The organism is Absicoccus porci, from assembly GCF_003725415.1.
Taxonomy (GTDB): domain Bacteria; phylum Bacillota_I; class Bacilli_A; order Erysipelotrichales; family Erysipelotrichaceae; genus Absicoccus; species Absicoccus porci.
Genome location: NZ_RJQC01000002.1, coordinates 1 through 115,343, shown reverse-complemented (window position 1 = coordinate 115,343; position 115,343 = coordinate 1). Strand labels below are relative to the sequence as shown.

Sequence of the window (115,343 nt, the reverse complement as noted above, 5' to 3'; positions counted from 1 at the left end):
GAAGCCTACTCCAAGATGAGATCTCCCAAGAAGTAAGACCCCTTAAAGACGATAAGGTAGATAGGCCAGGGATGGAAGTACAGCGATGTACGGAGTTGACTGGTACTAATCGGTCGAGGACTTGATCTGAGAAGAGTCGGAAGCGTTGTTCGATTTTGAGAGAGCATCTCTCAAAGGATCCGGTAGCGATAGCGGAGTGGATACACCTGTTGACATCCCGAACACAGAAGTTAAGCACTCCCGCGGCGAAGATAGTTGGGCCTGCCCCTGCGAACATAGCACGCTGCCGGGTCCTTTTTTTTATGTTGATAAATATTTCTTTCATCGGTATCATATTCTTAGCTATTTTTACGAAAGGATATCTATGAAACAAGGATTTAATAATAAGAAGTATTTAAAGATGCAGTCAAAGCATATCCAAGAGCGCATTGCGCAATTTGACGATAAGTTGTATCTAGAATTTGGTGGAAAATTATTTGATGATTATCATGCTAGTCGTGTATTACCCGGTTTTGAACCAGATAGTAAACTACAAATGCTGATGACCATGAAAGATCAAGCAGAAATAGTCATCGCTATTTGTGCCAAAGACATAGAAAACAATAAGATTCGTGGTGATTTAGGCATTACCTACGATGAAGACGTACTACGTTTGATCAAAGAATTTCAATCACGAGGATTGTATGTAAGCAGTGTCGTTATTACTCAGTATCATCATTCTAAGATGATCGATCGATTTAAAACAAAATTAAAAAGAAGACAGATTCATGTTTATCAACATTATTATATTGAAGGCTATCCAACCAATGTGAAAGCCATTATTTCTGATCAAGGATTTGGCAAAAATGACTTCATTGAAACCACTAAACCATTGGTTGTTGTAACTGCACCAGGACCTGGAAGCGGTAAAATGGCAACATGTTTATCCCAACTCTATCATGAATATAAACATGGCATCAAAGCTGGTTATGCCAAATATGAAACTTTTCCAATTTGGAATTTAGATGTCAATCATCCTGTGAACTTAGCTTATGAAGCAGCCACGGCCGATTTAGCTGATGTGAATATGATTGATCCTTTTCATCTCCAAGCCTATGAAAAAATCACCGTTAACTACAATCGAGATGTCGAGATCTTTCCAGTGCTAAAGAATATTTTTGAAGAAATTTATGGAACTTGTCCATATAAGAGTCCAACCGATATGGGCGTGAATATGGCTGGCTTTGCGATTGAAGATGATCAAGCCTGTTGTGAAGCAAGTCAACAAGAAATCATTCGTCGTTATTTTGAAAGTTATACACGCTATGTGAAAGAACAATGTTCGATAGATGAAGTCAATAAGCAGACCATCATCATGGAGAAAGCAGGTATTTCAATCGAAGATCGAAAATGTGTTGTAGCAGCTCGTGAAAAGGCTAAGATAACCCATAGTTTTTCCGGTGCTGTCGAATTAGCCGATGGAACCATGATTACTGGAAAAACAACCAACTTTATGGGTACCGTATCCAATACTGTAATCAATGCCTTAAAACATTTGGCTCAATTGCCAGATCATGAAGATGTGATTTCACCACAAGCTTTTGGTCCCATTCAAGATTTAAAGACAAAATACTTAGGCAGTGTAAATCCACGTCTTCATATTCAAGAAGTTTTGATTGCGTTATCGTTAAGTGCGGTTCATAACGAAGAGGCTCAAAAAGCACTAGATGTGATTCCGCAATTACGAGGATGTCAAGCTCATTTTACATGTCAATTAAAAGTTGAAGATTTATCAATCTTAACCCAACTTGGTTTAGAAGTGACCTATGAGGCAGATAAACGATAGGAGGAACAATATGGCAAAAGCGTTACCCAGCTCAGGAGCAGGAGCTGTACGAATTATCTTAAAAAATAAGGATGCGTTTGAATTTACGTTGCGAGAAAAAAATGAAGTGGGAAATCGCACGGGCTATTTATATGATGTATTCTATGTGAATGCAACGGGTACATTAAATATGCAAGTAGAAGATGGAAATCCAGTGATTGCTTCTTTAAATTTAGGATTAGGAAAAGTGATTACTTTGTCAAATGACACCAATTTAAAAAAATTGTGTCGATATGTCTTAGAAAATACTAAATAAGATGCGTACATATACGTTATATGTCGTGGTTGATACGTTGGAAGAAAAACAAGTAAATGAGGTTCAATCGGCTTTATCCCAATTGGGAAATTTTCATTTCTCACCCATTCGAGAACAAGCTTCATTGATTTCTTGTTCTGAATTTTATGCCACGATGCAATGTGAAAAAAGGACATGGGAAGCATTGATTCCCCAACTCAATGCCTATTGGACAAAGGATGATGAAACTTGGTTGGATTATGGATATAATACACGAATGTTTCATCCCCATGTTTATTATTTAGAAATCAAATAAAAAAGGGCCATTTGATAAAATCCCCTAAAGTAAGGCAGTACATTTTGTATATTTGTACTGTCTACTTTTAGGGAATCATATCAATTAGCCCTTTTTTCGTAGTTGTCGAAAGACAGTAGGTAATTGATCAATGATATCATCGGGTTGTACACAAGCCGAATCCATATCCACTTTTGCACATTGACTATGGATATATACACCTGTTATAGCTGCTTGTAAGACATTTTTACATTGGCCGTATAAACCTGTTATGATGCCACATAAAATATCGCCACTACCACCTTTGGATAAAGCACTATTTGGTGCATATAAAACATATTGCGATGTTCCTTGAGCCACTACGGTTACATTGGATTTTAATACCAAAGTCACTTCCGGATATGCTTCCACAAAGGGTTGAATACTTGCCAATGGATGTTTCGCAATGGTAGAAACATCTTGATGGGTTAGGTAACTGAATTCTTTGACATGTGGAGTAATGATCGTTGGTGCCTGGCGATGCAACCATTCGGGATGCTCTTGTAAAGCCCATAAGCCATCTGCATCCACAAGAACTGGTTTTGTGCTTGCCAAAGCGGTATGTACCATTTCAATTGTTGATGGAACTTGTCCCATACCATTGCCAAGGGATAGTAAATCAAATTTTTCCATGTTCGTTTGTAGAAAGAGTGGACTCCTACTATCAAAGTTTTCTTGTGGATAGATCAGGCGCATAGCACTATCCATCTTATACGCTAAGATATCTGCAATACTGTTTGGAAGCATCAATGTAAGGGTGCCAATACCACTTTTGTAGCAGGCTTTAGCCGCCATCGTGATGGCTCCATGCATGGCATGTGATCCCCCAATCATCAAAGCTTTTCCAAACGTGCCTTTATGGGCAAGATTGGATCGCTCCGGTAAATGAATGGTCGTCTTGTCGATTAATTGCATGGTGGGTGCATCGTGAATGATACCAATTTCAAAACAATGCAGTTGACCACAAATAGAAGGACCTTGATTGGTAATTTGACCCCATTTGATACAGTCCAGAGACAAAGTGATATCGGCATGGATGGCAATCCCGAGAATTTCACCGGATGTCGCATCCAGACCGCTTGGTACATCGATTGAAATCGTAGGTGAATCATTTTTATTAATATCATCAATCAAAGAATAATACGGTTCTTTGATTTCTCGGCTTAATCCATTGCCAAAGATACAATCTATAATATAGGTATAGATATTGTCTTTCATCATTGTCCAATCGGTTTGGATTGAGACACCCATCTTCTTTAGAATATTTTGTTGGTGAAGATTGGCATCCGAGAAATGTGTGCCTACCAAATAAATATCTACAGGAATATGGGCTTGTATCAATAATCGAGCAATGGCTAAACCATCTCCACCATTATTTCCCGAGCCACATACGACTAATATTTGTTTTGGGTGTTTTGCTTCAATGAAACGAGCACATTCAATAGCTGCATGTTCCATTAATACCAAAGAAGGAATTTGGTAGTGTTCAATTGTTCGTTGATCAAAATCACGTGCTTGCTTAGCTGAACAAATGGTCGTCATTATTCAAAATCGACGGTTTTGGAGTAATCAACCAAAGGAGCGAATTCTTTTTTACAAGCACAGTGTAAGGCATTATTTTGATAGGCATCTAAATTTTCTTTGTCTAAACGAACAATCAAAGCGACATCAAAACTACGATCGGAATGAAGAAAATCTTTACCGACTTCCATTTCATGTACTAAATCAATTTTTCCTTGCATTTTATTTAAAATGGCAGCTAATTGATCCTGATTTTCGGGTGTGGATTCTTTTAATTTAAAAAATACGATATGTGTCATAGTAACCTCACTTTCAATTTTCATGATACACTAGTCAATAAAAAATTGCTTGTATTTTCATCACATGTGTTATAATCATAACTCAAAGGGGACAAGCACTATGGAAAATCAATCCAAAGTAAAAAAGTCGATCATCCTGTCGGGACTTGTTGGAACTGGCGGGCTTTTTGTCGCAAAATTAATCGGAATTATTTATGCGATTCCATTTTCTAGTATCTTAGGAAATGTCAAATATATGGGATATTATGGACAAGCATATAATATATATTCGTATGTATTGAATGTATTTACAGCTGGATTCCCATTTGCGATTGCGACAATGGTTTCTAAATATACTGTATTGGATGATCCAAAAACGGTTTTATTGGTCAAGAAAGTCTCTATTGCGATGTTATCGTTATTGGGCTTTGTTGGCATGTTGTTGTTGATGGCCTTTTCTGGGGTCTTGGCACCATTGATGATTGCTGGTGATCCAACGATCATGGCCAATGTCTTGCGAATCTTAGCCATTGCTTTATTTTTTGTACCGGTATTATCGGCTTTTCGTGGCTATTACCAAGGTTTAAAAGAAATGGGCGAATACGCGTTTTCACAAGCTTTTGAACAAATTTTCCGTGTCGGCTTCTTATTGTCGGCAGCTTGTTTAATGGTTTATGTTCTGCATTGGGAAAGAAAATGGGCCTTATATGCATCGGTCTTATCGACAACGGTAGCAGCCATTGCGGGAATTGTTCAAATTCGTCATTTTGATAAAACACGATCACAAGAAATTATTGATCAAGCACGAGCACAGACGACACCTTCGTTAAAGCGCAATGAGATCATTAAAGAATTGGTTCTTTTAGCAATTCCTTATTTGATTTCTTCTTTATTGGGCTATAGCCAACAAATTTATAATGCGGTTTTATTACCAGCTGGATTAAAAGCATATTATCCAAGTGAAGCCAAAGTTTCTTCGATTATTTCGGCTACAACGTATGTGGGTGTTAAAATGACGGCGATTCCGATGGTTTTGGCACCTGGTTTTACAGCTGCCATCATACCGCATATCACCTCAGCTTTGACTAAACATAATAAACGGTTGATCCAGAAAAATGTAGTGGATTGCTTAGGCGTTGTATTATATATAGGTTTACCAGTATCGTTCTGTTTATTTGCCTATTCCGCACCATTAAACTATACCTTGTTTTATACCGATGATTTGAATACGAGTACCATGGTCTTACAATGGCTAACGTTAGAATCAATCACAGGTACTTTATTGCCAGTAGTAACGAATTTGATGATGGCATTAAAACTACAACCATTGGTTTTAAAAAGAATGATCATCAATGCAATCATAAAAGGTGTATTAATGGTTCCCATGACAATGATGATGGGATTTGGAGGCGCTGTTTTGGCTTCTTTAATTGCGGATGGCTATTTGTTCTTTTCGAATCTTCATCAAATTAAGATACATTATCATATTTCTTATAAACGAGTATGGCAAATTGTTTTCCGTGTATGTATTGGTTTACTGGCTTTATGGATTACTTCGATGCTTTTGACCCATCTTGGTTTAGGTAGTGTTTCATCTCGAAAGATCGTATGTTTCATTACGATGTGTATCAATGGATTGATCAGTCTCATTGTATTCATGATCGTGACAATTGCTTTGAAAGTTCCAGAATTGGCTTTTCATGTACATATTGGACGTCCCAAAAAGGAGGCACAATAAATGTATGATGTAATCGTAATTGGTGCTGGGCATGCTGGTATTGAAGCAGCCATGGCAGCGAGTCGTATGCAGAAACAAACCGCATTATTAACACTGTCTTTGGATATGGCAGGTTCGATGCCTTGTAATCCAAGCGTGGGTGGTCCGGCCAAAGGAATCGTTGTTCGTGAAATTGATGCTTTGGGTGGCTTAATGCCTATCGCAGCGGATCGAACGGCTTTACAGTTTAAAATGTTGAATACGACCAAAGGACCGGGTGTTTGGTCTTTGCGAGTTCAAAGTGATAAAGTTGCTTATAAGAAATTCATGAAAAAAACGTTATCGAATACACCGAATTTGACGGTTGTTGAAAAGATGGCGCATTCTTTGATGATCAAAAATCATCGGATCGAAGGTGTGCGGTGTACCGATGGAACGGAATTATTAGGAAAGACTGTTGTTTTAACAACAGGAACGTATATGTCTTCTTCCGTATTGCGGGGACACACGGCGACAGAATCGGGACCGGAAGAACAACCAACGATACAATCCCTATCGGAAAGTTTACGTAAAGCTGGTATTCGGACATTTCGTTTAAAAACGGGAACGCCACCGCGGGTTTTAACGAGAACGATTGATTTTTCAAAAACGTCTGTACAACCGGGAACAAATGCTTTTTTGCGTTTTAGTGAAACCACGCAACCAGAAGATGTTTTGCCATTTGATCAACAAGAAGTATGTCATTTGATTTATACAACACCGAAAACACATGAAATCATTCGTTCGCATTTGCATGATTCTGCCATGTATTCAGGTTTAGTCAAAGGAGTAGGACCTCGTTATTGTCCAAGTATTGAAGATAAATTGGTGCGATTTGCGGATAAACCACGCCATCAATTGTTCTTAGAACCAGAGTCTTTATCGATGGATACAACCTATGTACAAGGTTTTTCTACGTCTATGCCAATCGACGTACAAGAAGAAATGGTACATTCTTTACCTGGTTTGGAACATTGCACCATAAAAAAATATGCGTATGCGATTGAATATGATGCCATTGATCCTTTGCAGATGAAACCAAATATGGAAAATAAAATTGTTGAAAATTTATTTACGGCAGGACAAGTCAATGGTACAAGTGGATATGAAGAAGCAGCTGGTCAGGGTTTGATGGCTGGTATCAATGCGGCTTTAAAAGTGGATGGAAAACCACCATTCGTGCTACGTCGAGATCAAGCGTATATTGGCGTTATGATTGATGATTTATGCACCAAGGGAACGAAAGAACCCTATCGTTTATTGACGAGTCGTGCGGAATATCGCTTGTTGTTGCGTCATGATAATGCGGAAGAACGCTTGTTGGAGATGGGCTATCAAATCGGTTGTGTATCGAAGGATCGATACGATCAATATTGTCAGAAGCGACAGGCTATTGAACAAGCTAAAGATGTGTTATCACAAACGCATGTGAAAGCGGATCCGGCATTGAATGCGTATTTGACTTCGTTGGGATTTACACCAACGGATCGGGGAATGAAGGAAATCGATTTATTAAAACGACCAAAAGTGACAATTGATGGTCTTTCATCGATTACGGGTGTCAATTTTGGACATTTTATTAATCAGCATATTGAAATCGATGTAAAATATAAGGGGTATATCGAAAAAGCGAAACGTGATGCACGGCATCTACAAGAAATGGAATCCGTTGCTTTACCAGATGATCTGGATTATGCGCATATGGAAAATATTTCTTTAGAAGCACGGCAAAAATTGGATGCTGTTCGTCCCCAAACTTTAGGGCAAGCCAGTCGTATTTCAGGAATCAATCCGAGTGATATTGCGGTATTGGCAATGAAAGTTAGATAGGAGGAGCATATGGCCAAATCTCGTAAGAAGAAAAAAAGATTATCACCTGCAGCTAAGTTGATTATGGTCGTATGTGCCGCTTTAATGATTTTATCTGGTCTTTCAGAGCTAAAGACGATGTATGATCTGCATCGCAGTATTTCAGATACGCAACAGAAACAAAGTGCTTTAAATGCGGAAAAGAAAGAATTAACGAAAAAGAAAAAAAACTTATCGGATCCTGACTATATTGAATATATTGCCCGGGGTAAATATCTTGTGACAAAAGAAGGAGAACAAGTTTTTAAATTTTCTAATAATGATACGAATAACTAAGGAAGTGGCGTTACAGCCACTTTTTCTATGAAAGGAAAAAGTATGACAAAATCAATAAAGATCAATAGTCGTGTTTTGGTGGATTATCTAGATCATAATCATTTATCCATGCCAAAAGATGGTGAATATATCATCAATGAAGATGATTTTGCGAATCTGCTTCGTCATTATAATGAAGATGTATTGCGTGCCTATTTTGCCAATGGAGCCCCTTTAGAATATCGTTATTTTGAATCCAATGGATTGATTTATGATCGTTTAAATAAAGTGGTTACGATTGATCATAAAGAAATTGTTTGTACACCAAGTGAATTGCTCTTGTTGGAGGCATTTCTGCAAAATGCCAATATTGTATTGACACGTGATGTTTTGATTGATTTATTAAGTCATTCAAAAACAGCGATTCAAGATAATACTTTGAGTGTATTTATTATGGGACTTCGTAAAAAAGTAGGAAAGACACGTATTGGGGTTCGCAAAGGGATTGGATATTATTGGATTGGAACCGTGAATAAGCGTAAGTAAGTCATCTGTAAAAAACTTGATTTTTCCTTCGAATCGTTATATCTTAAAACCAATTGAAAGTTTGGGGAGGACAAAGATGAACAGTTTCAATTCTGAAGCATTATTTGTTGAGCGCTTTAAAGAAACAACATCAGACATGTATGGCCGAGATTTCGAAGATACATCAAATGTAGAACGGTATTTGGCTTTGGGTAACATGATTCGTGAATATGCGAATAGTAACTGGAAAGCTACGAAAAACGCTGTCAAGAAGCATCAAACAAAGCAGTTATATTACTTTTCTATGGAATTTTTAATGGGTCGTTTGTTGACAAACAACTTGATGAACTTAGGTATCTACGATACGGTTTGTGAAGGATTAAAAGAATTAGGCATGGATATCAACGATTTAGAAGAAATCGAAAGTGATGCTGGATTAGGAAATGGTGGATTGGGTCGTTTAGCCGCTTGTTTCATGGATTCACTTGCATCATTGAACTATGCTGGAAATGGTAACTGCATTCGTTATCATTATGGATTGTTTAAACAAAAGATTGAAAATGATGAACAAGTAGAAATGCCAGACTGCTGGTTAAAATATGGTAATGTTTGGGAAGTATGGAAACCATATCATGGTGTTCGTGTAAAATTTGGTGGATATGTAGATGGATATATCAATGAACAAGGGAAGTTTGTGACATTTCATCATCCAGATTTTGTGGTACGTGCTGTACCTTATGATGAACCAATTATTGGTTACCATACAAAAACAACAAATACTTTGCGTTTGTGGGACGCAGAAGTTGATGAAGATACGGCTCCTACAGGAAACTTAAATAAATATTTAGATGATGTTACGGCTTTAACGGCAAATGTATATCCAGATGATTCAACACCTGAAGGAAAAGAACTTCGTTTGAAACAAGAATATTTCTTTGTTTGTGCAGGACTTTCGCAAATTATTGAAAGTCATTTACGTGTGTATCCATCTCTAGATAACTTACCAGAAAAAGTAGCGATTCAGTTGAATGATACCCATCCTGTATTGGTTATTCCTGAATTAATGCGTATTTTATGTGATGAATACGATTATGAATGGGATGATGCATGGAAAATCGTCAAGGGAACTGTTGCTTATACAAACCATACGGTCATGGCGGAAGCTTTGGAAAAATGGTCACAAGAAACGGTACAAAAATTGTTACCACGTATTTATATGATCATTGAAGAGATTGATCGTCGTTGGAAGTTTGAAGTCGATCATCTTGGTTTATGTGCGATTTATCCAAATGTTGCAGTATTGCGTGAAGGACAAGTCCATATGGCTAACTTAGCTATTGTTGGTAGTCATAGTGTCAATGGTGTTGCCAAGTTGCATTCAAAAATCTTAGTGGATGATGTATTTAAAGATTTTGTGACAATTGAACCAAGTCTTTTCAATAATAAAACAAATGGTATTACGCATCGTCGTTGGTTGATGTATTGTAATCCACAATTGACAAGTTTATTGGAAGATACAATTGGTGATGAATTTAAAACAGATCCAGAAAAGTTACAAGATTTGATGGCTTATGTCGAAGATCCGGTTCTTCAACAAAAATTCATGGATGTGAAGAAACAACGTAAACAAATTTTGGCCGATTATATCAAGAAGACAATGAATATCGATGTTAATGTGAATTCCATTTTTGATTGTCAGTCAAAACGTTTGCATGCGTATAAACGTCAGTTATTGAATATCTTTAATGTCATGAATATCTATATGCATATGAAAGAGGATCCAAATTATCGTATTTATCCACGAACATTCTTCTTCTCTGCAAAAGCGGCACCAAGCTATTATTTGGCAAAAGAAATCATTAAATTGATCAATATTGTAGCGGATCGTGTAAATAATGATCCAGAAACGAATGAATTCTTAAAAGTTGTCTTCATTCCTAACTACTCTGTTTCTGTTGCTGAAATCTTGATTCCAGCTGCTGATGTATCGGAACAAATTTCTACGGCTGGTAAAGAAGCGAGTGGTACTGGAAATATGAAATATATGATGAATGGTGCTTTAACATTGGGTACTTTAGATGGTGCCAATGTGGAAATCGTGGATCAAGTAGGCGAAGAAAATGCGGAAATCTTTGGTTTGCATGTCGAAGATATCAACCACTTGAAACATGAACAAGCTTATCATTCTTGGGATTATTATCGTAGCCATGATGAGATTCGTCGTGTTATTGATTCGTTACGTAATGGCTATTGGACAAAAGATCCAGATGCATTCCGTTTGATTTATAATGATGTCTTGACACAAGGTGATGAATTCTTTGTATTGGCTGATTTTGGTGGATATTCAAGAGCACAAACACATGTAGAAGCACGTTATCGTGATACGAATAACTGGGCTCGTACGATGTTGATCAACATTGCGAAATCGGGTTACTTCTCAAGTGATCGTACAATTGAAGAATATGCTAGCCAAATTTGGAATTTGGATAAAATTGTATTCTAATCACAAAAGGAGCTTCGGCTCCTTTTTTTAATTACTAGACGTCTATTGATTTTTAGGGTAAAATATGGAAATGAGTGATAGGAGGGTGATCATGAAGTTTTCATTCAAACATGCGATGGCTTCCGTATTGATTTCATCTTCAATGATAATTCCAATGGCAACGCCCATTCTTGCGGAAAGTACAAGCACAACACCAATCACAGAAGTAAAAATCGAAACACCAGAAGATTTTGTGAACTATTGTTTAAGCTTTAAAAAAACAGTCGACAATAAAACCGTTTATGAAGCATTTAAGGTTGTTGATGACACTAACTATCAGACGATCCTAAATAGTGAAACAACATATCAGGAATTGGCCAAAGATGAAACCAAAAAGGATGCCATCGATGAATTGGTCAAAAAGAATACAGAAAATGTATATCCAACCTATGATTCTTTGTTGAAAGCAGCAAAAGATAAGGATGCTTCCATCAAAGCACAACAGGAAGCGGAAAAGAAACAACAGGAAGAACAAGCTGCGCAAGAAAAGGCGGCACAGGAACAAGCTGCGAAAGAAGCAGCTCAGAAAGAAGCCGCTCAAAAAGCGGAACAACAAGCAACCCAAAAAACGACACAAACAACAAGTAGTAGTTCAACAGCTACTAGTTCAACAACGAAAGAAATTACTTCACAACCAACGACGAATACAACGTCCAATACGACTTCTACTACAACAACGAATCCATCATCTTCAACAAATACACAATCAAATACCAATGCGTCTGCAAATACAACAACAGAACAGAAAACACAGACAACAACAGGGCAAGATGATAAGACACAGTCCACAACGACACAAGATGAACATGCAACCGTTGTTGCGAATACACAACCTATTTTAAATACACAAACACTTGTATTTACTGGTTATGCGAATAATGTCAAAGTGACTGTATATGCCCAAGCGGGTGCTTTTGAACAAGGTACACAAATGGTTGTTGTACCATTGGATAGTCAATCGGCATTGGAAGATGCGAAAGCCGTTCTAGGAGATAATGTCGATCAAGCGGTGAGTGTGGATATTTCTTTCTGGAAAGATGGAAAAGAAGTTGAACCAAAGAAAAACGTAGATGTCAAATTATCAACCAATCAATTTGAGTCTGGTACCAATGTATCCGTTATTCATGATTCCGGAGATGGAGAAGTGAAAAGTGTAGGTACGAGTGATGATGCATCCGAAGTGACCATTTCCACAAGTGCCTTTTCACCATATACGATTGCATCCAAAAAAGTGATTGAACCAGCTACGGTACAAGCACAAACAACAATATTGAACCAGTCAACAAGTCAAAAACTTACAACAACAAAGACAACATCGGCAACACCGACTACGCTTTCTGAACAAGCTTTGAACGTTGTGATCAAAGAGAAGACAAGTGCTTCCACAACAGCACAAGCTTTTGTGAATACCTATTTAACAAGTTCAACCGGTGTGGTTTATGAACGTGCTAATTATACCAATTATCAACGCATCTTAAGTTCCAAATCCGCATGGGATCAATTAAGTGCTTCGGAAAAAATTCAAGTCAATTCGATTTTGACTAAACGCATTAGCAAGACCTATACCAAGCTTTATAATGAAGCGAAAGCCATGGATGTGCCAACAACCAATGTCAATACAGCAGTAGCGGACCAATATGTATCCTATACTGTATTATGTGGTATAGCTGTGATTGGTATGATTTCTGTTCGTAAGAAAACAAAAAGTGAATAGCTTTTGGCCCACATGATTGAATGTGGGTTTTTCTTTTTGTATAATAGGACAAGAAAGGTTTTTTGACGGATGAGCGATAGAAATAACGATAAGATCGATTTGTCTCGTGCATATTTTTTAGCCAAATCGAAAGCATATAAACATGGTGGATACAAACAAGCTGAATTTTTGACGCGCAAACATTCTGATTTTGTATCCCATCTTTTTGCGTTCTTAATAGATCTAAATATATGTTTACTCCCTGTTTATATTTGGGTCATTGAATTTTTGTTGATTTTATGTGGTTTGATTCCACCTAACTTTTTTGATTTACTCTTTTATATCATGTATGCGTTGTTGTTTGTGACCAGCATTTTAGGATTAGGTATTTTTACAGCCTATACCCATGGCCAATCTTTTGGTTATGTGTATACCAACTTGAAATTGGTCGATAAAAACAAACGTGAAGTTTCGGGTTTATTCTTGATTTTACGACAAGCCATTGGCTTTGGTATTCCTTTGATGGTCATCGGTTATTTTTTCCAAGTCATCGGGATGATCGTATGGTGGGCCATCAATGCGGTTTGCGTTTGCGCTACCCCTCGCCAACAAACCATCGCGGATTTATTGTTTAAGACCATGCCCGTTCATGAACCACCAATGTCCGAAAAATTAGAAGAAGAAACCGAAGAGTTTATCGATGAACCAATTAAAGTTGTGAAACAACAACCAGAACCATCTCCTGCCATTTCATCGGATTTGGTTTCACCAATTGATTTACATTTACGCTCTAACTATAGTGATGATGGCTATTATGATGTAGAAGATTTATTTAAACAAGCCTTTCAATTGCATATGGAAGTGATTTCCATCACTGATCATAACTGTGCACGTGCCAATGCAGCCGCTGTCCGCTTTGCCCCTATGTATAATATTCAATATATTCCTGGGGTTGAAATTGATACACAGTGGAAAGGCCATCGTGTTCGTATTTTAGGTTACTACATTGATTGGACAAAAGATATTTTTGATGAAATCGAACGAGAATCGTTAATGAGGGAAAAACAAGTATCGATTGAACGTACCCAAAAATTTGAAGATTTCTGTGGTATCCATATTGATGTGGAATCCTTGATGCAGACGTCTCGTTTCCAAACGATTACGGCCCAAGATATCACGAAGATGGTCTTCCATAATAAACGTGTACGTGAATTATCTTTTGTGAAAAAATATTTAGAGTCATCGAAAAATGAAACGCAAGCGCGTCGTCGTTTTGCCCGTGATGTATTTGGCAAAGGCGGTCCATGTTACGTTACAGCTAGTTATCCAGCATTAGGTGATATGGTCAAGGCCATTCACGATGCCGGTGGTATTGCGATTTTATCCAGTTGGAATATGGATCATATTCATGATGAAGAAATTGAAACCATGATGGAACTAGGCATCGACGGTATTGAATGTTTCTCACCACGTATTCATGAAGCAACGATGACTTCCTTGTTGCGCATCGTGAAAAAACATAGTGCCTTTGTGACATGTGGATCGGATTTCCACGGTCCAAATCGTCCAAAATTTAAAATGGGACATTGTTGCTGCCCAGAAAAAGCTTGGCCACTGGTACGAATCTTATCGGAGGCACTCAAGTAAAAGAGTTGAGAGTTTGTATGAGTTGCCGTATAATGAAACAAAAGCAATGAAAAGTAGAGTACATATGGAAATTTGGTAGAGAGTTCTTGGTTGGTGAAAAAGAATAAATGGAAATATGGAAAATGGACTTGGAGCTTTCCTTATGAATCATGAGTAAGGAACGTTTCCCTCGTTACGGGTTTGAGGTGTATCTTTGATACATGAACTAAGGTGGTACCACGAGCTTTCGTCCTTGGATGAAAGCTCTTTTTTTTAAGGAGGAATGAGATATGGAAAAGAAAGGACCTTATTATCTAACAACGGCGATTGCCTATACATCGGGTCGTCCACATATTGGAAATACCTATGAAATCATCTTATCCGATGCGATTGCACGATATAAACGTGCCGAAGGATATGATGTATATTTTCAAACAGGTACTGATGAACATGGTATTAAAATTGAACAAAAAGCCAAAGAAGCCGGCATCAGCCCACAAGAATTTGTGGATCAAGTAGCGGGTCAAATCAAATCCAATTGGGATTTAATGAATGTAAGCTATGACTATTTTGTTCGTACAACCAATAAAGATCATGAAAAAATTGTTCAGAAAGTATTTAAGAAACTCTACGAACAAGGTGATATCTACAAAGGTGAATACGAAGGTTGGTATTGTACACCTTGTGAATCTTTCTGGACAGAATCACAACTAGTGGATGGTTGTTGTCCCGATTGTGGTCGTAAAGTCGAAAAAGCGAAAGAAGAAGCCTATTTTTTTAATATGCAGAAATATGCACCTCGCTTGATCAAATACATTGAAGAACATCCAGACTTTATTCAACCAGAATCTCGTCGTAATGAAATGTTGAATAACTTCTTACGACCTGGCTTGCAAGATCTATGTGTATCTCGTACCTCTTTTACTTGGGGTATTCCCGTAGATTTTGATCCAAAACACGTTATTTATGTATGGATTGATGCTTTGTTTAACTATATTACAACATTAGGCTATGATCCATATTTAAAAGAACAACCAGAGAAATTTAAGAAATTCTGGCCAGGCACACATATCATTGGTAAAGATATCTTGCGTTTTCATACCATTTATTGGCCTATCTTCTTGATGGCTTTGGATTTGCCTTTGCCAAAGAAAGTCTTCGGTCATCCTTGGCTATTGATTGGTGATGACAAGATGTCCAAATCCAAAGGCAATGTAATTTATGCGGAAGATCTAGTGGATGCCTTTGGTGTGGATGCTGTACGTTACTATTGTCTACATGAAATGCCATTTGCCCAAGATGGAACCATTACTTGGCCTTTGATCATTGAACGAATCAACAGTGATTTAGCCAATATCTTAGGTAACTTGGTATCTCGCTCGATTGCGATGTCCAATAAATATTTCGATGGACAAATTACCAATCCAGGTGTATCCGAACCAGTTGATCAAGAATTGATTGATTTGGCGGAAAGCACTTTAGCGAAGGTCACGGAAAAAATGGATGATTTCCATGTAGGTGATGCACTAGATGAAATCTTCACTTTATTGCGTCGTACCAATAAATATATCGATCAAACTGAACCTTGGGTCTTAGCGAAAGATCCAGAGAAAAAAGATCGTTTGGCAACGGTTTTATATAACTTGTTAGAAAGTATTCGTTTCAGTGGTGTATTGTTGTCAAGTTTCTTACCAGAAACCAGTGAAAAGATCTTAGATGCATTACAGACGCAACAACGCGATTTTGATTCCCTTGCCAAATTTGGTCAATTAGAAACCAATCATGCAGTCATCAAAAAGATGCAACCATTATTTGCACGTATTGATGAAAAGAAGTTCTTTGCACAAAAAGCCAAACCAAAAAAGGCAGAAGAACCAAAAATTGACGTGGATGATTTTGCGAAAGTGGAATTAAAAGTAGGAACCATTGTTTCTTGTGAAAAACATCCAAAAGCCGATCGTTTATTGGTGGAACAAATTGATCTGGGTGATGAAACACGTCAAATTGTTAGTGGTATCGCGAAATATTATCAACCAGAAGATCTAGTTGGTAAGCAAGTGGTCGTTGTGACAAACTTAAAACCAGTGAAATTACGTGGTGTTGAATCCAATGGTATGATCTTATGTGCAGCTGATAAGAAGCACTTATCCATTGTCAGTGTGGATCAACCAATGCCTAATGGCACAAAGATTTCATGACACGTGAACAAAAAGCTCTTTTTCAACAACTACAACTAACCGGTCTTGGTCTTGTCATCGGATTGGCGGGATTCTTTCTAAATCACGATGAAATGGTGTGGATTGGCTTGGCTGTACTTGCCTATGGTTTAGTTCGAACTTGGTTCATTGCGAAAATCATACAGAAAGCGAAAGACGAATGATCTTTCGCTTTTTTAGTTAAATATATCAAACTGTCTAGTTGCCAAAAGAAATGAATCATGTTTAAATAGGATGTGCATTATCAAGAGTCGGAGTAGAGGCCTAGCTCTGTGATTCCGCACCAACCTGTTTGAGAGAGGCAAATAAGGTGGTCCAACTAGAACCGATAAGAAGTATATGCGAAAACCATACTTCTTATGAGTATGTTTTTTTATATAAGGAGGAAAAATGAAAAACTACATCTTTACTAGTGAAAGTGTGACCGAAGGTCATCCTGATAAAATTTGTGATTTAGTGGCTGATTCCATCGTCGATGCGGCTCTTGCACAAGATCCATATTCGAATATGGCCGTTGAGTGTACGATCAAAGACGATTTTGTCTTAATTTATGGAGAAGCCAATACCAAAGCCAAATTGGATTATGCCAAGATTGCCTTGGATACCATCCGCGAAATTGGATATACCGAAGACTATCATGTGCATGTCGTCGTAAACCAACAATCACCAGAAATTCATAATGCGGTCAATGGTGATGAAATTGGTGCTGGCGATCAAGGCATCATGTTTGGATATGCTTGTGATGAAAGTGATGAATACATGCCTTTACCAATCTATTTAGCCCATAAATTAGCTCGTCAATTGACCAAAGTACGTCGTCAACATCCAGATGTTTTAGGTCCAGATGGAAAGACACAAGTATCCGTTCAATATGAAAACGATGTTCCAAAACGTATTGATACAATCGTTGTTTCTACACAACACAGTGCCAATGTAACCCAGGATCAAATCAAAGATTTAGTTATGAAAGAAGTCATTGCGCCTTCCATTGATCCAGAAATGTTAGATGAAAATACAAAGTATTTGATCAATCCATCCGGAAGCTTCGTCGTTGGTGGTTCATTTGGTGATAGTGGAACAACTGGACGTAAGATCGTTTGTGATACCTATGGTGGAAAAGGACACATTGGTGGTGGATGTTTCTCCAGTAAAGATCCAACCAAAGTCGATCGTAGTGCGGCATATTATTCTCGTTATGTTGCGAAATCCGTTGTTGCGAGTGGCTTAGCACATAAAGCAGAAGTGGAAGTGGCTTATGCCATTGGTAAAGCCGAACCTGTATCATTAAATATTGATACATTTGGAACAGGTAAATATTCCGATGAAGAAATCTTAGACATCATCGAAAAGAATTTTGACTTCCGTGTAGGTCATATTATCGATGAATTGGATCTTCGTCGCCCAATCTATAAGAAAACAGCTTGTTACGGACACTTTGGTGATCCAACCTTCCCTTGGGAACAAGTAAAAGAATTAAAGTAAAAGACATCCCATGATGTCTTTTTTTCCACTTTGAGTATTTTAATGTTAAAAAGTGAAAAAAGCGAGTATAATCAAAAAATACGTGGAGGTGCAACGATGTATCGAATTGGATTTGACATTGGCAGTACAACGATCAAAGCCGTTGTTTTAAATGAAGACAATGAAATCATGTATCGCAGTTACGAACGACATAAAGCGCAAGTACGTCAGAAAGCATTAGATAAATTAATTGAATTACGAAAATATACCCAAGAACCATTCACATTTGCGATTAGTGGATCCGGTGCGATTGGTTTGAGTGAAATGGCCGGTTTACCTTTTGTCCAAGAAGTATTTGCCTCGGCCATGGCTACAAAAAAATTATATCCCGAAACGGATTGTGCCATTGAATTAGGCGGCGAAGATGCTAAAATCTTGTTCTTTAAAGGCAGTATCGAACAACGAATGAATTCCCAATGTGCTGGTGGTACCGGTGCGTTTATTGATCAGATGGCACAATTGTTGAATATGAGTTTGGAAGAGATGAATGAGGCTAGTCTTCATTATCATCGTATTTATCCAATCGCATCGCGTTGTGGTGTGTTTGCGAAAAGTGATATTCAACCATTGATCAATCAAGGGGTTGCCAAAAGCGATTTATGTGCCAGTATCTTTCAAGCCGTTGTCGGCCAAACGGTAACGTCATTGGCACAAGGACATAAAATTGAAGGAAACATCTTATTTTTAGGCGGTCCATTATACTTCTTATCTGGATTGCGTGATCGTTTCCAAGAAACATTACATTTAAGTGATGATCAAATCAACTGTCCGGATACCGCGATTCACTATGTGGCATTAGGAACGGCTCTTTGTGCCGATAAAACATATACACGTGACGAATTAGAGAAAATTCTATCTGATGCGGTTCATGCACCAATGGAAATGTCCGAATCCGAACCATTGTTTGAATCCGAAGCCGATTATGAAGCCTTCAAAAAACGGCATCAAAGTCATGATGCCAAATATGGAGATTTGGCCACATATACAGGTAAAGCCTATTTAGGTATCGATAGTGGTTCCACTACCACAAAATTGGCATTGATCGGTGAATCCGGAGAAATCCTCTATGATTCCTATTCCTCCAATAAAGGAAATCCATTGGATGTGGTATTAGCGGATTTGAAACAAATATATAAGACCAATCCGGATATTCGTATCTATGGTGCATATGCGACTGGATATGGTGAAGAATTAATGCGACATGCTTTCCATTTGGATGGTGGTGTCGTTGAAACATTGGCTCACTATACCGCGGCCAAAACATTTAATCCCGATGTAGATTATATTCTGGATATTGGTGGCCAAGATATCAAGTGCTTTAAAATTCGTGATGGCCACATTGATGACATTGTCTTAAATGAAGCTTGTTCTTCAGGATGTGGTTCTTTTATTGAAACCTTTGCGAATTCGTTAGGCTATGATTCCAAGACCTTTGCGAAATTGGGATTAAAAGCCAAACATCCTGTAGATCTAGGTACACGTTGTACGGTATTTATGAATAGTGGAGTCAAACAAGCCCAAAAGAATGGCGCTACAGTGGAAGATATTTCGGCTGGCTTATGTCGTTCCGTCGTTCGAAATGCCTTATATAAAGTCATTCGTACACGTAATAAAAATGAGATTGGAAAACATATCGTTGTTCAAGGAGGAACCTTCCAAAACGATGCCGTTTTGCGTTCGTTTGAACAAGAATTGGGCTACAATGTTATTCGTCCAAGTATTGCTCATTTGATGGGTGCGTATGGAGCGGCTTTATATGCACAAAAATTACATCGTACCCCAAGTGCTATTTTAAATGCAGAAGAATTGGATCATTTCAGTCATACATCGGAAAGTCGGGCTTGTGATCTTTGTACTAACCATTGTGCTTTGACGATCAATACCTTCTCGGATGGTTCTCGTTTGATTGCCGGAAATAAATGCGAACGTCCATTGAAATTAAATAAAGCCGAAGTAGAGTTGCCAGATATGTATAAGATCAAGATGGCCATGCTCCAAAAGGTAAGAACCAAATATAAACATAAGAATAAGATTGGAATGCCTTTGGTTTTGAATAATTATGATTTAATGCCATTCTGGGGCCAGTTCTTTGATTCCTTGGGCTATCAGGTGATCTGGTCGTTGCCTAGTACTTTAAAAACCTATCAGTTAGGCCAACAAACCATTCCATCGGATACGGCTTGTTTCCCAGCGAAAGTAACGCATGGCCATATCCAACAATTATTGAATTATCATTTGGATACCATTTTCTATCCTTGTATGACATACAATGTGGATGAAAATTTGGGTGATAATCACTATAACTGTCCAATTGTGGCGTATTATCCACAAGTGATCCAAAATAATATGGATCTAGGCGATACGAAATTTGTTTCGCCATTCTTGTCGTTTGATGATGAAAAGAAATTCATTCAAGCGATTCAAATTCATTTTGAAAAAGCGGGCATTTCTTTTAAGAAAAAAGATATCAAGATTGCGTTGCATGCAGGTATCAATGCCTACAATGAATTTATGTATGAACTCCATATCAAGCACAATGAATTGGTAGAGTTTGCCCGTAAGAATCATTATCCAATTGTCGTTTTGTGTGGTCGTCCATATCATTTGGATCCATTGATCAACCATCAAATCAATCAATTATTGACGCAATTGGGTTTTGTGGTTGTTTCGGAAGAATCCGTGCCAGAACAAGAACCACATCCAACCAATGTATTGAACCAATGGACCTACCATGCACGTTTGTATCAAGCTGCTCACTATGTCTGTGAGAATCCAGATATGCACTTAGTCCAATTGGTAAGTTTTGGGTGTGGTCTAGATGCTGTAACGACCGATGAGGTCAAATCTATTTTAAAATCAGCGGATAAATTCTATACCCAAATCAAGATTGATGAGGTGGATAACTTAGGTGCTGTACGAATTCGGTTACGTTCGTTAAAAGGTGCCATTGAAGAAAAAGCAGAGAAAGGAGCTTAATATGCATACGAATTATACCTCGGATATGAAAAAAGACCATTTGGTCCTTGTTCCCAGTATGTTGCCGATCCATTTTAAGTTTCTAAAACCTGTTTTTGAGATGAATGGCTATCATTTGGAAGTATTGGAAACCGATAATGACAATATTCGCCAAGAAGGTTTAGCCCATGTACATAATGATATGTGCTATCCTGCTTTATTGGTTATTGGTCAAATGATCGATGCTCTAAAAAGTGGTAAATATGATTTAAATCATGTGGCCTTGGCCATTACCCAAACGGGTGGTGGTTGTCGTGCCAGCAACTATTTATCGTTGCTTCGAAAAGCCTTGGAACAAGAAGGTTGGGATTATATTCCCGTTATTTCGGCCAATATGTCGGGTTTGGAAAAAGATAGTGGCATTGATTTTACCTTGCCGTTGATCTTGCGTGTTGTATATGGTGCTTTGTATGGTGATGCATTGATGTGGTTAAAAAATCAGGTACAACCTTATGAAGTACATCCTGGGGATACAGAACGTGTCATTGATGAAATTGTTGATGAATTGATTGGTACCTTTGAAACAGGGGAATATCGTAAATCCAAACGAATCTATAACATCATGATTGATCGTATCAAAAAGGTAGAACGTACCCAAGAGAAGAAGATTCGTGTGGGAATCGTTGGTGAGATTTATATGAAATATTCACCATTAGGTAACCAACATTTGGAAGATTATTTGATGCAAGAAGGTTTTGAACCGGTTTTATCCGGTGTTATGGATTTTGCGTTGTATTCCATTGAAAATGGCATCATCGACTACAACTATTATCATATGCATGCCAAGACGCATTATCTCTATCAGTTGGCAAAGGATATCATCATGCGTATGCAAAAAACGTTCCGTGATGCGGTGAAAGCAGATGGTACCTTTACACCACCGGATGATTTTAGTGAAGTCATTGCCAATGGAAAATCGGTAATCGATCCCGGGGTAAAGATGGGTGAAGGTTGGTTATTGACTAGTGAAGTTGTTTCTTTGGTGAAATCTGGTGTTGATAATGTCATCATGTGCCAGCCATTTGGATGTTTACCAAATCATATCGTCGCCAAGGGAATGACCAAGAAAATCAAGGAAGAATATCCACAAGTCAATATTGCACCGATTGATTATGATCCATCGGCATCGAAGGTCAATCAAGAAAATCGAATTCGTTTGATGATGGCCAATGCCCGTTTGAATGAACAAGCAAAACAGGAGAAGAACCAATGAGTGGTGCAGATCTCATCTATGCCTATTTTTATTTCATTATTTATTCGATGATTGGTTGGGTATGTGAAACGACTTATGTGAGCATTGGTAAAAGGCATTTTGTGAATCGAGGCTTCTTTTATGGTCCGTATATTCCCATTTATGGATTGGGTTCTTTGATTGCTTTATATCCTTTGGGTGGAAATATGCCTAGTGTTACGCCAAATCCGTTTGTGATTTTCTTTGTGGGTGGCTTACTATGTACGATCTTGGAGTATTTTACTTCGTGGTTGATGGAAAAGTTATTCCATATGCGTTGGTGGGATTATTCCCATAAGAAGTTCAATATTCATGGGCGTGTTTGTTTATTGAATAGCACCTTATTTGGAATCATGTTGTTGGTGTTGGTGTATATTGTACATCCGATGTTTGCGAATACATCTGGACAAAAAGTGCCTTGGTCCTTTGTGGAACCGTTTGTACAAATATTTACTGTGATCTTTGTGATCGATGGTATCTTCACTTTGATTAGTTTGATCAAGCGGAAACATGTCATTGAAAAAATGCAAAAAGATATGGAAGCGTTCCAAGCCCAATTTGAACAAGACAAAGCGGTTCGTTTGGCAAAGTGGGATGATATGCGTGCGAAACAAAAAGAAAAACGATTGGCGTATGTGGCTGATTGGGATGAACATAAGGATGAATTTGTCGAGTGGTTAAATCAAAAGGCGGATCTATCCGATCGTGTGCATGCCTTCCATGACAACATGGAAAAACTTCGGAATTTACAACATACGCATGCAGCCAATGCCTTCCCTGAACGTCAAGTGGAAGAAGATTTTGTGGAATTGAAGAAAGTAGCGGATGAATTGCACAAGAAATTGAAATAATCCTTTACAACAAAACAAAATAAGTGCTACTATTACAGAGCAAGTTTGCGCTTGCTCTCTGTTTCGCATAGAAACCAAAAGACCAAAGGGAGGTGTACACATGAAAAAATACGAAATCATGTACATTGTCAACGCATCTTTAGATGACGATCAATTCCAAAAGGTAACGGATCGTTTGAACAACACAATCACCGAAAATGGTGGAACCATTGATTCATTCGATGATTGGGGAATCAAAGAATTTGCGTATGAAATCGATCACATGAAAAAAGGACATTATGCCGTTGTTAATGTAACAACAAACAATGCAGGTATTGCTGAATATCAACGTTTAGCTCGTATCAGCAACAGTGTTGTCCGTATTATGGTTTTAAAAACTGAAGACGAAAAGAAGTAAGAGGTAGATTATGATCAATCGTGTCGTTTTAACAGGTCGTTTGACAAGAGATCTGGAATTGCGTAGAACCCAAAGTGGAACGTCGGTGGTATCGTTTACTTTGGCTGTTGATCGTAATTTTCGTCGAGAAGGTCAGCCCGAAGCTGATTTTATCAACTGTGTTGCATGGAACCGTCAAGCGGAAACCATGGCACAATATTTACATCGTGGATCATTGATTGGTGTGGATGGTCGTCTGCAAACACGTAATTATGAGAATCAACAAGGACAACGTGTCTATGTGACCGAAGTTGTTGTTGATAATTTCACATTCTTGGAATCGCGTGCACAATCGCAACAGGCAGCGGCAACGTATAATCCAAATCCAATGCCTAGTCAGCCACAACAACCAGTCGATTCTTCTTTCGATACTTCATTTGATGAAAATGATACACTCGATATTGCGAGTGATGACTTACCATTCTAGAAAGGAAATGAACATGGCATTTAGAAAACAACGTATGGGCCGTAAAAAGGTTTGTTACTTCACAAAAAATAAAATTACATACATTGACTACAAAGATGTTGAATTGTTAAAACGTTTTATCAATGCAAATGGAAAAATTATTCCTAGACGTGTAACAGGAACACGTGCAAAATATCAAAGAATGCTTGCAAAAGCAATCAAGCGTGCTCGTCAAATGGCTTTATTGCCTTATGTAGTTGATTAATGAGATGCTCTATGAGCATCTTTTTTTATGTTATGGTAAAATAAGAGCATGAACACAAAACAAATAACGCGTGGCGCCATGATGTGTGCCATCTATGGTTTATTATTATTCTTGAATCAACAAACAGCATTAACGATTGAAACGTCTGCCAATTGGCTTTTTGCGTTTCCCGTTCTCATTTATACGTCGATGTATGGTAACTATGGAGGTGGTATTGTATCCATCGCGATGATATTGATGACTTTTTTATTTGGTGGCTTTACCACTTGGTTTTATAGTTGGACGGCTATCTTGATTGGTTACTTATATGGATCGGGCGTTTATCATAAACGAAGTCATATGAGTAATTTTTTATTGACGGCGATTTTATCGATTTTTGCGAGTGCGTTGATCATTTATTTGTGGGCAGGTATTTTTGGCTATAATGTGCATACAGATTTTCAAGAAATCGTAGCTTTATTTCCACAAGTACATTTGCGTGTGATCGTTTTCTTATTTGTGATCGTATTGGGTACCATGCAAGCTTTGGCCATCCATATGGTTGGATTGATGATCTGTCTTCGTTTAAAGATCAATATGGTACCCATCAAACCCATCACCAAGATGTTACCACCACGTTGGTTTGGTTATCTTTCCATCGTGATGTGTGCTCTGTTTCTTTTTAGTCAGAATGTGTTACACTTAAGCGTAGATATAACCGATTTACTCCAAGTAATCGTTATTTTAGACCTCATGGTCTTGGATTATTTCGGTGTTTTATACTTTATGAATAAAGTAATTCAAAAATCGCATCGAAATTGGGCTTTTTTTGCCATTATCGGTGCATTCATTCCATTTGTGAATGTTGTCTGGGTAGCAGCCGGTCTTTTGGATTGTTTATTCGGCTTGCGTGCTCGACATCAATTAGACTCGAGGGAGTAGTATGAAAGATTTTAGAAAATGGACTTCATTGATCATTTTAGCTAGTATTGCTTCTGTCATTTTTATTGTTTATGAGATCAATGGAGGCAATCTATGGGAAATTGTCATGTTGCTGGCCATTATTGCTCTTTTCCTCATTGCTTTTTATGGCTTTTGGTCGACGGTTCGTAAACAAGGCGTCAAGACAGAAGTGGATATTTCGCGGTTTTTAGGAAAAGATGCCAAAGATGCGTTGGATTTCGGTAATATTGGTTTATTGACCTATGATGATGAGTATGTTGTTACATGGGCATCGGATTTCTTTAAAAAACGTAACATTGATATTATCAATAAAAAAGCAACCGCTTGGATTCGTGATATTCGTCATTTGTTTGAAGATAAGGTCGATTCCATTATTGGTCGATACCAAGATTCGTATTATGAAATCATTCGTGCCGATGAGTCCAATGTCCTGTTTGTGCGAGATGTCACGAAATATAAGAAGTTATCAAAAATCTATGAACAAAATAGTATTGTGGTTGGTTTGATCCAATTGGATAATTATATGGAGTATCAAAGCTATGAAAGTGAAGATATGATGGCTTTGATCAATACGCATTTGCGTGTTCCCGTGGTGCAATGGGCACATGATCATGGTATCTTGATTCGCCGATTGCGTTCGGATCGTTTCTTCTTGGTTTTAAATCGTGAAATCTTTAAGGCGTTACAAGCCGAAAATTTCTCTATCTTGCAACTAATCAAGGATGAAGCCAATAAATTGGATGTTTCCATGTCATTAAGTATGGCTTTTGCGTATGGAACAACGGATTTCACAAAATTAGATCGCATGGTCAATGAATTGATTGAATTAGCGCAATCCCGTGGTGGCGATCAAGTGGCTTTCCGAAATGCGAAGGGTTCGGTTCGCTATATTGGTGGCAATAGTGAGAGTGCTTCTAGTCGTTCGAAGGTGCGTGTCCATACGATGGCCCAAACCATTCAAAGTTCGATCAAAGATGCACCAAAAGTCTTCATTGCGGGTCATGTGGATTCGGATTTTGACTGTATGGGAGCTGCGTTAGGTGTTTCGGCATGGGTGAAATCATTAGGTAAACCTGCGTATATCACATTAAAGAATGTGCCTCGGGATACCCAGCTACAAGAAACGATGGATCATTATCATCAAACCATCTTAGATCGTCATACGTTTGTTACGCCAGATGAAGCGTATGAGATGATGGATTTTGATAATGATTTATTGATCATGGTCGATCATGGGGTAGGAGCGATTTCCAGTGCGCAGAAATTTGAAGAACTTTGTAAGAATGTGATCGTCATCGATCATCATCGTCGTGGAGATCATTTTGTTTCGAATGCGAAACTGGCCTATGTAGAAAGTGGTGCTAGCTCGGCTTGTGAATTGATCGTGGAATTGATGCAAAATACGCCTAATCATATTCCTATCTATGAAACTGAAGCAACTATTATGTATTTAGGTATTTTGGTTGATACCAATCGCTTTAAGATCCATACGGATTCACGGACTTTTGAAGCAGCAGCTGCTTTGCGTTCGTGGGGTGCCAATAGTTCGATGGCAGAACAAGCCCTTTGTGTCAATTTTGATGAATTTAGAACGAAAAATCATTTGATTAGTAAAGCGAAACAATATGGCCGATTTATGGTCGTAAGTGTCGATGAGCCACAAGATAAGACGATGTTAGCGAAAGTGGCCCAATCGTTGACTTTGGTCAAAGGTTGTCAGGCATCGTTTGTGATTGCACCATTAAAAGGTAAAGAAAAAGTTACAGCCGTATCGGCTCGAAGTCTGGGTCGTTTCAATGTACAAAAAGTCATGGAAAAACTACAAGGTGGTGGACATTTTTCAGCCGCTGCTGTTGAACGAAATGATTTAACGCCGAGCGAATGTAAAACGATATTATTGGAAGTATTACAGAAGGAGGATGAACAAGATGAAGGTAATCTTGCTTAAAGATATTCGTAAATTAGGTAAAAAAGATGAGATCAAAGAAGTAAGCGATGGGTATGCTCGTAATTATTTGATAAAGAATGGGTATGCGGTTGCTTATACAAAGGGGTCTAAAAAAGTATTAGACAAACAAATGGAAGTGCGCAAAGAAGAAGAAGCAGAATTGAAAAAACAAGCAGAGGCCATCAAAGAACAATTAGAAAATACACCGATTGAATTTTTGTTGAATGCCGGTGCCAATGGCCAAGTGTTTGGTTCGGTTTCGACCAAGAATATTGTGGCTGCTCTACAAAAAAAGGGCATTCAAATTGATAAACATAAAATTTTATTGGATGCACCAATTTCAAGTTTAGGAACAACGCGTGTCAAAGTTGATCTGTATCGCAATCAGGTCATTGGCGAAATCGTCGTAAAAGTTCGCCAAAAGGGGTAAGCCATGGCGCGCGAGTTACCCAATAGTCAACCTTTAGAGTGTGCACTGTTGGGCGCTATGATGATGTGGCCTGAAGTCATCACGATGTGTTTGGATGCGGATCTAGAAGCCGAAGAATTCTATTTGCCAGCGCATCAGCGTTTGTATCAAACCATAATGGATCTGCAAGAAGAAGGTAAACCAGTGGACCAGATCACGGTAATGACTCGTCTTCAAGATCAAGATAAATTGGCAAGTGCCGGGGGAGCGGACTACATTGTTTCTTTAGTGGATACAGCGATTGGTCCTTCTATCGTTCCTTCTTATGTAGAAGAAATTAAGAATAAAGCACAATTGCGGCGTTTGATTCAGACCAGTGATGAAATCACCAATTTAGCTTATACCGATAGTAGTGATATCGATGCGGTCTTAGATCAAGCGGAGCGTTCTATCATGGATGTGACGCGGGTTCGGCGAGGTGCTGAATTTGAATCGAGTCGAGAAATCAGTAATCGAGTCATTGCGGAATTGAATGAATTACGCAATCATCAAGGTGTGACTGGAATTAAAACGGGATTTACCGATTTGGATGCGATCACCAATGGCTTTCAACGGGGGGATCTCATTATTTTAGCGGCTCGTCCTGCCATGGGAAAGTCGGCGTTGGCTTTGAATTTTTTAAATCAAGTGGCAAAACGCAATCCGGGTTGTGTAGCAATGTTTTCCTTGGAAATGCCTAGTGATAGTTTGATGAAGCGTTTATTGAGTTGTGAGAGCCGAGTTTTTGCGGATAAGTTGCGTAGTGGACATTTGAGTGAATCGGATATGTCAAAGTTAAATGCGGCGGCCTCGCATTTGAGTGAGCGTGAAATTTATATTGATGATACATCCAGTATCCGGGTATCTCAAATCTTCTCAAAGTGTCGAAAATTAAAGAGTGAACATGGTCAGCTTTCATTGATTGTCATCGATTATTTACAGTTGATCACGGGTGGTCGGCAAGAATCACGTCAACAAGAGGTATCGGATATTTCACGTAATTTGAAGATTTTAGCGAAAGAAATGGAATGTCCGGTCATTGCGTTATCGCAGTTATCTCGTAAAGTCGAAGAACGAACGGATCATGAACCGCAATTATCCGATTTACGTGAATCGGGTTCCATTGAACAAGATGCGGATATTGTTATGTTCTTATATCGCGAAAACTATTATGAAAAGGATAAGGAAGAAGAGAGTGATACGGAAGTGGTTGATCTTTCATTGGCTAAACATCGGAATGGTGCGATTGGCAAGATTCATCTAGCATTTGAAAAGAGTTTGTCACGATTCACAAACTATGCCAATCAAGGAGACGATATTTATGCGCATTGATTTATTGTGTTCGGGATCCAAGGGAAATAGTTGTTTGATTCGGAGTGATCATGCGCAGATCTTAATTGATTGTGGATCGACCAAAAAATATCTAACGAAAGCGTTTGACCAAGTGGATGCGGATGTCAATGTGTGTGATGGTGTTTTGATTACACATACACATAAGGATCATGTATCTCGTATCAAAGATGTGGCCCATTTGCCAGTGTATTCGTATTGTGATATAGATGATCTTTCCAATCATCATATCGTGTGTCCGAATGAAACATTTGATGTGGGTGATTTTCATATTCGGGTCATTCGTCTATCGCATGATGCACCGAAAACGGTTGGTTACGTGATTGAAACGCAAACGCAAAAGTTAGTATATATTACAGATACGGGTTTTGTTCCCAATGAAGCAAAAGAATATCTGCAAGATGCGGATTATTATATTTTTGAAAGCAATCATGATGTGGCTAAATTGATGCAGACCAGTCGGCCCATGTTTATCAAACAGCGCATATTAGGGGACGATGGACATTTGAATAATGAAGATTCGTCTCATAATTTGATGCAGTTGATCAATTCGCGGACCAAAGAAATTATTTTAGCACATATTTCGCAAGAAGCGAATCATCCGCAATTGGCATTGGATGTATTGGAAGATGCGTTTCGAAAGCAGGGATTTACCCATGCGGGCATGCGTTTGCGGGCTGCTCATCAGTTTGATGTGTGCACAATTCAAGAAGTGTTGTATTGAAAACGCTTTTTTATTTGTTTAAAATATAGAATTGTAAGGAGAAAAAGAACATATGTTAACAGTTATTGATCATCCATTGATTCGTCATAAATTGACGATCATGCGTAATAAAGATACAGGAACAAAAGATTTTCGTCAGAATTTGGACGAAATTGGTGGCTTGATGGTTTATGAAGTTACTCGTGATCTGCCAACGCGTGATATTCAGATTGAAACGCCAATGGCACCATATGTAGGACAGGAATTGGCAAAGAAAGTTGTGATTATGCCTATTTTGCGTGCTGGTTTGGGTATGGTTTCCGGTATCATGGATTTGATTCCAACGGCACAAGTTGCTCATATCGGTATGTTCCGTAATGAAGAAACATTAAAACCACAGGTGTATTTTGAAAAGTATCCAAAGGATTTTCCGGAAGCGGAAGTCATCATTGTGGATCCTATGTTGGCAACGGGTGGTTCCAGTATTGCGGCTATTGATATGGCCAAAGCCCATGGAGCACAATCGATTCGTTTGGTTTGTTTGGTTGGTGCACCAGAAGGTGTCAATGCGGTGGAAAAAGCGCATCCAGATGTACATTTATATTTAGCGGCTTTGGATGAGCGTTTGAATGAACATGGATATATTATTCCTGGTTTAGGAGATGCAGGAGATCGAATTTTCGGTACTAAGTAATGGATGCGATGCATAAAATGACCCATTTCGTGGTGCGCACATCGATTCTATTTGGAAGCATAGCGGCTTTCATTGGTTGGCTTTGTTTTGGTGGAATGGTGGCTATCAGCATTGGAATTGGTCTTGGTATGGGATTGCTTGGATATCGTTCGATTGTCAATTTGACGCAGTCTTTATCCATTGAGGATGGAAAGGCACAAGGACAAAGGGGATATGTGGCTCGTTATGCCATGTATGGTTTGATTTTAGGCATTTGTGCTTGGATGCATCTTTCTATTCTTGGTGTATTAATCGGGTTTTTAATGCATAAGGCCAGTCTTTTGGCTTATGCACAAATAGAAAAGGAGGATCATCATGGGAGAGCAGATTAGTGCGTTAGAGATCCAAATCGGTGGTTTTCATTTGGAAATTCCACAGTCCATCTTGGTGTGGTTTTGCTTATGCATTTTATTTGCGATTTTCTTCTATGTGGCCGGTAAAAAAATAGATCAAGCGGATCCTTCAAAGAAACCAACAGGTGTTGTGTATGTAGCAGAAGAGATGTTAAATGCGATCATGTATGTCATCAAACCAAACTTACGGGAAAAAACATTGGAGTATTTGCCGATTTTTGGAACGTTGTTTTTTATGATGATCGTCAGTAATTTAATGGGTCTTTTGGGTCTACAAAATCCAACATCCAATGTAAGTTTCAATGGAACGTTGGCTTTGTCTTTATTCGTGATGGTACAGTTTTATGGTATTAAAAAAGCGGGTTTGGTATCGCGTTTAAAGGAATGGGCACAGCCATTTTGGTTCTTGTATCCATTGAACTTGATTGGTGAGGTAGCACCGGTTATTTCTTTGACGATGCGTTTGTTTGGAAACATGCTGGCAGGATACATCATCATGATGTTGGTCTATACATTGATGAAGATCACGATGCCGTGGGGTGTGCTTGGTTATATCGCAACGCCATTTTTGCACATGTATTTTGATTGTTTCTCGGCATTCATTCAATCATTTATTTTCTTTACGTTGGGTTCCTATTTTTTAGGAGAGCAAGTAGCGCCAACGGACTAAATAAACAAAAGGAGGACAATAATTTATGTTTAACGAAGAATTTGTGAAAGGTATGGCTTGTTTAGGTGCAGGAATTGCGATGATCGCTGGTTTAGGGCCTGGTATTGGTCAAGGTATTGCGGCGAGTCGTGGTGCCGAAGCAGTTGGTCGTAATCCCGATGCGCAATCGAAGATCAACTCGACCATGGTATTAGGTATTGCCTTAGCCGAAACAACTGGTATCTATTCCTTGGTCATTGCGATTCTATTGATCTTTGTTAAGGCGGCATAGGTCTTATGGTTGATTTTAACGTAGCGAACTACCTGCGTATCAATCTGCAAGATATGATCATGACGTTGATTTCAACGATTTTGATCGTATTATTTGCGAAACATTTTTTTTGGGATAAGATCTTAGCTTTTGTGAAGAAGCGTCAAGATTTGATTCAAGATAATATTGATTCGAGTGAGAATCTAAAAAAAGCAGCACTGGCACAGAAAGAAAAGTACGATGTACAGATGCAACATGCCGGGCAAGATGCGCATGTGATCATTGAAACGGCGCGTGTCAATGCGACACAACAGAAAAAGGAAATCTTGGATCAGGCCAATTCGGAAGCTGCGCGTATAAAAGCCAAAGCGCAGGAAGATATTGATCGGGATCGATTAAAGGCGCAGGATGAAATGAAAGAAGCTATCAGTGATGTTGCCATTGAAGCAGCGAAAAAGCTGGTAGATAAGGAAATGGATGAGTCAACACAGCGTAAGTTCGTTGATGATTTCCTGGCTAAGGCAGGAGATCAACAATGATGGATATGATGCCTTATGCACAGGCTTTATTTGAGCTTGGTACCGAATCACAAAAAGATGATGTGTATTTGGAACAACTCAAAGCGTGTTCCAATGTATGGGTATCGAATCAAAAGCTGGTTGCAGTTTTAAAACATCCGAAGATCAAACGAGAACAAAAGGAACAAATTTTATCAACTTGTTTTGAAAAAGATGTAGATCCTATTGTTTTTCGGTTTCTTCGTGTGTTGAATCAACATGACTTGTGTGCATATATTCCAGAAATATATGAAGCATATAAAAAATGTTATGACAAGTATCATCATATTGAGATGGTCGAAGTCTATTCGGCCGCTGCTTTGGATCCAAAACAAGTCGAAGATCTAAAGAAGGTCTTGTCAGAACGTTTACATAAAACGGTTGAACTGGATGTGAAAGTAGATCCGAAGTTGATTGCTGGATTGAAAGTTCAAACGGCAGATTTTGTGTTAGACAATACGGTATTGGCTAGGGCAAATGAAATGAAAGAACAAATTAAGAAGAGCTAGAGGTGGTACTATGAGTTTAAATCCCGCAGAGATCAGTAAATTGATCAAAGCCCAAATTCAAAATATCGACCAGGATCTAGAAATGACAGAAAGTGGCACGGTCATCAGTATTGGTGATGGAATTGCGACAGTTTATGGTCTTCGTAATGCGATGATGAGTGAATTGTTGTTGTTTCCTCACGATGTGTATGGCATGGTCATGAACTTGGAACAAGAAAATGTTGGTGTCGTTTTATTGGGAGAAAATCCAGATATCAAAGAGGGCGATGCCGTAAAGCGAACCGGTCATATTGTGGAAGTGCCTGTTGGTGATGGTTTATTGGGTCGTGTTGTCAATGCGTTGGGACAAGCCATTGATGGACAAGAACCAATTGCGTATACAAAGACACGTCCTGTAGAGCGAGTGGCACCGGGTGTTATTACGCGTAAAAGTGTTTCGGTTCCTCTGCAAACAGGTTTAAAAGTCATTGATTCCATGATTCCTATTGGTCGTGGTCAGCGAGAGTTGATCATTGGTGATCGTCAAACAGGTAAAACAGCCATTGCGATTGATACCATTTTGAATCAAATGGATACCGATGTGAAATGTATTTATGTTGCGATTGGTCAAAAAGCAAGTACGGTTGCACAAATTGTCGAAAAATTGAAACAAACAGGTGCGATGGCCTATACAACAGTTGTCGTTGCGACGGCTTCGGATTCAGCACCGTTACAATATATTGCACCTTATGCAGGATGTGCTATGGGAGAAGAATGGATGGAAAATGGCGAAGATGTTTTGATCATCTATGATGATTTATCAAAACATGCCGTTGCCTATCGTACACTGTCATTACTTCTTCGTCGTCCACCTGGACGAGAAGCGTATCCGGGTGATGTTTTCTATCTGCATTCTCGTTTATTAGAGCGAGCTGCTCGTTTAAATGAAGACTATGGCAATGGATCTTTAACGGCTTTGCCAATCATTGAAACGCAGGCTGGTGATATTTCCGCCTATATTCCAACCAATGTAATTTCGATTACCGATGGTCAAATTTTCTTAAAGACGGATATGTTTAATGAAGGTATTCGTCCGGCCGTAGATAGTGGTTTGTCGGTTTCTCGGGTTGGATCAGCTGCGCAAATCAAGGCTATGAAGCAGGTGTCTAGTTCCTTGAAATTGGATTTGGCACAATATCATGAAATGGAAGCTTTTGCACGTTTTGGTTCGGAGCTAGATCCAACCACAAAGAAAATCTTGGATCATGGTGCGCGTTTGGAACATTTGTTGGTGCAGAAACAATATCAACCGATGCCTGTGAGTGAACAGGTCATGGTGTTGTATGCAGCGCAACATGGTTATGTAGATAGTATTGATATGGATGCTTTGAGTCAATATGAAACGGATATGCTTTCTTATATCAAGGCAGAATATCCAAATATCTTGGATCAAATTAATCAAAAGGGTCAACTGGATGATGAATTGGAAAAAACGATCAATACAGCGTTAACCGCGTTTGGTCAGGTTTTTTCCGTAGCTGAGGGTCATTCGTATGGCGCAGAGTAGGCAAGCTATACAGTCGCGAATTCGATCGGTAGAGTCTACCCGTAAGATCACGCGTGTTATGCAGTTGATTGCGAGTACGGAATTGACTAAACAACGTCGTCGGATGGAAGAAAATCGAGAGTATGCGAATGGTTTGGAAGATTTATTGGCTTTTGCGGTTCGTTCGAGTGCGGATGATTCCATCTATTTAAGAGAAAATAAAGAGAAACCAAATTTCGTTATTGTCTTTACGTCGGATATGGGTTTATGTGGTGCATACAATGCGAATATCTTCCGTATGTTAGATACACACTCGAAAGATGATATCGTAATGATTGGTACCAATGGTTGTACCTGGGCAAAAGCCAATCATAAAGTTTTGCATAAGGGCATTGAAAATATGAATTTGGATAATGCGTATGAAATTATTTCCAAATTATTGAATGATGCTTTGAAGCGTTTTGAAAATGGCGAAATTGGTAAAATTCAAGTTTTGTATACGCATTTTAAGAATGTGTTAACGTATATTCCAACGTTGGAAACGGTATTACCGGTTCAAAAACAGGAAATAAAGGAAGAAGTACAAGAAGGTGCCAAACAGTTGACGGATTATGAACCGGATCAAGATGAAATGTTGGCACAAATTATTCCGATGGCTGTTAAATCAGCTGTCTATGCGCGTTTTCTAGAATCGAAAACGAGTGAACAAGCGTCTCGTCGTATGGCGATGGAAGCAGCAACGGATAATGCAGATGAGTTGCATGATGAATTGATGTTGGCATATAACCAGGCGCGTCAGGCGGCAATCACCAATGAGATCATTGATATTGTTGGTGGCGCCAATGCCTTATCATAGGGAGGTAATGGATGAATCAGAATATAGGAAAAATTGTACAGATCATTGGCCCAGTTGTCGATGTCGCATTTTCTGAAGATCATTTACCTGATTTATTAACCGCTATTGAAGTACCAAGAAAAGATGCCGATACTTTGGTTTTAGAAGTAGCACAAGGCATTGGTGCCGATCAGGTGCGTTGTATTTCCATGGGATCGACAGATGGTCTAGTTCGAGGAATGGATGCGATCGATACAGGACATCCAATTATGGCTCCTGTTGGTGAACAAGTTCTAGGTCGCATGTTTAATGTCTTAGGACGTCCTATTGATGGATTGGGCGATGTTCCAGATGGTGTTGAATACAAGCCTATTCATCGGGAGGCTCCAGCTTTTGATGAACAATCCACAAAGAGTGAACCATTGGAAACAGGAATCAAAGTCATTGATTTATTAACGCCATATATGCGTGGTGGTAAGATTGGTCTATTTGGTGGTGCCGGTGTTGGTAAAACGGTATTGATCCAGGAATTGATCAACAATATTGCGATGGAACATGGTGGCAAATCAGTCGTTGTTGGTGTTGGTGAACGGACACGTGAAGGAAACGACATGTACAACGAGATGAAAGATAGTGGTGTCTTGGATAAGACCGTCCTTGTTTATGGACAGATGAATGAATCACCAGGCGCCAGAATGCGAGTTGGTTTAACGGGATTGACTATGGCTGAATATTTCCGTGATGAAGAACATCAAGATGTGTTGTTGTTTATTGATAATATTTTCCGTTTTACGCAAGCTGGTTCTGAAGTCAGTGCCCTTTTGGGTCGTATTCCAAGTGCAGCTGGTTATCAGCCAACCTTGGCTACTGAAATGGGACAGCTGCAAGAACGAATTACATCAACGAATGAAGGTTCGATCACCTCGGTACAAGCCGTTTATGTGCCTGCCGATGACTTGACTGACCCAGCTCCAGCGACTGCATTTACCCATTTGGATGCACGTGTTGTCTTGGATCGTAGTATTGCGGCATTGGGAATTTATCCAGCCGTTGATCCATTGGAATCCAGTTCACGAATTTTGGATCCATTGATTGTTGGTGAAAAACATTATCGTGTGGCTCGTGGTGTGCAAAACATCTTACAACGTTACAAAGAGTTACAAGATATCATTGCTATCTTAGGTATGGATGAATTGAGCGAGGAAGATAAGAAAATCGTCAATCGAGCTCGTCGTGTGCGTAATTTCTTATCCCAACCTTTCCATGTAGCGGAAGTATTCTCGGGTATTCCTGGTAAATATGTATCTCTAGAAGATACGGTGGATAGTTTTGATCGGATCTTAAAGGGTGAATTTGATGATTTGCCTGAACAAGCATTCATGATGGTCGGTACGGTTGAAGAGGCCGTAGAAAAAGCCAAAAAGTTAGCTGGTGAGTAATATGATCCATATCAAGGTCGTAACTCCCAGAGGTACCTATCTCGAAAGTGATGTGGATAGTGTGCATATGAAAACGGTAGTTGGGGAAATTACTTTATTACCGAATCATACGCCTTTATTTGCGGCGTTGGTTCCTTGTCGACTGGATCTAAAACAAGAAGCCCCCTATGCATTGGCTGGTGGTTTTACTAAATTTGAAAAAGATCGTTGTTTGATTTTGACCGATGCGATCGAAGGACGAAAAGATATTGATATTGAAAGAGCCAGACAAGCAGCTAAACGAGCACAAGATCGATTGGATAAGAAAGATCCGAAGACCAATATGCAACGGGCACAGTTAGCTTTAGCTCGAGCAATCAATCGAATTAGTGTATATGGAGGATAGAAATATCCTCCTTTTTGGAGGAAAGCATGAATCGTTGTTTTTGGTGTAATGAAAAAAATCCAATTTATGTAGACTATCATGATCACGAATGGGGAAAGCCCCATCATGATGATCAGGATTTATTTGAATTATTGATTTTAGAAACCTTTCAAGCGGGCTTATCTTGGGAAATTATTTTGAATAAACGTGAGAATTTTCGTAAAGCGTTTGATCAGTTTGATATCAATACGATTATGAACTATGATCAAGCAGATATCGAACGATTACGACTGGATCCAGACATCATTCGCAATCGTTTGAAGATCCAAGCTACTATCACAAATGCGAAAGTCTATCGATCCATTCAACAAGAATGGCATTCGTTCGATGCCTATCTTTGGCATTGGACCAATGGAAAAACCATCTATGAAACGGGAAAGACAAGTTCAGATCTATCGGATCAGATTTCCAAAGATCTCAAAAAACGAGGGATGAAGTTTGTGGGAACGACAATCATCTATTCGTATTTGCAGGCTTGTGGCATCATCAATTCGCATGAAGAAACTTGTTTCTTGTATCATAAATAACGTTGCAATTTTGTGTGTCTATGATAAAATAAATGGGCACATGGCATGTTCGGCAAGCGGTTAAGCCACAGCCCTCTCAAGGCTGTATCACGGGTTCGAGTCCCGTACATGCTACCATTGTTACTAACAGGATGATCTCATCCTGTTTTTTTTATGCATTTCGATAGCCCTTTGGAGTTATACCATATTCTCTTAGAAAGAGACGATTGAAATAACTTTGTTGGTTAAATCCACATGAAAAAGCAATATCGGCAATGGAAGCATGCGTGTTTTTTAATAGGGCAGCCGCCTTTTCTAAACGATAGGCATTTAAAAAGTCTATGGGTGAAGTTTCCGTATATTTTTTAAATACAGTCGAACATTTGGAACGGCTGATACCACCAGCTTGAGCAATTTCACTCAGACCGATAGCTTCGCCATAATGTTCATAAATAAAGGTAGCCATTTTCTTTTGGATTCGAAGATCTTCATCATGATCAGCTTCAAGCGGTTCATCATTATGTACGATATAGACCTGACGCAAGATCATCGATACATAGGCTAAGGCCTGGAGAGCATATCCAGAAGGTTTTTCTTGTGCCAAGATTTGTAAATCATCCATTAAATTCGAAATGAGGTGGGCATGACTATTGCGACCATGCATACGAATATGGGTGAAATCTTGATCGGAAATAATAGGTAAGATCAATTGGTGATACAACTCATGAATGGATGACAACATCATTGGGTCAACGGAAAGAGTATGGACAAGACAAGAGGTATCGTCGCTATAAATGCGATGTACTTGATCCTGATTGATGATGCAGATATCTCCCTTTTTTAATAAGAAATCGGATTCGTTGACATGACAATGCATTTGTCCCTGTTTGACTTGGATGAGTTCAAGAGTATCGTGCCAATGCGCTAATTCTTGATGAGGGATCGTAGTGTTAATTTCTCTTTCTGCCAGAGTGACAGGAAGAGTTTCAAAAGTAAATGTTTTCATGTATATATATTGCCATAAAATGTAAAATAATGCAAAAAATAAAGATAATATTACTATAAAATATGGAATTTAAAGAATATTATATAAATACAAAGAAGGTGAGAAACCTGAAAGGAGATAAATATGAATCAATTATTAAGTAGTTTAGAAGTTTTTTATCATAAGTTGCAAGCCTATCACTGGTATGTGAAAGGATTGAATTTCTTCACTTTACATACACAGTTGGAATCGTATTATGACCAGATTGCCCAACAGATCGATACTGTTGCTGAAACGATGTTGATGGTTGGACAAGAACCGATTTCCACACTTTCGGAATTCCTGGAATTATCAACGATCAAAGAAGCAGAACATGGCTATGTTTCTGGTAAAGATGTACTGGTTGCTCTTAAGGCTGACTTTACAGAATTGTACAACCAGGCCAAAGCCATTCAAGCCGAAGGAAATGTGGCGGTATCACCAGTCATGGATGAATTGATTGCATCCTATAGCAAAGCAGTCTGGATGATCTCACAAGCATTGATAGAAGAATAGAAGAGGCAAGAAGCCAGAAAGGAGATAAATATGAATCAATTATTAAGTAGTTTAGAAGTTTTTTATCATAAGTTGCAAGCCTATCACTGGTATGTGAAAGGATTGAATTTCTTCACTTTACATACACAGTTGGAATCGTATTATGACCAGATCGCCCAACAGATCGATACTGTTGCTGAAACGATGTTGATGGTTGGACAAGAACCGGCTTCCACACTTTCGGAATTCCTGGAATTGTCAACGATCCAGGAAGCAGAACATGGCTATGTTTCTGGTAAAGATGTACTGGTTGCTCTTAAGGCTGACTTTACAGAATTGTACAACCAGGCCAAAGCCATTCAAGCCGAAGGAAATGTGGCGGTATCACCAGTCATGGATGAATTGATTGCATCCTATAGCAAAGCAGTCTGGATGATCTCACAAGCATTGATAGAAGAATAGAAGAGGCAAGAAGCCAGAAAGGAGATAAATATGAATCAATTATTAAGTAGTTTAGAAGTTTTTTATCATAAGTTGCAAGCCTATCACTGGTATGTGAAAGGATTGAATTTCTTCACTTTACATACACAGTTGGAATCGTATTATGACCAGATCGCCCAACAGATCGATACTGTTGCTGAAACGATGTTGATGGTTGGACAAGAACCGGCTTCCACACTTTCGGAATTCCTGGAATTGTCAACGATCCAGGAAGCAGAACATGGCTATGTTTCTGGTAAAGATGTACTGGTTGCTCTTAAGGCTGACTTTACAGAATTGTACAACCAGGCCAAAGCCATTCAAGCCGAAGGAGATGTTTTGGTATCGCCAACCATGGATGAATTGATTACTTCGTATAGTAAATCAATCTGGATGATCTCCCAATCACTAATGGAGGAATGATATGTCAATGATCAATACTGAAGTTTCCGATTTTTCGGTCCAAGCATATGTAGATGATACATTTAAAGAAATCACGAAAGCACAGCTTCTAGGAAAATGGAATGTATTCTTCTTTTATCCAGCAGATTTCACATTCGTATGCCCGACCGAACTAGAAGATCTACAAGATCATTATGAACAATTGAAAGAAATTGGCTGTGAGATCTATGCCATATCTTGTGATACCGAGTATGTACACAAAGCATGGCATGATCATTCAGAAGCTATCGCCAAAGTAACCTATCCAATGATCGGGGATCCGACCCATCAGCTTGCTAGAGCATTCCAGGTTCTGATCGAAGCAGATGGTGTCGCTGAACGAGGCACATTTATTATTGATCCCGATGGAAAAATTGTATCTTATGAAGTGAGTTCTGGAAGTGTTGGACGTAATGCAGAAGAACTTTTGAGAAAAGTAGAAGCTTGTCAGTTTGTTCGAAAACATGGCAGTGAAGTTTGTCCAGCGAATTGGAAACCAGGATCAAAAACATTGCGACCAGGCATTGATCTTGTAGGAAAACTATGAGCATTTGAATAGAGCCATGTTTGGATATTTGGTATAGTGAAATCAGGAGGTATCCTATGAAAATCATTGGTTCAAATCTTTGTCCACATTGCATCGAAGCAAAGAATTTCTGTGATAAACACGGAATCGATTATGAATTTATTGATATCAATGCTTCACTGGCAAATTTAAAAATGTTTCTAAAACATCGAGATCAAGATCCACAATATGAAGAGGTCAAGAAAAAAGGACAGATTGGTATTCCTACATTGATCTTAGATGATGGAACTTGGTTACAAGATTGGCGAAGCTATTTAAAAGCAGAACCAGTTGCAGAAGGGCAAGCTTGTGGTTTAGATGGAAAGGGCTGTTAAGCTCTTTCCTTTTTTGTGTTGTTATAGTTTTAAACTATGGAAGAGCTAATTATTAACTATTATTCAAATATCTTCTTTTGCGGTAAAGTAAAGATACTGAAAAGGAGAATGAAGTATGAGTCAAAGACCATATCGTTATGATATCGTAGGTAGTTTTTTGCGCCCAGCCTACTTAAAAGAAGCGCGCGCACAATTTGCGAATGGAGAAATTTCAAAAGATGAATTAACAGCGGTTGAAGATAAGGTCATCAAAGAATTGGTTGAAAAAGAAAAGGCTGTTGGTTTAAAAGCGGTGACCGATGGCGAATTTCGCCGGAGAATGTGGCATTTGGATTTCTTGGAAGAATTAGATGGCGTTCAACATGTAGATCAAACCAATTGGTCGGTTGAATTCAAGGGAGATAAGCCAAAAGGAGCCACTTTAACGTTTACGGATAAAGTGGATTTTCCTGCAGATCATCCTTTCTTATCCCACTTTGCGTATTTGAAATCCATTGCGGGAGATGTAGATTTGAAACAAACCATTCCTTCACCAAGTATGTTGCATTTGATTGCGTGTGTTCGTTCCAGTGATACATATCAACCTATTGCACGCTATAAAGATAATGAAGATTTATTATTGGATGATATAGCGAAAGCATACATTAAAGCCGTCCATGCATTTTATGATTTAGGTTGTCGTTACTTACAATTGGATGATACGTCATGGGGTGAATTCGTGATGCATCCAAGCGTAAAAATTATGCCCAAAAAGGAATCAATGTGGATGAAGTAGGACGCAAATATGTTAAGATGATCAATCAGATCATTGATGCAAAGCCAGCTGATATGACAATTACAATGCATATTTGTCGTGGTAATTTCCGTTCGACTTGGTTCTCAAGTGGTGGTTATGAACCGGTTGCGGATATTCTATTTAAAAACTGTCATGTCGATGGTTTCTTCCTTGAGTACGATTCCGATCGTTCCGGTGATTTTCGACCATTATCATTTATCCAAAATCAAAGAGTGGTATTGGGATTGATTACATCCAAATTCCCAGAATTAGAAGATCCGGAAGCAGTGAAGGCACGTATCCAAGAAGCAACAACATATGTACCATTGGATCAATTGTGCTTATCAACACAATGTGGCTTCTCTTCCACCGAAGAGGGAAATAAGATTACGGATGAGGATCAATGGAAGAAATTGGCATTGATCAAAGAAATTGCCGAAGAAGTTTGGAAAGACTGCTGATATCAGCGGTTTTTTTAATTTATTTAAGAAAAGGACTATAATAAGTATGGGTGATTTACATGGAATTTTTTACAATTCATACATATGATAGAGAGCCAGAGGCTTTAAGCATTGATGATGCAGCGCAAATCCATGATCAAATGATTTTTGAGATGGGAGAAGATTTGGTCGCTAAAGAATATTATCGCCTTTTATTAGAGGCAAGCATTGAATATATTGATATTCGAACCAAATGGGCGATACAAACGAAAGAAGAAAACCATGCCATGAATGATACACGTACGAAAAAACACAATGCGGTTATCTACGGATTGGATGAATTAGCGAATTATCTTTGTTCTATGGGATACCGTTGTGCATGGCGAGATCGCATTGGCTACGAAAAAGATGGAAAGTATTTCCGGAAGCGTTGTGGCGATTTTGGATGTTACTTGGCTTTTTTGGCTTCTCTTTCTACGCGATAATGTAACAAAATTGAAAGTGAAAATGAAAATATTTTCAAAATCAATGGAAATCGAATTCTCTATTTGATATGATGTACCTACATAATAAAAGGAGACGTTTATGACAACAGACAGAATTTCAGGAAAAACAGGATTATTAGCGTTAATTGGATCGCCGGTTGGCCATTCGGGGTCACCGGCTATGTATAATTACAGTTTTGAACGATTGGGATTGGATTATGTCTATGTTGCCTTCGATATCAAAGAAGATAAAGTACCGGAAGCCTTACAAGCCATGCGGACCTTCCACATGCGTGGATGTAATGTCACGATGCCTGACAAAATTGCGGCAGCTCAGAATGTCGATGAACTTTCTCCAGCTGCTAAGATCATTGGCGCGGTCAATACGATTGTCAATGAAGATGGCAAGTTAGTTGGCCATATTACCGATGGGGAAGGTTTCAATAATAATCTTCGTGATCATGGTGTCGAAGTAAAAGATAAGAAAATTACCATTGTTGGAGGCGGCGGAGCAGCTACAGCCATTGAAGTCCAGTTAGCTTTGGATGGCGCACGTGAAATCTCCATCTTCAATATCAAGGATGCTTTCTTCCCACGTATTGAAGAAACGGCGAAAAAAATCATGGATGCCGTTCCTGCATGTAAAGTGAATGTGATTGATTTGGCAGATAAAGAAGCATTTAAGAAAGAAATCTTAGATAGTGATATCTTAGTCAATGCCACGATCGTTGGTATGAAACCAATGGATGATAAATCTGTTGTTGAAGATATGTCGGTCTTCCATGAAGGCTTGGTTGTAGCCGATACAGTATACAATCCAGTGGAAACCAAATTATTAAAAGATGCCAAAGCTCATGGTTGTCAAACCGTTGGTGGTAAGGGCATGTTACTATGGCAAGGCGTAGCCGCCTTCAAGCTGTATACCGGTATGGATATGCCAGTAAAAGAAGTGAAAGAAAAATTCTTTGCGGAATAAAAAAAGATGGATCATATCTAAGATATGATCCATTTTCTTTTTTACATGAAATCGTGACGTTTTAATACTTCGATCACGTTACGTCCTTCGGTTGTACCTTCAATGATACGACGAGCACGTTTACTATCACCAATATTATAAACTTCCACATTGGTATCGGCATATGCTTCTTCTAAGTCTTTTAAAACTGGAGTGCTTGCACGCATACCTAAACAAATGAAGCCATAATCAAATGGTACATCTTCAATTTCGCCTTCTGGATTCTTCACAACGAATTTATCATTGTGTACTTCTTGAAGTGCTGTCTTCGTCATTTGTTTCACGTTGTATTTCTTCATTTTGGTTTGTGTATCACATTTTGTGACAGGATCTAAACCATTACCAATGATTGGTAACATTTCAATCATGGTAACATCGGCACCTTTTTCGGTGAAGTATTCCATGACATCTAGACCAACGGCACCGCCACCAACAACAGCGACTTTCTGACCTTTCATATCTTCTGGATAGGTATCCATACGTTCGATCATCTTTAATACAGTCGCAACACGTGTACCTTCTCTGTCTACTAAATCATGAAGACCTGTAATTGGCGGTAAAGTTGGGCTTGAACCGGTTGCATTAACAATGATATCTGGATTCAAGTTCTTAACCAAATCTACATTGGCTTCGGTATTCTTAAAAATGAATAAATTATGGAGCTTGGAAGCACGATGAATTAAATATTTAGGGAAGTCTTTCATTCTCGTTTTATCTGGAATGTTAGAAATGATTGATGCAAGACCACCCAATTGATTGCTCTTTTCAATCAAGAAAGTTGTACAACCTACTTCTGCAGCGGTACAAGCCGCTTCTAAACCAGCGGTTCCACCACCGACAACAACTACGTTGCAAGGTTTATTGACTTTGTGTTTATAGTAATCGGCACCACTGTTTACAGCTGGATTGACGGTACAACGAATAGGCTGATTCAAACCAATACGATGGCCAGCACAACCAACGTTACAAGAAATACATTTGCGAATATCGTCTTCATGACCAAATTCTACTTTGTTGACCCAGTCCGGATCGGCAATCAAACCACGTCCCATACCGATTAAGTCGGCATCGCCACGAGCTAAGATATCTTCAGCAACTTGAGGATCACGGATGTTTCCAACGGTTACAACTGGTTTGCCATAGGCTTCCTTGACACGACGTGCCATATACGAACGCCATCCATCAGGCATATAGTTGGCATCCAATTGATATTGAATGGAACCATTTAAGCCGGCCGATACATCATACACATCGACATTGTCACCGAAATATTGTAAGTAATCGATACAATCATCCAATGTGTTTCCACCATCTAAGAATTCATCGGCACTGATACGTACGAAAATTGGGAAGAAAGGACCTACTTGTTTACGTACTTCATCGATGACTAAACGTGTAAATCGAGCTCGATTTTCCGCACTACCACCAAATTCATCGGTACGCTTGTTTGTCAATGGACTTAAGAATTGACTCAATAAATAAGAGTGTCCAGCATGGATCTCTACGGCATCAAAACCAGCAATTTGTGCACGCTTTGCGGCTTCTCCATATTTTTTGACGATCACATAGATTTCATCTTTTTCCAATGGACGAGGAATTTCGCCACCTTCTTTACTTGGAATATTAGAAGCAGATACAGGTTGTTCTCCCGTTCTAGATGACATAGCACTGGCACCGGCATGATTTAATTGGATGGAAATGCATGCTCCATGTTTATGAACACGCTCGCATAAATTGAATAAACGAGGGATAAATTCATCACGATCGATGCGTAATTGTGTCGTTCCGTTGGATCCTTGAGGGGAATAGACACTCGCATTTTCAACAGTTAATAAACCAACGCCACCTTTGGCACGTTGTTCATAATAATTAATGTGTAAAAAACTCATTTCGCCACTATGTTCACCAAAGTTTGTACCCATTGGCGTCATGACAATACGATTTTTTGTTGTCATGCGTTGTACTGTAAATGGTGAAAAAATGTGTGAATACTTACTTTTCATTTTTCCTCTCCTTGCTTGTTAAAATACTAACAATTAACCATATACAAGTGTAAAGAACCGGGGAATGAATGTCTAATTCTTATTTTGTTCAAAATTAGTACAAAAAAACTATTAAAAAAGAGCAATCTCACATTGCTCCTGCATTTGTTTTGACATACTCGATCATTTTTCGTACCGCGGGCATTTGCACCGCGTGCTTTAAATAAGCCATATATATCGTATGCATAAATTGTTCTTCCGGGATCAATCGTTTGATTACGATATCATCCCGATAGATGGGTTTGGAGTCACTGGCCAAGGCAATGCCAAAACCATCCGCAACAAAGGCAGCCAAACTGTCTTCATCTGGAAAGGTACTCGTAATATTGGGATGGACATTATATTCTTTGAAGTAATTCACGGTTGTTTTTCCTAAACCCGTTTTGGGATCGTAGCACAAGACGGGATATTTTGAAAAGATCGTATGATCAAGATATTTTTCATTGACCATGGGATGATCTTTTGGCAATAAAACAACCATTTCTTGTTTCAAGATTGGAATAAAAGTGACATCGGGTTGATCTTCTTTACTGGAACCAAACACCAAATCATATTTTTTTTCACGAAGTCCTTTGATGTTCGCATCGGTATATCCTTCATAAAAATTAAATTGGATATTGCGATTATCCACCGATTGTTTGAAATGTTTGACTAAAGAAGGTAAAAACCAATGGGCCAGTGGTGCTACATACGCAATGACGACATGTCCGCCACTTTCAGTAAATTCATGCATCCGCATACGAGCGGTACTGATATCATTCAAGATAATGGTGGCTTGCTCTAAAAAAAGTCGCCCGGCTTTGGTCAATGATACATTTCGACCCTTCTTTTCAAATAAAGATGTTCCTAGTTCTTGTTCCAAGGAAGAAATGGATCGCGAAAGGGAGGGTTCCGAAATATGTAGACTTTCAGCAGCCAAATTGAAGTGTTCCAATGTAGCAGCACGATGAAAATATAATATTTGATTTAATGTCACAATGTTTCTCCTGCAACAATTATATCATCATTAATACATTGAATGTACTGATTTCCAACAAAAATGATATTAGAAATGCAAAGATGGCTAGATTATAATACCCATGGATTGTTAAATTTTTAACATGTGAGACAAAAGGAGAAAGAAAATGACTGAAAGATTAACAGGACACACAGAATTGATTGGTTTAATGGCTTATCCCATTCGTCATTCAAGTTCACCTGCAATGCATAATGAAGCATTCGCATATTTAGGACTTGATTATGCATATTTGGCTTTCGAAGTAGATAACAGCACTTTGGAAGATGCCATCAAAGGATTGCGTGCATTGAAAATGGTTGGTTCCAATGTTTCCATGCCAAACAAAACCGTGGTTGGACAATATTTGGATAAATTATCACCAGCTGCTGAATTATGTGGAGCGGTCAATACGATCACAAATGATAATGGTGTATTGACTGGACATATCACCGATGGAATTGGTTATATGGAATCTTTGAAAGACTATGATATCGATGTCATTGGTAAGAAAATGACGATTGCTGGTGCTGGTGGTGCTGCTACTGCCATTGAAATCCAAGCAGCATTGGATGGTGTAAAAGAAATTTCCATCTTTAATCGTCATGATAAATTCTGGGAAAATGCTCAAGCAACAGTAAAGAAAATCAATGAAAAGACAAACTGTCATGCACAATTGTTTGATTTAGATGATAAAGAAGCTTTGCGTCGTGAAATTGCCGATTCCTATTTATTGGCAAACGCAACTGGTATGGGAATGAAACCATTGGAAGGACAAACTTGGTTGCCAGATACTTCGTATCTACGTCCTGATTTGATCGTAACGGATACAGTATATGCGCCAGCCAAAACAAGATTCTTGGAAATGGCAGAAGAAGTTGGATGCAAGAAAATGAATGGATTTGGCATGATGTTGTTCCAAGGGGCTGCTGGTTTCAAAATGTGGACAGGTCATGATATGCCAATCGAACACATGAAAGAAGTCTTAGGAATTAAATACGAATAATAAAAGAGAGAGAAAAAGGGAGACAAATAAATGAAGAAAAAATATTTGCCTAGTGCATTGATCATGTACTTGAATTACTTTATCCATGGTGTGGGATGCTCTGTTTTAGGACAAGCATTGATCAAAGATGCACTTGCGGCTTCATGGCAAGTGGAAGCCATGGCCATTACAGCTATTTCGGCAGCACTTGGTTTGGGACGATTGATTGCTTTACCATTCGCCGGTCCATTATCGGATAAATTGGGACGTCGTATTTCTACTGCGATTGGTAGTGCTTCGTATGCGATTTACTTGATTGGTTTGGCTTTTGCGTTTAATGCCGGTCCAAATGGTGGATATCAAATTGCGTATATTTGTGCCATTGTTGGTGGTATTGCCAACTCTTTCTTGGATACAGGAATTTATCCAGCTGTTACCGAAATCTTCTATTCGGCACCAGGTGTCGCAACAATGGGAATCAAATTCTTTATTGCGATTTCGCAAATGTTGTTGCCTTTCTTCTTAGGTGTGACAGTTTCAACAACAGCTGCTGGATTGACATCGTATAATCGTTTATTCTGGATTTGTGGTATTGCGTACCTTATTCTATTTGTACTAGTAATGATCTTCCCATTGCCAGATGCTGATCAAAAAGCCGAAGGCAAGAAGGAAGGCTTAGTAGAAAGTTTAAAACATACGCATTTCTCTTTGGAATCCATTGCGATGATCTTGATTGGTTTCACTTGTACGGGTACATTCCAGTTATGGTTAAATTGTGCGCAAAACTTTGCAGTCGAAAATGTGGGTTGGGCCAATCCTTCCATCATGCAAACGTATTATTCCGCTGGTACGATCCTTGCCTTGATCGTGACGGCCTTATTAACACGTAAGATCAAAGATGTTCGTTTTATCTTGGTGTATCCTGCCATCTGCTTGATCACTATGATCGTTGTGTTGATTGGTAAGACACAAAGCTTGATGATCCTTGGTTCTTTCGTTATTGGTTGGGCTGGAGCTGGTGGATTGCTTCAGATTGCGACTTCGGTATGTAATATGTTGTTCCCAAAAATCAAAGGAACTGTAACGGCATTGGTCATGATTGCTTCTTCTTTATGTAACTATACGATCTTAACGGCTGCTTCCAAAATGGCACCGAGCCAAGTCATGGTCATGAATATCGTGATCACTGGTATTGGTGTATTATTGGGATTGTATGTAAACTTACGTTATACGAAAATGGTTGATTCGGTAGAACAAGGATAAAAAAATGAATACAGTACAAGTAAAAAATGTCACAATTGGCGAAGGTCTTCCGAAGATCATCGTGCCAATTGTTGGCCAAACAAAAGATGAAATTATTGCTGCTGCCAAGTCATTTGCGAATGTTGAATTAGACATTGTGGAATGGCGAGTAGATTGGTTTGAAGGTGTATTTGATTTTGATCAAGTCAAGGATGTAGCGCAAGCTTTACGTGATGTCTTGCAAGACACACCCATCTTGTTTACTTTCCGTACCGCAAAAGAGGGTGGCGAAAAAGCCATTGAGCCAGAAGCTTATGTGGAATTGAATCAAAACATTGCCAAAACGGGTTTGGTTGATTTAGTGGATGTAGAAGCTTTTACTGGTGATGACTATGTAGCACAAATCATTGAGGTTGCTCATCAAAACAATGTAAAAGTCGTAGCTTCCAATCATGATTTTGATAAGACACCAGATCAAGCAGATATTGTTTCGCGTTTACGCAAGATGCAGGAACAAGGCGCCGATATCCCAAAGATCGCGGTAATGCCAAATAATAAAAAGGATGTATTGACATTATTAGCAGCTACTGAAGAGATGGCAACAAATTATGCAGATCGGCCAATTATCACCATGTCCATGGCAGGTACGGGATTAATTTCACGTTTGTGTGGTGAGGTATTTGGTTCGGCAGCTACCTTTGGTGCGGTTGGCAAAGTATCAGCACCTGGTCAAATGAATGCCGAAGATCTAAATACGATCTTAACATTGATTCATAAGAGTCTGTAAAAAGCAAGGAAGCATATGTCATCTTCTGCGTGACATGTGCTTTTTGTTTAAGTATAATTTAATTATTAGTCAGAGAGGAAAGTAGGATGAAAGTTCTGAAGTATTTAGAAGAAAATCTCGAAGAAATACTGATGGTGCTCCTTCTGATTGCGATGGCAGTGATCATGGGCATGCAAGTGATTTCGCGTTATTTACTTGGTGTTTCTTTGTCGTGGTCAGAAGAAATCACCCGGTATTTATTTATCTGGTCTGCTTTTTTAAGTGTCAGTCTTTGTACGCGAAAGTGTATTTCGATCAAGATCGATCACTTTATCAAAATGTTTCCAAAACGTGGAGAGGCTATGTTTAAAGTTGTGAACTTGACAATTTCCATTCTCTTCTTTGGGGTATTGATTCCCTATGCCTATCGTTATTTGGTGGCAACCATTGAAAGTGGTCAGTTATCACCTGCATGCGGCATTCCCATGTATTATGTCCAAGCAGCACCTTTCTTTTGTTTCATCTTAACAGGCATTCGTTTGATCCAGCGTTGGTTCATCAATATGGAAATCGTATTGAAGAAGGATGTGGATTTTCCAGAAGAAGGAACATTGGCGGATGAAATTAGCGATACAGTAAAGGAAAAGGGTAAGTAGTATGTCAGTAGGAGTCGTATTTATAATTTTTGCCATTTGTCTATTGATTGCTGTACCGATATCTATTTCATTGGGCATTGTTGCAGTATTACCCGGCTTGTTTGATCCAAGTTTTACCGCAAGTGGTAGTTTTGTGATTCGTTCCATGTTGGGTGGAATCGATAGCTTTCCACTATTGGCCGTACCCATGTTTGTGTTGGCCGGTATCATCATGGCACATGGACAAATTTCAAAGAAATTATTTGATATTTTTGCGTATTTTTTAGGCAATTTAACAGCTGGTATTCCTTGTGCTGTCGTAGTGACCTGCTTATTTTATGGGGCCATTTCCGGTTCGGCACCGGCTACGGTGGCAGCCGTTGGTTCAATGACCATTCCATTTTTGTTGGAACTGGGATATGAAAAGAAATTTTCCATTGCGATCGTTGCGGTAGCTGGTGGTTTAGGTGTTATTATTCCACCAAGCATTCCATTTATCATGTTTGCGATGGCCAGTGGGGAATCGGTCAGTAATTTGTTCATTGCCGGTATCGTGCCTGGTTTATTGATTGGGTTCTTATTGATGGCATATTGCGTTTATTACTGTAAACGACACGGCGAAGATAAAGAAAAGATCAATACGAAAGTCCAAGAATTGCATGAAGCTGGTTTTATGAAAGTGTTCAAAGACGGCTTTTTAGCTTTATTGAGTCCGGTGATTATTTTGGGATGTATTTATTCCGGAATTGCTTCACCAACCGAAGCTGCTGTTATTTCCGTATTCTATGCGTTGATCATTAGTTTATTTGTCTATAAAACACTGAAGTGGAAAGATATTTGGCATATTTTTGTGGAAGCAGTCCATACGTATGCACCTATATTATTTATCTTGGCTGCGGCCGTGGCATTCTCGCGTGTATTGACATTGATGCAAGTGCCACAAACCATTAGTGCTTGGATCTTATCCCACTTTACAAACAAGGTTGTTTTATTGTTGGTGATCAATGCCTTCTTGTTGGTGGTTGGTATGGTCATGGATACAACTCCAGCGATTTTGATCTTGTCACCAATCCTAGTGCCAATTGTCACGCAAGTAGGTATGAATCCAATTCATTTTGGTGTCATGATGGTCGTCAACTTAGCCATCGGTTTTGTGACACCACCAATTGGCGTCAACTTGTTTGTAGCTAGTTCACTAACGGAAGTGCCAGTCATGGATATTGCTCGTAAGGCGATGCCAATGATTGGTATCTTCTTGATTGCGTTATTATTGATTACATTTGTGCCACAAATCAGTTTATGTTTATTAGGAGGGTAGAACAGAATGAAACGATTAAAAAAATTAACTGCCCTTGTAGTAAGCGGTATTTTATCGCTTTCCTTAGCTGGTTGTGGTACCCAAGCCAGTACGGGTACACAACGATATGCTTGGCCATTGGGAACATCGAGTCCAGAAGATACCGTTACCCAGATTTATGCAGAAAAGTTTGCACAAGAAGTTTCACGATTGAGTCAGGGTAAGATGAAAATCCAAGTGTATCCCAATAGTGTTTTGGGTGGGGATCGTGAATTATTGGAAAGTCAAAAGGATGGAGATATTCCTTTTGTGGTTCAAAATACAGCACCACAAGTCACTTTCATGCCAGATATTGCCGTCTTTGATATGCCTCGTGTTTATAATGATATTAACTTGGTACGAACAGCTATTGATGATTCCGAATTTATGGCAAAAATCCAGAAAGTCTACAACGAAGGCGGTTATGAATTATTAGGATATGCCGATCAAGGCTTCCGTGTCATGTCCACCAATAAAAAGATCACGTCCATCGATGATTTTAAAGGACAAAAGATTCGAACAATGGAGAATTCCTATCATATGATGTTCTGGAAACAATTAGGAGCCAGTCCAACACCAATGACTTTTTCGGAAGTTTACATTGGTTTACAGCAAGGAACGATTGATGCCCAAGAAAATCCATATGAAGTCATTGTTTCGAATAAATTGTATGAGCAACAAGATTATGTAGTGGAAACCAATCACTTGCCACATTTGATTTCTTTAACGGTTTCGAGTGAATTTATGAAGTCTTTGCCAAAGAACCAACAAAAGATCATTCGTCAAGCTGCACGAATTGCGAAAGAGTATGCTCGTAAACAATCGGATAAGCGAATTGCTTCACGTATTCAAACCATCAAGGATAGTGGCACCCAAATTATTACATTGGATAGTGCCACCCAAGCCGAAATGGATACGCGAAGTGAAAAAGTGTATGTAGCGATTGAAAAACAAGTGGATGCTTCGTTAGTTCATGCTTATATGAAAGAGGCCAATCGCTAAATCCAACTTGTCGGAAAAATAGAGATAAGGTATAATGATAGCCACATAAACGTGGCTATTTTTTTGAGGTGAAAGATTATGAGTGATACAAAACAATTGGAAGAAATTCGTGAGAAGATTGGTGATACCGATATGCGTATCATCGATGCCTTAGCGGATCGAATGGTATTGATTCAAGACATCATTGCGTATAAAAAAGCAACCGGAATTCCGATTCTTCAACCGGAACAAGAAGCGAAACAAACCAAGGCTTTAGAGGAATATTTAAAAGATAATGAATTTGAAGAAGAAATCTTGGATGTTTTCAAATATATCATGAAGAATTCTCGTCGTGTTCAAGCCAAGGCTTTATTTGATTATAATGTCTTCTTGATTGGTTTCATGGGTGCTGGAAAAACGACAATCGCAAGCGAATTGGAACGTAAATTGGAAATGCATCGAATCGAAATGGATGAGATGATCGTGAAGAAACAAGGTATGTCGATTTCCGAGATTTTTGATGAATATGGTGAAATCTACTTCCGTAATTTGGAATCGAACTGTTTGATTGAACTACAAAAAGTCAAACAAGGCATCATTTCTTGTGGTGGTGGTGTCATCCTTCGTGCCGATAATGCCGATCACATGAAGAAGAATGGTCGTATCGTTTTATTGACTGCCACACCAGAAACCATTTTGGAACGTGTCAAAGATAGTGATGAAAGACCAATTTTAAATAACCATATGAATGTCGAATTTATTTCCGATTTGTTGAATCAACGTAAAGATAAATATCTGGCGGTAGCCGATGTGGTTGTTGCGACCGATGGTAAGAGCACCGATCAGATTTGTGATGAAATCATCGCGAAATTAATTGCGTTTGATCGTGACAAAGAAGCAAAAGAAAAATAAGAACTCAATCCGAGTTCTTTTTTTGTAGATGAATGTTGGAAAGATAATCAATTGTTGCCTGCAAAACGGGACTGATCCATTTTTCTTTGTGGATAAAGATTTGTTTCCAGACATGGAGTTGAATTTCAGGAATGTCTAAATAGACAATTTCATGTTTTTCAATGTAAGGTTCAACGACAAAATCAGGTAAAAAGGATATACCAACATTTTGCGTAATGATTTCACAAATATCTTGGGTTGATGCAAATTCTAGGATGGGTTTGATTTCGAGTTGTTTTTGAGCTAGAAGCGTATCTAATTTGCGACGATAACTCATATTCTTTTCCGTCAAGATAAAATCATATTGGATGAGTTGCTCAACCGAAATCATTTTTTGATTTGCGAGCGGATGATGGCTGGATGCGACAAAATGACATGGAATCTTTTCTTCGTTGGTTACTAAGTGGGTCATATCGTATAAATGATCATCCAAGGTACAGACGATATCGACCTGATTGTGATCGATCATCGAATACATATCAAAGGTACCTCCTGTGGTGATGATCCAATCGATATGTGGGTATTCTTCATGAAATTGTTGAAAGTGTTTGGTGATGAGAGGATCGCATAAAGAATCAGCCATCGCAATGTGGACAGAACCTTGATAGGTATCTTCCTTTTGCGTAATAAAGACTTGCATTTCATGATGAATGGCTTGTGCCATCATGAGTTTTTGATGGCCTTGTTCGGTCAACTTGATTGTATGACCAACACGTTCAAACAGGGGAACATGGAGTTCATTTTCCAATTGATGGATTTGTTGCGAAACGGTCGGCTGGGAATACCCAAGTTTTTTGGCAGCTTTTGAAAAACTATTGAGTTCAGCTACGGTGATAAAAGTTTGAATCAGTTTTGTGTCCATAAGAATTTTCAATGCTTATTATAAAGACTATTAATTGTACAAATATATATTTTTATTTTATATTGGACCATGAGAAAGTCAAGGTGTAACTATGGCGTTTGTACAGTTTATTTATAATTTCTTGTGGGGCGATTTGATTACCATTTCCTTGCCTCACTTTCATGTTGGATTATCCTTATTGGTGTTGATCTTGATTCCTGCGGGTATCTTTTTTACAATTCGGACGCGTTTTTTGCCCATTCGTCATTTTAAAGATATGATCCAGATCACCATGGAAAAGAAAGATCAAGAAGCTCATGCCATCTCGGGATTGGAAGGTTTGATCGTTTCGACCGCTACTCGTGTGGGTATGGGAAATTTAGTCGGCGTTGTCGCTGCTATCAGTGCCGGTGGTGCCGGTGCCGTTTTTTGGATGTGGTTAACGGCTATTGTTGGTTCTTCAACAGCTTTTGTGGAAGCCACATTGGCACAACTCTATCATGAACGAGATCCTTTGTATGGTGGCTATCGTGGGGGTCCTGCTTATTATATTCATGCTTTCTTTACCCGCAAGACCAAGAAAAAGAAAAGTATCATTGCCATCGTATTTGCGTTTTCGGGTTTATTGTGTTGGTTTGGCATTAGTCAAGTTGTTGGTAATTCGGTCTCTTCGGCATTTGAAAATGCATTTCATATTCCACCTATCTATACGACGGTTATCTTGGTCGCTTTAGCGGCTTGTATCGTTTTACGAAAAAACATGACAGTCAAAGTATTGGATGTGATTGTACCAATCATGGCTTGTTTCTATTTTGGCTTGACAATTTATGTCATGGTTCGAAATATCACATCGCTTCCTTCGGTCATCCATGAAATATTTGTTCAAGCGTTTGGTTTGAAACAAATGGTTGCGGGCGGTTTTGGTGCCGTATTGATGAATGGTGTCAAACGTGGTTTATTTTCCAATGAAGCTGGTTCAGGATCTGCGCCTTGTGCTTCAGCTACTAGTCATGTTTCGCATCCGGTCAAGAGTGGCATGCTCCAAAGTTTAAGTGTCTTTATTGATACGATCGTGATTTGTACGTGTACAGCTATGATCATGTTGACTGCGCCACATGCAGTGATCAATGGACTACAAGGTATGGATTTGTTGCAGAGTGCGATGTCCTATCATTTTGGTCAAGTGGGTGTCATCTTTATTGCGATTGTCTTGTGGTTGTTTAGTTTCTCAACGTTTATTGGAATTTTGTATTATGCTCGCAGCAATATCGCCTATATTTTTGGGGATCGTTGGATGCCACAAACTATCTATAAGGTATTGGCTTTATCCCAATTGTTTATTGGTGGACTAGCAACCTATACTTTTGTATGGGATTTGGGAGATATTGGCATTGGTTTGATGACGATCTTTAATATGATCGTTTTGATTCCGATGTCCAAAGAAGCCATTGCATCTTTGAAAGAATATGAAGAACAAACCAATAAAGAAAGGGTACCATCGATGCAAGAAGTATTTGAAAATGAGTCGGTCTAGCAGAAATGCTAGGCCTTTGTGCTATAATGGGCATATGCGCAAAAGAAGTAAAAATATGCGCGTTTCAGTAAGGAGGGTGGCACCTTTCTTTATTTTGTTGAAAGGTTTAAAATCTACGTATGAATGATCATGTAAAGGGAATTTTATTTATATTATTGGCCGCTTTAGGCTTTGCGTTTATGAGCTTTTTTGTGAAGTTGGCAGGAAATGTGCCAACGATGCAGAAGGCCTTTTTCCGAAACATCGTAGCGGTCTTGATTGCGAGTGTTTCTTTGGTTCGATACAAAGGATCGTTGCATGTCGATAAAAGGGATTATTTGCCGTTATTTTTGCGATCGTTGTTTGGTACGATTGGCTTGATCTTTAATTTCTGGGCAATCAGTCGTTTGGCATTGCCCGATGCGAATATCTTAAATAAGATGAGTCCCTTCTTTGCGGTCTTGATGTCTATTTTTATTTTGGGTGAAAGACCCAATTCCATGGATATCCTTACGGTCATTGTTGCGTTTGTCGGCGCCATGTTTGTGGTCAAGCCAACCGCAGGATTGGCCTCATTACCAGCTATTGTGGGATTGATTGGTGGCATGTGTGCAGGAACGGCCTATACTTTTGTGCGTAAATTAGGAAAGCATAATGTGCCAGGACCATTGATTGTCTTTGTTTTTTCGGCCTTTTCATCGATTGTCTGTTTGATCCCGATGCTCATGGATTATCAACCGATGACATTTATCCAATTATTGTGTTTGATCTTAGCAGGCTGTTCAGCTGCTTTGGGCCAATTTAGTGTGACGGCTGCTTATACATTTGCACCGGCCAAAGAAATATCGGTTTTTGATTATTCACAAGTGATCTATGCAGCGATATTGGGCTTTTTGGTTTTCCATGAATGGCCGGATCGAATGAGCTTGATTGGTTATGTGTTGATCATTGGCACAGCTATCGTAAAATGGTATTTGAATACCCATGGAGGAGAGAATGAAACGGTTCAAGAATAATGGCGCGATCTTACAAGCCATCACAGCGGTGGCAAGTATCCTCATTGGTGCAGCCATGTTGTTTTCCAAAAATGTGCAATTCAGTAGTTTGTGTTATGTCTTTTGTATCGTCTTATGGGGCATCGGGATTTATGAGATCGTTTCGTATTTTCTGAGCAAATCGTATCAACACATGTCGGATTATGGGTTTACCTTAGGGGTCTTATTGATCCTATTGGGATTGGTTGGATTGATTCGTATCAATGATATGACGAGAAATGTCAAAGAATATATGCAGTTGTTTTCTTTGATCCAGAGTATTTTTATTCTACAAAATAGTGTGCAGATGTATGCCTTGAAAAGTAAGGCATGGTTGTTGGATCTTATATTTTCGTTATTGATGATCCTTTTATCGATTTTTGCCTTTACCGGACAATTGAAACAATATACATATAGTATTCTTATGTTTGCTGGCATATTTGGATGTATCAGTGTCTTTTTATCGTCAATGGTCGTTCGATCTTTCCATAAAAAGACGATACAAGAAATGCCAAAGGAGAAAGTGGAAGATGAAGAAAAACATTAAATTCGTTGTTTGTGATATTGATAATACGCTGATCGTACCGCATGCTTCGCTGTCTAAACCAGCAAAAAAGATCATTGAATTATTGCGTGCCAAAGGAATCCTATTTGGCTTAGCCAGTGGTCGTCCCTTAGAGGATCTAGACTTTATGATTGAAAACTGGGGCATTGATGTTGATATGATGATTGGGATGAATGGTTCAAGTTTGCGTGATTGTCGAACCAACCAGGAATATAGTTACTATATGATGAAACCAGAGTGGATCAAAGAAACCATTGATTTGATGAAACCGTTTCATGGCAATCCCATTATTTATGAACCAGGTGTGGTCGTTTGTGTTAAAGAAGATGAGATGGTTCAGGTTTCGGCTTCTTCTTCTAATCGAAAGGTCAAGAAGGTCGATGACATTTCGTATTTGTATCGAACGGAGAATGCGAAAATCATGTTCCGAGTACCCGAAAATGAAATGGCAGATGTAGAAGCGTATTTTAAAGCCCATCCGATCCAATCTGGATATGAAGGCTTTAAAACGCAATCGACCTTATATGAATTTGCGAATAAGCATACCAACAAGGGATTTGCACTCAAGAAATATTGTGAATTGAAACAAATACCAGCTTATCAAGTCATGGCTTTTGGTGATACATCGAATGATAATTCGATGTTGGCATATAGTGGTTTGGGTGTTTGTATGAAAAATGGTTCGCAAGATACGAAATCGGTGGCGGATATCATCACAAAAAAGCCTTGTGATCAAGATGGTTGGGCCGATTTTATGATGGGATATGCGATGTAGGAGTCTAGAAATAGACAAAGGATAGCGTATGAAAATAGCACTCGCACAAATGCAGATGTCAAAGAATTGGGATGAAAATGTGGATAAGAGCTTGTCTTTGTTGCGACAAGCAGGACAACAAAAAGTGGATCTGATTGTTTATCCCGAAGTTCAAATGTCGCCTTTTTTTGCTCAATATCGTCATATGGATCCAAACGCAATCGATATAGAGAATCCGATATTTACCCAATTTCGTGAATTGTGTAAACAATATCAAATCATGGCTTGTCCAAATTTTTATTTTCGAGAAGAGGATAAAAAATATGATGCCAGTTTTTTGATTGACAAAGAAGGTCAGATCATAGGTTGTCAAAAGATGGTACATATTGCACAAGTAGATCAATTTTACGAACAAGATTATTACACACCAGCCAATGATGGCTTTCATGTGTTTGGTGATATCGGGATCGTGGTTTGTTTCGATCGGCATTATCCGGAAAGCATTCGTACCGAAGCCTTAAGAGGCGCGGGTTTGATCTTGATTCCAACGGCCAACACCAAAGCGGAACCAATGGAATTATTTGAACAAGAGATTCGGGTCCAAGCGTTTCAAAACTGTTGTTTTGTGGCTATGTGCAATCGCACAGGAAAAGAGGATCAAATGCATTTTGCGGGTGAATCCTTGGTCTGTGATCCGGATGGAAATACGATTGCCCAAGCCGGCTATGAAGAGGAGCTATTGAGCGTAGATATTGATTTGGATCAAGCCAAACAAGCTCGTCAATCTCGTCCGTATTTAAATCTTCGGCACACGGAATGGTACGAATAAGTTTTGAATAAAAACACCAGAAGTCCTTTATTCATGGACTCTCTGGTGTTTTTTTTTATTATTTTCCGGCCTCGACCATTCGATCGATCGCAATTTTGGCTTTTTGCATGATATCTTCCGGCAAAAGGATTTCTTCTTGTTCTTTACCGGTGATGGTATTGTAGACATCGACCAGTGTGGTTTGACGCATATTGTGACATACACATTCGACTGATAAACAATAGAATTTCTTATCCGGGCAGTCAAATTGTAGATGTTGGACGATACTGTTTTCGGTACCAATTACAAATTCTTTTTTATCACTTTCTTTGGCATATTTCATGATCCCTGTGGTACTTCCTGCATAATCGGCCAATGCGGTGACTTCTGGTTTACATTCAGGATGCACTAATATTTCTGCATGAGGATGTTCTTTGCGTGCTCTTTCCACATCTTTTTTGGAGATGCGCCAATGGGTTGGACAACCACCCTGGAAGGTCTTGATGTTTTTTTCAGGTAGTTGTTTGGCAACCCAGGAACCTAAATTTGGATCTGGAATAAACAAGATGTCTTTTTGAGGCATCTTTTTTAATATACGCACGGCACTGCTGGAAGTGACAACCATATCGACAACCGTTTTTAATTCTGAAGTGGTATTGATATAAGCAACGACCGCATATTCCGGATATTTTTCTTTTAACATCAACACATCTTCTTTGGTCATTTGTTGGGCCATAGGACAACCTGTATAGCGATTGGCTAAATAAACGTGCTTATTTGGCGATAAGATCTTTACGGTTTCGGCCATAAAGCGAACACCACACATGACGACATTTTGGTGATGGGTTTTTGAAGCTTGGACACTTAATCCATAAGAATCACCCATATAATCGGCAACTTCTAATATATCTTGACTTTGATAGGCATGGGCCAATATCAGCATATCTTTTTCTTTTTTGATGCGTTTGATTTCATCTTGCATTTCTTTTGTATTCATTTTTTTAACTCCTTGGCAAACAATGACATTATAGAAAGGCTTGTCAATACTGTCAAGTCTATTGTCTTGACAATGGACTTGACAAAGAATATAATGGCCACTGTCAGGAAAGAAGGACAAAACATGAGAACAGATATTTGCATTGTAGGTTGTGGTTGTTCCGGATTATATGCGGCTTTACAATTGTCTAGAAATAAACAAATTCTTATCATCACAAAATCAGATGCCGAAAGTAGTGATTCTTTTTTAGCGCAGGGTGGCATCTGCATGTTGAAAAATGAGCAAGATTATCAATCTTATTTTGAAGATACGATGAAGGCAGGGCATTATGAAAATGATCCAGAATCGGTCGATATCATGATTCGATCGAGTCAAAATGTGATCCATGAATTGATTAGCTATGGTGTCCACTTTCATAAGAATGCCAATGGTAAACTGGATTTTACCCGAGAAGGAGCGCATACACATAAGCGTATCTTGTTTCATGAAGATGAAACGGGAAAAGAAATCACCAAGAATCTATTGAAAAAGGTCATGACTTTGCCCAATGTCACGTTGTTGGAATATACGACTATGATTGATTTGGTGGAAGAAAAGAATACTTGTTATGGCATCATCATGAAGAAAGCGGATGGTACCATTGAAAAAGTATCGGCTGATTATGTGCTGTTGGCCACCGGTGGTGTGGGTGGTGTTTATCGTCATTCTACCAATTTCCGTCATTTAACAGGAGATGGTATTGCCTTAGCTATCAAACATCACATCGCATTAAAGAATATCAATTATGTGCAAATTCATCCAACCACTTTTTATTCACCCAATGAAAAGGATCGTTCCTTTTTGATCAGTGAAAGTGTGCGTGGGGAAGGGGCATTGTTGTATGACAAGAACATGCAACGATTTACCAATGAATTATTACCACGTGATGTTTTGACGGAAAAAATCAAAGCACAAATGAAAAAGGATGGAACCGATCATGTTTGGGAAGATCTTCGTCCCATTGGTCATGAACAATTGATTAGTCATTTTCCTCATATTGTGCAACATTGTCTGGAAATGGGGTATGATCCGGAAAAAGAACCGATTCCAGTTGTTCCTGCGCAACATTATTTTATGGGTGGTATCAAAGTCAATAAACAATCGAAGACTTCGATGGATCATTTATATGCGATTGGCGAAACAGCTTGCAATGGAGTGCATGGTAAGAATCGATTGGCTTCGAATTCTTTGTTGGAGTCTTTGGTGTTTGCTAAAAGGGCAGCCAAAGAAATCAGTGCATCGTATGAAACGTTGCATAATCCCTTGGTTTTTGCCAAGGTCCAAGAAAAAGACTATACGAACATGACGGTCTTGAAAGAAACCTATCGGCATATGGTTCAGACCAAAGTCATGGCTTAGGAGGTAAATATGTTTGATCCAATCACAATGCGTTTGCACGTGGATCCTTTGATCCAAAGTGCTCTTGAAGAAGATATCAATAGTGAAGATGTATCGACCAATTGTGTCATGCCCACATCCAAACAAGGCCAAGTTGACTTGATTGCGAAAGAAGATGGCATTCTTTGTGGGGCTCAAGTTTTCGAGCGTGTGTTTACCCTTCTCGATCCAACCATGAAAGTAGAGTGGCAGGCCAAAGATGGCGACAACATTCACGATCAACAAGTATTGGCACAAGTAAAAGGGGACATTCGAGTCCTATTATCCGGTGAAAGAACGGCTTTGAATTATTTACAACGGATGAGTGGAATTGCCACATATACACATCAGATGGCAAAGTTATTAGAGGGAACGTCCATTCAGCTGTTGGATACACGAAAGACAACGCCAAATATGCGTATTTTTGAAAAATATGCGGTTAAAGTTGGCGGTGGTCATAATCATCGGTATAATTTATCTGATGGTGTGATGTTGAAGGATAATCACATTGATGCGGCTGGTGGTGTTTCACAAGCCATTCAAATGGCAAGGGCCTATGCACCATTTGTACGTAAAATTGAGGTGGAAGTAGAAAATTTAGGCATGGTCAAAGAAGCTGTATCCGCTGGTGCAGACATCATCATGTTAGATAATATGGATCATGATATGATGGCGCAAGCCATATCTTTGATCGATGGTAAAGCAAAGATCGAAATTTCGGGGAATGTAACCAAAGCCAATATTGATCGGATCAAGGATCTTTCCGTTGATTATATTTCAAGTGGGGCTTTGACACATTCAGCACCCATATTGGATGTATCTCTAAAACATTTACACGCTTTGTAGGAGGTATAGAATGACGGGAAAACAACGAAGAGAAGAAATTATTCACATTTTATCGAAACAAGAACAGCCATATTCTGGTACTTTATTGGCTAAACAACTGCAAGTTTCTCGTCAGGTCGTCGTCCAGGATATTGCCTTATTACGCGCTGAGAATAGGCAGATCTTATCGACTAATAAAGGATATATCTTGTTGGCGGAAAATGAAACAACAAGGGTATTCAAAGTTCATCATACCAATGAGCAGGCTCGCGAAGAAATGAATTTGATTGTAGACCTTGGTGGTAAGATCGATGATGTATTTGTATATCATCGTGTGTATGGGTTATTAAAAGCGCCATTGAATATCAAATCACGACGCGATGTAGAAAATTATCTTCATGAAATCGAATGGGGGCATTCGTCTTTATTGATGAATGTGACGGCTGGTTATCATTATCATACGATATCGGCTGAAGATCAAAAGACCTTAGATTTGATTCAAACAGAATTAGATCATGCCGGTTTCTTAGCGCCTCTACAAGATTATGAACCCGTTGATTTTTGGAAAGAGCACTAAAAAAGTTCTCAACAACGAGAACTTTTTATTTGCCTAAACAGAATTTCGAAAATAACGTATCGATGAGGTCTTCTCGATGGACTTCTCCAAAGATTTCTTTTAAATGATCATGGGCCGATTGAATATCGATTTCAACCAAATCGGGTTCCACGCCCATTTCCATGGCTTCCTTGGCATGCAACATATCTTGTTTGGCTTGTTGGATCAAACCAATCTGTCGTTCACTGGATAATAAAGGATGTTCATTGACAACATTGGTTTCAAATAATTGTTTCATGGCATCCAATAAAGGTTCGATTTCATGATTTTGTGCGGAAATCCAGATACCTTCCTGTTGTGTTTCCAACTTGTCTTTTTTATTGTAGACAATGAGGCGTGTCTTTTCTTTTGTTTGGTCTAATAATTTTTGATCTTCCGCATCCAATGGTTTGGATCCATCCAATACGACGATTACTAGTTGTGCTTGTTTCAATTTTTCTTGGGTTTTTTGAATCCCAATTTGTTCAATTTGATCTGTCGAGGCATGCAAGCCTGCGGTATCGATCAAATTAAATTGTGCGGATCCAATATGGATCTGTCCTTCCACTAAATCACGGGTGGTTCCCGCAATATCGGTTACAATGGCTTTATCTTCTTCCAATAAAGCATTTAATAAAGAGCTTTTTCCAACATTGGGTTTACCCACTAAAATGGTATCGATACCTTTTTTCGCTAATTGACCACTTTGGGCACGTGCTAAGATGGCATCGATCTTTTCAAGCCATGTCTTGGTCATGGGTAATAATTCTTCGGTAGTTAATTGAGCGACATCTTCATATTCCGGATAATCAATGTTGACTTCAATTTGTGCAATGATATTTAATAAATCTTCAATCAATGGTTTGATCAATTCGGCTACACTACCGCGAATACCTTGGATGGCCATATTGGATGCAGTATCATTGGTGGCCTCGATCATATCTTCGACTGCTTCGGCTTGGGATAGATCAATACGTCCATGATAGAAAGCCCGTTGGGTAAATTCACCGGGTTTGGCCATTTGTGCACCATGACTGAGGACCATGGTCAATATTTTTCGTGTGATGTATACACCACCGTGGCAATTGATTTCGACAATGTCTTCACGCGTATATGTTTTTGGCGCACGAAAGATTGAAACCAATACTTCATCGACAGGTTGTTTATTTTCATCAATGATATAGCCATAATGCATGGTATAGGATTTGGCCTTGGTGATATCTTTATTAAAAATCGATTGGACAATGGATATCGCATCTTCACCAGATACCCGAACGATGGAAATCGCACCGGGGGCTAGTGCAGTGGATATCGCCGCAATAGTTGTATCAAACATATCTTTATTTTATCATAGATAGAAAGAGGTTAACAGTATGAAGATATATACACAAAAAGATGCACAAAAAGTAGCGAATGCGTTTTTAGCGCATGATGTTTTAGCTATTCCTACGGATACGGTTTATGGTGTGGGCGTCGTTTATGGAGATTTAAATGATCTTTCGCGTTTAAAACATGCCAAACATCGTCCGGAAACCAAGCCCATTCCGATGATGGTTGCGAGTGCTTCGCAAATGAAACAAATTGCGAAAGTGGATGCGCGGACCGAAAAGATCATTGATGCGTTTTTACCAGGCCCATTGACTTTGATCTTGCCTTTAAGAGAAGATGTATCAAAAGAATATACGAATGGGAAGGATACCGTCGCTGTTCGTATTCCGGATGCACCGTTTATTTTAAATGTGATCCAGCGATTGAATAAACCATTATTGGTTAGTAGTGCGAATATTTCAGGACGTCCTGCAGCGATTACTTTTGATCAGGCCAAAGAAAATCTGCCAAATATCGATGGCATCGTCCAAGGCCAATGTCAACAAGGTATGGCAAGTACGATCGTGGATTGTACAAAAGAGCAGTTAGCTATATTACGAGAAGGACCTATTTCACTTTCGGAATTAGAAAACGTAATCTCTGATTGACAAAGTGGATTTGGTTTTGTACGATACACATAAGGCTATGAAAAGGACGAGTACCGATCAATAATGGTCTAGAGAACTCTTGGTTGGTGGAAAAGAGTACAGGATGATGGGGAATAAAACCTTGGAGCTGCTTGTAGTTCCTGCATTAAAGGAAGCACTGTTTATCGACAGTGGCAGAGGTTTAGAAAGTGATTTCTAAACAAAATAGGGTGGTAACACGAACATTTCGTCCCTTGGATGAGATGTTCTTTTTTTATGAGAGAAAAGGAGAAGACATGAAACAAAAACTTACGCAACAAGAACAAGTACGCCGTCAAAAGATGCAAGATTTGATCGATATGGGTATTGATCCATTTGGTCGTCGTTTTGATCGAGATGCGCGTTGTGGTCAAATCACGGAAGAATATGATCGATATACCAAGGAAGAACTAGAAAAATTAGATGTACATGTAACGATTGCTGGTCGTATCATGCGTAAACGTCGTCAAGGAAAAGCCGGATTTATGAATATCCAAGATGTGACAGGAGATATTCAAATCTATGTTCGTAAAGATGAATTGGGCGATGAAATGTATGAGATCTTCAAAAAGAATGATATTGGCGATATCGTTGGTATTGAAGGTACCGTTATGAAAACGGATCATGGACAATTGTCGGTACGTGCCAAGGAATACACGCATTTAGCGAAGTCTTTGCGTCCATTGCCAGAAAAATTCCATGGACTACAAGATACCGAAGAACGTTATCGTCGTCGTTATGTGGATTTGATCATGAATCCAGAAGCAAAGAAAATTGCGCTCACAAGACCAAGAATCATTCGAGCAATCCAAGAATATTTAGATGGTCAAGGATTGATGGAAGTAGAAACACCCGTTCTACAACCAATTTTAGGTGGAGCAGCCGCTCGTCCATTTGTGACCCATCACAATGCCTTGAATATGGATTTCTATTTACGTATTGCGACAGAATTGCCATTGAAACGATTGATCGTTGGTGGTTTGGAAGGTGTGTATGAAATTGGTCGTTTGTTCCGTAATGAAGGAATGGATGCCACGCACAATCCAGAATTCACAACGGTCGAGGCGTATGTTGCCTATAGTGATTTGCATGGCATGATGGATCTAATTGAAGGTATGTTCCGTTTTGTATCCGAAAAAGTATTAGGAACCAATGTGATTACATACCAAGGAACACAATTGGATCTAAGCAAGCCATTTAAACGTATAACAATGTGCGATGCCGTTAAAGAAAAGACAGGTATTGATTTTAAACAAGAAATGTCTTTTGAAGACGCAAAGAAATTAGCTGCTGAACATGATATCGAATTGGAACAAAAACATAATTCCGTAGGTCATATTATTTCCTTATTCTTTGAGAAATATTGTGAAGAAACTATTGAACAACCAACGTTTGTCTATGAATATCCAATTGAAATCAGTCCATTAGCGAAGAAGAATGTAGATGATCCTCGTTTTACAGATCGTTATGAATTGTTTATTTGTGGTCATGAATATGCCAATGCCTTCTCCGAATTGAATGATCCAATTGATCAAAAAGAACGTTTTGAGAAACAATTGGAACTTCGTGATCTTGGTGATGATGAAGCCAATGAAGTGGATACCGATTATGTGGAAGCATTGGAATATGGTATGCCTCCAACTGGTGGTGTAGGTTTAGGAATTGACCGTTTTGTGATGTTACTAACTGATCAAAGAACCATTCGTGAAGTCTTGTTGTTCCCTCATATGAAATTGGTTGGGGATTCAAAAGCAGCGAAACGAGCCAATGCAGCAACATCAGCACCTGTTGAAAAGATTGATTTTTCAAAGGTAGAAATTGAACCATTATTTAAAGAATATGTTGATTTTGATACGTTCAGTAAGAGTGATTTCCGTGCAGTGAAGATCTTAGATTGTGTGGCAGTACCAAAATCAAAGAAATTGTTGCAGTTTACATTGGATGATGGCACGGATACACATCGTACGATCTTAAGTGGAATCCATACTTATTATGAACCAGAAGATTTAATTGGTAAGACAGCGATTGCAATCGTTAATTTACCTCCTCGTAAAATGATGGGTATTGATTCTTGTGGTATGTTGCTCAGTGCCATCCATAAAGAAGCAGGTGAAGAAAAGTTACATCTATTGCTTGTGGATGATCATATTCCAGCCGGAGCAAAATTGTACTAGAAAAGGCACATTACGTGCCTTTTTTTATGTAAACAGAAAAAAACGGAGATTGCTTTCTCCGTTGCTTAGGCATGTTTCTTTCGTAGTATCAATAGAAGACCGAAAGCAAGTACACCTGTTACGATCCATTGCGTTGCATGGGTTTCGATACCAGTTTGTGTGCCTTCTGTTTTTTTCGTTTGTGATCCTTCGCTATTTTTTGTTTGCGTTGTGTTATTGTTAGCATTATTGGTTTTGGATGTTGTTGCTTGTTTTGGATTGGCTGTAAACGTCCATGTACCCGTGAATGTAATATCTGTATCCATGACTTTTTCATTGGCATCATAACCAGTAAATGTCCATACACCATCATCCACCGTCACTTTTGTCGTTTCTGGTTGCGTAGCTGTAACCGTTTCTCCTTCTTGTGCGGTGGTCGATTCTGGTAATAATTTCATGACTTCTTGTGGCAAGGTTTTATCTTGGGTACCACTGACAAATTGATAGGAAACCGAATGCATGGCAGCTAAGTCCAAAGTTAATTGTTGATAGCCTTCTTTATAATTGGTTGCAGTATCGGTTACACCGGCCGTAGCTTCTATCGTAGTTGCACTAGTATCTGTGGTTGCGATAAATGTTTGCGTATACGTATTTCCAGATTGAGTAATCGCACTCGATGCTTGGGCATTATTGACAGAGAAACTTACTTGATTCGTTGTTGGTAAACCTTCCGAATTGTTGTAATCATTATTGATCGTCAATGTGAGGGTAAAGGTTTGTCCTCGTTGGATCGTTCCTTGTACGTCACTTGTTAATGTAAGGTCAGGGGCTACTTTCCAAATTTCAATGTAGGTTGGTATATTGTTCAACGTACTTGGAAAGACATAGTTATCGGCCTGTGGACCGAATGGCGAAAGATTTGAAATATTGATCAGTGTATAGGTACCGGCATTCGCTGATGATAAGGTACCATCACCATCCGAACCGACTAAATTGGTTGGCTTCCCTGTTGTATAATCTTCTCGTGTATATACGTGGTTTAGATCTGTCCAGTCGCCATTGACATAATATTGATCAGATTCAGCAGCCCAGCCCCAGTTAAATACTTTTACGTAGTTGGTTCCATCGTAATAACGACTGTTCACAAACGCAAAGCTTTGATTGGTTGAATAGTGGCCAACATAACTAGCCGGATCATTTTCGGTGGCCAAGACCGGATGGGACATCGTACCCAAAATCAGTCCGGCACAGAAGAGTGCTTGTAAGAATTTTTTCATAGTATATCCCTTTCATTTATTGTAAATCACAACAATTATAACAAATGAAAGTTTTCGTCTTAAACATATATAAAAAATGAAATATATCAATAAATAAAATATATTGATGCATTAAACATATTCTCGATTTGTATACAAATAAAAAAGAATCTGTTCACAAATCAGGAACAGATCCACTTTGTAATTGGACTGCTTGTTGCAGTCATATGCCATCAATTACAGTTCTAAATATTAATACTTTTTTGAATAGTAATCAAATATTATTTTTAGATAAAGTTCTATATGTTCACAATATAAATATAGTTGTAATGCAGATTGCACAAAAAATGAAAAACACGTCAGAACGTGCTATTTTTGTAGGTGGAGATGAATGTATGGTTTTAAAAATGATTTTAATTGCGTTTCTTGTCATTGCCTTTCTATGGCAAAGATGGATATCGTATTTGACTTGGAAACAAAGATCAAAACCACTTCCAGAAGCGGTTTCGACGATTTATACACCCTCGCGGTATGCTAAGTTTTTATCCTATAAGAAGGAGTATGCCAAACTATCTGGTTGGGTACGTCTTGGTACTTTAGCAATCAGTATTTTTTATATTTTGTCCCCTTTCTTTACTTGGTTTGATGGTGCCAATCCATATCTCAGTGCTTTTTTAACGTATATGGTTATGGAACTGATCGAAGAAGGAATCGATATACCGGTTGTTTATTATGAAACGTTTCAAATTGATGAGAAGTATGGTTTAAATAAACAGACCAAATCATCTTGGATCAAAGATCATGTCTTAGATTTTGTGTTTGAAACCTTTGTGATGCTTGTGGTCGGTGGTCTGCTGATTTATTTGTGTACCCATCTATCCACATGGACAAATGGATTTTCGATTTCTTATCGTCAATCGTTTCTCTTTTGTTTGATCATTCTTGCGATTTATCTATTCTTAATGATTGCGATGTCTTTTTTATCTTTGTTGGTGATGCGAAAGAAATATACCTTTACGGAAATGGAAGAAGGACCATTGCGTTCTCAAATCGAAGCCTATGCATCGGAAGCTAAGAAAAAAGTACGACATATCAAGATTTATGACGAATCCAAAAAATCCAATGATAAGAATGCGTTCTTATTAAAGTTTTTATGGATCCGTGAATTTGGGATTGCCGATAACTTTATCCAAGAAAACAGTGAAGACGAATTATTAGCGGTCTTGTTGCATGAAATTGGTCATTTGAAACATAAGAAAAACATTTGGAATTACCTTCATTATGCGTTTTTGGTCTTGTTGTTTTTCTTCTTTGTTTGGCTGATTCCTCATGCTCAAACGATCGTTGATTTGAATACATGGATCAATCAATCTTTTGGTTTGTCACACACCAATTATGTGTTGTCTTTCATGGTTTTTTCTTATGGCTTTGCACCTATATCCTTTGTGCTTGGAATCTATCATAATTTTGTTTCTTGTAAAGAAGAAAAAGAAGCGGATAAAAATGCGGTCAATCATGGGTATGGACAAGCTTTGATTGATACGTTTACTCAATTATCCAGTGATGAATTGATCGATGTGAATCCACATCCTATTGTTGAACGATTGTATTATGATCATCCAGGTATGTATCAACGAATTTCTTATATTCAAGCATGGGAGAATGCACATGCAAGCTAGAAGAGGATTTGTACCCGATGATGAGAAAAACTTTTCGGATACGGCCATGCCCGTACTGCATAAAGCCGCAAAAGACGTGTGCTATTTGATCAATGCGGGGTATGATCGTAAACAAGCTTCTACTTTTGTGGGCAATCATTATTGTTTATCCGAACGGCAACGATTGGCCGTTGCACGCAGTGTTGCGACTGATAAACAATTAACCAATCGCAAAGCCAAAGAAGTATTTGATTTTGGAAAAAAAGATGTATGGATCGATGGATTCAATCAAATCATTACTTTAGAAGTATTATTAAACCATTCCCCTCTATTTTTGGGAATGGATGGAGTTGTTCGGGATTTAGCCTCTTTACGTGGCAACTATCGAATCATTCCACAAACCAAACAAGCCGTTGCTTTATTGTTAGAATGGGTATATGCCTATCATCCTGGAACCATCCATATCCTTTTAGATGCACCGGTTTCTAATTCAGGACGACTCAAAACCAAAATCTATGATGTGGATCCAATGGTAGATGTGCAAATTGTTCAACATGTGGATTTAATTCTTTATGAAAAGGCTAATGTGATCACTTCGGATTCCATTATTTTGGATTCTTGTATTTCTTGGTTTAATTTAATGGTCCTATGTTTGAAAAAAACACATTTTATGGCTTATGACATTGAGTTTTGAACAAAAGCATAATCATAGACTATTTCTTTGGTACGATTCTGCACAAAGGATGGATTGGTGTTCATTGAAAACTTAAGGAAAGTATCGGGGATATGGCATAAAAAAGAAAAGAGGAAATGAATAAAGTCTAGTGAAGCATCATTAGGCAACTGGGTTCGATGGGGTATCAAATAGCGAATGTTATGTGGTAATTGCATCCATGTAAAAGACGAAGAAGAATAAAAAAATACGGTTTAGTCCGTATTTTTTAGTTTCAATAAAATGCGATCGGGCATTTGTTTGATGACAATTTTCACAAGGCTCAAGCCAAGGGTGCGATCGCAATAGTCGGTAAGGACTTGAACGATAAAACAAGCAGGGGTCAAGCCGATGAATTTGGCGAGGATCTGTACGAATACGGTCGATCCACTCGAGGTGATACCACCGAATAAGATGGCGGTAATACAAGCACTCACCAAAGAAGTAGGTAAAGTGATCCATAGACTTGTTAAGAATACATTGTTGGTGCGATGAAACAGTAAACCTGTCAATAAACCTAATAAGATGCCAACTGGGGCATAATAGAGTGAGTAGACATCGCCTAACATCCACATGGCCACACCGCTTAATGCATTGGGAAGCATACCATAGATGGGTCCGCATACGGCCGCAATAAAGAAGGTACCGATACTATCTAAATAAATGGGCAAGTGCAATAGGAGTGCAATTTGGCCACCAATGATGTTGATGGCTATCGCAAAGGCAATGGCACAAACGTGATAGGTACTAATTTTCTTCATGATCAATCACTCGACTTTCAAATAAGGTAAAAAACTTGGATACATCCACTTGGGTCAGAATTTTGGCGTTGGCTGGTTTGTGATAGAAATCATAGGCATCGACCACACTTTCTCCTCGTGTGATACCGTCAGTTTCGATATCGGTATAGGCTTTAAAACCGGAACAAATGGATGGATCAATCACATACGCAATGGCTAAAGGATCGTTAATAACACATCCTTTTAAATGTTCTTGGTGCCAATGGAACGTAAAATAGAAGGATGTGATTTTACGAATAAAATCGGTCACTTTTTTATTTTTTGGTTCCCAGGCATCAAGGATTTCATGGGTCAATACGATTTGTCGGGTCACATCTAGTCCAATCATATGGATCATTTTGGTATGGGCATAGACGATTTTAGCAGCTTCGGGGTCTTCCCAATAATTGTATTCGCCAACGGGTGAACAATTGCCATGGGCTTTATAGGTGCCACCCATGGATATAAACGTGTCAATAGCTTCAAAAGCAGCAGGATCTTTGGCAATGAGCTGGGCAAAATTGGTCATGGGACCAATCGCAATAACGGTACATGGTTCTTGTTTCAGGGTCTTGGATAAAAATTCGATGGCATCCATTTTTTGTTCATATCCTGGAACAGGATCCAGAAAGCTTTCGCCTAAGCCATCCGCGCCATGGGTATCTAAAGCATCAACATAGGGCTTTTTTAATGGTTGGGTAGCTCCTTTATAAATTGGAATGTCTAAACGATGAATGAATTTTAAGATTTTTTTAGCATTTTCAAATCCCATATCGACAGGGGTATTGCCACAGACGATGGTGATACCGATGACTTCGATTTCGGGACTGCTTAAAGCTAACATCAAAGCTAAGCTATCATCGATACCCGGATCACAATCAATAATTACTTTTCTCATTTTGTCTCCTAACTAAAAAAAGTACCAGGTCATAGACTGGTACTTTTATTTCATCATAAAAAGTGCTTGCCTATGATTATACTGGGAGGTCAATAAAAACCAGTTGTCTTATTTATACAAAAAATAGGAATTTTCTGCAAGAAAAGTGTATACCATTTTCATAAAAGATACAATATTGATGAAAGATAAAATAAATATGTGAGGAGGGTGGAAATGTATATCTTAAAGACCATTTCCATGGATAAAATATGGGGAGATGAGCGTTTAAAAGCGTATGGAGCAACGAGTGCGCATACGGGCATTGTTTATTCTTGTGCAGCTATTGAAGGAATCGATAGTCCAGTAGGACAGACGACATTGCGTACATTGATTCAAAAAACACCGACTGCTTTTGGATTATTGCCAAAGGAAGAATATCCAATCATTGTGAGTTTTGATGCTGCCAAAATGGATGTAAGTGTGCAAGTCCATCCGACCGATCGATTTGCACAGGATCAAGAAGGGAAACCATATGGCAAGTGTGAAGCTTGGTATTTTATTGAAGCTCCCAAAAAAGGATGGGTCTATGCGGAAAATGTCGAGGAGTCTAAAGATTCGATCAAAGAGGCAATCGCAAAAAAGGATTTTCATCAGGCATTAAAGAAATATCCAGTGAAGAGTGAGGACTTATTGTTTACGCCGGCTGGCACGGTTCATTGTTTGACAAGTGGTGCTTTGATTTATGAAATTCAACAATCGACCAACATTACCTATCGTTTATATGATTATGATCGAACCGATGAAAAAGGCAACAAACGAGCATTGCATGTAGAAAAAGCTCTGGCAACCATGAATCCGATGAATAAAGAAATCAAACAAACCTTTCATGCTGGTCGACGGGCTTCTTTCTATGCGTTTGATCTTATGCATAAACATATGCAAGATCATATTTCGAATCCAAGTGATATTGCGGCTGTATGCACGGTTTTATCTGGACGCATCTTAGTCGATAATACCTTAGTGGAACCAGGAACGAGTATTTTATTGATGCCAAAAGAAACGGTATCGATTGATGGACAAGCGGATTGTATTATGGCTACTCCAAATCCGTATTGGCGAGAAATAGAATAAAAAAGGGCGAGTCTTTAGGATTCGTCCTTGAGTAGTTCTTGGGCACAAGAGACATCGGTAATCAAAACATTGATGTATTTACCGGCAATGGCTCCTTTGATGGCATTGGCTTTTTTTGTGCCACCACCTATGCCAATGGATAGGGGTACTTTTCTTAGCTTTTGAATGTTGACACCAACCACATTATTATAGGCTTTATATGGTGCGGTCTTTCCTTCGATATCATAAAATTGCATGTTGACCTCACCGACTACTTTTTTACTTAAAAGTTCTTCGACTTCGTGTTCTTTATAATAACCTGTCGCCATGATGGATGATTCATTTTCGTTGGGATAACCAATACCAACGATCGCAATATCTAGATGATTGCCATAGGTCAATACGGAGGTAATGCTTTCTTCTTTGAGTAAACCTTGAAGTAGATGGCGATTGGCTACACGAGCTGGGGCCAATAAAGGAATGGCTTGGCCACTCAATCGATGAGCCATAACATGGGCTAGAGAATTGGAATGCAGATCGTTAGCCATAGATCCCTGGCCGCCAACCAAAGGAACGATGGTAACATCTTTTTTAGTGGGTTTCATGGCATTGATCATATAATATAAGGTACTTCCCATGGAAATGCCAATCGTATCCTGATCTTTAATGTTGTAGTCGAGGTACTGACATGCGGTTTTTCCTAGGGATTGTTTCAAGGCATCTGAGTTGGGTTGTTCATCAATGATGATGCATTCTTTTAAGCTATATTGTTTCTGTAGTTGATTTTCTAGATGCCAATGTTGAATTAAGTCTAAGTTATGAATATGAATGTCGACAATGCCTAGGTCTACGGCGGATTTCAACATGCGAATCACGATGGGACGAGAAATTTGTAGCTGCTTGGCTATATCTTGTTTGTTGATGCCTTGGTTATAATACATATCGCTGATTTTGGTCATCAAACGAATATCATCTACTACTTTTTTCATGCGAACACTCCCTTTTTATTAAAATTATACGAAATTATCAAATTTCAAACAATAAAAAAGGAGAGTGAACCTCTCCCAAGTGATTGATTAGGCGGAAATCAAATCGTTTTCGTAATCGATGATGCGTTGTACTTTTGGCATCGAACGACTGTTTGTATCAAATGTGCAAGATAGATATTCTTTTACCAATTCTTTGGCCAAGTTGATGCCGATGATCTGGCTGCCCATCGTAATGATGTTGGCATTATTGGATAATTCGGCACGTTGTGCTTGATAGACATCGTGAATACAAGCTGCATAGGCGCCTTTGACTTTATTGGCGGCAATGGATACACCAATTCCGGTTCCACACAATAAGATGCCTCGATCGCATGTATGATTAGCTACGTCTTTAGCGACTGCGAAGGCTACGTTGGCGTAGATGGGGTCATCGCTGCCATAGTCAACAACGTCATATCCAAGTCCTTTTGTGAATTCCATTAATTCTTTCTTAAAATCGGTTGCGTTAGGGTCACATCCAAATGCAATTTTCATCTTTCTTTCCTCCTTATTAAATAATGATGAATAATCGATATTTTTGGCATTGCCATAAATTTCTTCTGTTAAAATATCGGCAATGATTTCTAAGCGTCCATGATCTTTCGCAAATTGTAAGATGGAATAGCGTGGACGTACTTTGTAGCCTTCGACAATACTGCGATGGAATAAATCTTTATCAATCCCAATCTCTTTTGGTGAAGTAGGAGCACCACCTTTTTTTAATAATGCCTTGATTTCTGCTGGAGATGCACACCAATCCATCACACCAGCTGGTAAGATATCTTCACACAATTCAAAGATACGAGCAATGACAGGCGTAGCAACACCAACTTGGATACCATGATGATTGGGATTCAATCCACGAGCAATATAATCCATTTCCCAATAATGCGATAACATATGTTCAGCACCGGATGCAGGCCTTGAAATATTGACTAGACCCATGGCTACACCACTGATTGTTAAGGCTTCCATTAAATTGCCGAGGGCTTCTGGATCTCGTTGTGGCAAACCATCTACAGTAGAGAAACATTTATCGAGAGCTTTATCAACCAATTGGACACAAGTGTCACAACGATCATCGCCATTGGCTTTTACGGCTAGATCCCAATCGGTCAATGCCGTGATCTTGCCAACTACATCACCAAAGCCAGCTTGAATCAAATCTTGAGGTGCGGTTTTTAAGATGTCGGTATCACCAATCAAACCATAGGTCAAATGGGCAAGAGGGGAATATTTGTAGCCATGGGAAATGATGGGGGCTCCATCCGCTACATATCCATCCATGGAAGGTGCGGTGGCTACAATAATATATGGCAGTTTGGTACGTGAAGTTACAAATTTGCACGAATCATTGATTACACCGGATCCGACACCAATCACAAGTTCGCAGTCTAGATCTTCTTCCTGTAGGATGCGTCCCAATGTTTTTTCATCGGGAAGCAGAATATCATCACCAACATCAAAAAGTAGTTCTTTTACATGGGAAAACCCATTTGCTTTTAATAATTCAACAGCCTTTTTTCCAGCGATTTCATATGTATGATTGTCAAAAACAACTAAGATGGACGAATCTTTAAAGGGAGCTGCTATTTTTGGTAAATCATTGATAGCTCCTTTTTTAATGTCGATGTCATGAACCGGAAAGGTATGATGCTTGCCACATGTACAATCAAAATCTAGGTCAACCATTTCGTTGATGGGCATATTCAAAATGTTTTTCATTATGTATCCTCCTAAATGTTCTAAGCAAGATATATCTTTGTTTACGGCTTCATTATAGGAGCTCAATTTTTATATGTCAACATAAATATTTACAAAAAGAATAAAAACAAAATAAAAAAGAATAAAACATGAATTAAAATAAAAATATAATTACAAATGTAAATATAAATAAAATATTATAAAAATATCCCATTTCGGAGTATATTGATGGTAGAGGATAAAAGTATGATAAAAATAAAATTAGAAGAAACCAGACCCCATGCTTTAGAAAAGAAAGTATATGAAAGAGAATTGCCAAAAGAGATGCATTTGGATTTTTATGATGATTATGATCCAACACCTGAACAGATTGATGTTCTGCAAGCAAGAGCCAATCCAACCATTGGCATCGATATTACTACAGAACCAATTGATATTCGTGATTTGAATATTCGTGTGCAAGATCATTATGTACCAATACGAATGTATCAATCCAAAGGAGAAAAGCACAAAGCCATTGTTTATATTCATGGTGGTGGTTTTATTGGTGGACAAATCGAGGATAAAGATGCGCAATGTAAATATATGGCACAAATGAGTGATGCGGTCATTATTTCGGTTGGCTATCGTTTGGCACCGGAAACCATGTATCCAGGTGCCATTGAAGATTGTCTAGGTGTCTTGGATTGGGTGGATGCTTTGCGTGCGGATCGAGTCATTATTGGTGGAGACAGTGCTGGTGGAAATTTAGCGGCTTGTTGTATGGCAAGACGAAAGATTGATTATGGCTTTTTAATTTATGCGGCCTTAGATCTTTCAACATATAAAGAAAATCATTGGAATTATCGTTACTATGATATGGAGCCTACGCAGATTTCTATTATTAAGAATCGATTGTATCGATTCCGTAATTTGGCCATAGATATGAAAAAAATGTATGTACCTGAACATAAAGACGTAAAAGATCCGGATATATCTCCGCTTTATATAGAAGATCTTTCAAATTTTCCACCGATATTGATGATTGAAGCGGAATTTGATTATTATCGTCCTTGCAATCAGGCGTTTGAAAAGAAACTATCGAATTGTGAAGTTTTGTATTATGAAGGTTTGGATCATGGCTTTTTTGATCGAATTGGGCAGTTGGAACAAGCAAAAGATTGTATCGATGAAATCGCAAAAAGAGTGAAAGCGCTTTAAAATGACTAAAAAAATATAAACAAAAGCTATTCTGAATGATTTAAATAGACTTTAAGTGAGTATTTAAATATATCACCTTTATATAAAGTATTTCTATATTAATTTAAGTCGTTATAGTTGCTTTCAGTGCTTAAATAGTGCTCGTTTTTGTAAAAATCGTTGTTAAAAGTTACTTCAATAGCCTTTTTCATATCCTCTTTGCTAGCCTCTGTATATGTGTTTAATGTGGTCGTTATATTAGCGTGTCTAAGTAATTTTGACGCCGTGGCAACGTCTACACCACTAGTTACAAGGTTAGAGACTAAAGAATGTCTAAGTGCATGGAAACAGAAATTTTTGTCTAAATCTAATTCTTTTCTCATTCTAGTTACAAATTGTTCTATAATTCGTGGTTCTATATATAAGCCGTATTCATCGGGGCAAGCAATCTCATATGGATTTTGTTCAAACCATTGTATTAATACATCTTTTAACGGTTTAGGCAATGGCAAAATAGTTTTAGATGATTTTGTTTTCATTTTATCCGTTGTATGAAATTCCTCTTTTTTTAAACCGTTATGAACTAGTTGTTTATTGATTGTTACTGTATCATTGGTGATATCAAAATCGCTTTTGTTTAATGCTAACGCCTCACTAATTCTCAAACCTAAATAATATCCAATACATAACAAGCACGCATAAGAACGTTTATTAAAAGGGATATCCCCGTTTGTATTAGGCTTTAAAGTGTAATCAATAATTTTATTAAATTCATCTAGTGTAATAGGTTTTACATTACGTTTTTTATCCGTTCCAATAACTTCAATATCTTTTATAGGGTTAGATGAAACAAAGCCGTTTTTTAGTGCATATTTATATGTGTTTGATAGGATAGCCTTTATCATTATGCAAGTCTGCTTACTTTTTTGAAGATTGTTAAAAAAATATTGCCAATCCCTATAGATTAAACTATCAATCTCATAAATTCCCATGGTGCTCCTAATATGCTTGTTATATAGGATTAAATACGTACTTTTTGAATTATCTGAAAGTTTTTGTTTCCCTACAACGTAGACAAAATTTACAATACAAGACTTCATATATTAGAAGATGTGGACATAATCGCAAAGGGACACCAAAGCATTATATACCCAACAGAAGGCTATTCTATAGGTAACGATTTGCCTATAGAATGGGCTAACGAATCTGTTTACAAACTCTTGAATCTGAAGAATCACAACATTGATAAACATGATGTAAACACGGGGGCGCAATATAAAAGCGTTCCCTTTAACAAAGATGATTCAATATCAGACGGTAAACGACATGATTTTTTGATACGTGAAATAAGCAAATTAAAGAACAAAGGTGTTCAAGATACTGTGATTGAAACATACATACGTGAGGTAAATGAACGCCTATGTGTTCCCCCAATACCAAAAAAGGAACTAGAAACAACCGTTATTGGTGCAATAGAAAGGATGGACGGTATGAATGAAAATATGCACCCACCTAAAGGAATAGTACTATTGTATGGATGGAAAGATACGCTTAAATTATTGAATGAAAAGGGATTGCTATTTAACTTGATTGATGGGTTATTTGAATACGAGATTAACGGGGTAGAGCCCGATTTTACAGAACCTCTATTACAATATTTTTGGGCAGATAAAAGACAATACATAGATAAAGCCCTAGTAAATTATGGAATTTCCCAAAAAGGAAGGGAATTGGGCGGATTCAATAAAAATAGAATTGCCAAAGGACTTCCAAAAGCTACTTACGAGGAAATGTTACAGATAAAAGAACAAGAAAAATCAGAAAATAACGAGGATGGCTAAATATCATCCTTTTTATCATATGTGGACAATTACCACGAATACAAAAGAGGAACACAACACCACACAATATATGGGTTATCTATCTTCTATCTTCTATCTTCTTTCTTCTTTATCTTTACCAAGGTCAAGCAAGGTCAAGCAAGGTTAAGCATGGTCAAGCACTGTGGTGTGTTTTTTGCAATAAATAATTAGATGCACATCTCGTTATAGGAATGAATCAATATGAATATGGGGAGGGCAGAAAACGCCCAAATTATCAACTGTGGGGGATTGTGTTTCACTTGAACATAAACGCATACAAACAAGTGTATAAGCTCGTATAAAGGATTTATAGGGCACATATAAACGGTTTCTATTTTGTATTCAGTGCTCAAAGTTGTTCTTAAATCAACCGTATGAGCGTTATATGTATATTGTGAAATTACGCAAATATATCACAAGCAACTTTCAAGTAACTAAATGAATTAGATGAACCTCGTTGATTTGTGATATCACATAGAAATTCTTTTGAATTTTTAAAAATTTGTATGCCCCAAAACAATTGTTTTTTCTCTGTTTTCTTCATTTCAAGTTATAACCATGATTAAGGTAAAAAAAACGTGGTGTTTGCATAAGCCAATGCCCACTATTTGGAAAATGAAAAAAAGTTGTTGCGATTTTTCGATTTTTGCAACAACTCTTTTTTTAAACTAAACTTATAAAATTACCATAATTAACGCTACTATCATAACTATGAATAGGAATATTCCAATGTGTAAAACTATTGATGCCCATTTTCCCGTTCCATTAAGTATAGAACATAAAAATATTATCAATCCTATGAGATATATAGGATAAATCATATATAACAACGGTTCAACGGCTAATAATGCAAGACTTGTTAACATTCTTATACACCTCTTTTAAATGATATGTAATTCTAATTATTTAGTAAATACCTTTATTGTTTTTTAATGCCACTAAACTTTCATTAATGCATGATAGTTTTGTATTTGTCAACTGAAAACTGACCAACTTCGCAATTGAAAACTGATCAACTACTCACTCTCGAATCGAAGATATTTCATCATATTTCAGGATGAATATCTTCGATTTTTTCTGAATACTTTAATAGCTATTGATTGGTGGTTGAACCATTTTTTGTATTCCAATTCTTTGTTGCCAGAGTTCTATAACTATCTCCAGACATGTCAATCAGGTAAGACATGTATGCCAGTCTGTCAATGATTGCTCCCGTTAATACCTGGTCTTTAAAAACTTCATTCCACCGATCAAATGTCAGATTGGATGTGATGATCATGGCTCCTTTTTCATTTCGGCTGGATAACAGATTGAACAATATCTCTCCTCGTTCTTGGTCGAATGTGCAGTACCCCAGCTCGTCCAGTATGATCAGGTCATAGCTTTCAAATTTTCTTTTGTACATCGTTATTTGATTTTGATTCATCGCTTCTTTCAGTTCTATCAATAGGGTCGGTATGCTTACAAACAATACTTTCTTGCCCTGCTGACATGCTTCTGTTCCCAATGCGATGCTCAGTGCTGTTTTGCCTGTTCCCGGATTGCCAATCAATATGATATTCTGCTTATTGTCGATGAATTCAAGCGTCTCCAGTTCGTGAATTTTTTGTCGGATCTCTATGCTGAGATGTTCTCTTTGATAATCCTGCAAGATCATCTGATAGGGAAACTTTGCCCGTCTTATCCTCGTTTTTATGCTGTTTCTGGTTCGGAGCTCCACTTCATTTTTTAACAGTTCTTCCAAAAAATCTTCAAAGCTCATGTCTTTTAATCGTGCCTCTTTGGCACATTCTTCATAATTGTTACGAATGAATGGAAGACGTAGTATATATGCTGATTCTTTAATGGACATATTGATTTCCTCCAATGAACATTTCACATAATTCGTTGATCTGTTCCATCGTCTTATCATCGACAGCCTGCTGTATCTTTGCCTCCTGTTGTCTGGGTTCAAGTGCTTCGAGCAATGTTTTCAGATCACTGTCGGAATATCTTCTAAGTATTTCTATAAATACTTTGGGTTTTTCTTTATAATATTTATTGAACATATTTTTTAGTTCAGGTTCGCTCTTCAATGCCAGAGAATTCGAGAGCGAACCAGGTTTTCGGGAAAACGTGTGTAGATAGTGCCGAATGTCTATGCGCGTTTTTCCTTTCCCGGCAATACGGGCATGCCGTGCAACGATCTCCTGCTTATACATGATGATCAGATCATTTGGATACAGCTTTGCGATCACCCATTTTTGACACAGATCCTCCGGAACGGAATAACAGTTATTGTCGATATGAACAAATGAATATTTATCCACTCTGTTTTTTGTGATACGGGCCGTCTCATATCTTGGCCGGTATGGTTTAAGATGTTTCTTTTCTTCTTCGATATTCGAATTCTTATTGATCTCAACCAGTTTTTCCTGCAGATAGTCACATGCATTCTCAAATGTATCAAACGCATATTTATAAGCGAATACTTTATTTCGTATCCATTTGACAGCACTTTCAACGGTCCCTTTTTCATTGCCGCTGAAACAGTTGGTCACATTGATGGTGAAATCATAATAGAGTGCCAGCTTTATAAGCTGTTCATTCAGTTGCTTTTCATTTTTTCCAATAAAACGGGCGACCACATTCTTCATATTGTCATAGACACCTTCCTTGAATGATCCACCAAGCATCTCGAAGAAACGTACATGTGAATCCAGGAAGACATCCATCTTCGAATTGCGATACAGATAGGCCCAGCGAAATCCGGATGCAGGACAGACCAGGACGGCCAGGTATCCTTTTATATTCCTGCCATCGATAATCAGTCTTACTTCGCCAAAATCGTATTCAAATCGGTCACAGTAATCATATTTCTGTTTAATAAAAGCTTCTTTTTTTTCATCTCTAATGACTCGCAGCCGATTTCGTATCGTTGTTTCACCAATATCAAATCCCTGATTGATCAACAGCTGGTAGATCTGTCTGTCATTCAAGGCCTGTTTATGACCCGGTCCCAGGAGTCTGGTCTTGTTTTCTTCATCGGCAAGAATCTTGCGCAATTGAATATCCATTTCTTCAGAATACTTTCTAGCAGTCCGTTTTGATGAATCATAGGAAGGATCATCAATTAAAGTTTCAATAACTTTCCGTGTATCCACATTTGGATCCAGTTTCAGCAATTCATCCAAATTACTGCAATAGGATTTCCAGTACTTTCGAATCGTATTTCTGGAAACACCAAATGTTTTGGATATCCGGTTATCGCTCCACCCCTCTTTCTTCAATCGAATGATTTCATACTTTTGCATAATGGTTTTCATCTCCTTTTTTTGCCTCCTTTTGATTATAAAAACCATAAAGAAGCATAATAAAAAAACTGGTCAATTTTGAATTGCGATTTNTACTTTTGCATAATGGTTTTCATCTCCTTTTTTTGCCTCCTTTTGATTATAAAAACCATAAAGAAGCATAATAAAAAAACTGGTCAATTTTGAATTGCGATTTGTCCAAAAATTGATCAATTTTAAATTACAATATACAAGTTTTTCTATATTCAAATACAATGTATCAACAATAGATGCCCCTAATTCATCATCTGCATATTCTTTTATTGCAAGCATAATAACATCTAATGATTTTTTTAATATCTGTTAATTCTTCTACTATTTCTAAATTGTTCATAATTTGTTATCTCCTTTAAATTTTTTAGTGCTCTCTCAGTGCTCAAATAGTGCTCTTTTATAATGCATTTGTATGAAACACTAATATATATGTAATTAAATAACTCCTTTATATAAAGCACGCTAGCAACATTATAATAAGTTGTATGAAACGCTATTTTTAAAAAAAAAATTAAATAGACTATAATTATTGAAGAGAAATATCTATATGGCTTAATAAGCAAAGGCATTGAAAGATCCGGCTTTCTATAAGAAGTCTATAAAATAATATGATGATAGACTTCATCAATACATCCAAAAAAGGAAGGGGGAAAACATAAAAATTGTGTATTGAAATGTACAAATGTCCTTTATATAAAGCGGAATTTTACTATTTAGTTTTGTCACTTTTAAAAATGACAAATTCAAAATTCTAAAGATTGGAAAACGCTTTCAGCTTATTTATAATGAAACTGTAATTCAAGAGAAAACAAATTCCGGAAACAAAAAACTTGAATACAGATAGGGAGAAGAGTTATATGAAATCAAAAGTTCAATCATTCGGACGCTTCCTTAGTGCAATGGTCATGCCTAATATCGGTGCATTCATTGCTTGGGGATTAATTACTGCTTTATTTATTGATTCTGGTTGGCTACCAAACAAACAATTGAATACGATGGTTAGTCCATTCTTGACATTTGTATTGCCATTATTGATTGCGTATCAAGGTGGTAAATTAGTTGGTGGCGATCGTGGTGCTGTTATGGGTGCTATCGCATGTGTTGGTGTCGTCATGGGTGAACCAAACTACACAATGTTGATGGGTGCTATGATCATTGGTCCTTTAGCTGGTTGGGTCATTAAGAAATTTGATGCAGCCATGGATGGACATATCAAACCAGGATTTGAGATGTTAGTCAATAACTTCTCAGTTGGTATCATCGGTATGTTGCTTGCCATCGTTGGCTTCTATTTGATCGGACCTTTCATGGGTGCTATCTTAACTGTCTTAAACGGTGGTGTAAATATCTTAGTACAACATAGTTTGTTGCCATTGGTATCTATCTTCGTAGAACCTGCCAAAGTCTTATTCTTGAATAATGCGATCAACCATGGAATCTTTACTCCATTAGGTGGTGAACAAGTACAAGCAGTTGGTAAGTCAATCTTCTTCATGATTGAAACCAATCCAGGTCCTGGTACAGGTGTCTTGTTAGCTTACTGGTTGTTCTCCAAAGATGAAACCACTAAATCAAGTGCGCCTGGTGCATTGATTATCCACTTGCTTGGTGGTATTCATGAAATTTCTTTCCCATACATTTTGATGAACCCATTATTGTTGTTGGCAACAATTGGTGGAAGTATGTGTGCCATGATTTATAATACCGTCTTTAACTTAGGTTTGTCTGGACCAGCTTCTCCAGGAAGTATCATCGCTTTCGTTGGTATGGCTCCGAAAGGAAGTACATTAGCTGTCTTGTTGAGTGTTGTGATTGCTGCTGGTGTATCTTTCTTAATTGCCAGTCCAATCGTACGTATGTCAAATGGCAAAGGACAAAGCTTAGAAGAAGCTAGTGCACAAATGGCTGATATGAAAGCGGAATCCAAAGGACAAACAACCACATCAACTACAGTTGATTTGGCCAAAGTTACAAAGATCGTCTTTGCTTGTGATGCTGGTATGGGATCCAGTGCTATGGGTGCCGCTGTATTAAAAAAGAAACTACAAGCTGCTGGATTAACAGATATTGATGTTCAACATGCTTCAGTATCAGAAGTTCCAGAAGGAACACAAGTTGTTGTCTGCCATAAAGACTTAGCAGAACGTGCCAAAGAAAGTGCGCCACAAGCTCGTTTGATTACGATCACAAACTTCATGGCTGCGCCAGAATATGATCAATTAGTTAACGAAATCAAAGAAGCGAGAGGTTAATTCGTAAATAAAGGAGAGTTGGTATGGATTTTTCACCACGATCACAAAAAATTGTATCCATGCTTTTGGAGAGTTCTGATCCTGTAAAGGAGCAAGCATTAGCGGATGCTTTGGGATTAAGTAAACGAACGATTCAAAGAGAGCTTGAAGCAGTTGATTATGGTCTACGTCCTTACCATCTTTCCTTGATTCGAAAAAAACGTGTGGGTGTTCAAATTCAAGGTAGTGTTGAGAATAAACAAGCTCTTCATAAGGAATTAAAAATAGATCAGGATATTGATTTTACGAATATTGAAGAGCGTCGGCGCTACTTGTTGTTGGAATTATTAAGAGATCGGACCCCACAGAAATTGATAACATTTGCCGATCGTCTGGGCGTGAGTGAAGCAACCATTGCCAGTGATCTGGAATCGTTGCAAGATTGGTTGCGTCAAAATCATTTGGAGATCATTCGTCGTCCAGGCTTTGGCATTGTTTTAGAAGGAAAAGAAGTTGATTATCGCGAAGCGGTCAATCGATTTATCAATGAAAACAGTGAAGGCTTTTATTCTTTAGATCGTTTTCAACGACAGGAATTGATTGAAAAATCATTTTCCAGTCCATCCCATGCAGGTATTTTATCTTTATTGAATAAAGATACGATCATTAAAGTAATCGATGTACTGGATGCGATGGATGAGCCGTATTTTAAACGAATGACTGATAATGCCTATGTGGCATTGGTTATTCATATTGCCATCAGTATTGATCGTATTCAAAAAGGTGGCATTGCTGAACCAAAGAAAGAACTAAACACAGACAAAAAGGATTTAGCATCGTTGCAATTGGCCAAAAAGATCCATAAAGCGATGGAACGGGCATTTCAAATTCAGATTCCGCAAGTGGAAATCTCCTATTTACAAGTGCATATCCAAGGATCGAAAAAAGATTATTCTACATCTACAATGGTTGATGAATATTTAAATCAAGTGGATGATCAACAAATTCAAATGGTTCATCGTATGATTGAACGATTTGATTCCAAGTATCAATATGACCTAGAACAAGATGATATTTTTGTACGGGGCTTATTAATTCATCTGCAACCGGTATTGATTCGACTACAAAATCATTTGAATATTTTTAATCCATTATTAAAAGATATTCAAGATCAATATCCAGAAGTCTTTGCAAAATGCAAAGAAGCAGCTAAGGTCATTACGGAAGAAACGGGATATGAAATCCAAGATGAAGAAATTGGATATTTGGCTATGCATTTTGGAGCGGCTTTGGAACGACTGCATGAAATGAAAACATATACGCGTATTGTTCGCATTGGTGTCGTTTGTGCTAGTGGTTTTGGTTTAGCTCGTTTGATGGAAACGAATTTACGGATGATATTACCGGATAGCGTTGAACTGGTTCCTTTGGGAACCAATGATATTGATCAAGCATCCAACATCGATTTCTTCGTATCAAGTTTTGATTTAAATCATCCGCAACTGGATTCAATTCGTGTGAATCCGTTGTTTACAGAAGATGATATTTCTCGAATTCGTAAAAAAATCGAGGAATATTCCCATGTGTACAAAGAAACATCGGTGCAAAAAGGCATAGGACAAATGATGAATCAGATAGCGTCTACAGCTATTTCCATCAAAGAAATGTTAGCGAATTATCGACAATTTGATTTACCTGCCGATATACATTTTGATCAACTTGTGGAACAATTAAGTAAAGAAATGAGTGGTGATGCAAAGGCAATTGCTGCAAAGATCACCAGTCGTGAAAAGCTGAGTTCCCAAGTGATTCCGGAGTTGGGAATTTGTTTGTTGCATTGTCGAACTCAAAGTATTCAAGAACCAATCGTTTGGGTTTGTCAATCCAGCATGGGACAATTTCGGCATTCAAGTTTATCACCATCCAAAGCGGTTGTATGGATGATTGCACCAGAAGATGAACATATTCAGATTCATTTGGATGTATTAGGAGCAATTAGTAGTGCATTCGTTTCTTCGCCTGCATTCTTGCATACGATACAAACCGGTACCAAAACAACCATTTTGATGGAATTGGAACGAATTCTACAAAATTATTTTTATCAGATCATTGATCAGAAAAGGAGAACTGCATGAGTGACATTTTATTAAAAGAAAACATTTTGACAAATTGTAAAGCTGCACCGAAAGAAGAAATCGTTAAAAAATTAGGAGACATGCTGAACAAGAGTGGTTATACAACACCAGCTTATACGGAAGCTATGTTGGAAAAAGAAAAAGTATTCAATACACACATTGGTTTTGGATTGGCTATTCCACATGGTGTAGAAGGATCCAATGCAGAAGTCATCAAATCCGGTATTGCGATCATGACATTCCCTCAAGGTATTCAATGGGGTGATCAAGGAACCGTAAAATTGGTTGTAGGTATTGCTGGTAAAGGTGATGAACACATGGATATTTTAAGTAATATTGCCATGAATTGTTCTTCGGAAGAAGCCGTTGCTACGATTGCTGAATCCGATGCAGATAGTATTTATTCATTGTTTACAGCGTAAGGAAGAAAAGAGGTAGAATCGAATATGGAAACAGCCGTACATTTTGGAGCAGGAAAAATTGGACGTGGATTTATTGCCGAATTGTTACATGATACTGGATATCGTGTTGTATTCGTCGATGTTGTCGATGCATTGGTGGATTTGATCAATAAAGATCATGAATATTATTTATTCCAAATTGAAAATAACTACAAAGAAAAGAAGATCGATAATATTGAAGCTCTTTCTTCTATCAAAGAACCAGAAAAAGTTATCGCCGAAATCAATCAAGCAAAAGTCGTTACAACTTCTGTTATGGCAACCAACTTACCAAAAATTGCACCTGTTTTGGCAAAAGGTTTGAAATCTCGTGTTGGCCAAGGTAAAGAAAAAGTTGTTGTTATGGCTTGTGAAAATGCCATGCATGGAACGGATATCTTAGTGAAAGCCATGATTGATTCGGGAGAAATTACCCAAGCTGAATTGGATGAAGTTGGTGTATATCCAAATACTGCTGTTGACCGTATGGTATTTGATGGTGAACACAATGGTCATAAAGGTATCGATATTGGTGTCAATTATGAATTAGCCATTGAAAAAGATAAATTGATCAATCCCGATGATGAACCAATCAAAGGAGCCGAATATACGAGTGATCTAGATCGTCATCTACAAAGAAAAATTTATATGATCAACTGTGGTCATGCGATTTCCGCTTATATTGGTTATGCCAATGGTAAAGACATTGTCCAAGATGTATTAAATGATCCAGAATTAGTGAAAGAAGTACGTGCAGCGGTTATGGAAAGTGCTGCGGCTTTGGAAAAAGAATATGGTTTCTCTCATGAATCATTGGTGGATTATTGTGAAAACATGTTCATTAAACGATTCGGTAATCCAAAAACACATGATGAAGGAGCTCGTGTTGGTCGTGAACCAATTCGTAAGATTTCTTACAACGATCGAATCATGGGTCCAGCCAATATGTGTGAAAAATATGGATTGGATAACTCTGCTTTATTGAAGGGTGTTGCTTATGCATTGCATTTCTATAATAAAGACGATGCCCAAGCTGTTGAGTTACAAAATTACATCAAAGAAAATGGTGTGGAAGCAGCTGTTGAAAAATATGTTGGTTTAAAACCATCCGATCGTATGTTTAAAGTCATTGTTGATGACTACAATGCGATCAAAGTCAATCGATAAAAATGATTTTGGGGTTCATATCCTTGCGATATGAACTCTTTTTTATATTATAATGAATAAAAATAGGAGATATTTATGATATACACAGTTACATTAAATCCTGCTCTAGATTATGTCATTCAAGTGGATCATTTCCAAGCAGGACAAATCAATCGAACCAAAGAAGAACATATGTATTATGGTGGCAAAGGAATCAATGTTTCAAATATTCTTGCTGAATTAGGTTACACCTCAACGGCCCTTGGATTTGTGGCTGGCTTTACCGGTCAGGAACTAGAAAATGGCTTGCAGAAGATGGGTGTTCATACAGATTTTGTACATGTAGAAAAAGGAATGACTCGTATCAATGTGAAAATGAAATCTGATGAAGAAACCGAAATCAATGGAATGGGACCCCAAGTAACGCATCATGATTTTGATGGTTTATTGACAAAAGTATCTCAACTACAAGATGGCGATATGATCATTTTATCGGGAAACATTCCCAAGACGATGGCAGCTGATTCGTATCATAAGATCTTAGATGCCATTACAGCCAATGTGGATATTGTTGTGGATGCAGAAAAAGATCTATTATTAAAAATATTATCGTTTCATCCTTTCTTGATCAAACCGAATAATATTGAACTAGGCGATATGTTTGATGTGCAATTGGATACAGATGAGGATATCATTCAATATGCGAAAAAGCTACAAGCCATGGGTGCACGAAATGTATTGGTTTCCATGGCTGGTGATGGATCTATTTTGGTGGATGAAAGTGGAAACGCACATAAATTAGGTGTTGGTAAGGGTACTGTTGTGAATTCGGTAGGTGCTGGTGATTCGATGGTTGCCGGATTCATTGCAGGATACTTAGATAAACAGGATTATGCCTATGCGCAAAAGTTAGGTACGGCTTGTGGATCGGCCACGGCATTTCATTCGGGTTTGGCAACGAAAGCGCAAATTGATGAAATCTTTAAAACATTGTAGAAAAGAGAAGATGAAACATGGTACATATCGTTGTTGATTTGGAAATGAATGCCATTCCAGCCCGTTGCCAAAAAGAACGACAATATGCCAAGATGGAAATCATTCAAATTGGAGCTGTTGCTTTAAATGACAAATATGAAGAAATAGATTCGTATTCGACCTATGTGAAACCACAATATGATGATAAAGTAGAAGAATTTTATACGCATTTAACCGGGATCACCACAAAAATGATTTCAGATGCTCCGGATTTTAAAACAGCGATTGATGATTTCTTTCTTTGGATCGAACATTTCGAAGGAGAAATTGAAGTGGTTTCCTGGTCAATGAGCGATCGCCAACAAATCTTTCAAGAAGCTCGTTTAAAAGAGTATTCTTTTGATACGTTTGAATCCTATGTGCTGGATCAATGGACGGATCTACAATTGGAATTTGATCGTCTTGAATTTATGGATCATCGAACATCTTTGGCGGATGCCTGTTCAGCTGCTGGATTGTCGATGGAAGGTAAGCTACATAATGGATTGGATGATGCGAGAAATACAGCTCATCTGCTTCATATTCTACGAGATGATGATTTGTATGAAAAGACATTTGGCAAAGTATATAGCTATCAAGAAAAAAGTCGACCGACAACCATTGGGGATGTGATCGACTTTAGTCAATTTCATTTTGATGAGGACAAGAAAAGGGGCTGTAACGAATAGATGAATTTTCGGATTTATCTAGGAGCGGAAGCTCCTTCTTTTATTTTTGTCAGTCTGCCAGGCTCTGCTTTTTATACGATAATGAAAAAATGCCAATTTTTGAGCGCATTAAAACTACTTGCTCATATCTGGCATTTTTTTGTTTGTATAGTAGATGTTAGGAATGGCTTTTTTGATTGGTTTTCTGTTTCTGCATTTTATGTGTATGATATTTGCGCAGATTATGACCGATTGAAACCAGCAGAAGCTCCAATTTGACCATGGTTTTTTTGCGACGCCATAGTCTGTCATATTCCTGATCCTGCTTGATTTGTCCGAATATCCCTTCGGCCTGGATGCTCCGCTGCTTCAACAGTTCCTGCCGCGTTTCCGTCATCAGGTTTTCTCTGATCTCGATCTGCATCTCGGCCAGCTTGTCGGTCCTCTGCAGGGTTCTTCTGTGTTTGGATCGCGTACACTGTGACCGCAAAGGACATCCTTCACAATGTTCATTGTGATAGAACTGGATCGTTCTCGGATATCTGCCTTTGACAGATTCTTTTGTCTGTTCCAGCGTGAATGCATGTCCTCTGCCATGCTGCTCTTCGATATGCTTCGATCTCATGATCCTGTCCAGGGTATCGGTTATCTCTGCCAGATATTCAAAGGAAAATTCCTTGAGGATGGAGAAGCGGTAAGGCAGTTCTTCTTTTTTACAGTATCGATTGAGGCTCTCCAGACGGTCCATGATCCGGATCCATCGTTTTTCCCGGAATTTTTTTGTGGCCTTCATCCATACGAAGGTCATCTTGTTCGCATTGTCTTCGAACTTGGTGCTATCAATATAAAGAATGTCCGCATCGATGGTATCGTTCTTTTCAAAATAGCGGTTCAGATCATAGAAGATCTCTTCGATGGGCATCTTGAGGTCATCATGGATGAAACGATGAAAAGCCATATGGGAAGGTGTCTGACCATCCATGATAAATTGAAAACGGATGTCATAGCGGCAAAGAGAGGCAAGCTTTCGCAAAGAGACATAGCCAAAAGCGAGAAGAACACATTGGAGCATATTCACACTGTCATACCCATGCGAATTTCGATGAGAGAGATCGAAATATTTTAATGGATTGATCGTTTCTATGACCTCTTTCACGGTTCTGGAAATAGCATCATCAGGGATAGAATCTTCGTAAACAAAACGCAAAGGGAATTGAAATGACGGTTGAATTGCGTTAGAAGGTATTTTGTCACAACAAATTATACCAAAAAGGCCGATAGCGATGAACAACAGTTCAAAACCATCGGTCCTTTTTTTGATGAGCTAATTAACGATTACTCGTTACAGCCCTTTTTGGTGGTTGACTGACAAGAACATCCATATCTCCAGAAAGAGTATAGTTTTTTGCTTGAGAAGTAATGATCATACCCATTCCTGCTTTGACTGGATAATCGGTATTATCAATCGTCAATGTACCTTGTCCAGCTAATATGACTACGCAAGAATACATAGGATTATTTAAGGTTTCTTGGCTGTGAATCTTGTACCGATCAATCTGGAAAAATTCATTATCTACATAGGCAATGTGGGTATTACCATCTTGTTTTGTCGTAACCGGATGAATTTCTGGTTCTTGATGAGGTACCGTTGTTACTTCGATAGCTTGTTGGACATGCAACTCTCTTGGCTTACCATCGACTAAACGATCATAATCATAAAGACGATAGGTCATATCGCTGGATTGTTGTACCTCGGCCATCATGAGTTTGCCTTCGATTCCATGAATAATTCCAGGCGGTGTAAAGATGAAATCTTCATCATGAACAGGTTTGCGTACTAATAAAGTATCCCATTCATTATTTTCGATTCGTTGTTTCAATTCTGCTTTGGTTTTGGCGGTATGACCACGAATGATTTTTGAGCCTTCTTCTACATTCAGAAACAAGCAACATTCTGCTTTGCCTTCTCCACTGGATTGGTCATCATTGGGATGGACTTGTACAGATACCGGTTTTGTGACTTCATTGATCTTGATCAGAAGTGGAAATTTATCATGGGTATCTTTCGCAAACAATTCCCGATGATTCGCATATACATCTTTCAAAGTTTGGGATTTGTAAGTACCATTGATGATGACACTTAGACCATGATCATGACCACTGATGACCCAGTATTCACCAATTTTTTTTGAAGGATCGCCAATACCGAAACTATCTTGAATCTTATGACCACCATATAGTTTCTCAATCATAGGCGATTCTAAAAATAAAACTTTATCCATAATTACTCCATATTGGCATGACGACCAAACATTGTATCGGAATCCATATGTTTACGTTCCATCAGCATAAGGATCAATGTATCCATGTATAAGGCTTCCGATTGTTCAAATAAAGATCCCATAGGTTGAATGGATTTTATTTCTCCAGCTTTTGCAGATTTTGGACTTGGTGCACTAATTTCAATGACGACATCCGCCATTTTCGCAATTGGCGATTCTGGATCAATAGTAATCAAAGCGACTTTTGCTCCTACTTCCTTTGCCTTTTGGGCATGATTGACCAAGCTCTTGGTTGAACCAGAACCAGAACAAACAACCAATAAACCGGTCTCATCGATATTTGGCGTACAAGTTTCACCAACAACATAACTATTCAATCCCATATGCATCATACGCATCGCAAAGCCACGAACGGCAAATCCGCTTCGACCGGCACCGGCACAGAAGATTTCTTTGGCATTCAATAATAAATCAACAAATTGATTGGATTTTTCAATATCGATAGTAGGCAATGTTTGATTTAATTCACTTAAGATAATTTTTGCGTATTCTTTATTGTTCATGGTTTGTATCCTCCCTATTTCAAATGTTTCTTTATTTCTTTTGCCATGGCACTTGGATCTTCCGCATTGCAGATGGCACCGCCAACGACGATGATTCCGGCACCTTCTTCAACGATGGCATCAATGGTAGCTAATTTCACACCACCAGCAACCGCTGATTTGGCATTTTTAATAACAGAATTCACAACTTTTAAATCATCCAATGGATCTTTACCCGTTGCTTGAACATCAAAGGCAGTGTGTACACAAATATAATCCACGCCCATTTGATCAACTTCTTTGGTACGCTCGGCTAGATTTTTAACTTCGATCATATCGACCATAACTTTTCTGCCATGTTCTTTGGCACTTTCTACTACACCTTTGATGGTTGCATCATTGGAAACACCTAGTACCGTAACAATATCGGCACCAGCATCGAAGCATTTATCAGCTTCATATTTACCTGCATCCATGATCTTGGCATCGGCCAAAACTTCGATGTTAGGGAATTTTTCTTTAAAAGTACGAACAGGTACCATACCTTGTTCGATAACGAAAGGGGTACCGACTTCCACGACATCGATAGAACCTTGTGTTTGTTCCAATAATTTTATACATTCGTCTAATGTTAGTGTATCTAATGCAGCTTGTAGTTTCATGATTGAACCTCCTCAATTTCTTTACCACCCATAGAATAGAATTTAGACGTAATTTCTACAATAAAAAATTGGCATTTTATGAAACAAGAACAAAATAAAGTTGGTTTTATAGAAATAATGGTCAAAAAGCCAAGTTTTCGGTAAAATAAAGATATGATAAAGAAAATTGAAAATCGCCAACAAGAAATCTATCAAAAGATTTTAACGAATGGGAAAGTCCGTGTCGTTGATTTAGCAAAAGAATATGATGTCAGCATGGAAACCATTCGGAAAGATTTAAATCGTATGGAAAGTCAGGGATTGCTTCATAAAACGCATGGAGGCGCTTGTCGCAAAGAAGACAATAGTGAAGTGGCCGTTAATGTGAAAGTGAATGAAAATGCATCTTTCAAACAAAATCTTGCCAAACGGGCACTGGGAGAAATTCCGGATCATTCTTCTCTTTTTATTGGACCAGGCAGTACGACACTGTCCTTAGCAAAATTACTTCCTTTAAAAAAAGATTTATTGGTGGTCACAAATTCATTGATGATTGCCAATGAGGTCACGAATCAAAAACATGAATTAATTTTTTTGGGTGGAAAAGTACTAAAGAAATCACAATGTGCCACCGGTGCTTTTACTTTGAATTATATTGATGCAATCCATTTTGATGTAGCCTGTTTAGGATGTGATGGTTTTAAGAATAGTCGAGGTCCCACAACTTTTTCTTTTGAAGAAATGGAAGTGAATCAGCATGTTTTACGGCAAGCTGAAAAAAAGATCATATTAGCGGATCAATCTAAATTTGATTGGCAAGGGACCTATATGTACGCACCCTTTGATTCTTTTGATTTATTGATCACTAATCCTATAGATATGGAAAAGAAAAAAAGAATACAGGGATGTAACCTAATCATTGCCAAATAAAAAGTCCTTACATATTTTTCTTCATGTAAGGACTTTTTATATTGTTACCCGATTAATACTAAAATCAAATCTCTTTTTCAATGTTTTTCTCCTTTCCTGAAATTACATTTCTTTCGAATATGTATTTCCTTTGCTCACCTGTATTATAGTCTATAAAACACAATCGAGAAGGAAAGTGGTAAAGTTGGTAGATATAATGGAAAATAAATGGTCCTTACAATTATTACTTCTTCATGTAAGGACCACTTATTGAATAAATCTGTTTGTACTAAAATCAAATCTCATCGCTTCTATTTATCTCCTTTCTATTCTGAAATTGAATTTACATTCCCATTGGTATGTACCTTCCTTTTCTTTACTTGTATTATAGCCGATGATTGGTTTAAAGAAAGGAAAGTGGCATAATTAGTTCAAAAATTGGAAAATGATATTTAGGGATAAATAAATGGTCCTTACAATTATTACTTCTTCATGTAAGGACCACTTATTGAATAAATCTGTTTGTACTAAAATCAAATCTCATCGCTTCTATTTATCTCCTTTCTATTCTGAAATTGAATTTACATTCCCATTGGTATGTACCTTCCTTTTCTTTACTTGTATTATAGCCGATGATTGGTTTAAAGAAAGGAAAGTGGCATAATTAGTTCAAAAATTGGAAAATGATATTTAGGGATAAATAAATGGTCCTTACAATTATTACTTCTTCATGTAAGGACCACTTATTGAATAAATCTGTTTGTACTAAAATCAAATCTCATCGCTTCTATTTATCTCCTTTCCATTTTGAAATTGAATTTACATTCCCATTGGTATGTACCTTCCTTTTCTTTACTTGTATTATAGCCGATGATTGGTTTAAAGAAAGGAAAGTGGCATAATTAGTTCAAAAATTGGAAAATGATATTTAGGGATAAATAAAGGGCCCTTACACTTTTATTACTCTTTGTAAGGACCCTTTATATAGTTGCTCGATTAATACTAAAATCAAATCTCTTTTTCAATGATTTATCTCCTTTCTTGAAATACATTATTTGTATTTCTTTTGTTACTTGTATTATAGCCGATGATTGGTTTAAAGAAAGGAAAGTGGCATAATTGGAAGAAAAGGAGGCATTTTATGTCTGAATTTGATGATATTGTAAAGAAAAAGGTTCTTTCTTATCATTCCGTAGCAGGTGGAGATATCAACGAAGCCTTTCAGATTCAAACCGAAGATGGTACGTTTTTTGTGAAGATGAATACCATTTCAAATTTGGATATGTTTATCCAAGAAAGAAAAGGTATTGAAGCTATGGCGGCTTGTCATGTGATTGGAACACCCCATATCCTACAAAGTGGAACCACCAATCATCATAGTTATTTATTAATGGACTATATCGAAAGTGGAAAACGAATAGAATCGTATTGGCAAGTTTTTGCTCAACAATTGGCCAATATGCATCGAACTTTTGTGGGAAATCAATTTGGTTTTTCTTCCAATAATTACATTGGATCGACACCCCAAATCAATACTTTTTGTGATTCCTGGATCACTTTTTTTAAAGACTATCGTTTGCGACCTATGTTGAATCGAAACAAAGAAAACTTGTATGCATCGGACATCCAACGACTTTCAAAAATCATGGATCATTTAGATGAAATTTTAATTGAACCCGAACAGCCATCCTTGGTCCATGGTGATCTTTGGAGCGGTAATGTGATGACCGGAAAGGATGGAAAAGCCTGGTTGATCGATCCAGCTTGTTACTACGGTGATGCCGAAGTTGATATCGCAATGACCGAATTATTTGGTGGATTTCCGCAAACTTTTTATACAACCTATCGTCAATATGGTTGTTTGCGCTCTGGATACGAAAAACGGAAAAATGTGTATAATTTGTATCATCTATTGAATCATCTCTATTTATTTGGTTATGGATATTATGGATCGGTACTACATTGTATCGAAAAAATTGAGCGTTCATGGTAAGATAAGAACATTAAAAAAGGAGAATCCCTATGAATATTGTTTGTTTAGATTTAGAAGGTGTATTGGTGCCTGAAATTTGGATCGCATTTGCGAAAGAAAGTGGCATTCCTGAATTGACACGTACAACACGTGATGAACCCGATTACGATAAATTGATGAATTGGCGATTGGGTATTTTAAAGGAACATGGTTTGGGTTTAAAAGATGTCCAAAACGTAATCGCAAAAATTGACCCAATGCCTGGCGCAAAAGAATTTTTAGATACATTACGTACTATGACACAAGTCATCATTATCAGTGATACATTTGAAGAATTTGCGAGCCCTTTAATGAAAAAATTAGGGTGGCCAACCATTTTCTGCAACTCATTGGAAGTGAGTGATAGTGGAGAAATTACCGGATTTAAGATGCGTATTGAAAATTCAAAATACACAACCGTGAAAGCTTTACAGTCTATTGGCTTTGAAACCATTGCTTCCGGAGACAGTTTTAACGATTTAGGAATGATCGAAGCATCGAAAGCTGGTTTCTTATTCCGTACAACGGAACAAATCAAAAAAGATCATCCGGAATTACCAGCCTTAGAAACATATGATGAATTATTAGAGCACATCAAAGCGGCATTATAAAAAAGAGCATACGCTCTTTTTTATTGCTCAATTTCATGAAGAAATAAGCCACTCAATAATTTAGGTTCAAACCAAGTTGATTTTGGTGGCATCAATCGATTCGCATCAGCAACCGCAAATAGTTCTTGAATACGAGTTGGATACATCGCAAATGCCACACAAGGATGGTCTTGTGCATTGACTTTTTCTTGTAGAGTATTAAGACCGCGAATGCCACCAATAAATTCAATGCGAGGATTTGTGCGTGGATCACCGATGCCAAGAATCGGTCCTAATACATGTTCTTGTAGATAACTGACATCCAAAGATAAAACGGGGTCAGTCGTATTGGGATTTTTTTCAACCAAGTCATACCATTGATTTTCTATATACATACAAACTTCACCCTTTTGATTCGGATGATGTGAATAAGAAAGTGGAGAAATGGTATAAAATTGATTTAAATGATTCATAAAAACGTCTACGCTCAATCCATTTAGATCTTTCACAAAGCGATTATAATCAAAGATACGAAGTTCTTCTTCACAAAAAGCAACGCTTAAAAAGAAATTGAATTCTTCTTTTCCTGTATAGTTTGGATGTTCTTTTCTTCGTTTTAGGCCGACTTGTACTGCAGATTCACAACGATGATGCCCATCCGCAATATAGGTATAAGGAATCTTATGAAACGCCTCTTCAATAGGTATTGTCTTTTTAACAATCCATACACGATGATGGACACCATCTTCTTTGTCAAAGTCATAGATAGGTTGTGTTTCTTTGATAGATTGGATCAATGCTTGGAGTGGTTCATTTTTTCGATACGCCAAAAAAATGGGACCTGTTTGGGTACTGGTGATATCCACATGATGAATGCGATCGGCCAGCTTTTCTTTGACCGTATTTTCATGCTTCCTACAAATACCCTGTAAATAATCATCGATACTGGATAATCCCACAATACCAGTTTGGCTTCTTCCTGCCATGGTCAATTCATAAATATAGAAGCAAGGATCTGGATCTTGAATAAAGAAGCCTTTGTCCTTATATGTTTCAATCATTTCTTTGGCTTTTTCATAGACATCGTTGGCATACATATCGTGGGTGGGTTCAAATTGTGTTTCGGGACGATCAATTCCTAAGAAAGTATAGGGATGGGTTTCTACATAAGTTCTAGCTTCCGCTCTTGAGAAGACGTCGTAGGGAAGACTCGCAATGCGCGGTGCCATTTCTTGGCTGGGACGGATTGCACGAAAAGGTTTTATAATAGTCATAGATAATTCTCCTGTTTTATATTCATTATAGTCGAAAAAACGAAACCAGTACATGATTGACAACGTTAGTTTCCTAACTTATCATAAACAAGAATCAGGAGGATGTATGGAAGCAATTGCGACGTGGTTTGCGCATACATTGGGACAACATGTATCCGCACAATTTGTGATTTTTATCGTATCGATGATTCCTTTATTGGAATGTCGAGGAGGCTTGATTGTTGCCTCGTTATTAAAAGTGAATATTTGGCAAGCCATTCCGATTTGTGTGATTGGAAATATTATACCTATTCCATTTATATTGTTGTTTATAAAAAGAATCTTTCGTTGGTTAAAACGATTCCGTTGGGCTAAGCCATGGATCGAAAAACTCGAAAAACGAGCAATGAATAAAAGTGAAGGAATGGATCATGGTGAATGGCTAGGTCTTCTATTGTTTGTGGGCATTCCTTTGCCAGGTACCGGTGCTTGGACTGGTTCCTTGATTGCTTCTTTATTAGAAATGGATATCAAAAAAGCATCCAGTGCTATTTTACTCGGTATCCTATTGGCAACCGTGATTATGTCCATCGTATCGTATGGATTATTAGCAGCTGCATTATAGGAAGGTGGAAAAACACCTTCTTTTTGTTTATAATCAAAGTTATGAAATGGATGATTGCTTCAGATATACATGGATCACAGTATTATTGTCAGCAACTTGTTGATCAATTTAAAAAGAATCAATGCGATCGAATGGTTTTATTAGGAGACATTCTCTATCATGGGCCACGAAATGATTTGCCCAAAGGATATGATCCCAAAGGCGTTATTGCGTTATTAAATCCATTGGCATCTTCGATCCTTTGTGTTCGAGGAAATTGTGATAGTGAAGTCGATCAAATGATTTTGGATTTTCCCTTGGTTGAAAATGTTTATATCGATACCGGCAAACATGTGATTTATTGCTGCCATGGACATAAACCATTTCCGAAAGTTCCCATTATCTTTTATGGACATACACATATCCCAGAACATCATAAAGAAGACGATACATTATTTTGTAACCCAGGTTCGATTTCATTGCCAAAAGCAGGAAGCACCCACAGTTACATGTTGTTAGAGAATGATGTACTCACTTGGAAATCACTCGATCATGAAGGGGATGAAACCTATCATGTCTAATATGCGTGTGGAGAAAAGGACCAATGTCCGCAATAGTATCATGCGTCTTTTTGTGGTGATTGTTGCGGTCTCTTTTCAGATTTTCTGGTTATTGAATCTATTTGGTCAGCTTCGTTTTATTTCGCCAAAAATAGGGCAGGCCATCAATAATTTAGCCATCTTAGTTGCTTTGTGGATCTATGGACGCGATAAAAATATTTCCATTAATGTACCTTGGATGGCATTGATCTTGGCCTTTCCTATGTTTGGGATGGGCCTTTACTTTTTAATTGGACGAACCAGCTTGTTTAATCATGTCAAAGAAGTATATGCTCATATTGATTTATTTTTATATCGTTATTTTCATCAAGATTGGTCTATATTGGAAGAAATGGAATCGGTGGACATCGACAGTGCAAAAGACGCTCATCTGATATGGAATTGTGGCCATTTTCCTGTTTATAAGGATACGGCCGTTACCTATTATCCCGAAGCACTTGAGGGTTTCAATGCCCAAATTGAAGATATGAAAAAAGCCCAACATTTTATTTTTATTGAATATCATGCGATTGAAGATGGCTACTCTTTTGGTCAAATGAAAGAAGTACTGATTGAACGAGCAGCGGCTGGTGTAGAAGTACGTATCTTCTATGATGATATGGGCAGTATTGGTTTTTTAAATAAAAGCTTTATAAAAGAAATGGAAAGCTATGGCATTCAATGTCGTGTCTTCAATCCCATTCGCCCTTGGATCTTGGTGTTTATGAATAATCGAGATCATCGTAAAATCACGGTTATTGATGGGCAAATCGGATATACGGGTGGCTATAATTTAGCCGAAGAATATTTTAATCGAACCCATCCTTATGGCTACTGGAAAGATACGGGTATTCGATTGGAAGGAAGTGCCGTTCGTTCGATGACATTGACTTTTTTAGAAATGTGGAATGCGACCAATCCCACCCATCAAGCAATGGCTAACTATCTGATAGCCAAACCTGTTCCTTCCAAAGGCTTTGTTCAACCATATGCAGATTCGCCCTTGGATGATGAATATCTAGGAGAAGATGTATATATGAGCATCGTGAATCATGCCAAAAAATACGTCTATTTTGTGACTCCCTATTTGATCATCACCGAAGAAATGACAAGAGTTTTAACTTTAGCAGCCAAACGCGGTGTAGATGTTCGCATCATTACGCCAGGTACGCCCGATAAACAATTGACCTATATGTTTACCCAATCATTTTATCGTGATCTGGTACGAGGTGGCGTTCGTATCTTTGAATACATTCCCGGATTTCCACATGCGAAAATGTGTATTAGTGATGATACCGTAGCTACATGTGGAACAATTAATTTGGATTATCGCTCGTTATATCTCCATTTTGAAAATGGTGTGTACCTATCTCATGTTGATTGTATTGCGAAAATGAAGAAAGATTTTGATCACATGTTTGATTTATCGAAAGATGTCAGTGAAGACTATAAAGGTGACATCAACATGATCGTTCGAACTTGGCGAGCGATTGTCCGTTTGATTGCTCCTCTATTCTGAAACAATTTTCATTTTAGTTTCAGTATCTTTCAATTCAAGTTGACATTTGGCACCAGATTATCTATATTATAAATACAACAAAGAAGGGAAATAGTAGTTTTCGAAACGGCAGGTAGAGACTTTCTGGCTGGTGAAAAGAAAGAGTACGTCAAAATGAACACATCCTGGAGTTGATCGTGCGAATACAGTAGTGCGATCCGGTTGTCCTCGTTACTGGACCAGAGTGTGATAGCACTTAGAGAGGTCGTCATTGTGAAGTGGCGATGAAGTAAGGTGGAACCACGTATTGAACGTCCTTATAGGGGACGTTTTTTTATTTATTAGGAGGCAGTATGAAACAAATCCAAATTCCTTTGGGCATGCGCGATATTATTTTAGAAGATTGTGCAAAGAAAACCGCTCTACAAAAACGAATTGAAGGTGTTTTTGAATCCTATGGTTATCAACGAATCATGACACCATCGATTGAATTTTTTCAAACCTATCAAAACGCATTCAGTGAAGTGAATGAACAAGATATGTATAAGTTCTTTGACCAGGATGGGCAAATCCTCACATTACGAATGGATATGACCGTACCGATTGCTCGTGTTTGTGCATCCAAATACACAAAGATCAAACCGCCCTATCGAATTCGCTATTGTTCCAATGTATTCAAAGTACGACAAATGTTTGCGGGACAACTTGGTGAAGTCAGTGACTGTGGTGTGGAATTGATTGGTTTGGATTCCAGTCATGATTTGGAAGTTTTAGTTTTAGCTTTGGATACCATGGAAGCTATTGGTGTAGATGACTATCAATTAGAAATTGGTAATAGCGATTTCTTTAAATTAGCTTGTCAAACGCTACAATTGGATGCAGATGTTCAATATGAACTGGCTGATCTTGTGGATCGAAAAAGCATGGTGGAATTAAAAGAATTTGTGAAAAAACTACATCTAGAAGATAAGGAAGCCCATTTCTTTATGGAATTACCATTATTATCAGGTAGTCCAGATGCATTGGATAAAGCCTTGGAATTGAGTTTCAATTCGGCATTGAAAGCCGTCGTACTACAATTGAAATCTCTGTATGAGAAATTATCCGAATTGGGTTATGGCTCTCATATTCAGTTTGATTTAGGAAAAGTTCCACATTTGGATTATTATACCGGTATTATTTTTGAAGGGTATGTCAATGGGGTTGGTCATAGTGTCTTAAGTGGTGGTCGTTATGATTCGTTATTAAAGAAATTTGGTCGTGACTTACCAGCTTGTGGCTTTAGTGTGAAATTGGATTATTTATTATCGGTTGTGAAAGCACCAAAAACCAAAACCATAAAAATTTGTTATCCGGAATCCAAACAAGTGGAAGCCTTGAAAAAAGCACAAGAAGTTCGTAAAACCAATCCAGTGGAATTGGTCATTTGGGATCGTGAAGAAGTGGAGGTCGTCGAATGAGTTTATCAATAGCCTTAACGAAAGGTCGTTTGGAAAAGAAAACCGTAGCCATGTTGGAAGAATGTGGCTATGGCATTGAAAATCTAAAAGATAAAGGACGAGCTTTAGTTTTTGAAGATACCAAAAAAGACATTCGCTATTTTTTAGTAAAGTCCAATGATTGTTTGACCTATGTTGAACACGGCGTTGCTGATTTAGGCGTTGTTGGAAAAGATACCATCTTAGAAGGTGGCAAAGAATATTATGAAATGCTCGATTTGGAAATTGGTAAATGTAAATTCATCGTGGCCAGTTTACCTGACATTGATCTATTGAATAAAGTTGGTCATATCAAAATTGGGACCAAATACCCCAATGTAGCCAAAGCTTATTTTAATGCGAAAGGCATGGATGTTGAAATCATCAAGATCGATGGTTCCGTAGAATTATCACCGATCCTGGGGCTGTGTGATGGCATTGTGGATATCATGGAAACCGGGACGACCCTAAAAGAAAATGGGTTGGTTGTCTTAGATGATGTTTGTCCCATCAGTGCCCGTGTTATCGTAAATAAAGCCAGTTTTAAATTGAAACGACAAGAAGTCATGGATGTGTTAAAAGATTTGGAAAGAATGGTGAAACAAAATGCTGCAGCCCATCAATAAAAATGATTATCAATCGTTATCTTCGTATTTAAAAAGTCGAAGCCAAGAAATTTCCAGTGACATTTTAGTTACGGTATCCAATATATTAAAAGATGTTCGTGAACAGGGAGATGTCGCATGTAAAAAATACACCAAACAATTTGATGGTATTGAAATGGATACATGGAAAGTATCTGAAGAAGAATTAGACGAAGCCATTTCACATTGTGATCCTTTCTTTATGGAATCCATGGAAAAAGCCAAAAAGAATATTGAATATTTTCATCAAGCTCAAGTGGCTCAATCCTACATTCTCCAAGAAGAAAAAGGTGTGTATTTGGGTCAACGGGTCATTCCTTTATCCAGTGTGGGAATTTATGTACCAGGTGGAAGAGCCCAATATCCAAGTAGTGTATTGATGAATGCGATTCCAGCTGCTGTTGCTGGTGTGAAACGCATCGTGATGGTCACACCACCCAATAAAGAAGGAAAAATCAATCCGAATATCGCATTTGCCGCAAAACTTGCCGGTGTGACCGATATTTATAAAATTGGCGGAGCCCAAGCTATAGCTGCCTTAGCCTATGGTACGGAAACCATTCCATCGGTCGATAAGATTTGTGGTCCGGGTAATATTTTTGTGGCAGCCGCGAAGAAATTAGTTTATGGCAAAGTCGATATCGATATGATTGCCGGACCAAGTGAAATCTTAGTCGTGGCTGATGATCATGCCAATCCAGCCTATGCAGCCGCTGATCTTTTATCCCAAGCTGAACATGATCCGATGGCGAGTCCGATTTTATTGGCAACGAGCCAAACCAAAATCGATGAAATTAATGCAGAATTGAAAGTACAATCAGCACAATTGCCAAAGAAAGAAATTGTGGAACAAAGTTTGAAAAATTATGGAAAATCCATTCTTTGTGATTCTATTTCGGAATGTATCGAAATTGCCAATGAAATTGCACCCGAACATTTGGAATTGATGGTTGAAGATCCGATGTCGTATTTAGCCCAAGTTGTCAATGCGGGCAGTGTCTTCATGGGATATTACACTTGTGAAAGTATTGGAGATTATTTTGGTGGAACCAACCACGTATTGCCAACCAATGGCACAGCGCGATTCTCCAGTGCTTTAGGTGTTGATAGTTTTGTGAAACGGTCTTGTTTCTTACATTATTCAAAAGAAGCTTTGGATGCGTATGGACAATATATCATTAAGATGGCACAAGAAGAAAATTTGGATGGTCATGCGAATGCAGTGAAAGTGAGGGTCCAATCATGGGAAAAGAAATAGAAGCATATCAAGCACATACACAAACGGGTATTTTATTGAATGCGAATGAATCACCTTATAATGTATCGGAAAAAGTCATGGAAGAAATGGTCGATGTTTTACCTCCCATTGAAATGAATCGATATCCAGATGATGAATGCACCGAACTTCGTCAAGCCTATGCGCAAGTTAAAGGATTAAAACCGGAACAAATCATTGCCGGGAATGGATCGGATCAATGTTTATCGTTGGTGATGTCAACGTATCTGGATCATGAAAAAACCATGTATACCTTATCTCCTGATTTTGGTATGTTTGATTACTATGCATCAAGTTATGAAGCCAACATTGAAAAATATGTCACCAATGAAGATGGTTCTTTTGATGTCGATGATTTTATTCAACAAGGCAATGAAAAAGGCGTGGATTTGGTTTTATTTTCAAATCCTAACAATCCAACGGGACATTGTGTATCTAGAGAAGATATTTTGAAAATTGTACAAGGCTTTTCTTGTCCTGTTTTGATTGATGAAGCCTATATGGAATTTGGTAATCAATCCGTATTGGATCAGATTGAGCAATATGATAATTTATTGGTTACGCGTACATTATCCAAAGCGTTTGGTTTAGCTGGTCTTCGTGTTGGTTTTGTTTGTGGAAACGCCAAACGCATTGCCCAACTCAATCAACGGAAAGTACCGTATGCGGTCAATACCATTTCTCAAAAGCTCGCGACAATTGTTCTAAAACATTATGAAGATATTTCCATCGTTATCCAACAAACAACTTCATTCCGCGATGAAATGTTGGATAAGTTGATGTTGTATCGCTTTGTGGATTTTTATCCAAGCCAAGCCAACTTTATTTATGGCAAGGCAGAAAATAAAGAATTATTGTTGAAATTATTTAAAGAAGCGGATATCACGATTCGTGATTTTGCGGGTACGGATCATTTCCGTATTTCGATTGGTAATAAACAAGAAAACGAAGCTGTATTGAATGTTATGTCACAATATGTGAGGGAAATGCTATGAGAGAAGCGCAAATCAAGCGAACAACCAAAGAAACCGATATTGAAGTCCATGTGAATTTGGATGGTACGGGGCAAACCCATATTGATACAGGTGTTGGATTCTTTGATCATATGTTAACTCTCTTTGGCTTTCATGCAGGAATTGATTTGGATGTAAAAGCACAAGGCGATTTGTATGTTTGTGATCACCATACAATTGAAGATTGTGGCATTACTTTAGGACAGGCGTTTGCCCAAGCTTTAGGTGATAAAGTAGGTATTACACGATATGGTTCTTTTACTTTGCCAATGGATGAAACGTTAGCCAACGTTACTTTGGATTTTAGTGGTCGTCCATATCTCGTTTATCATTGTGAATTGAAACGCGAACAAGTAGGTACCATGTCTTGTGAAATGGTTGAAGAATTCTTACGGGCGTTTGCGTTTGCGTGTGGTTTGACCTTACATGTAAATGTGTATTATGGCAATAACGATCATCATAAGATCGAAGCCATATTTAAGGCTTTGGGCCATGCGATTAGTCAAGCCATTGTTGTAAATGGAGATCGTGTATACAGTACGAAAGGAAAACTAGAATGATTGGTATTATTGATTATGGCATGGGAAACTTAGCCAGTGTCCAAAATGCATTGAATCATTTAGAGGTAGAAAATAAAATTATTTCTGATCCTACCGCATTAAAAAAATGTGAAAAATTAATTTTACCAGGTGTTGGCGCTTTCCGGGATTCCATGCAAAATATTCATGATTCGGGTATGTATGAGATCATTTGTCAATTGGTCAAAGAAGAGAAGAAACCTTTACTTGGCATTTGTTTAGGTATGCAAGTGTTATTTGAAGCTGGACAAGAAGATGGCTATACACCGGGTTTTGGCTTTTTAAAAGGGCAAGTGATTCCGATGACGGATCCATCGATTCGAATTCCGCATATTGGCTGGAATCAATTGGAAAAAGCCCAAGATCATCCCGTTTTTAATAATATATCGGATCGACCTTTTGTTTACTTTGTACATTCCTATTATGCGAGTGATATGGATTCACAAGATCTATTGGGCTATTGTCACTATGGTCCATATCAGATTCCAGGATTGGTTTATCATGAAAATGTATTGGGTGCACAATTCCATCCGGAAAAAAGTGCAGAAGATGGGTTGAAAATATTAAAGTATTTTGTGGAGGAATTTGTATGATCATATTGCCAGCCATTGATATTATTGATCAAGCGCCTGTGCGTTTGTATCAAGGAGATTATGGAAAAAAAGAAGTGGTGGGCGATAGTGTTTTGACCATCGCAAAACAATTTGAACAAGTAGGAGCTGATTATATCCATCTTGTGGATCTAGATGGGGCCAAAGAAGGTTCGAAGAAGAATGCGAATCTGATTTGTGAAGTAGCTTCTACAGTTTCTGTTCCTTGTGAAATTGGTGGTGGTATTCGCACCATGGAAGATATTACGTATTATTTGGAGCGTGGACTTTCTCGTGTGATCTTAGGAACGGCTGCCATCCATGATCAAGCTTTGTTGAAAGCAGCCATTCAGAAATATGGTGATAAAATTGCCGTTGGTATGGATTGTAAGAATGGATATGTTTGTGGTGCAGGTTGGCTCGAAGATAGCGAATACTATTATCTAGATTTTGCGAAAGAGATGGAGAACTTGGGTGTTCAAACCTTGATTTTTACAGATATTTCTAAGGATGGCACACTACAAGGTCCAAATATGGACATGTTGAAACAATTGAAAGATGCGGTATCGGTACACATTACGGCCAGTGGTGGTATTCGTGATATGTCGCATATTGCCGCTTTAAATGATTTAGATGTATATGGCGCGATTACTGGTAAAGCGATTTATTCCGATACATTAGATTTGAAGGAAGCTATTCAATATTGTAAGGAGCATCATCATGTTGACTAAACGAATTATTCCTTGTTTGGATGTAAAGGATGGAAAAGTTGTCAAGGGCATTAACTTTGTAGGTTTAAAAGAAGTGGGGGATCCCGTCGAATTGGCTCGTAAATATTATGAACAAGGAGCGGATGAATTGGTTTTCTTGGATATTACGGCTACGCATGAACATCGCGATACGATGGTGAATGTGGTGAAGGAAGTTGCCAAAGAAATTTATATGCCATTTACGGTTGGTGGTGGCATTCGTACGATTGAAGATGTTCGTAAGATGTTGCGTGCCGGTGCTGATAAAGTCAGTGTAAATAGTGCGGCTGTCAAAAATCCCAAATTGATTTCAGAAGGTGCGGAACAATTTGGAAACCAATGCATGGTTTTAGCTGTTGATGGCAAGAAACGAGAAGATGGTTCGGGTTGGAATGTCTTTGTCCATGGTGGACGGATCGATACGGGTCTGGATGCGTTAGAATGGATCAAACAAGGTGTTGCCTTGGGTGCTGGAGAAATTTTATTGACAAGCATGGATACGGATGGAACTAAGGCAGGTTATGATCTTGAATTTTGTAAAGCCGTGCGCAATGAAGTTCCTGTTCCTGTGATTGCGAGTGGTGGTTGTGGTTCGTTGCAACATTTCTATGATGTATTTGATCAAGAAGCAGCGGATGCCGCTTTGGCAGCTAGTTTATTTCATTATGATGAATTAACGGTGCGTGATGTCAAAGAATATTTAAAAGAGAAAGGAATTCCAGTACGTTTATGATTCAAATTGATTTTAATAAAGGGGATGGTCTTGTTCCTTGTGTGGTTCAAGATGTAGAGAATGGCCAAGTTTTGATGCTGGGTTATATGAATGAAGAAAGTCTACAAGAAACATTGCGTTCAGGCCTAGCTACGTATTGGTCACGTTCTCGTAAGGAACTATGGAAAAAAGGCGAAACCAGTGGTCATTATCAACATGTCAAAGAAATATTGGTTGATTGTGATGAAGATACGATCTTATTAAAAGTTGTGCAGGATGGAGCAGCCTGCCATACAGGACATCGTACTTGTTTTTATCGGACATTAGAAGGAGAAGAAGTGAAATGAAAGCGTTAGAGCGGGATTATCAAACGGTTGTCGAAAGAAAAGCCAATCCAGAAGAAGGTAGTTATACAACGTATCTTTACAACAAGGGATTGGAAAAAATATTAAAAAAAGTAGGAGAAGAATCAACAGAAGTTGTTATTGCGGCTTTGTCTCAATCTAAAGAAGAATTGATTGGTGAGATTTGTGATCTTTCCTATCATGTGTTGGTGTTAATGGCTGAAAAAGGTATCACATTAGAAGATGTGGAAGCAGAATTAGATCGTCGTGCTGAAAAACAACATAATCTAAAAGCAGAACGTAAGCCAATCGTAAATCGATAAATACCAATTGGGATGTCATTCTTTCCAGATGGATTGAAAGAATGACATCTTTTTTTTATTATACAGGTGTAAAGAGGTTATAACAGAGGGTAGAAAAGCTCTGTAAATGCTCAAGCCGGATGATAAGATAAGAAATGCGAAAATTTTGCATACTTCAGAAGAAGAGAAAGAAAGCTACATCAGGATGAGATATAACGTAGGAAGGAGTTCCCAAATGATAATAGTGAGGAGCTCCTTTCATTTATACAAGTGTGAGAGACAAGGTTTCAAAAAGAGAAATCAAAAGCACTTGGGGGAGGAATCGGCTGATTCCTTTTTTTATGGCATCCTATATCGATAGAATAAATTTTTGAAACAAAATAAATATAACGCTTACATATGATTTTACAAATAATATATTTTTGTTTTTGCATAAATTCAAAAATATTGGTTGTTATGGTGCTTGATTTTCGACATAATGAAGACACCAACAAGGAGGAAGAACTTATGAAAGCGATCGTCCATTTAGAACCAAAAGAATTTATTGAAACTATGTATAAAGAGAAAGGAGAAATGAAAGCTCATCCATATGTATTGGATTGCGGTTTAGCAGCTATGATCTATATGTTTGATGGTACAGACGGTAATACCTATTACTTAGATCGAGCCTTTACAGCTTGTCCAGAAATCATTGATCATCAGAATAAAGAATTGTTGCATGCAGACATCTATCGTAAAGTGGCATTGATTCATTAATACAGAACATAATATGTATCAAAGAAGAGCTAATCGGAATGGTTAGCTCTTTTTCGTGGTATACTGGAACCATGATAAAAGATTTAAAATTGGTTGTTTGCGATATCGATGATACCTTGGTCGTTCGCCATAATTTATTAACACCAAGGGCCAAACGAATGATCAAAACGCTGAAAGAAAAGAATATTTATTTTGGTTTAGCCAGTGGGCGTCCTTTATATGATTTGGATCATATGATGGAAAAATGGCATATTGAACCCGCTGATATGTTAATTGGAATGAATGGATCCAGTCTTCGCGATGCTGTTCATCAAAAAGAATATACATATTATCTAATGAAACCAGAATGGATCAAAGAAACGATTGAGATCATGAAACAGTTTCATGCCAATCCCATTATTTATGAGGATGATACAATTGTTTGTGTCAAACGAGATACAACGGTTATTAGTTCTGCTCTTTCTGGACATCGATCCATCCATAAAGTGGATGATATCGCATATCTCTATCAAAAAGAAAATGCGAAGATCATGTTTCGAATTAAAGCCAATCAAATGGAAGAAGTGGAATCGTATTTTCAAGCCCACCCCAGTCCAAACTATATTGGCTTTAAGACCCAGCCAACGTTATTTGAATTCACCAATATTCATACGGATAAAGGGTATGCATTGCGTCAATATTGTGAAATCAATGGATTATCACCAGAACAAGTCATGGCATTTGGGGATACATCCAATGACAATGGCATGTTGGAATACAGTGGGCTCGGCGTTTGTTTAAAGAATGGTTCAGAAGATACAAAGGCGATTGCCGATGTAGTGACCGATCGACCATGTACAATGGATGGTTGGGCAGATTTTATGGAAAAATATTTTGATAGGAGGCAACAAGATGGTGAATGATTCCATTGGTATATTTGATTCAGGATTGGGAGGAATCAGTGTATTATCCGTTGCCCAAAAGCAATTACCAAAAGAAGATTTTATTTTCTTGGGGGATTCCAAATACAATCCATATGGCACCAAAACCAAAGAAGAGATAACACAACGTTGTTTAGCAATTTGTGATTGGTTTGTATCGCAACATGTGAAAGCAATCGTGATTGCGTGCAACACCGCAACCAGTGCTTGTGTAGACTTACTACGCAATCGCTATGATATTCCCATTATTGGGATGGAACCAGCTTTGAAAGTAGCTTGTGAAATTGGGCCTAAACAACATATTGCGGTATGGGCTACAGAATTGACATTAAAAGAACAAAAGTTTGCACGATTAATGGATCGTTTTGATGATGAACATACCATTTATCGGGTACCATGTCCACAATTGGTTCGTATCGTTGAAGAAGATCAACTGGATAATGAATCCATGATTGAAAGGGTATTAACTGAATATTTACATCAGAGTCCAAAGGTTGATAGTATCGTTTTAGGATGTACTCATTTTTTGTTTTATCGGAATTTTCTAAAGAAACTTTTACCAGAAGATGTACATTTAGTGGATGGCAATTGGGGAACCATTCGTCATTTGGAAGATATTTTAAAACAAAAAGGAGAATTAAATGACCAAGGCGGATCCATCGTTTGGAAAAATACGGATCCATCGAAAATAGATTTATCAAAAAAATTACTAAAAAGAATGGAGGAGATTACATGGGATTAGCATGGAAAGATTATGATGAAAAAAAACAAGCAGAAGTGATGTCTTTTTGTGATGATTATATGGCTTTTCTAAGTAAAGCGAAGACGGAACGTCGATTTGTGCAGCTGGCTATTGAAAAAGCCGAAGCAGCTGGTTATCGCAATATCGAAGAAATCATTCAAAAGAAAGAGTCGTTGCATCCTCAAGATAAAGTGTATATGAATCAGATGAATAAGGCGGTTGCTTTGATGCAAATTGGCGATGATCCTTTAGAAGATGGAATGAATATCTTAGGTGCACATATTGATAGTCCTCGTTTGGATTTGAAACAACATCCGCTCTATGAAGAGGGAGATCTGGCCTATTTTGATACGCATTATTATGGCGGTGTCAAAAAATATCAATGGGTAACCATTCCGTTGGCTATCTATGGTGTGGTTGTTTTGAAAAATGGGCAAACGATCGATGTGGCTATCGGTGATAAAGAAGAAGATCCTGTCTTTGTGATCAGTGACTTATTGATTCATTTGGCTTCGAAACAAATGAATAAAAAAGCGGATCAAGTCGTGGAAGGAGAATCGTTAAATGTGACGATTGGCTCGATTCCTTTGGCAGATGGAAAAGAGGATCCAGTCAAAGCACATATCCTGCAAATCTTAAAAACGAATTATGGATTTGAAGAAGAAGACTTTATCAGTGCGGAATTAGAAGTTGTACCAGCAGGAAAAGCTCGTTCTTGTGGATTGGATAAGAGTTTGATCTTAGCGTATGGACAAGATGATAAGGTTTGTGCCTATTCTTCCTTACGAGCTATGTTGGAAGATCGTCATCTACAACGAACAGCGGCTTGTTTATTGGTAGATAAAGAAGAAGTAGGTTCACAAGGAGCAACTGGTATGCAGTCACAATTTTTTGAGGATTTTGTAGCTGAAGTCTTGTATGCTTTAGGCAAAGATTCAAACTTAGCTGTTCGTCGAACATTGCTTCATTCAGCTATGTTGTCGAGTGATGTATGTGCTGCGCATGATCCAAATTATGCGGATGTATCCAGTCCCAATGATAACCAACCAAAATTTGGCTATGGTTTGGCGTTCAATAAATATACAGGTGCTCGAGGCAAGAGTGGTTGTAACGATGCGAATGCAGAATATATCGCACAATTACGTGCCGTTATGGAAAAAGGAAATGTCCATTGGCAAACCGGTGAATTAGGTAAGGTCGATGCTGGTGGTGGAGGAACCATCGCTTATATCTTGGCTAATTATGGTATGCGTGTCATTGATTGTGGCGTACCACTTCATAATATGCATGCACCCCATGAAGTATCATCCAAAGCCGATGTGTATGAAGCGTATCGCGGCTATAAAGCGTTTATAGAATTTATGAGGTAAGAAAATGAAAAATGAAACGATCACATTAGTGGCAACCGATTTAGATGGAACTTTTTTGGATTCAAAGAAAAAAGTGCCAGCCATTAATCGCGAAGCAATCAGTGGCTTGAAAGATCGCGGTATTTTATTTGGGATTGCTTCTGGACGTCCCATTGAAACCGTTCGTCCGATGATCCATGATTGGGGCATTGAACAAGATGTAAGTTTTATTGTCGGGATGAATGGTGGCGTCTTATATGATCTACGACGTCGTGATAAAGAAGAATATCATTTGATTTCTAGTGATGTGGTACTGAGGATCATTCGTTTTTTTGAAGATTTGGATGTTGAATTTCATGTGGTCATGGGGCCTACTCGTTATACGAGCAAATCCAATGAAAAAACAAGAGCAGATTCCAAGATGTTTGGCGAAACGGAAATTGAAGTCAATATGCATGAATTTATGCAGAATCGGGACATCAATAAATTAATGATGCATTTTGAATCAGATTATATGCCGGTTGTATTAGAAAGAGCCAGTCACTTCTATGATGATCGTGTTGTTGGTTTTGCGACCAGTGATACTTTGTTCGAATATGTGGATCCACATATCAACAAAGGATTTGGAATGAAGAAATTAGCGAAACATTATGGTGTTCCTTTGGAAACAATCATGGCTTTTGGAGATGCACCCAATGATCAAGAAATGTTAGGGTTAGTAGGTTGTGGTGTATGCATGGCCAATGGATCCAAAGAATCCAAAATGAATGCGAGATATGTAACAACGTTGACCAATGATAAAGGGGCTGTTGGTCATTTTATTAAAGAGTATCTATTGGAAAAGGAGAAATAAATGTCAGCATGGGATGAAATTTATTGTCGTATTTGCGAAAATATCTTACGTCAAGGAAAACAAGTACAGAATCGTACGGGCATTGATTCCATCAAGATTCCAAGTGCGTATTTCACCTTGGATGTAGGCGAAGAATTTCCAATTTTAACGACAAAACAATTATTTATTCGACAAGCCGTCTTAGAAATGTTGTGGATTTATCAAGTACAGTCCAATGATGTACGATGGCTACAAGAACGAAATGTTCATATTTGGGATTTATGGGAAATCGATGAAAACGGTGATTGGAAAGATCAAAAAACGGGCAAAGTGTTGAAGCATTTTGATCCAAAATATGCACATACAATTGGTACCGCATATGGTTACATTGTCAAAAAGATGGGTTTGATAGATCGATTGATCGATAGTCTAAAAAATACACCGGATGATCGTCGTCGTGTGATGTCTTTGTGGCAAGATGAATATTTGGATACGGCTGTATTACCAAGCTGTGTTTGGTCAAGCGAATGGGATATCACCGATGGAAAATTGAATGTGTGGGTCCATCAGCGAAGTTGTGATGTACCGTTGGGATTGCCATTCAATGTCACGCAATATGCCGTATTGTTGTGTATGTTAGCGCAAGTAACCGGATTGAAACCAGGTGCGATGAGCTGGTCCATCAAGGATGCGCATATCTATGTGAATCAAGTCGATGGTATTAAAGAACAACTCCATCGATATTATACAAAAAAGCCGTTACCAGCACCTACGTTATGGCTGAATCCAGATATCAAAGATTTCTATGATTTTGATCATAGTAAAGATATTACAGATATTAAATTATTAAATTATCAACATATGGGAAAGATTGCTTTTCCAATATCCCAATAGAAGGAGTGTAATGAAATTAATTGAAATTGCCGCGGTTGGCAAAAATTATGAACTAGGAAAAAATAATGATTTAATTTGGCATTTGAAAGGGGATATGCAGTTTTTTCGGCAAACCACAAAGGGGCAGATTGTTTTGATGGGTCGGAAAACGTATGAGTCATTGCCACATTTGTTGCCAGGTCGCCATCATATTGTCATTTCACGTTCGGATCCGTTTGTAGAACCAGAAGTAGAAGTCTTTTCAACGATTGATGCGTTTATGAAAGCGTATAAAGAAAAGGATGTCGATGTCTATGTGATTGGTGGTGCCCAAATTTATGCACAGATGTTACCGTATGCCGATGAATTGTTGTTGACACACATTCAAGATGCTGAAGATGCCGATGTTTATTTTCCGATGTTTGATTCTTCTTTGTATGAAAAAACGGTCTTAGCAGAAGATGAAGAAAATGATGTGGCATATGAAATTGTAAAGTATACAAAACAAAAAATATAGGAGAGCGAGAAGCTCTCCTTTTTTAAGGGGGAAGGATAAACGAACAATCAAAATTGAATAATAAGCGACTATTCGCCGATAACTTTTACGTTATTGGCTTGTGGTCCTCGATCTGTTTCAACCAAATCATACGAAACGGTTTGGCCTTCTTCAAGATTTTTGAAACCATCAGCTTGAATGGAAGAATAATGAACAAATACATCTTTACCATTGGCATCGATGATAAATCCATATCCTTTTTCGGTGTTAAACCATTTTACTTTCCCTGTTAACATAATTACATCTCCTAAAACTAACTTTCCTTTTTACGAAGGAAAATGGAAAGGTACTCCCCCATGCATAAATTATAATTCAAATATAGAAAAAAATAAATGTATCGATTCGGTTTTTTTTGAAAAGATGAATTGTCAAATTAAGTGCAACACGATGTATGTGAGTCTGTTTCGTTCATAACTTCATTTGGTGTCTTATAGCCAAGGAACTTTCGTGGCCGATTATTCA

Annotated in this window: 119 protein-coding genes, 1 tRNA gene, 2 rRNA genes and 3 other annotated features (1 of these 125 running past the window's edge); of the genes, 98 read left to right on the top strand and 24 right to left on the bottom strand. The window is 38.2% G+C overall.

Features of this window, described 5'->3' with window-relative positions; all coding sequences use genetic code 11:
- The 5 genes from EDX97_RS05220 to EDX97_RS05200 form a co-directional block, all read left to right on the top strand.
- A 23S ribosomal RNA gene (locus EDX97_RS05220) occupies positions 1–129 on the top strand (it extends 2,752 nt beyond the left edge of the window).
- A 49-nt stretch (positions 130–178) separates the two neighbouring features.
- Positions 179–292: ribosomal RNA gene (rrf, locus tag EDX97_RS05215) — 5S ribosomal RNA — on the top strand.
- Positions 293–364: 72 nt separating this feature from the next.
- A complete protein-coding gene (locus EDX97_RS05210) occupies positions 365–1,825 on the top strand; it encodes a DUF1846 domain-containing protein (RefSeq protein ID WP_128520136.1) in 1,461 nt (486 codons plus the stop codon).
- 10 nt (positions 1,826–1,835) lie between these two features.
- Positions 1,836–2,120 (top strand): hypothetical protein, encoded by a 285-nt coding sequence (locus EDX97_RS05205; protein WP_128520135.1) that lies wholly within the window; start codon positions 1,836–1,838, stop codon positions 2,118–2,120.
- Position 2,121: 1 nt separating this feature from the next.
- Positions 2,122–2,415, top strand: coding sequence for a hypothetical protein (locus tag EDX97_RS05200; protein ID WP_128520134.1), 294 nt, complete (start codon positions 2,122–2,124; stop codon positions 2,413–2,415).
- Between the two features lie 84 nt (positions 2,416–2,499).
- Here EDX97_RS05200 and EDX97_RS05195 read toward each other — a convergent pair whose 3' ends face one another.
- Together EDX97_RS05195 and EDX97_RS05190 are read right to left on the bottom strand one after the other, a co-directional pair.
- A complete protein-coding gene (locus EDX97_RS05195; RefSeq protein WP_128520133.1) occupies positions 2,500–3,975 on the bottom strand; it encodes an NAD(P)H-hydrate dehydratase in 1,476 nt (491 codons plus the stop codon).
- Complete coding sequence (locus tag EDX97_RS05190) at positions 3,975–4,277, bottom strand: Dabb family protein (protein WP_128520132.1); 303 nt, start codon at positions 4,275–4,277, stop codon at positions 3,975–3,977. Before EDX97_RS05190 ends, EDX97_RS05195 begins: the two co-directional genes overlap by 1 nt.
- 76 nt (positions 4,278–4,353) lie before the next feature.
- Here EDX97_RS05190 and EDX97_RS05185 point away from each other — a divergent pair, with 76 nt between their 5' ends.
- From EDX97_RS05185 to EDX97_RS05025, 33 genes are all read left to right on the top strand, one after another.
- Positions 4,354–5,970, top strand: a complete 1,617-nt coding sequence (locus EDX97_RS05185) for an oligosaccharide flippase family protein (RefSeq protein WP_128520131.1) — start codon at positions 4,354–4,356, stop codon at positions 5,968–5,970.
- Positions 5,971–7,818, top strand: a complete 1,848-nt coding sequence (gene mnmG / locus EDX97_RS05180) for a tRNA uridine-5-carboxymethylaminomethyl(34) synthesis enzyme MnmG (RefSeq protein ID WP_128520130.1) — start codon at positions 5,971–5,973, stop codon at positions 7,816–7,818.
- A gap of 9 nt (positions 7,819–7,827) precedes the next feature.
- A complete protein-coding gene (locus EDX97_RS05175) occupies positions 7,828–8,133 on the top strand; it encodes a septum formation initiator family protein (protein WP_128520129.1) in 306 nt (101 codons plus the stop codon).
- A gap of 42 nt (positions 8,134–8,175) precedes the next feature.
- Entirely contained in the window at positions 8,176–8,658 is a 483-nt protein-coding gene (locus EDX97_RS05170; protein WP_173446603.1) for a winged helix-turn-helix domain-containing protein, read from the top strand.
- Between the two features lie 76 nt (positions 8,659–8,734).
- Positions 8,735–11,140, top strand: coding sequence for a glycogen/starch/alpha-glucan phosphorylase (locus EDX97_RS05165; RefSeq protein WP_128520127.1), 2,406 nt, complete (start codon positions 8,735–8,737; stop codon positions 11,138–11,140).
- A gap of 91 nt (positions 11,141–11,231) precedes the next feature.
- Positions 11,232–12,893, top strand: coding sequence for a hypothetical protein (locus EDX97_RS05160; RefSeq protein WP_128520126.1), 1,662 nt, complete (start codon positions 11,232–11,234; stop codon positions 12,891–12,893).
- A gap of 69 nt (positions 12,894–12,962) precedes the next feature.
- Positions 12,963–14,519, top strand: coding sequence for a PHP domain-containing protein (locus EDX97_RS05155; RefSeq protein ID WP_128520125.1), 1,557 nt, complete (start codon positions 12,963–12,965; stop codon positions 14,517–14,519).
- Between the two features lie 37 nt (positions 14,520–14,556).
- Positions 14,557–14,756 (top strand) — a binding site (T-box leader).
- Positions 14,757–14,788: 32 nt separating this feature from the next.
- Positions 14,789–16,696: a methionine--tRNA ligase gene (gene metG, locus EDX97_RS05150; RefSeq protein WP_128520124.1), complete on the top strand. Its 1,908-nt coding sequence runs from the start codon at positions 14,789–14,791 to the stop codon at positions 16,694–16,696.
- The gene (locus EDX97_RS05145) at positions 16,693–16,878 is read left to right on the top strand and encodes a hypothetical protein (RefSeq protein ID WP_128520123.1); all 186 of its coding nucleotides are present in this window, start codon (positions 16,693–16,695) and stop codon (positions 16,876–16,878) included. Before metG ends, EDX97_RS05145 begins: the two co-directional genes overlap by 4 nt.
- A 226-nt stretch (positions 16,879–17,104) precedes the next feature.
- Complete coding sequence (gene metK, locus EDX97_RS05140; protein WP_128520122.1) at positions 17,105–18,196, top strand: methionine adenosyltransferase; 1,092 nt, start codon at positions 17,105–17,107, stop codon at positions 18,194–18,196.
- Between the two features lie 96 nt (positions 18,197–18,292).
- Positions 18,293–21,211, top strand: coding sequence for an acyl-CoA dehydratase activase (locus EDX97_RS05135; protein WP_128520121.1), 2,919 nt, complete (start codon positions 18,293–18,295; stop codon positions 21,209–21,211).
- 1 nt (position 21,212) lies between these two features.
- Entirely contained in the window at positions 21,213–22,463 is a 1,251-nt protein-coding gene (locus EDX97_RS05130) for a 2-hydroxyacyl-CoA dehydratase (RefSeq protein ID WP_128520120.1), read from the top strand.
- Positions 22,460–23,332, top strand: a complete 873-nt coding sequence (locus EDX97_RS05125) for a putative ABC transporter permease (RefSeq protein WP_128520119.1) — start codon at positions 22,460–22,462, stop codon at positions 23,330–23,332. The genes EDX97_RS05130 and EDX97_RS05125 overlap by 4 nt, the downstream gene beginning before the upstream one ends.
- 100 nt (positions 23,333–23,432) lie before the next feature.
- A complete protein-coding gene (rpsF, locus tag EDX97_RS05120) occupies positions 23,433–23,729 on the top strand; it encodes a 30S ribosomal protein S6 (RefSeq protein ID WP_128520118.1) in 297 nt (98 codons plus the stop codon).
- 10 nt (positions 23,730–23,739) lie between these two features.
- On the top strand, positions 23,740–24,195 hold the full coding sequence (ssb, locus tag EDX97_RS05115) for a single-stranded DNA-binding protein (protein WP_128520117.1): 456 nt from the start codon (positions 23,740–23,742) through the stop codon (positions 24,193–24,195).
- Between the two features lie 13 nt (positions 24,196–24,208).
- Positions 24,209–24,439, top strand: coding sequence for a 30S ribosomal protein S18 (rpsR, locus tag EDX97_RS05110; protein ID WP_128520116.1), 231 nt, complete (start codon positions 24,209–24,211; stop codon positions 24,437–24,439).
- A 48-nt stretch (positions 24,440–24,487) separates the two neighbouring features.
- On the top strand, positions 24,488–25,360 hold the full coding sequence (locus EDX97_RS05105; RefSeq protein WP_128520115.1) for a YybS family protein: 873 nt from the start codon (positions 24,488–24,490) through the stop codon (positions 25,358–25,360).
- A gap of 1 nt (position 25,361) precedes the next feature.
- Positions 25,362–27,329 (top strand): GGDEF domain-containing protein, encoded by a 1,968-nt coding sequence (locus tag EDX97_RS05100; RefSeq protein ID WP_128520114.1) that lies wholly within the window; start codon positions 25,362–25,364, stop codon positions 27,327–27,329.
- Positions 27,310–27,759: a 50S ribosomal protein L9 gene (rplI, locus tag EDX97_RS05095; RefSeq protein ID WP_128520113.1), complete on the top strand. Its 450-nt coding sequence runs from the start codon at positions 27,310–27,312 to the stop codon at positions 27,757–27,759. Before EDX97_RS05100 ends, rplI begins: the two co-directional genes overlap by 20 nt.
- A 3-nt stretch (positions 27,760–27,762) precedes the next feature.
- Positions 27,763–29,109: a replicative DNA helicase gene (dnaB, locus tag EDX97_RS05090; RefSeq protein WP_128520112.1), complete on the top strand. Its 1,347-nt coding sequence runs from the start codon at positions 27,763–27,765 to the stop codon at positions 29,107–29,109.
- A complete protein-coding gene (locus tag EDX97_RS05085; RefSeq protein WP_128520111.1) occupies positions 29,099–29,851 on the top strand; it encodes an MBL fold metallo-hydrolase in 753 nt (250 codons plus the stop codon). Before dnaB ends, EDX97_RS05085 begins: the two co-directional genes overlap by 11 nt.
- 52 nt (positions 29,852–29,903) lie before the next feature.
- Positions 29,904–30,524 (top strand): uracil phosphoribosyltransferase, encoded by a 621-nt coding sequence (gene upp, locus EDX97_RS05080; RefSeq protein ID WP_128520110.1) that lies wholly within the window; start codon positions 29,904–29,906, stop codon positions 30,522–30,524.
- Positions 30,524–30,895 (top strand): hypothetical protein, encoded by a 372-nt coding sequence (locus EDX97_RS05075; protein WP_128520109.1) that lies wholly within the window; start codon positions 30,524–30,526, stop codon positions 30,893–30,895. The genes upp and EDX97_RS05075 overlap by 1 nt, the downstream gene beginning before the upstream one ends.
- Positions 30,879–31,586: a F0F1 ATP synthase subunit A gene (gene atpB, locus EDX97_RS05070; RefSeq protein WP_128520108.1), complete on the top strand. Its 708-nt coding sequence runs from the start codon at positions 30,879–30,881 to the stop codon at positions 31,584–31,586. Before EDX97_RS05075 ends, atpB begins: the two co-directional genes overlap by 17 nt.
- A gap of 25 nt (positions 31,587–31,611) precedes the next feature.
- Entirely contained in the window at positions 31,612–31,857 is a 246-nt protein-coding gene (atpE, locus tag EDX97_RS05065; protein ID WP_128520107.1) for an ATP synthase F0 subunit C, read from the top strand.
- Positions 31,858–31,862: 5 nt separating this feature from the next.
- Positions 31,863–32,375 (top strand): F0F1 ATP synthase subunit B, encoded by a 513-nt coding sequence (atpF, locus tag EDX97_RS05060; protein ID WP_128520106.1) that lies wholly within the window; start codon positions 31,863–31,865, stop codon positions 32,373–32,375.
- On the top strand, positions 32,372–32,902 hold the full coding sequence (gene atpH, locus EDX97_RS05055) for an ATP synthase F1 subunit delta (RefSeq protein ID WP_128520105.1): 531 nt from the start codon (positions 32,372–32,374) through the stop codon (positions 32,900–32,902). The genes atpF and atpH overlap by 4 nt, the downstream gene beginning before the upstream one ends.
- A gap of 10 nt (positions 32,903–32,912) precedes the next feature.
- A complete protein-coding gene (gene atpA, locus EDX97_RS05050; protein ID WP_128520104.1) occupies positions 32,913–34,448 on the top strand; it encodes a F0F1 ATP synthase subunit alpha in 1,536 nt (511 codons plus the stop codon).
- The gene (gene atpG, locus EDX97_RS05045; protein ID WP_128520103.1) at positions 34,435–35,283 is read left to right on the top strand and encodes an ATP synthase F1 subunit gamma; all 849 of its coding nucleotides are present in this window, start codon (positions 34,435–34,437) and stop codon (positions 35,281–35,283) included. The genes atpA and atpG overlap by 14 nt, the downstream gene beginning before the upstream one ends.
- An 11-nt stretch (positions 35,284–35,294) precedes the next feature.
- Positions 35,295–36,701, top strand: coding sequence for a F0F1 ATP synthase subunit beta (gene atpD, locus EDX97_RS05040; RefSeq protein WP_128520102.1), 1,407 nt, complete (start codon positions 35,295–35,297; stop codon positions 36,699–36,701).
- A 1-nt stretch (position 36,702) separates the two neighbouring features.
- Positions 36,703–37,086 carry an ATP synthase F1 subunit epsilon gene (atpC, locus tag EDX97_RS05035; RefSeq protein ID WP_128520101.1) on the top strand — a complete coding sequence of 128 codons (384 nt, stop codon included), beginning with the start codon at positions 36,703–36,705 and terminating at the stop codon, positions 37,084–37,086.
- A 26-nt stretch (positions 37,087–37,112) separates the two neighbouring features.
- A complete protein-coding gene (locus EDX97_RS05030; RefSeq protein WP_183164274.1) occupies positions 37,113–37,652 on the top strand; it encodes a DNA-3-methyladenine glycosylase I in 540 nt (179 codons plus the stop codon).
- A 42-nt stretch (positions 37,653–37,694) separates the two neighbouring features.
- Positions 37,695–37,769, top strand: a tRNA-Glu gene (locus tag EDX97_RS05025).
- Positions 37,770–37,803: 34 nt separating this feature from the next.
- On the opposite strand, the gene EDX97_RS05020 is transcribed toward EDX97_RS05025, so the two are convergent.
- Entirely contained in the window at positions 37,804–38,637 is an 834-nt protein-coding gene (locus EDX97_RS05020) for an AraC family transcriptional regulator (protein ID WP_128520099.1), read from the bottom strand.
- A gap of 123 nt (positions 38,638–38,760) precedes the next feature.
- Between EDX97_RS05020 and EDX97_RS05015 the strand changes: the two genes are divergently transcribed.
- The 9 genes from EDX97_RS05015 (at position 38,761) to aroE (ending at position 43,647) form a co-directional block, all read left to right on the top strand.
- A complete protein-coding gene (locus EDX97_RS05015) occupies positions 38,761–39,171 on the top strand; it encodes a Dps family protein (protein ID WP_128520098.1) in 411 nt (136 codons plus the stop codon).
- A gap of 30 nt (positions 39,172–39,201) precedes the next feature.
- Positions 39,202–39,612 carry a Dps family protein gene (locus EDX97_RS05010; protein ID WP_128520097.1) on the top strand — a complete coding sequence of 137 codons (411 nt, stop codon included), beginning with the start codon at positions 39,202–39,204 and terminating at the stop codon, positions 39,610–39,612.
- A gap of 30 nt (positions 39,613–39,642) precedes the next feature.
- Positions 39,643–40,053 carry a Dps family protein gene (locus EDX97_RS05005; RefSeq protein ID WP_128520096.1) on the top strand — a complete coding sequence of 137 codons (411 nt, stop codon included), beginning with the start codon at positions 39,643–39,645 and terminating at the stop codon, positions 40,051–40,053.
- Position 40,054: 1 nt separating this feature from the next.
- Positions 40,055–40,618, top strand: a complete 564-nt coding sequence (ahpC, locus tag EDX97_RS05000; RefSeq protein ID WP_128520095.1) for an alkyl hydroperoxide reductase subunit C — start codon at positions 40,055–40,057, stop codon at positions 40,616–40,618.
- Positions 40,619–40,674: 56 nt separating this feature from the next.
- Positions 40,675–40,971: a glutaredoxin domain-containing protein gene (locus EDX97_RS04995; protein WP_128520094.1), complete on the top strand. Its 297-nt coding sequence runs from the start codon at positions 40,675–40,677 to the stop codon at positions 40,969–40,971.
- Between the two features lie 115 nt (positions 40,972–41,086).
- Positions 41,087–41,746 carry a uroporphyrinogen decarboxylase/cobalamine-independent methonine synthase family protein gene (locus tag EDX97_RS12025; RefSeq protein ID WP_245978004.1) on the top strand — a complete coding sequence of 220 codons (660 nt, stop codon included), beginning with the start codon at positions 41,087–41,089 and terminating at the stop codon, positions 41,744–41,746.
- Positions 41,734–42,207: a uroporphyrinogen decarboxylase/cobalamine-independent methonine synthase family protein gene (locus EDX97_RS12020; RefSeq protein WP_245978003.1), complete on the top strand. Its 474-nt coding sequence runs from the start codon at positions 41,734–41,736 to the stop codon at positions 42,205–42,207. Before EDX97_RS12025 ends, EDX97_RS12020 begins: the two co-directional genes overlap by 13 nt.
- A gap of 59 nt (positions 42,208–42,266) precedes the next feature.
- Entirely contained in the window at positions 42,267–42,671 is a 405-nt protein-coding gene (locus EDX97_RS04985; RefSeq protein ID WP_128520093.1) for a hypothetical protein, read from the top strand.
- A 100-nt stretch (positions 42,672–42,771) separates the two neighbouring features.
- Entirely contained in the window at positions 42,772–43,647 is an 876-nt protein-coding gene (gene aroE, locus EDX97_RS04980) for a shikimate dehydrogenase (protein ID WP_128520092.1), read from the top strand.
- Between the two features lie 41 nt (positions 43,648–43,688).
- Here aroE and EDX97_RS04975 read toward each other — a convergent pair whose 3' ends face one another.
- Positions 43,689–45,689, bottom strand: a complete 2,001-nt coding sequence (locus EDX97_RS04975) for an oxidoreductase (RefSeq protein ID WP_128520091.1) — start codon at positions 45,687–45,689, stop codon at positions 43,689–43,691.
- 127 nt (positions 45,690–45,816) lie between these two features.
- Positions 45,817–46,704 carry a LysR family transcriptional regulator gene (locus EDX97_RS04970; RefSeq protein ID WP_128520090.1) on the bottom strand — a complete coding sequence of 296 codons (888 nt, stop codon included), beginning with the start codon at positions 46,702–46,704 and terminating at the stop codon, positions 45,817–45,819.
- 148 nt (positions 46,705–46,852) lie between these two features.
- Between EDX97_RS04970 and EDX97_RS04965 the strand changes: the two genes are divergently transcribed.
- From EDX97_RS04965 to EDX97_RS04935, 7 genes are all read left to right on the top strand, one after another.
- Positions 46,853–47,728, top strand: coding sequence for a shikimate dehydrogenase (locus tag EDX97_RS04965; protein ID WP_128520089.1), 876 nt, complete (start codon positions 46,853–46,855; stop codon positions 47,726–47,728).
- Positions 47,729–47,758: 30 nt separating this feature from the next.
- Positions 47,759–48,970, top strand: a complete 1,212-nt coding sequence (locus EDX97_RS04960) for an MFS transporter (protein ID WP_128520088.1) — start codon at positions 47,759–47,761, stop codon at positions 48,968–48,970.
- 4 nt (positions 48,971–48,974) lie between these two features.
- Positions 48,975–49,736 (top strand): type I 3-dehydroquinate dehydratase, encoded by a 762-nt coding sequence (gene aroD, locus EDX97_RS04955; RefSeq protein WP_128520087.1) that lies wholly within the window; start codon positions 48,975–48,977, stop codon positions 49,734–49,736.
- A gap of 86 nt (positions 49,737–49,822) precedes the next feature.
- Positions 49,823–50,371: a TRAP transporter small permease gene (locus tag EDX97_RS04950; protein WP_128520086.1), complete on the top strand. Its 549-nt coding sequence runs from the start codon at positions 49,823–49,825 to the stop codon at positions 50,369–50,371.
- A 1-nt stretch (position 50,372) separates the two neighbouring features.
- Complete coding sequence (locus EDX97_RS04945; RefSeq protein WP_128520085.1) at positions 50,373–51,668, top strand: TRAP transporter large permease; 1,296 nt, start codon at positions 50,373–50,375, stop codon at positions 51,666–51,668.
- A gap of 6 nt (positions 51,669–51,674) precedes the next feature.
- Entirely contained in the window at positions 51,675–52,688 is a 1,014-nt protein-coding gene (locus EDX97_RS04940) for a TRAP transporter substrate-binding protein (protein WP_128520084.1), read from the top strand.
- Positions 52,689–52,766: 78 nt separating this feature from the next.
- Positions 52,767–53,579 (top strand): shikimate kinase, encoded by an 813-nt coding sequence (locus tag EDX97_RS04935; protein WP_128520083.1) that lies wholly within the window; start codon positions 52,767–52,769, stop codon positions 53,577–53,579.
- 4 nt (positions 53,580–53,583) lie between these two features.
- Here EDX97_RS04935 and EDX97_RS04930 read toward each other — a convergent pair whose 3' ends face one another.
- The gene (locus EDX97_RS04930) at positions 53,584–54,480 is read right to left on the bottom strand and encodes a LysR family transcriptional regulator (RefSeq protein ID WP_128520082.1); all 897 of its coding nucleotides are present in this window, start codon (positions 54,478–54,480) and stop codon (positions 53,584–53,586) included.
- Between the two features lie 91 nt (positions 54,481–54,571).
- Between EDX97_RS04930 and EDX97_RS04925 the strand changes: the two genes are divergently transcribed.
- From EDX97_RS04925 to EDX97_RS04905, 5 genes are all read left to right on the top strand, one after another.
- Positions 54,572–55,993, top strand: coding sequence for an alanine/glycine:cation symporter family protein (locus EDX97_RS04925; RefSeq protein ID WP_128520081.1), 1,422 nt, complete (start codon positions 54,572–54,574; stop codon positions 55,991–55,993).
- A 119-nt stretch (positions 55,994–56,112) separates the two neighbouring features.
- A complete protein-coding gene (locus tag EDX97_RS04920) occupies positions 56,113–56,988 on the top strand; it encodes a DMT family transporter (RefSeq protein ID WP_128520080.1) in 876 nt (291 codons plus the stop codon).
- The gene (locus tag EDX97_RS04915; RefSeq protein WP_173446574.1) at positions 56,969–57,553 is read left to right on the top strand and encodes a DUF308 domain-containing protein; all 585 of its coding nucleotides are present in this window, start codon (positions 56,969–56,971) and stop codon (positions 57,551–57,553) included. Before EDX97_RS04920 ends, EDX97_RS04915 begins: the two co-directional genes overlap by 20 nt.
- Entirely contained in the window at positions 57,537–58,346 is an 810-nt protein-coding gene (locus tag EDX97_RS04910; protein ID WP_128520078.1) for a Cof-type HAD-IIB family hydrolase, read from the top strand. Before EDX97_RS04915 ends, EDX97_RS04910 begins: the two co-directional genes overlap by 17 nt.
- 28 nt (positions 58,347–58,374) lie before the next feature.
- Positions 58,375–59,154, top strand: coding sequence for a carbon-nitrogen hydrolase family protein (locus tag EDX97_RS04905; RefSeq protein ID WP_128520077.1), 780 nt, complete (start codon positions 58,375–58,377; stop codon positions 59,152–59,154).
- Between the two features lie 58 nt (positions 59,155–59,212).
- On the opposite strand, the gene nadA is transcribed toward EDX97_RS04905, so the two are convergent.
- Entirely contained in the window at positions 59,213–60,130 is a 918-nt protein-coding gene (nadA, locus tag EDX97_RS04900; protein WP_128520076.1) for a quinolinate synthase NadA, read from the bottom strand.
- A gap of 123 nt (positions 60,131–60,253) precedes the next feature.
- Between nadA and EDX97_RS04895 the strand changes: the two genes are divergently transcribed.
- From EDX97_RS04895 to EDX97_RS04885, 3 genes are read left to right on the top strand one after another with little or no spacing between them, the layout of a single operon-like run.
- On the top strand, positions 60,254–61,528 hold the full coding sequence (locus tag EDX97_RS04895) for an L-aspartate oxidase (RefSeq protein ID WP_128520075.1): 1,275 nt from the start codon (positions 60,254–60,256) through the stop codon (positions 61,526–61,528).
- A 9-nt stretch (positions 61,529–61,537) separates the two neighbouring features.
- Positions 61,538–62,392, top strand: a complete 855-nt coding sequence (gene nadC, locus EDX97_RS04890; protein ID WP_128520074.1) for a carboxylating nicotinate-nucleotide diphosphorylase — start codon at positions 61,538–61,540, stop codon at positions 62,390–62,392.
- Positions 62,393–62,402: 10 nt separating this feature from the next.
- Positions 62,403–62,948, top strand: coding sequence for a transcription repressor NadR (locus tag EDX97_RS04885; protein WP_128520073.1), 546 nt, complete (start codon positions 62,403–62,405; stop codon positions 62,946–62,948).
- A gap of 25 nt (positions 62,949–62,973) precedes the next feature.
- Here the strand turns inward: EDX97_RS04885 and mnmE are convergent, their stop codons facing one another.
- On the bottom strand, positions 62,974–64,302 hold the full coding sequence (mnmE, locus tag EDX97_RS04880) for a tRNA uridine-5-carboxymethylaminomethyl(34) synthesis GTPase MnmE (protein ID WP_128520072.1): 1,329 nt from the start codon (positions 64,300–64,302) through the stop codon (positions 62,974–62,976).
- Between the two features lie 37 nt (positions 64,303–64,339).
- Here mnmE and EDX97_RS04875 point away from each other — a divergent pair, with 37 nt between their 5' ends.
- Both EDX97_RS04875 and lysS read left to right on the top strand, forming a co-directional pair.
- Complete coding sequence (locus EDX97_RS04875; RefSeq protein ID WP_128520071.1) at positions 64,340–64,942, top strand: L-threonylcarbamoyladenylate synthase; 603 nt, start codon at positions 64,340–64,342, stop codon at positions 64,940–64,942.
- Positions 64,943–64,970: 28 nt separating this feature from the next.
- Positions 64,971–65,179: a binding site (T-box leader), on the top strand.
- 38 nt (positions 65,180–65,217) lie between these two features.
- Complete coding sequence (gene lysS / locus EDX97_RS04870) at positions 65,218–67,134, top strand: lysine--tRNA ligase (protein WP_128520070.1); 1,917 nt, start codon at positions 65,218–65,220, stop codon at positions 67,132–67,134.
- 65 nt (positions 67,135–67,199) lie between these two features.
- Here the strand turns inward: lysS and EDX97_RS04865 are convergent, their stop codons facing one another.
- Positions 67,200–68,390, bottom strand: a complete 1,191-nt coding sequence (locus EDX97_RS04865) for an SHIRT domain-containing protein (RefSeq protein WP_128520069.1) — start codon at positions 68,388–68,390, stop codon at positions 67,200–67,202.
- 308 nt (positions 68,391–68,698) lie between these two features.
- Between EDX97_RS04865 and EDX97_RS04860 the strand changes: the two genes are divergently transcribed.
- Together EDX97_RS04860 and EDX97_RS04855 are read left to right on the top strand one after the other, a co-directional pair.
- Complete coding sequence (locus tag EDX97_RS04860) at positions 68,699–70,048, top strand: M48 family metallopeptidase (RefSeq protein WP_183164273.1); 1,350 nt, start codon at positions 68,699–68,701, stop codon at positions 70,046–70,048.
- On the top strand, positions 70,038–70,721 hold the full coding sequence (locus EDX97_RS04855) for a DUF434 domain-containing protein (RefSeq protein ID WP_221175891.1): 684 nt from the start codon (positions 70,038–70,040) through the stop codon (positions 70,719–70,721). Before EDX97_RS04860 ends, EDX97_RS04855 begins: the two co-directional genes overlap by 11 nt.
- Before the next feature lie 233 nt (positions 70,722–70,954).
- On the opposite strand, the gene EDX97_RS04850 is transcribed toward EDX97_RS04855, so the two are convergent.
- Both EDX97_RS04850 and EDX97_RS04845 read right to left on the bottom strand, forming a co-directional pair.
- The gene (locus EDX97_RS04850; RefSeq protein ID WP_173446981.1) at positions 70,955–71,500 is read right to left on the bottom strand and encodes an ECF transporter S component; all 546 of its coding nucleotides are present in this window, start codon (positions 71,498–71,500) and stop codon (positions 70,955–70,957) included.
- Positions 71,487–72,416 carry a nucleoside hydrolase gene (locus EDX97_RS04845; RefSeq protein ID WP_128520066.1) on the bottom strand — a complete coding sequence of 310 codons (930 nt, stop codon included), beginning with the start codon at positions 72,414–72,416 and terminating at the stop codon, positions 71,487–71,489. The genes EDX97_RS04850 and EDX97_RS04845 overlap by 14 nt, the downstream gene beginning before the upstream one ends.
- Before the next feature lie 213 nt (positions 72,417–72,629).
- Between EDX97_RS04845 and EDX97_RS04840 the strand changes: the two genes are divergently transcribed.
- Positions 72,630–73,526, top strand: coding sequence for a class I mannose-6-phosphate isomerase (locus tag EDX97_RS04840; protein WP_128520065.1), 897 nt, complete (start codon positions 72,630–72,632; stop codon positions 73,524–73,526).
- Between the two features lie 14 nt (positions 73,527–73,540).
- Here the strand turns inward: EDX97_RS04840 and EDX97_RS04835 are convergent, their stop codons facing one another.
- Together EDX97_RS04835 and EDX97_RS04825 are read right to left on the bottom strand one after the other, a co-directional pair.
- Positions 73,541–74,494 carry a sugar-binding transcriptional regulator gene (locus EDX97_RS04835; RefSeq protein ID WP_128520064.1) on the bottom strand — a complete coding sequence of 318 codons (954 nt, stop codon included), beginning with the start codon at positions 74,492–74,494 and terminating at the stop codon, positions 73,541–73,543.
- An 87-nt stretch (positions 74,495–74,581) separates the two neighbouring features.
- A complete protein-coding gene (locus EDX97_RS04825) occupies positions 74,582–76,258 on the bottom strand; it encodes an RpiB/LacA/LacB family sugar-phosphate isomerase (RefSeq protein ID WP_221175890.1) in 1,677 nt (558 codons plus the stop codon).
- Positions 76,259–76,483: 225 nt separating this feature from the next.
- Between EDX97_RS04825 and EDX97_RS04820 the strand changes: the two genes are divergently transcribed.
- Positions 76,484–77,437 (top strand): alpha/beta hydrolase, encoded by a 954-nt coding sequence (locus tag EDX97_RS04820; RefSeq protein ID WP_183164272.1) that lies wholly within the window; start codon positions 76,484–76,486, stop codon positions 77,435–77,437.
- A gap of 98 nt (positions 77,438–77,535) precedes the next feature.
- On the opposite strand, the gene EDX97_RS04815 is transcribed toward EDX97_RS04820, so the two are convergent.
- Entirely contained in the window at positions 77,536–78,408 is an 873-nt protein-coding gene (locus EDX97_RS04815; protein ID WP_183164271.1) for a tyrosine-type recombinase/integrase, read from the bottom strand.
- 120 nt (positions 78,409–78,528) lie between these two features.
- Here EDX97_RS04815 and EDX97_RS04810 point away from each other — a divergent pair, with 120 nt between their 5' ends.
- Positions 78,529–79,257, top strand: coding sequence for a primase C-terminal domain-containing protein (locus EDX97_RS04810; protein ID WP_128520061.1), 729 nt, complete (start codon positions 78,529–78,531; stop codon positions 79,255–79,257).
- Between the two features lie 421 nt (positions 79,258–79,678).
- Here EDX97_RS04810 and EDX97_RS11700 read toward each other — a convergent pair whose 3' ends face one another.
- The 4 genes from EDX97_RS11700 to EDX97_RS04795 all read right to left on the bottom strand — a co-directional run.
- Positions 79,679–79,822 (bottom strand): hypothetical protein, encoded by a 144-nt coding sequence (locus tag EDX97_RS11700; protein ID WP_183164270.1) that lies wholly within the window; start codon positions 79,820–79,822, stop codon positions 79,679–79,681.
- Between the two features lie 549 nt (positions 79,823–80,371).
- On the bottom strand, positions 80,372–81,130 hold the full coding sequence (gene istB / locus EDX97_RS04805; protein WP_128520060.1) for an IS21-like element helper ATPase IstB: 759 nt from the start codon (positions 81,128–81,130) through the stop codon (positions 80,372–80,374).
- Positions 81,120–82,583 (bottom strand): Mu transposase domain-containing protein, encoded by a 1,464-nt coding sequence (locus EDX97_RS04800; protein ID WP_183164269.1) that lies wholly within the window; start codon positions 82,581–82,583, stop codon positions 81,120–81,122. Before EDX97_RS04800 ends, istB begins: the two co-directional genes overlap by 11 nt.
- Positions 82,584–82,664: 81 nt before the next feature.
- A partial coding sequence (locus EDX97_RS04795; protein WP_221175889.1) for a hypothetical protein occupies positions 82,665–82,883 on the bottom strand: 219 nt, incomplete at its 3' end.
- Positions 82,884–83,461: 578 nt separating this feature from the next.
- On the opposite strand from EDX97_RS04795, the gene EDX97_RS04790 reads away from it, so the two are divergent.
- The 6 genes from EDX97_RS04790 to EDX97_RS04765 all read left to right on the top strand — a co-directional run bounded on the left by EDX97_RS04790 (position 83,462) and on the right by EDX97_RS04765 (position 90,259).
- Entirely contained in the window at positions 83,462–84,856 is a 1,395-nt protein-coding gene (locus EDX97_RS04790) for a PTS mannitol transporter subunit IIBC (RefSeq protein WP_128520057.1), read from the top strand.
- Between the two features lie 23 nt (positions 84,857–84,879).
- The gene (locus tag EDX97_RS04785; protein ID WP_128520056.1) at positions 84,880–86,970 is read left to right on the top strand and encodes a BglG family transcription antiterminator; all 2,091 of its coding nucleotides are present in this window, start codon (positions 84,880–84,882) and stop codon (positions 86,968–86,970) included.
- Positions 86,967–87,392 carry a PTS mannitol transporter subunit IIA gene (locus tag EDX97_RS04780; RefSeq protein ID WP_128520055.1) on the top strand — a complete coding sequence of 142 codons (426 nt, stop codon included), beginning with the start codon at positions 86,967–86,969 and terminating at the stop codon, positions 87,390–87,392. Before EDX97_RS04785 ends, EDX97_RS04780 begins: the two co-directional genes overlap by 4 nt.
- A 24-nt stretch (positions 87,393–87,416) precedes the next feature.
- Positions 87,417–88,577, top strand: coding sequence for a mannitol-1-phosphate 5-dehydrogenase (locus tag EDX97_RS04775; protein WP_128520054.1), 1,161 nt, complete (start codon positions 87,417–87,419; stop codon positions 88,575–88,577).
- A gap of 75 nt (positions 88,578–88,652) precedes the next feature.
- Complete coding sequence (gene pfkB / locus EDX97_RS04770) at positions 88,653–89,552, top strand: 1-phosphofructokinase (protein WP_128520053.1); 900 nt, start codon at positions 88,653–88,655, stop codon at positions 89,550–89,552.
- A 17-nt stretch (positions 89,553–89,569) separates the two neighbouring features.
- Positions 89,570–90,259 (top strand): 3'-5' exonuclease, encoded by a 690-nt coding sequence (locus EDX97_RS04765; protein WP_128520052.1) that lies wholly within the window; start codon positions 89,570–89,572, stop codon positions 90,257–90,259.
- 157 nt (positions 90,260–90,416) lie between these two features.
- On the opposite strand, the gene EDX97_RS11695 is transcribed toward EDX97_RS04765, so the two are convergent.
- The 4 genes from EDX97_RS11695 to hxlA form a co-directional block, all read right to left on the bottom strand.
- The gene (locus tag EDX97_RS11695; protein WP_183164268.1) at positions 90,417–91,445 is read right to left on the bottom strand and encodes a transposase; all 1,029 of its coding nucleotides are present in this window, start codon (positions 91,443–91,445) and stop codon (positions 90,417–90,419) included.
- Positions 91,446–91,566: 121 nt separating this feature from the next.
- Positions 91,567–92,520 carry a type I phosphomannose isomerase catalytic subunit gene (locus EDX97_RS04755; protein WP_245978002.1) on the bottom strand — a complete coding sequence of 318 codons (954 nt, stop codon included), beginning with the start codon at positions 92,518–92,520 and terminating at the stop codon, positions 91,567–91,569.
- 2 nt (positions 92,521–92,522) lie between these two features.
- Entirely contained in the window at positions 92,523–93,083 is a 561-nt protein-coding gene (gene hxlB, locus EDX97_RS04750; RefSeq protein WP_128520050.1) for a 6-phospho-3-hexuloisomerase, read from the bottom strand.
- 14 nt (positions 93,084–93,097) lie between these two features.
- Positions 93,098–93,724 carry a 3-hexulose-6-phosphate synthase gene (hxlA, locus tag EDX97_RS04745; RefSeq protein ID WP_128520049.1) on the bottom strand — a complete coding sequence of 209 codons (627 nt, stop codon included), beginning with the start codon at positions 93,722–93,724 and terminating at the stop codon, positions 93,098–93,100.
- Between the two features lie 153 nt (positions 93,725–93,877).
- On the opposite strand from hxlA, the gene EDX97_RS04740 reads away from it, so the two are divergent.
- The 3 genes from EDX97_RS04740 to thrH all read left to right on the top strand — a co-directional run bounded on the left by EDX97_RS04740 (position 93,878) and on the right by thrH (position 97,234).
- Positions 93,878–94,633 (top strand): DeoR/GlpR family DNA-binding transcription regulator, encoded by a 756-nt coding sequence (locus tag EDX97_RS04740; protein ID WP_128520048.1) that lies wholly within the window; start codon positions 93,878–93,880, stop codon positions 94,631–94,633.
- A gap of 1,120 nt (positions 94,634–95,753) precedes the next feature.
- Entirely contained in the window at positions 95,754–96,605 is an 852-nt protein-coding gene (locus tag EDX97_RS04735) for a fructosamine kinase family protein (RefSeq protein WP_183164267.1), read from the top strand.
- Positions 96,606–96,634: 29 nt separating this feature from the next.
- Positions 96,635–97,234: a bifunctional phosphoserine phosphatase/homoserine phosphotransferase ThrH gene (thrH, locus tag EDX97_RS04730; protein WP_128520046.1), complete on the top strand. Its 600-nt coding sequence runs from the start codon at positions 96,635–96,637 to the stop codon at positions 97,232–97,234.
- Positions 97,235–97,254: 20 nt separating this feature from the next.
- On the opposite strand, the gene EDX97_RS04725 is transcribed toward thrH, so the two are convergent.
- Positions 97,255–98,487, bottom strand: coding sequence for a DUF1015 domain-containing protein (locus tag EDX97_RS04725; protein WP_128520045.1), 1,233 nt, complete (start codon positions 98,485–98,487; stop codon positions 97,255–97,257).
- A gap of 106 nt (positions 98,488–98,593) precedes the next feature.
- Between EDX97_RS04725 and EDX97_RS04720 the strand changes: the two genes are divergently transcribed.
- The 20 genes from EDX97_RS04720 to EDX97_RS04625 all read left to right on the top strand — a co-directional run bounded on the left by EDX97_RS04720 (position 98,594) and on the right by EDX97_RS04625 (position 114,842).
- Positions 98,594–99,091, top strand: coding sequence for a COG2426 family protein (locus tag EDX97_RS04720; protein ID WP_128520044.1), 498 nt, complete (start codon positions 98,594–98,596; stop codon positions 99,089–99,091).
- Between the two features lie 41 nt (positions 99,092–99,132).
- Entirely contained in the window at positions 99,133–99,651 is a 519-nt protein-coding gene (gene yfcE, locus EDX97_RS04715) for a phosphodiesterase (protein WP_128520043.1), read from the top strand.
- The gene (gene cls / locus EDX97_RS04710) at positions 99,644–101,188 is read left to right on the top strand and encodes a cardiolipin synthase (RefSeq protein WP_221175888.1); all 1,545 of its coding nucleotides are present in this window, start codon (positions 99,644–99,646) and stop codon (positions 101,186–101,188) included. The genes yfcE and cls overlap by 8 nt, the downstream gene beginning before the upstream one ends.
- A gap of 71 nt (positions 101,189–101,259) precedes the next feature.
- Positions 101,260–101,489, top strand: a binding site (T-box leader).
- 31 nt (positions 101,490–101,520) lie between these two features.
- Entirely contained in the window at positions 101,521–102,627 is a 1,107-nt protein-coding gene (gene hisZ / locus EDX97_RS04705) for an ATP phosphoribosyltransferase regulatory subunit (RefSeq protein ID WP_128520042.1), read from the top strand.
- Positions 102,624–103,271: an ATP phosphoribosyltransferase gene (hisG, locus tag EDX97_RS04700; protein ID WP_128520041.1), complete on the top strand. Its 648-nt coding sequence runs from the start codon at positions 102,624–102,626 to the stop codon at positions 103,269–103,271. The genes hisZ and hisG overlap by 4 nt, the downstream gene beginning before the upstream one ends.
- On the top strand, positions 103,252–104,547 hold the full coding sequence (gene hisD, locus EDX97_RS04695; protein WP_128520040.1) for a histidinol dehydrogenase: 1,296 nt from the start codon (positions 103,252–103,254) through the stop codon (positions 104,545–104,547). Before hisG ends, hisD begins: the two co-directional genes overlap by 20 nt.
- Positions 104,532–105,560 carry a histidinol-phosphate transaminase gene (gene hisC / locus EDX97_RS04690; protein ID WP_128520039.1) on the top strand — a complete coding sequence of 343 codons (1,029 nt, stop codon included), beginning with the start codon at positions 104,532–104,534 and terminating at the stop codon, positions 105,558–105,560. Before hisD ends, hisC begins: the two co-directional genes overlap by 16 nt.
- Positions 105,557–106,138: an imidazoleglycerol-phosphate dehydratase HisB gene (gene hisB / locus EDX97_RS04685; RefSeq protein WP_128520038.1), complete on the top strand. Its 582-nt coding sequence runs from the start codon at positions 105,557–105,559 to the stop codon at positions 106,136–106,138. Before hisC ends, hisB begins: the two co-directional genes overlap by 4 nt.
- Positions 106,135–106,749, top strand: coding sequence for an imidazole glycerol phosphate synthase subunit HisH (gene hisH, locus EDX97_RS04680; RefSeq protein ID WP_128520037.1), 615 nt, complete (start codon positions 106,135–106,137; stop codon positions 106,747–106,749). The genes hisB and hisH overlap by 4 nt, the downstream gene beginning before the upstream one ends.
- Positions 106,746–107,477 (top strand): 1-(5-phosphoribosyl)-5-[(5-phosphoribosylamino)methylideneamino]imidazole-4-carboxamide isomerase, encoded by a 732-nt coding sequence (hisA, locus tag EDX97_RS04675; protein ID WP_128520036.1) that lies wholly within the window; start codon positions 106,746–106,748, stop codon positions 107,475–107,477. Before hisH ends, hisA begins: the two co-directional genes overlap by 4 nt.
- On the top strand, positions 107,467–108,228 hold the full coding sequence (gene hisF, locus EDX97_RS04670; RefSeq protein ID WP_128520035.1) for an imidazole glycerol phosphate synthase subunit HisF: 762 nt from the start codon (positions 107,467–107,469) through the stop codon (positions 108,226–108,228). Before hisA ends, hisF begins: the two co-directional genes overlap by 11 nt.
- Complete coding sequence (hisI, locus tag EDX97_RS04665) at positions 108,225–108,554, top strand: phosphoribosyl-AMP cyclohydrolase (RefSeq protein ID WP_128520034.1); 330 nt, start codon at positions 108,225–108,227, stop codon at positions 108,552–108,554. The genes hisF and hisI overlap by 4 nt, the downstream gene beginning before the upstream one ends.
- Entirely contained in the window at positions 108,551–108,874 is a 324-nt protein-coding gene (gene hisE / locus EDX97_RS04660) for a phosphoribosyl-ATP diphosphatase (RefSeq protein ID WP_128520033.1), read from the top strand. The genes hisI and hisE overlap by 4 nt, the downstream gene beginning before the upstream one ends.
- Positions 108,875–109,360: 486 nt before the next feature.
- Positions 109,361–109,609 carry a hypothetical protein gene (locus EDX97_RS04655; protein WP_128520032.1) on the top strand — a complete coding sequence of 83 codons (249 nt, stop codon included), beginning with the start codon at positions 109,361–109,363 and terminating at the stop codon, positions 109,607–109,609.
- 71 nt (positions 109,610–109,680) lie between these two features.
- Positions 109,681–110,511, top strand: a complete 831-nt coding sequence (locus tag EDX97_RS04650) for an HAD family hydrolase (RefSeq protein WP_128520031.1) — start codon at positions 109,681–109,683, stop codon at positions 110,509–110,511.
- Positions 110,501–111,271 (top strand): glutamate racemase, encoded by a 771-nt coding sequence (gene murI / locus EDX97_RS04645; RefSeq protein ID WP_128520030.1) that lies wholly within the window; start codon positions 110,501–110,503, stop codon positions 111,269–111,271. The genes EDX97_RS04650 and murI overlap by 11 nt, the downstream gene beginning before the upstream one ends.
- Positions 111,262–112,641: an aminopeptidase gene (locus EDX97_RS04640; protein ID WP_128520029.1), complete on the top strand. Its 1,380-nt coding sequence runs from the start codon at positions 111,262–111,264 to the stop codon at positions 112,639–112,641. Before murI ends, EDX97_RS04640 begins: the two co-directional genes overlap by 10 nt.
- Before the next feature lie 4 nt (positions 112,642–112,645).
- Positions 112,646–113,473 carry a Cof-type HAD-IIB family hydrolase gene (locus EDX97_RS04635; protein WP_128520028.1) on the top strand — a complete coding sequence of 276 codons (828 nt, stop codon included), beginning with the start codon at positions 112,646–112,648 and terminating at the stop codon, positions 113,471–113,473.
- Positions 113,474–114,346 (top strand): thymidylate synthase, encoded by an 873-nt coding sequence (gene thyA / locus EDX97_RS04630; protein ID WP_128520027.1) that lies wholly within the window; start codon positions 113,474–113,476, stop codon positions 114,344–114,346. It begins immediately after the preceding gene.
- Positions 114,347–114,356: 10 nt separating this feature from the next.
- On the top strand, positions 114,357–114,842 hold the full coding sequence (locus EDX97_RS04625; protein ID WP_128520026.1) for a dihydrofolate reductase: 486 nt from the start codon (positions 114,357–114,359) through the stop codon (positions 114,840–114,842).
- Positions 114,843–114,910: 68 nt separating this feature from the next.
- Here the strand turns inward: EDX97_RS04625 and EDX97_RS04620 are convergent, their stop codons facing one another.
- Positions 114,911–115,117 (bottom strand): cold-shock protein, encoded by a 207-nt coding sequence (locus tag EDX97_RS04620; protein WP_128520025.1) that lies wholly within the window; start codon positions 115,115–115,117, stop codon positions 114,911–114,913.
- Positions 115,118–115,343 lie beyond the last annotated feature (226 nt).

Bases quoted from the DNA above. Each gene is read 5' to 3' on its own strand.
- EDX97_RS05210 (WP_128520136.1), top strand. From the start codon at position 365: ATGAAACAAGGATTTAATAATAAGAAGTATTTAAAGATGCAGTCAAAG.
- EDX97_RS05205 (WP_128520135.1), top strand. From the start codon at position 1,836: ATGGCAAAAGCGTTACCCAGCTCAGGAGCAGGAGCTGTACGAATTATC.
- EDX97_RS05200 (WP_128520134.1), top strand. From the start codon at position 2,122: ATGCGTACATATACGTTATATGTCGTGGTTGATACGTTGGAAGAAAAA.
- EDX97_RS05195 (WP_128520133.1), bottom strand. From the start codon at position 3,975: ATGACGACCATTTGTTCAGCTAAGCAAGCACGTGATTTTGATCAACGA.
- EDX97_RS05190 (WP_128520132.1), bottom strand. From the start codon at position 4,277: ATGAAAATTGAAAGTGAGGTTACTATGACACATATCGTATTTTTTAAA.
- EDX97_RS05185 (WP_128520131.1), top strand. From the start codon at position 4,354: ATGGAAAATCAATCCAAAGTAAAAAAGTCGATCATCCTGTCGGGACTT.
- mnmG (WP_128520130.1), top strand. From the start codon at position 5,971: ATGTATGATGTAATCGTAATTGGTGCTGGGCATGCTGGTATTGAAGCA.
- EDX97_RS05175 (WP_128520129.1), top strand. From the start codon at position 7,828: ATGGCCAAATCTCGTAAGAAGAAAAAAAGATTATCACCTGCAGCTAAG.
- EDX97_RS05170 (WP_173446603.1), top strand. From the start codon at position 8,176: ATGACAAAATCAATAAAGATCAATAGTCGTGTTTTGGTGGATTATCTA.
- EDX97_RS05165 (WP_128520127.1), top strand. From the start codon at position 8,735: ATGAACAGTTTCAATTCTGAAGCATTATTTGTTGAGCGCTTTAAAGAA.
- EDX97_RS05160 (WP_128520126.1), top strand. From the start codon at position 11,232: ATGAAGTTTTCATTCAAACATGCGATGGCTTCCGTATTGATTTCATCT.
- EDX97_RS05155 (WP_128520125.1), top strand. From the start codon at position 12,963: ATGAGCGATAGAAATAACGATAAGATCGATTTGTCTCGTGCATATTTT.
- metG (WP_128520124.1), top strand. From the start codon at position 14,789: ATGGAAAAGAAAGGACCTTATTATCTAACAACGGCGATTGCCTATACA.
- EDX97_RS05145 (WP_128520123.1), top strand. From the start codon at position 16,693: ATGACACGTGAACAAAAAGCTCTTTTTCAACAACTACAACTAACCGGT.
- metK (WP_128520122.1), top strand. From the start codon at position 17,105: ATGAAAAACTACATCTTTACTAGTGAAAGTGTGACCGAAGGTCATCCT.
- EDX97_RS05135 (WP_128520121.1), top strand. From the start codon at position 18,293: ATGTATCGAATTGGATTTGACATTGGCAGTACAACGATCAAAGCCGTT.
- EDX97_RS05130 (WP_128520120.1), top strand. From the start codon at position 21,213: ATGCATACGAATTATACCTCGGATATGAAAAAAGACCATTTGGTCCTT.
- EDX97_RS05125 (WP_128520119.1), top strand. From the start codon at position 22,460: ATGAGTGGTGCAGATCTCATCTATGCCTATTTTTATTTCATTATTTAT.
- rpsF (WP_128520118.1), top strand. From the start codon at position 23,433: ATGAAAAAATACGAAATCATGTACATTGTCAACGCATCTTTAGATGAC.
- ssb (WP_128520117.1), top strand. From the start codon at position 23,740: ATGATCAATCGTGTCGTTTTAACAGGTCGTTTGACAAGAGATCTGGAA.
- rpsR (WP_128520116.1), top strand. From the start codon at position 24,209: ATGGCATTTAGAAAACAACGTATGGGCCGTAAAAAGGTTTGTTACTTC.
- EDX97_RS05105 (WP_128520115.1), top strand. From the start codon at position 24,488: ATGAACACAAAACAAATAACGCGTGGCGCCATGATGTGTGCCATCTAT.
- EDX97_RS05100 (WP_128520114.1), top strand. From the start codon at position 25,362: ATGAAAGATTTTAGAAAATGGACTTCATTGATCATTTTAGCTAGTATT.
- rplI (WP_128520113.1), top strand. From the start codon at position 27,310: ATGAAGGTAATCTTGCTTAAAGATATTCGTAAATTAGGTAAAAAAGAT.
- dnaB (WP_128520112.1), top strand. From the start codon at position 27,763: ATGGCGCGCGAGTTACCCAATAGTCAACCTTTAGAGTGTGCACTGTTG.
- EDX97_RS05085 (WP_128520111.1), top strand. From the start codon at position 29,099: ATGCGCATTGATTTATTGTGTTCGGGATCCAAGGGAAATAGTTGTTTG.
- upp (WP_128520110.1), top strand. From the start codon at position 29,904: ATGTTAACAGTTATTGATCATCCATTGATTCGTCATAAATTGACGATC.
- EDX97_RS05075 (WP_128520109.1), top strand. From the start codon at position 30,524: ATGGATGCGATGCATAAAATGACCCATTTCGTGGTGCGCACATCGATT.
- atpB (WP_128520108.1), top strand. From the start codon at position 30,879: ATGGGAGAGCAGATTAGTGCGTTAGAGATCCAAATCGGTGGTTTTCAT.
- atpE (WP_128520107.1), top strand. From the start codon at position 31,612: ATGTTTAACGAAGAATTTGTGAAAGGTATGGCTTGTTTAGGTGCAGGA.
- atpF (WP_128520106.1), top strand. From the start codon at position 31,863: ATGGTTGATTTTAACGTAGCGAACTACCTGCGTATCAATCTGCAAGAT.
- atpH (WP_128520105.1), top strand. From the start codon at position 32,372: ATGATGGATATGATGCCTTATGCACAGGCTTTATTTGAGCTTGGTACC.
- atpA (WP_128520104.1), top strand. From the start codon at position 32,913: ATGAGTTTAAATCCCGCAGAGATCAGTAAATTGATCAAAGCCCAAATT.
- atpG (WP_128520103.1), top strand. From the start codon at position 34,435: ATGGCGCAGAGTAGGCAAGCTATACAGTCGCGAATTCGATCGGTAGAG.
- atpD (WP_128520102.1), top strand. From the start codon at position 35,295: ATGAATCAGAATATAGGAAAAATTGTACAGATCATTGGCCCAGTTGTC.
- atpC (WP_128520101.1), top strand. From the start codon at position 36,703: ATGATCCATATCAAGGTCGTAACTCCCAGAGGTACCTATCTCGAAAGT.
- EDX97_RS05030 (WP_183164274.1), top strand. From the start codon at position 37,113: ATGAATCGTTGTTTTTGGTGTAATGAAAAAAATCCAATTTATGTAGAC.
- EDX97_RS05020 (WP_128520099.1), bottom strand. From the start codon at position 38,637: ATGAAAACATTTACTTTTGAAACTCTTCCTGTCACTCTGGCAGAAAGA.
- EDX97_RS05015 (WP_128520098.1), top strand. From the start codon at position 38,761: ATGAATCAATTATTAAGTAGTTTAGAAGTTTTTTATCATAAGTTGCAA.
- EDX97_RS05010 (WP_128520097.1), top strand. From the start codon at position 39,202: ATGAATCAATTATTAAGTAGTTTAGAAGTTTTTTATCATAAGTTGCAA.
- EDX97_RS05005 (WP_128520096.1), top strand. From the start codon at position 39,643: ATGAATCAATTATTAAGTAGTTTAGAAGTTTTTTATCATAAGTTGCAA.
- ahpC (WP_128520095.1), top strand. From the start codon at position 40,055: ATGTCAATGATCAATACTGAAGTTTCCGATTTTTCGGTCCAAGCATAT.
- EDX97_RS04995 (WP_128520094.1), top strand. From the start codon at position 40,675: ATGAAAATCATTGGTTCAAATCTTTGTCCACATTGCATCGAAGCAAAG.
- EDX97_RS12025 (WP_245978004.1), top strand. From the start codon at position 41,087: ATGAGTCAAAGACCATATCGTTATGATATCGTAGGTAGTTTTTTGCGC.
- EDX97_RS04985 (WP_128520093.1), top strand. From the start codon at position 42,267: ATGGAATTTTTTACAATTCATACATATGATAGAGAGCCAGAGGCTTTA.
- aroE (WP_128520092.1), top strand. From the start codon at position 42,772: ATGACAACAGACAGAATTTCAGGAAAAACAGGATTATTAGCGTTAATT.
- EDX97_RS04975 (WP_128520091.1), bottom strand. From the start codon at position 45,689: ATGAAAAGTAAGTATTCACACATTTTTTCACCATTTACAGTACAACGC.
- EDX97_RS04965 (WP_128520089.1), top strand. From the start codon at position 46,853: ATGACTGAAAGATTAACAGGACACACAGAATTGATTGGTTTAATGGCT.
- EDX97_RS04960 (WP_128520088.1), top strand. From the start codon at position 47,759: ATGAAGAAAAAATATTTGCCTAGTGCATTGATCATGTACTTGAATTAC.
- aroD (WP_128520087.1), top strand. From the start codon at position 48,975: ATGAATACAGTACAAGTAAAAAATGTCACAATTGGCGAAGGTCTTCCG.
- EDX97_RS04950 (WP_128520086.1), top strand. From the start codon at position 49,823: ATGAAAGTTCTGAAGTATTTAGAAGAAAATCTCGAAGAAATACTGATG.
- EDX97_RS04945 (WP_128520085.1), top strand. From the start codon at position 50,373: ATGTCAGTAGGAGTCGTATTTATAATTTTTGCCATTTGTCTATTGATT.
- EDX97_RS04940 (WP_128520084.1), top strand. From the start codon at position 51,675: ATGAAACGATTAAAAAAATTAACTGCCCTTGTAGTAAGCGGTATTTTA.
- EDX97_RS04935 (WP_128520083.1), top strand. From the start codon at position 52,767: ATGAGTGATACAAAACAATTGGAAGAAATTCGTGAGAAGATTGGTGAT.
- EDX97_RS04930 (WP_128520082.1), bottom strand. From the start codon at position 54,480: ATGGACACAAAACTGATTCAAACTTTTATCACCGTAGCTGAACTCAAT.
- EDX97_RS04925 (WP_128520081.1), top strand. From the start codon at position 54,572: ATGGCGTTTGTACAGTTTATTTATAATTTCTTGTGGGGCGATTTGATT.
- EDX97_RS04920 (WP_128520080.1), top strand. From the start codon at position 56,113: ATGAATGATCATGTAAAGGGAATTTTATTTATATTATTGGCCGCTTTA.
- EDX97_RS04915 (WP_173446574.1), top strand. From the start codon at position 56,969: ATGAAACGGTTCAAGAATAATGGCGCGATCTTACAAGCCATCACAGCG.
- EDX97_RS04910 (WP_128520078.1), top strand. From the start codon at position 57,537: ATGAAGAAAAACATTAAATTCGTTGTTTGTGATATTGATAATACGCTG.
- EDX97_RS04905 (WP_128520077.1), top strand. From the start codon at position 58,375: ATGAAAATAGCACTCGCACAAATGCAGATGTCAAAGAATTGGGATGAA.
- nadA (WP_128520076.1), bottom strand. From the start codon at position 60,130: ATGAATACAAAAGAAATGCAAGATGAAATCAAACGCATCAAAAAAGAA.
- EDX97_RS04895 (WP_128520075.1), top strand. From the start codon at position 60,254: ATGAGAACAGATATTTGCATTGTAGGTTGTGGTTGTTCCGGATTATAT.
- nadC (WP_128520074.1), top strand. From the start codon at position 61,538: ATGTTTGATCCAATCACAATGCGTTTGCACGTGGATCCTTTGATCCAA.
- EDX97_RS04885 (WP_128520073.1), top strand. From the start codon at position 62,403: ATGACGGGAAAACAACGAAGAGAAGAAATTATTCACATTTTATCGAAA.
- mnmE (WP_128520072.1), bottom strand. From the start codon at position 64,302: ATGTTTGATACAACTATTGCGGCGATATCCACTGCACTAGCCCCCGGT.
- EDX97_RS04875 (WP_128520071.1), top strand. From the start codon at position 64,340: ATGAAGATATATACACAAAAAGATGCACAAAAAGTAGCGAATGCGTTT.
- lysS (WP_128520070.1), top strand. From the start codon at position 65,218: ATGAAACAAAAACTTACGCAACAAGAACAAGTACGCCGTCAAAAGATG.
- EDX97_RS04865 (WP_128520069.1), bottom strand. From the start codon at position 68,390: ATGAAAAAATTCTTACAAGCACTCTTCTGTGCCGGACTGATTTTGGGT.
- EDX97_RS04860 (WP_183164273.1), top strand. From the start codon at position 68,699: ATGCAGATTGCACAAAAAATGAAAAACACGTCAGAACGTGCTATTTTT.
- EDX97_RS04855 (WP_221175891.1), top strand. From the start codon at position 70,038: ATGCAAGCTAGAAGAGGATTTGTACCCGATGATGAGAAAAACTTTTCG.
- EDX97_RS04850 (WP_173446981.1), bottom strand. From the start codon at position 71,500: ATGAAGAAAATTAGTACCTATCACGTTTGTGCCATTGCCTTTGCGATA.
- EDX97_RS04845 (WP_128520066.1), bottom strand. From the start codon at position 72,416: ATGAGAAAAGTAATTATTGATTGTGATCCGGGTATCGATGATAGCTTA.
- EDX97_RS04840 (WP_128520065.1), top strand. From the start codon at position 72,630: ATGTATATCTTAAAGACCATTTCCATGGATAAAATATGGGGAGATGAG.
- EDX97_RS04835 (WP_128520064.1), bottom strand. From the start codon at position 74,494: ATGAAAAAAGTAGTAGATGATATTCGTTTGATGACCAAAATCAGCGAT.
- EDX97_RS04825 (WP_221175890.1), bottom strand. From the start codon at position 76,258: ATGAAAAACATTTTGAATATGCCCATCAACGAAATGGTTGACCTAGAT.
- EDX97_RS04820 (WP_183164272.1), top strand. From the start codon at position 76,484: ATGATAAAAATAAAATTAGAAGAAACCAGACCCCATGCTTTAGAAAAG.
- EDX97_RS04815 (WP_183164271.1), bottom strand. From the start codon at position 78,408: ATGGGAATTTATGAGATTGATAGTTTAATCTATAGGGATTGGCAATAT.
- EDX97_RS11700 (WP_183164270.1), bottom strand. From the start codon at position 79,822: ATGAAGAAAACAGAGAAAAAACAATTGTTTTGGGGCATACAAATTTTT.
- istB (WP_128520060.1), bottom strand. From the start codon at position 81,130: ATGTCCATTAAAGAATCAGCATATATACTACGTCTTCCATTCATTCGT.
- EDX97_RS04800 (WP_183164269.1), bottom strand. From the start codon at position 82,583: ATGAAAACCATTATGCAAAAGTATGAAATCATTCGATTGAAGAAAGAG.
- EDX97_RS04790 (WP_128520057.1), top strand. From the start codon at position 83,462: ATGAAATCAAAAGTTCAATCATTCGGACGCTTCCTTAGTGCAATGGTC.
- EDX97_RS04785 (WP_128520056.1), top strand. From the start codon at position 84,880: ATGGATTTTTCACCACGATCACAAAAAATTGTATCCATGCTTTTGGAG.
- EDX97_RS04780 (WP_128520055.1), top strand. From the start codon at position 86,967: ATGAGTGACATTTTATTAAAAGAAAACATTTTGACAAATTGTAAAGCT.
- EDX97_RS04775 (WP_128520054.1), top strand. From the start codon at position 87,417: ATGGAAACAGCCGTACATTTTGGAGCAGGAAAAATTGGACGTGGATTT.
- pfkB (WP_128520053.1), top strand. From the start codon at position 88,653: ATGATATACACAGTTACATTAAATCCTGCTCTAGATTATGTCATTCAA.
- EDX97_RS04765 (WP_128520052.1), top strand. From the start codon at position 89,570: ATGGTACATATCGTTGTTGATTTGGAAATGAATGCCATTCCAGCCCGT.
- EDX97_RS04755 (WP_245978002.1), bottom strand. From the start codon at position 92,520: ATGGATAAAGTTTTATTTTTAGAATCGCCTATGATTGAGAAACTATAT.
- hxlB (WP_128520050.1), bottom strand. From the start codon at position 93,083: ATGAACAATAAAGAATACGCAAAAATTATCTTAAGTGAATTAAATCAA.
- hxlA (WP_128520049.1), bottom strand. From the start codon at position 93,724: ATGAAACTACAAGCTGCATTAGATACACTAACATTAGACGAATGTATA.
- EDX97_RS04740 (WP_128520048.1), top strand. From the start codon at position 93,878: ATGATAAAGAAAATTGAAAATCGCCAACAAGAAATCTATCAAAAGATT.
- EDX97_RS04735 (WP_183164267.1), top strand. From the start codon at position 95,754: ATGTCTGAATTTGATGATATTGTAAAGAAAAAGGTTCTTTCTTATCAT.
- thrH (WP_128520046.1), top strand. From the start codon at position 96,635: ATGAATATTGTTTGTTTAGATTTAGAAGGTGTATTGGTGCCTGAAATT.
- EDX97_RS04725 (WP_128520045.1), bottom strand. From the start codon at position 98,487: ATGACTATTATAAAACCTTTTCGTGCAATCCGTCCCAGCCAAGAAATG.
- EDX97_RS04720 (WP_128520044.1), top strand. From the start codon at position 98,594: ATGGAAGCAATTGCGACGTGGTTTGCGCATACATTGGGACAACATGTA.
- yfcE (WP_128520043.1), top strand. From the start codon at position 99,133: ATGAAATGGATGATTGCTTCAGATATACATGGATCACAGTATTATTGT.
- cls (WP_221175888.1), top strand. From the start codon at position 99,644: ATGTCTAATATGCGTGTGGAGAAAAGGACCAATGTCCGCAATAGTATC.
- hisZ (WP_128520042.1), top strand. From the start codon at position 101,521: ATGAAACAAATCCAAATTCCTTTGGGCATGCGCGATATTATTTTAGAA.
- hisG (WP_128520041.1), top strand. From the start codon at position 102,624: ATGAGTTTATCAATAGCCTTAACGAAAGGTCGTTTGGAAAAGAAAACC.
- hisD (WP_128520040.1), top strand. From the start codon at position 103,252: ATGCTGCAGCCCATCAATAAAAATGATTATCAATCGTTATCTTCGTAT.
- hisC (WP_128520039.1), top strand. From the start codon at position 104,532: ATGGGAAAAGAAATAGAAGCATATCAAGCACATACACAAACGGGTATT.
- hisB (WP_128520038.1), top strand. From the start codon at position 105,557: ATGAGAGAAGCGCAAATCAAGCGAACAACCAAAGAAACCGATATTGAA.
- hisH (WP_128520037.1), top strand. From the start codon at position 106,135: ATGATTGGTATTATTGATTATGGCATGGGAAACTTAGCCAGTGTCCAA.
- hisA (WP_128520036.1), top strand. From the start codon at position 106,746: ATGATCATATTGCCAGCCATTGATATTATTGATCAAGCGCCTGTGCGT.
- hisF (WP_128520035.1), top strand. From the start codon at position 107,467: ATGTTGACTAAACGAATTATTCCTTGTTTGGATGTAAAGGATGGAAAA.
- hisI (WP_128520034.1), top strand. From the start codon at position 108,225: ATGATTCAAATTGATTTTAATAAAGGGGATGGTCTTGTTCCTTGTGTG.
- hisE (WP_128520033.1), top strand. From the start codon at position 108,551: ATGAAAGCGTTAGAGCGGGATTATCAAACGGTTGTCGAAAGAAAAGCC.
- EDX97_RS04655 (WP_128520032.1), top strand. From the start codon at position 109,361: ATGAAAGCGATCGTCCATTTAGAACCAAAAGAATTTATTGAAACTATG.
- EDX97_RS04650 (WP_128520031.1), top strand. From the start codon at position 109,681: ATGATAAAAGATTTAAAATTGGTTGTTTGCGATATCGATGATACCTTG.
- murI (WP_128520030.1), top strand. From the start codon at position 110,501: ATGGTGAATGATTCCATTGGTATATTTGATTCAGGATTGGGAGGAATC.
- EDX97_RS04640 (WP_128520029.1), top strand. From the start codon at position 111,262: ATGGGATTAGCATGGAAAGATTATGATGAAAAAAAACAAGCAGAAGTG.
- EDX97_RS04635 (WP_128520028.1), top strand. From the start codon at position 112,646: ATGAAAAATGAAACGATCACATTAGTGGCAACCGATTTAGATGGAACT.
- thyA (WP_128520027.1), top strand. From the start codon at position 113,474: ATGTCAGCATGGGATGAAATTTATTGTCGTATTTGCGAAAATATCTTA.
- EDX97_RS04625 (WP_128520026.1), top strand. From the start codon at position 114,357: ATGAAATTAATTGAAATTGCCGCGGTTGGCAAAAATTATGAACTAGGA.
- EDX97_RS04620 (WP_128520025.1), bottom strand. From the start codon at position 115,117: ATGTTAACAGGGAAAGTAAAATGGTTTAACACCGAAAAAGGATATGGA.